We start from the raw sequence: 115,343 nt of genomic DNA on the forward strand, positions 1-115,343 counted from the left end.
GCCATTCTCAAATTTACCGCACTATAACAGCACTGAAAACTCTTTTTTTCAACCTCACTATCTGGATAACTCGCCCATTTTATCTCAAATTTGAAAAGGGCGCCTCAATTATTTTTGAGACACCCTCTTTTTGCTTTGCGTCTTTGCGGGAAAAATTATAGCAGGGTAAAAAGATAACGAGGAGATGTTCTTGTAAAGAGAAGTAACTCGTTCAAACGACACCTGCTAATAAGATAAAGAAAGGGTAAAAAGCGGATGAGTGTTTTCTTAAGGGAAGTAACTCATTCCAACGACACCTTTCTTCAGGGTAACCCGGACAGGATTCGAACCTGCATTTTCATGGCTGAACAGTATGGCTGTAAATACGCTTCCCTACTATGATTTCGGTGCACTGTAAATTCTGATCATTGCAAAGCATGTCTGCAACGATATGTTCCATACACTCCGCGGCGACGTAATTTTTCCGCAGCTTTATCCCTTTAAGCTACCGGGTCGGATAGCATCTTTCCCTTTCAGAAAGATGCCTATGGGGTATTAACTAACTGTACAATGGATATACAGGGCAACGAAACAATGGATGCATGCTACAGTGTGGTACGTTGAATATGTGCCAATGCATCTTCTCCTTTTTCGAGGGCTTCCAGTACTTCAAATACTTTATCACTCCATCCCCCGATCAGGTGAATATCTTTGTCATGGATATTCAGTGGTGCTTTACCGTAGCCGCCAAGGTCGAACAGGTATAGCTTTGCGCGTGGCGCTATTTTTTTATACTCGATCCAGTGCGCTCCAATCTGGTTATCTCCCAGTGCTTCCCGTTGGGAATCCCACAGCTGACAGTCGGTGAAGAACATGATCTTATCTGCCACATATTTCCTTTTGATCAGGTCTTCCAGCACTTTATGGCCGTTGGTGGCATATCCGACTTCACCTTCGCGACGATAGAACTCATCTACGTTGGCCAGGATATTTTTCCTTGACAAAGAGATGGTTTTCCAGGTATCACCAAACATACCACATAGCACATGCTCAGATTTGTATTGCAGCAACATACCCAGTATAAGTCCAATATCGTAGCACAGTATTTTGCTTCGGGCGGATACCGGCTGTTGCATAGACCCGGATACATCGCAGGCTACTACCACTTTGGTGTTGGCGTCGAAACCTTTCAGGTGTTGCACACTGATCTTTAACGCTGTTTCCAGCGCCTCCTGCAACATGCCTGTCATTCCGTGCTGCACGGATTTCAATTCCCGGTAGGCAGCCAGGAAACGGAACGGCAATTGTTTGGAAGATAGTACCGCTGCTTCATCTGATAAGTACGCGCAGACCTGTTTGATATGCGCCTTGCTCACATCATGAGCCAGCATGTTACGCAGGTTACGCAAGGTAGCCATATAGCCCAGGGCGTTGGTACTGATCAGCATTTCCCAGGTACGGCAAAAAGCGTCTTTCTTCGCTCTTTCAGATTTATAAGTCTGCTGTCCCAATGCCGACAAGGTAGTTTCCCAGGTGTAAGGGGTCGCCAGCTCACGCTGTGCTATTTTATTGAACAGCTGTTGCTGGGCCTCGTCTTTTGCTTTCGGATGTACCAGGAAAAGGGCATCTCTCAGGGTAACAGCTCCTTTACGGTCATATTTGGCAAACTGGTATTCATCAAATTTGTTGAATGCCTGCGCCAGCCCTTTCTGGATCTGTTTACTCAGCTGGTGCAGTTTTTTCGTATGCCCGCGGTAGTTAATCTTTGCATAGCAGGCCAGCAATTCTGTGATTTCGTCGGCACGCTGCACCACGCGGCGCACGGTGGTGCTTACCAGTGTATCGCCGGAATGATGGAATCCCAGCAATACGGCCATGGCCAGCGGTACGCTGCGCAGGTACATTTTTTCCCGGGCGTAGATGGCCAGTTTGGCTACAAATACCGGGTCGGTTTGCGTAATCAACTCATACAGGCGGTTCATACGTTCATCACCTGCTTCATAAAACCGGTCGTTGAAGGAAGCAGTTACCACACTGCTATACAGTTCCATTTCAGGGCTCATCGCATAAGCAGCGGCGCCTTCATGATTACGTGGCTGAAAGTATTCCTCTTTCGCCGCATGTAGCCAATGTGTTGTGTTGAATTTCATATACCGTTTGTTATGCTGTGATTGATGATACAAAGATGTCAGTGTATGTGCGCAATGTTTTTGCGCACTTCTGTTTTTTTTATATTTTTAGGAAAATTTTTTTGAGATGCCTGTTAACCGTAATGCATTAATCCGTTATAAAACCATCGACGCCTGCCTCAGAAACCGCCGCCGGCGCTGGACATTGGCTAACCTGATCGACAAAGTATCTGAAGCCCTGTATGATTATGAAGGCATCGACAAAGGCATCAGCCGCAGAACCTTACAGGCAGATATACAAATGATGCGCAGTGATAAGTTGGGATACAATGCCCCCATTATTATCGTAGAAAAGAAATATTATACCTATGAAGATGCGGACTATAGCATTACCAACATTCCCCTGAGCGATAACGACCTGTCGAGGATGACAGAAGCGGTAGAAGTATTAAAACAATTTAAGGGCTTTTCCCATTTCAAACACCTGAATGAAGTCGTGCAAAAGCTGGAAGGACATGTATACGCTTCTGCCCATGATCAGAAAACGGTGATTGATTTTGAGAAAAATGAACATCTCAAGGGATTGGAATACCTGCACCTGGTATATGAGGCCATCATAAAGGAACAGGCGCTGGAGTTGCAGTACCAGTCGTTCAAAGCCCAGGCATCCACTAAAATGCTGTTTCACGCCTGGTGGCTGAAGGAGTTCAAAAACCGCTGGTTTGTAGTGGGCACCCGGGATAATAGTCCTGCTGTTACGACGCTGGCCCTGGACAGGATTGTAGCGGTAAGCATCAATGAAGCAGTATTATATCTCCCTAACAAAAACGGCCATACGCCGGAAACCTACTATGAGCATACCATTGGCCCCAGCGTAATGGAATTACCTCCACAGGAAGTGATTATAGCCGTAACCGCCGAACATGCGCCCTATGTGATTACCAAGCCATTGCACCATAGCCAGCAGGTAATTGCGAAAGATAAGGATAGCATTACCATCTCCATACGGGTGGCGCACAACCTGGAATTGCAAAGGGAGATATTGGGTTTTGGTGATGGGATGCGGGTGCTGGCGCCGGAAAAGCTGCGCCGGGCAATCCGGTATAAGCTGGAAAAAGCAGCGGAGGCATATAAATAGTGGGACAGGCATAAATGCAACTATGCCTTATTCCTTATTTCGTTAAATTTAGATAGCCAAAACATACTACTATGTTGCCCGCCGATTTTGATTTCCAGACCTCGCTGAACCAGGCGCCTGTATTAGCCGATTACAATTCCTTTACCACCCATACCGCCCTGCAACAGGCGGTGAAGGCTTACGGTGGCGGCTGGGCCATGGAGCTGGGGGCTGCTTTCGGCGCAGTCATGGGCAGCCGGCAAATGATACAGGCAGGAGAACTGGCCAATAAATATGGGCCGGTATTAAAAACCCACGACCGTTTCGGTAGTCGTCTCGATGTGGTAGAATACCATCCTGCTTACCACGAAATGATGACCGTAGCCATCCGGTACGGATTTCATTCCATTGCCTGGACCGAACTGCCCGGGGCTTACGTGGCACATAGCCTGCTGGCTTACCTGAAACAGCAAATCGATGAGGGTAGCAGCTGTCCGCTTACGATGACATTTGCCGCAGTACCTTCGCTGAAAATAGCCGGCGACATTGCCAAAGAATGGCTGCCCCTGGTACTATCCAATACGTACGACGAACGCCACCTTCCTTATTTCGAAAAAAAGGGCGTCACCTTCGGCATGGCCATGACCGAACCACAGGGTGGTAGCGATGTGCGGGCTAATATCACCTTCGCCGTGCCGGCAGATGACGGCAGCTATAAAATTACCGGCCGCAAATGGTTTTGCAGTGCGCCTATGAGCGATGCTTTCCTGGTGCTGGCCCAAACAATCAAAGGATTGAGCTGCTTCCTGGTGCCAAGGTTTACGCCAACAGGAGAAAAAAACAAACTTTATTTCCAGCGACTGAAAGACAAACTGGGCAATAAATCCAACGCCTCCGCGGAAGTAGAATTTCATGCCGCCTGGGGAAAGATGATCGGAGAAGAAGGCAGGGGAGTGGCCAGCATCATGGAAATGGTGCGGCATACCCGCCTGGATTGCGCGGTAGGCTCCGCTGCCACCCTGCAGCGCGCCTTAACAGAAGTTATTCATCATTGCCATCACAGGAGCGCTTTCGGGAAAAAGTTGATAGCACAACCACTCATGAAGAACGTGGTGGCCGATCTGTGCCTGGAATCGGAAGCCGCTACCACCCTGGCCATGCGGCTGGCAGCCAGCTTCGACGATGCACTGCAAAATGAAGAAGCTATGTATTTTAACCGCATCGCTACCGCTATCGGGAAATTCTGGAATACCAAAAGAGCCGTGCTGGCGCTGGGAGAAGCCGTGGAATGCCTGGGGGGCAATGGCTATGTGGAAGAATCCATACTGCCGCGTTTATACCGCGATGTGCCGGTAAACGCTATATGGGAAGGTTCGGGCAACATCCAGGCGTTGGATGTACTCAGATCTATGCACAAAGAGCCCCGCAGTATGGAAGCACTCATGAGCTATTTCACTAAAGCTAAAGGGCTGGATCCCCGTTTAGATAAACAACTAATGCAGCTGCAACAACTGCTGAATCAACCTGCCCACCTGGAATACAATGCCCGCGCTATTGTAGAAAAAATGGCCCTGGCCATGCAGGGCATTGAGTTGATCCATATTGCTCCTGCGGCCATAGCGCAGGCGTTTTGCCAGGCCCGGCTGTCGGCCGACAGGAATATTACCTGGGGCGCCCTGGCGCCGGAAACGCCGATGGACGATATTATTCAACGTATTTACCAGGCGCCCGCCTGAGCATGATTTGTCTATTGACCAACAAAAAACGTCCATCCGTCAAATATCTTTTTCCACCGGGCGGCGGGAGGATAGGTTTGTAGAAAATTACCATCATGCAAACCTCTTCCCGACAAACTTACCTCGACTGGCTCCGCATTATCGCTATCATTGGCGTATTGTTTTTCCATTCCGCCATGCCTTATGTGGCTTATTGGGAATGGCATATCAAGAACCCGGAAACCAGCCATGTGCTATTGGAAATGAATGATTTCCTGCACCGTTTCCGCATGCCCCTGCTTTTCTTTATTTCCGGTACGGTCAGCTATTATATGTTACAGCATAGGACCGGTGGGGGCTTCCTGGGACTGCGTTTCCGACGCCTGTTCATCCCGCTGTTACTGGGGATATTGGTCATTGTACCACCACAGGTATACCTGGAAAGGCTTACCCAGGGATATAAAGGCAATTTCTGGCAGTTTTATGGGGAAATGTTTACTACCGGCGTATATCCCAAAGGCAATATGAGCTGGCATCACCTGTGGTTTATAGGCTACCTGCTGGTATATGATATTGTTTGTGCCCCACTTTTTGTATGGCTGGGTAAGCCGGGCGGGCAACGTTTTCTACAACGGTTTGCTCTGCTGGCCAAAGGTGCAAGGGTGTACCTGTTAATGCTGCCCAGTATAGTGCTGTACGCTTCACTGGTGTTTAAATATCGTTTTACGGGTAACCTGGTGCAGGATTACCTGTATGCGCCTTATTACCTGTTATTCCTGCTGGCGGGCTTCCTATGTATTGCCTGCCCGGTGTTAATGGACAGCCTGGAACGCAATCGCCGCTTATCGCTCGCCATTGGCTTTATTAGCCTGGTATTTATCGATTATCTCCGCTGGACGCACCTCGATGCTATCCACTTTCTGCCTGGCTTCCCGATGGGGGTGAGGTACCTGGCAGTAGCCATACATGCGCTGTGTGCCTGGATGTGGGTATTTACCGCCATTGGTTACGGGAAGAAATATCTCAATAAGCCCAGCCGCGTGTTAGGCTATGTGAACGAGGCCGTATACCCGTTTTATATATTACACCAAACGGTGATCGTTATATTAACCTATTACCTGGTACAGGTATCCGATGGTATAGGTATGAAGTACCTGTTTACCGTAGTGGTCACCTTTTTCGTCAGCATGACTATCTTCCATTTGTTTATCCGGCCATACGCTTTTATGCGCCTGTTATTTGGAATGAAGCCGCTGCCACGAAAGAAAACCATCGAAGCAGATGCCGTGGTGGTCAACACCCCACCTGTTTTAACTATGGGCGCATAAATAGTTGTAACTTACTGATAGTATGAAAATATTCTGGAGATATATTTTCCCGGCCATTTACGGCGCACTGGTATATTACACGATCCGGCTACTCACGGATAGTCTTTCGGGGATGCGGTTCTGGCATCGTCCGCTCCGGCTCAACGTCACAGAGGTGGGCATGAGTATACTGGTTGCTTACCTGTTTTTATGGCTGCTGAATGGCTTGTTGCGTTATTTCGACAAGAAGTGGCAATCCAATTTTACCACCGGCAGAATTGCCCGGGAGCTGGGTGCTATCTTTTTACTGAGTATCGTGATACAGAACTTATTCCTGACACCATTTGCCGCGCTCACAGATGATGGTTTGCAATGGTTCGACCTGGCTGATATTAATGTGATCCCGTTACTGTATGCTCTCATCTATTATGGTTTCCGGCGGAGTAACGGCTATTTGCAGGCCTACGTGCAGAACCGGCTGCAGCTGGAAAAAATTACCAACGATAAATTGGCTACGGAGTTGAAGTTCCTGAAAGCGCAGTATCATCCGCATTTTCTCTTCAACGCTTTAAACACCATTTATTTTCAGATGGATGAAGATATAGCCGCTGCAAAGAGAACAGTGGAGCGGTTTGCAGAGTTGTTGCGCTACCAGCTATACGATCAGCAGGAGATGGTGGATATCAGCAGCGAGATACAATACCTCCGTCATTTTATCGACCTGCAGCAGATCCGGTCTTCATCCAAGCTGCAATTGTCCGTACACTTCGATGAACAGTTGGGTAGCCAGCAGGTATATCCTTTGCTTTTTCTCCCTTTGGCGGAAAACGCGTTTAAGTATGCTGGTGGACATTTCAAAGTGAATATTGCTATGCAACAGGCCGATGACGGAATACTTTTTTCCGTTAGCAACGACATTCCAGCGCATATCCCGGGGAGCAAAACCGGTGGTATAGGGTTGGAAAACCTGAAACGGCGGCTGGAGTTGTTGTACCCGGATAAGCATACGCTGACAACACATATACAAGACAATACTTTCGTGGCCGCATTAAAACTTACCCTGCACTGATGAGTAACATAAGCATCCGATGTATCATTACCGACGACGAACCCCTGGCATGGAAAGGGTTACAGGGGTATGCAGAGAAAACCGGTTTCCTGGACGTGGTGGCTATTTGTGAAGATGCCGTACAACTGAATACCGTGTTAAAGCAGCAACCAGTGGATCTGTTGTTTCTCGATATAGAAATGCCTTATATTTCCGGGGTCGAATTTCTTAGAAATTTCCCGAATCCTCCCAGGGTTATTTTTACCACTGCCTATGAAAGGTACGCTATGCAAGGGTTTGAGTTGGATGTGCTGGACTACCTGTTAAAGCCGATTTCGTTTGAACGGTTTTTGAAGGCAGCTAATAAGGCATATGATTATTTTGCCAGCCAGGATACTTCGGAGCAGCCCTATGTTTTTATTAAGACGGACAGCCGCCTGGAAAAAGTGTTATACGACGAGATCCTGCTGGTGGAAGCCCTGGAAAATTATGTGGCCGTATATACCACCGATAAGAAGATGATCACCCATGCCACCCTGAAGTCGGTGGTGGATATGTTGCCTGCCCGGCAGTTTATCCAACCTCATAAATCCTACCTCGTAAATATGAAAGGCATCACCGCTATTGAAGGGAATATACTGCATGTAGGCCTGCACCAGGTGCCGGTGAGCAAGTACCAGAAAGAAGCTGTGATGGAGAAAATCATCAACAATCGCCTGCTGAAAAAATAAAAATGTTATAACAGCTATTTAGCCCGGCTATCAAGGATTCCCTGGTTTTTCTTATTTTTGTCGTTTGCCGTTTTTACCGGCAGAACAGGTGCTTTTACCGATATTGTCCGTATGCTAACCTAAACACGTTTTAATAAAGAAGAATGTACTGCTAATTTTGAGAATGGATTCTTCAGCGGTGAAGGGAAACCATTTATTGTATCGTCATTAGTATTTAAACAGCCAAACCCGTAAATCTCCAAATTATATGCAAACATCGAAGAAAGCCGCCATGAGCTTTATTTTTATCACATTGTTGATAGATATAATGGGATGGGGATTAATTATTCCTGTCATGGCCGACTTGATTGCCCAGCTGAAAGGTATCCCGGTAAATCAGGCCAGTCCGTATGGCGCCATGTTATTATCTGTTTTTGCTATCATGCAATTTTCATTTGCTCCGGTGGTGGGTAACCTGAGCGACAAGTATGGTCGTCGTCCCGTATTGTTATTATCATTATTCGGTTTTGGTATAGACTACGTCATCCTGGCCCTGGCACCTTCCTTTGGCTGGTTGTTTGTAGGCCGTGTGATTGCCGGTATTACCGGTGCCAGCTTTACTACGGCTTCTGCCTACATCGCAGATGTAAGCACCGATGAAACCACTAAGGCGAAGAACTTCGGGTTAATTGGTGCCGCCTTTGGGTTGGGCTTTGTACTGGGTCCTGCCTTGGGCGCGCTGTTAGCGAAATGGGGCATCCGTGCACCGTTTTACGCCGCCGCGGCCCTGTGTTTGCTCAACTGCCTGTACGGTTACTTCCTGTTGCCCGAATCCCTGAGTAAAGAAAACCGCCGTCCATTTGAGTGGAAAAGAGCGAACCCTTTTGGCTCCCTCAAATTTTTAACTTCTCATCCTGAAATCGGTGGACTGGCCCTCAGCTTTTTCCTGATTTACCTGGGAGCACAGTCTGTGCAGGGTAACTGGAACTTCTTTACCATCTATCGCTTTCACTGGAGCGAGCAAATGGTGGGTATTTCCCTGGCAGTAGTAGGGGTCTTGGTAGGTGCTGTACAAGCAGGATTAACCAGGGTCATCAACCCGAAGATCGGGAATGAAAAAAGTATCTACATCGGTTTATGTCTCTATACATTCGGACTAATACTCTTTGCCTTTGCTTCGCAGGGCTGGATGATGTTCGTATTCCTGGTGCCTTATTGCCTGGGTGGTATTTGCGGACCTTCCCTGCAATCCGTGATTTCCAGTCATGCGCCCGCAAACCAGCAGGGCGAACTGCAAGGCGCTTTAACCAGCCTGATGAGCCTTGCTTCTGTGGTCGGTCCATTGATCATGAACAGCACATTCTCGTACTTTACTACAGATAAAGCGCCCTTCTATTTCCCGGGGATACACTTCCTCATCGGGGCTGCCTGTATGCTGATCAGTGTAATTCTCATCAGCCGGGTAATGAACCGCGACCGGCACATGCAGCCGGAGCTGGTGAAAAAATAATTAGGTTGTATTTTCTCGCCAAGGCGCAAAGCAGCTAAGAATTTAGAAAGAAGAAAAGCAAATTTTAAGCCCGCAAAGCGGGGAGATTGTATAGAATGATACAACATAATCTCCCCGCTTTGCGGGCTTAAAATTTGCTTCAATCTCCGCTCCTTAGCTGCTTTGCGCCTTGGCGAGAAAATACAACCTGATTATTCTTCAGGGAGATAAATACTTACTCCGATCTTAACGATTTTACTGGATTCATCAGCGCTGCCTTTATCGATTGATAGCTGACGGTTAGCAGTGCAATAAGCAGTGCACCGCCACAGGTACTGAGGATGAGCCACAACGAAATATCTGTGCGGTACTGGAAATTTTTCAGCCAGTCATTCATGAAGTAATACGCCACCGGTACAGCGATCAACAGTGCAATGAGTACCAGTTGCACAAAGTCTTTCGTCATCAAACGCCATAAGTTAAATACAGTGGCGCCCATTACTTTACGGACACCTACTTCTTTCATCCGTTGTTCTGCCATAAAAGACGCCATACCAAATAAGCCAAGGCAGCTGATGAAGATAGCGAGTACGGCAAAGAAGCTGGACAGTTTACCGATACGGCGCTCCGCATCGAATTTGTCAGCATAAACATTGTCAACAAAGTGGTACAGGAAAGGAACGCCAGGATTATATTTTTTCAATACCTCTTCTACCTGTACCAGCGCGGCACTGGTTTGTTTAGCAGGATTAAGCCGGGCAGTAAGATTTTCCTTGGTATTGTAATCGAGCGTAAATACGGTCCGGAATACCGGGCGATACGGCGATTCCATCACCATATCTTTTATCACGCCAATCACTGTAAATGGTTTACCGTCTACTTTCACAATTTCGCCAACGGGATTTTTAAAGCCCATGAATTTGGCGGCCGATTCATTCAGGATCATGGCAGTAGAATCTGAGGCAAAAGTCCTGGAGAAATCTCGGCCATCGGCGATTTGCCAGTTAATCGTTTTCCCGTAATCATGGGAAACCGTTACGGCGTTAAAGTTTCCTTGCGTGCCTGGCAGCATGCCTTTCCAGGTGTACCCATTATTAACAGCATTGATTTCTGTAGTAGAACCGGAAGAGAAAGTCATATCGGTAATAGCGCCGGATGCGATCAATTCCTGGCGGATAGGCTCATAATTCTTGGCCAGTGCCTCGTTTCTTACGGGGATGGAGATGAGCCCTTCCCGGCTATAGGCAATGGGTCTGCTTTGTGCAAATTTGATTTGTTTGAATACGACTACGGTGCCTATGATCAGGATAACAGATACGGCAAACTGTACCACTACCATCATTTTCCGGGGAATAGCCGCTGAACGGCCCGCCCGGAATGTACCTTTTAACACTTTCACCGGTTCAAAAGACGACAAGTAGAGTGCAGGGTAACTGCCGGCCAGCAAACCGGTAAATAGGGTAATACCCAGTGCTGCCAGCCAGAACAGCGGATTGTTAAATGGAATATTTACTCTTTTATCAGCCATGTCATTAAAGGCTGGTAAACTTACTTGTACCAGTACCAGCGCCAGCATCAATGCGATCAAGGCAATGATCAGCGACTCGCTGAGAAACTGCGTCACCAGCTGACCGCGGATAGAGCCAATCGCCTTCCGGATGCCTACTTCTTTTGCCCGCTTTTCAGAACGGGCTGTGCTGAGGTTCATAAAGTTGATACAGGCCAGCAATAATACAAATGCCCCAATGATACTAAAGAGCCATACAAACTGGATCCTGCCACCTATATTTTTCCCATCTTTCCAGTCGTTATATAAATGCCATTCACTCATCGGCTGCAGGAAGATTTCTGGCTTAAAGGCTGCATCCTGGGCCCGTACTTTACGTAGTTTTACATCTTTTATTTTAGCTGATACCTTTTCCAGGTCGGCATTATCTGCCAGCTGGGCATAGGCTTGTGTGAAGTTGGATCTCCACGGATTTTCCATCTCCCGGATCCAGGTTTCAGTGGTCAGCATCAATTCCCAGGGCGCCATAAAGGCCAGGTCATGAAAGGCAGAATTATAGGGGAGGTCTTCATATACCCCGGTCACTTTTACGTCTGTGCCTCCATCTAATTTAATCAGTTGGTCGAGCGGTTCTATATTGCCAAATAATGCCTTCGCGGCAGAAGCGGACAGCAGGATGGAGTGCGGATCTTTTAACCCTGCCCGGGTACCTTTCAGCATATGGAGACTTAACATCTCCGGGAAATCCGGTTCAAAATAATTACCCGTTTTGAAAATCCCCTGGTTGTTGTATTTCAGGAGATGCTCGTATGGCCAGGAAGCCATGGAGATGTATTTAAAGTCGCTGCCGTATTTATCGCGAATCTCATCGCCGAGCAGGTAAGGAACGGCATTTTGCGTTCCTGTTACACCATTGAAGGTTTGGTTTTGCTTGATGGCAACGATACGATTATAATGTTCGTGGTTTTTGCTGAAAGTAAGTTCATCGTAAAGCCATAACCCAATCAGCATCGTCACCGCCATACCGATAGACAGACCGGCTATATTGATCAGCGAAAAGGTTTTGTTTTTCAGGAGATTTCTCCAGGCAACTTTAGTATGACTTCTTAGCATGTCAGAATAGTTTGCATGGGGGTAGCAAGAAAGTTGCCATTCCCCTAAAGTGTTTTATATCTGTAGGTTACAGATCTTTGGCAACCGCAAAATGTTCGCTTATGAACAGCGTATGTTGAAAAGCGGACGATTGCCGGTGTGCTGAAAATAAGCAATTTTTCTTGTGGTAGCAGCCGGGGAGCTGCATCCCGTAAAACAGGGATTTATGGCGGGAGATGAAAAGTTCTCATTCGGGGTGATTAAATTCGGTGATTGTTAACTTAAAAATTACCACCAATGAAACAGCAACCCTCAAAAAAAATGCAGCTGGGAGTCATTAAAATTGCTAAGCTCAATGCTGCCGCAAATGCTACTCCTGCCCAGCCTAATCATTTATTGAGCAATTCCAGTTGCGGACATATCTGCCCAACTGTTTGCTCTTTAAACTGCACTACGCTGTAGAGCGGAAAGCATAAAGTGGAAAGCAAAAAGCTATTGCTGCGAATGATCTTTGCGGATATTACATCGCATTGTTCATTCGCAGCAATAGCTTTTTGCTTTCCGCTTTTCGCTTTCTGCTTTTCTCCTGGCGCTTTCCGCTCCCCACAATCAAAATAACATGTAAATTAGTCAAGATGCAACTGGTGTGTTGCTATCAAAGCGGGTTACATTTGACTAGCTAGAAAAATTCCACACATGAGCTTTGATCAACTGGTATTGGGAACGGCAGGCATTGGAGGTATCTGGGGAGCGGTAGTACGGGAAGATTCCATACAAACCATTCTCCAGGCACTAGAAGCTGGCGTCACCGCCATCGACACTGCCCCGGCTTACCGGGATGCAGAAGAGATGGTAGGATCCGCTCTGCGGCAGTGGACAGGTCCGCGGCCTTTTATCAGTTCCAAAGTGGGGCGTTTGCCGGGCAAAACTGCCGAAGATGCTCATTATGATTATAGCCGCAGTGCCATGTGGCGCAGCGTGGAAAATACCCTGCACAAACTGCAGGTAGATTCCCTGGACCTGCTTTTCCTGCACGATCCCGAAGGCATGTCGGAGCTTGAGTTTGCGGCAGCCGTTGCCGTGATGCAGGAGCTGCAGCAACAAAAATATACCCATGCGCTGGGCATAGGAGGCAACCCTCCGCCTTTTGCCTGGAAATGGTTGCAGCAGGGCATCTTCAGCACCCTGATGGAATTTAACCGGCTTAATGCTATACAAACGCCGGCGCTTCATACTTCCTTACCCGCCTGTGTGCGCGCGGATATCCACTACTATGCCGCCAGCCCTTTGTATATGGGCCTGCTGGGCAAGTCGCTGGAAAATTTCAGCACCACGCCGCCAGCCTGGTTGCCCGCTGCGGCGATCAGCAAAGCCCGGCAACTGGCGCTGCTGGCGGAGGAGGCAGGAATAACCCTGCCTACGCTGGCACATCGGTTTTTGCAAACCATACCCGTTAAATACAAAGTGGTAATCGGCTCCTCCAACCCGGTGGAGCTGGCAGCCACTCTGCAAAGTTTCGGCGAAGGCCCGTTGCCGCCGCATCTGTATGAAAAAATTTTACAAATCAGTCAGGAATATCAATAATGAACCAATCTATCTCATCCGAAGTATTTAATATCAGGAGCGTCCGCATCCAGGTACTGGAGCCGGTTCCCGCCGTTACCCCATTCCAGGATGCCACCATGGGACCCTTCCTTACATTTGGACTGGCCATGATCATCATCGAAGATGAAAACGGCATCCAGGGTGAAGCCCCGGTTTTTTCCAGCTATACCAATATCCTGGAATCCTGCTTCCTGCCTATCCTGCTGCACAGCAGGAATGTGCCCTACAGCGAATTATATACCCGCCTCTATTGGTCGATACGCAATGAGGGCTTCCGTGGCGCAGCTGCCGCTATGCTCGGACAGGTAGACATTGCCCTGCACGACCTGGCAGCACGCCGGGCAGGCATGCCCTTACACCGGTACCTCGGCGCTACGCGCGATGCCGTGAAAATGTATGGCAGTGGCGGCGGTACCAACTATACATTGCAGCAGCTGGAAACAGAAATGCGCGTGTTCCTGGATGCTGGAGCAGATTGCTATAAAATGAAGATCGGGAAGGATTTCGGATCGAGGTTAGCCGAAGATGTGGAGCGGGTTAAATTTGTCCGCAGTTTCCTCGGGCCAAAGGTAAGGCTGGCCGTAGATGTAAACCAGGTGTGGTCTGCCGAACAGGCGCTCCGCTTCCTGGACGCCACGGCTGACCAGGATCTTGCCTGGCTGGAAGAACCGGTACATTCGGCAGCGGTAGACCAGATACGCGTCTTGTGTTCGCAATCGCCCGTACCTATTGCCTTCGGTGAATCGGAGCGTACTTCCAAAGTATTTCCCACCCTGCTGGAAATGGGTGTCAGGCATTTACAACCAGTGCCCACACAGATTGCCGGTGTTCGGGAATGGATGGAAGCCCGGGACCTGGCCGCATCGGCCGGGGTAGAATTTTCTTCCGGCGGATACTCCCTGCATACAACCGGGCTTATGGCTACTGCAAATCCTGATTGTCGTGTAGAATACCTATATTCCATTATGCATGGGTTGGAGCAGTATTTTTCCGTGAAACCGGAATGGAAGCAGGGAACTTTTGTATTGCCCGATATTCCCGGTATCCCGGTAAGAATAGATTGGGAGTACTGGAACCGTGCCGGTAAGGTGATTCGCAGCGCTCACTGGAATGCCTCGGAAGTAAATGCTTACCGGCCCAATGTTACGTTATGATCCATAAAATCTCGATACCTTGCAATTTACGCTAACCACTCCCGATTACGGGGTATTATGCCTGTATTTCATAGCGTTGTTTATGACAGGGTTTTACCTGAACAGGTATAACCGTGCTGCCGGGCGGGATATATTCCTGGGCGGACGTTCCTTGCGATGGTGGCAGATAGGCTTTTCCATGTTCAGCGCCAATGCAGGTCCGTCTATGCTGGTGGGATTTGCCAGTATAGGATTTACCCAGGGTGTGGTAGGCAGTAATTTTGAATGGCTGGCATGGGCGTTTCTTTTCCTGTTGTCCATGTTTTTCCTGCCGCATTATATTTCCACGAAAGTATCTACCATGCCACAGTTTCTGCTGGTGCGGTTTGGGAAGCCTTCCTATAATTTCCTGGTGATCTATAGCCTGATATCCATCCTCGTGGTTTGGCTGGGAAGCGCCCTGTATGCGGGAGGGCTTATTATTTCACAGGTATTCGGCATCTCCTTATTACATGCAGTGCTTACGATCGCGGTGATTGCCTCGAGTTTTACCGCGGTGGGAGGTTTAAAGGCGGTGGTAAGAACCGGCATTTTTCAATCGCTTATCATCATCCTTTCTTCTATTATTTTAGGTTGGCTGGCACTGAAGAAAATTGGTGGAATATCCGCATTTGCACAGGGTGCACCGGCCGATTACTGGAAGCTTTTTCGCCCGGCTTCAGACCCCCAGTATTCCTGGGTAGCTATCCTGTTGGGATACCCGGTGGTAGGCATTTACTACTGGTGCACCGATCAAACCATTGTACAAAAAGTGCTCGCGGCCAAAGATGTGCGGGAAGGACAATATGGCGCTATTTTTATCTCCTTCCTGAAAATTATCATGCCGTTTATCTTCATATTTCCGGGGATCATGTGTTTTGTGTTGTACCGGGATATTGCCCAGCCAGACAATGCCTATATTACACTGGTCAGCCAGGTAATGCCGCATGGCTTGTTGGGGCTCTGTATCGCAGCATTGATAGCAGCATTGATTGATACCATTTCTTCGGGACTTAACTCTTTCAGTACGGTATTTACACTGGATGTATTATCCCGCTTCCGGGAAATGGACGACCGCGCCAAAAGACGTAGCGGTCAATGGAGTACCTTGCTGGCGGCAATTTTGGCGGTGGGCGTAGCCTGGCTTTTCTCTTTATCCGGGAAAGGTTTTTTTGAACTGAGCCAGGGATTGGTGTCTATCCTGGCGCCGCCCTTGTCGGTGGTATTTGTTGGAGGTATTTCCTGGAAGCGGGTGAATAAAACGGCGGCGGAAGTGGTGCTATATGGAGGAGGAATGGTATGCCTGCTGGTAGGGGCCTGTCATGTATTGAACTTCCCATCGAAAGCTTTCTGGCCTCATTTCCTGTTGTTGTCGTTTTACCTGTTCCTCACTATGTTCATCGTACTGATTGGTGTAACATTATGCACGAAGCCACCCACCGAAAACGTATTGCCGTCTATCGTAGAATCGTGGAAGGAGCGGGCGCCGGGCAGCAGGAGGGTTTGGGTGCTGTGGGCATTACTGGCACTGGTGATGGGAGCTATCTATATTTACTTTAGTTAAAGAAATGCATATGATGAAAATACTTTTGCTGGTAACAGGTATCCTGTTAGGCGTAAGCTGTAGCGTACATAAATCACATTCAGTAGAGAAGGTATTTGTGGTGAATATTAAGCCGGGAGAGGCAAATCTACAGGCTTATCTCAACTATCACCAGCATATATGGCCGGAAGTAGAAGCGGGGTTCAGGAAAGCGGGGTATGAAGATATCCGCCTGTTTCGCAGCGAACATACGGTAGTGATGATCGTAACCGTGCCGGAAGGGGCTGATCTTGATGCTATGGGGAAGAAGGCGGAAGCCTCACATCCCCGCTGTGCGGAGTGGAACCGGCTGATGGCAGGTTACCAGGAAGGTGTAACCGGAACGCAACCGGGACAAACCTGGAGCGCCATGGAGCCGCTCTACCACTTTAGCGGAAGCCGGTAATTTATTCGGCGGTACTGTACTGTTTTACAAAGTCCCTGGGAGATAAACCCTTTACTTCTTTGAAGTGCTTATTGAAATTAGACAGGTTGTTATACCCGCTCTGGTAACAGGCTTCCGTAACATTGTGCTTCTTCTCGAGCAACAACTTGGCGGCATGGCCTATCCGTACTTCTTTTACAAAGTCGATGAGCGTGCGGTTGGTACGCGCTTTAAAGTAGCGGCAGAAAGCTGCCGGTGATAAAGGCAAAATATCTGCCACCGTTTTCAGTGAAATTTCTTCCTGGAAATTTTTGAAGATATAATCAAATACTTTGTTGATCTTTTGTGCTTCCATGGAGGAGTCTACCGCGTTGTAATAAGGCGACGATAACACTTTGCCCTCTTCTGATTGTGCCAGCGTATCCAGTAAATTAAGCATTAATACTACCCGGGTCATGCCGGAAGTAAACAGCATTTGCTGCATAATCATTTTGGCCGTTCTTACCGTGGCGCCGGAAAAAGAAACACCTTTGGCGGCCCGTTCAAACAATTCGTTCAACTGGTGGGCTTCCGGTTTATCCAGCAGCTGCTGGCCCAGGAAGGTAGGGAAGAAGTGGATCACCGTGGCCTGGGGCGGTATCATAGTATCCAGTACGGTATAGTATTGCCAGCAATGCGGCAGGTAGCTACCCAATAATACCAGCTCTGTACCTTCAAAATCTTCGATGTGATCGCCGATGAAACGCTTACCGGCACAATTTTCAATCAAGGCAATTTCGAAGTTGATATGCGACTTCAGCGTGGTATATTTCTTTATCTCCAGTATTTCAGACCGGATGGTAAAGGATTGGTCTGGAGGAAATGTAAAATTTTCATATATGTATTGCATAGCTAACGTGCTTCGTTCACCTGTAGGTCCCGACGAGATAAAAGTACTCATTTTAAACGAAAGCGGGGCAACTGCAAAAAAAGCATAGCTAATAGTCAATTTCCGGGTGGCTGGCGCGTGAATATTATTGGAATTTTAGAGCGTTGAAGCTTAATGTTTTTTGTTGATATAAAATTCCATGATGATCATCTTTCAGAATATTCATAAATACCTGTTCAACTGTTATTCTTTTACAAGAATACTGGTCATAATATCATTGGTTAATTGCACTAACGGGTACAGTCAGGGCAAGAAACTGGAAACCATTTATTCCACCGTTATGGTCAACACGAAAGGATACATTGTATCTATCGTGGATAAAAAGACAGGACGTGAGTACTGTCCCAAAGGCTTATCATCGCCCGTTTTGACGTTGGTAAGCGGTAAAGCATCGATTTTGCCGGTCGCGGCGAAATTTACTCCTGGTAAAATGGAACTGCGATACCCTAATGGGGCTGTTGCCAGTATCCGGGTGCAGTTGCAACCGCAATACCTGCGGCTGCAATTGCTCTCCCTGGAGCATGCGCCCAATGTCGACAATATCGTTTGGGGACCTTATAAAACCACTATTTCACAAACCATTGGTGAAATTATTTCCGTAGTTCGTAACGGTCAATTTGCTATTGGGATGCTGGCGCTGGACGACAATACTACCAGCGGACCGCCCACTGATGGCGACTTTGGGGTTACTTATTACTACATCCATTCTCCTGATCCGGTTAAATATCCGTTGCCTTCCCATCTCAAAGAAGGTCAAAAATTTAAGATCGGGGGAGATGGCCGGAGCGATGTGGCATTTTTCTCCCAGCCGGAAGAATATTTCCGGATGAATTATGGCAACGGGGCTGTACTGGAACCCGATTTCGGCTCGTCTATTTGCCTGCATTCCCGCAACCGGCGCAAAGAACAGATGATCCGCTTCCCGGTGCTACCCGATAACCTGGATGGAGGCTACAACTCCGCCCGCTATCAACTGGTAACACCTGCCAATATAGGATTTGACGGTTCTGCCATTGCGCTCTATGCCTGTCCTGACTCCCTGGGGCTATCCACCATTGAACGGATTGTGTTGAAAGAAGGACTGCCTCACCCGGAAGTGGATGGCAAATGGATTAAAGACCGGGCTGCCCGCCGTCCGGATATTGCCTGGTCGGGCCCGCACGATAGCCTGGCCGTATATGCGTTAAGGTTAGGCGTAAAAGGAATACAGGATGAAGGTTGGGGAGAGTATTACCCGGATTTCGGAGAGAAGAAATGGGGACACAATCGTATCTCATTTACGGGCAACCGCCACATGGACCTGCCTTCATATGCCGCATCCATGAAGGCGCAGGGACTGCGATATGGCTTACATACCCTCTGCGAATTTTTGCAGCCAGGCGTTAGTAATTCCGTAGCGCCGGTACCCAGCGACAGTCTCGCTATCATGCAACGTACCACGCTTGCCCGCAACATTGCCCCGGAAGATACCATCATTACTGTAACAGATACCTGCTACCTCAATGAGTTTGGCGGATGGGAAGGTAATCATACCAACGTATTGAAGATAGGAAAAGAGCTGATCGAATATGAAGGTATCACTACCACTTTGCCGTATACTTTCAAAGGGATTAAACGTGGGTTATATGGAACAAAGAAAGGAAGTTATCGTGCAGGTGATACCATCGTGAAATTACAGCCTAACTGCTACCGTGGTTTCGCCCCGGATCTTAACCTGCAGGATGCTTATGCTGATTTTTATGGACATTGGCTGGTAGACGGAGGCATGGACTATATCGATTTCGATGGATTGGAAAGCTGTATGTACCAGGGGCATGGACAGTATTCTTTCAAGCGCTTCTTCCGGCGCCTGTTTGATACCTATCATCAGGCTGGTGGCAAATACCTGCGGGTAATGGGCTCGTCGGTATATGAAGGTAACTGGCACTATATGAGTGTGTGTAATGTGGGTGGTGACCCCAATATGTTTGACCCGGTAAATAATAAATGGGGCATAGAGGGGAAAGATATACGCTACGTGCATGAAAGTAATTACCTGCCTCCCACCTTCGGAATTATTTCCTACAGAAGCGACTGGAGCCGGTACGACCTGGAAAACCTGCAAGCCAAATCTATTGGCTGGGAAGCCACGTATATGCTGGGCCTCAGCCAGCAGTCGGTGGAGAGCAGCGGGGAGAAAGAAGCTGCTTTCACAGCCTATCGTGCCTGGGAAAATGCGCGGAATGCCGGCGTGTTTAATGCAGGTGTTAAAGCACAGCTGAAAGACATGGACAAGAAATTCCACCTCGAACAAACGGGGGCACATACCTTCTCCCTGTATACCCTGAAGGAAAACCGGCAGGTGAATATCCCTTACCAGCAAGATTTCCAGGAAATACCGCTGTACATTACACCAGGAACATCTTTGAGAGAATGGACTTTACGGGTGCATGCGCCCAAAGCAGCTTATGCCGAAGGGCTGCGTGTACGCCTGCCCAATGGACAGATCATCCCGGTAGACACGCGGATGGCTGACGGCGAATGGATCATTCTCCGGGATGGCCAGTTATCGGTGGCCGATCATAACCGGCGCGTGTTACGCACCATCGCCAAGGTGGATTCCGGTCTTTTAAGTATGGGGAAATCGGCCATAGGCGTGGCAGCAAGGGAAACAGGATCTGATAAAATACAGCTAGAGTCTGTGAGCATCATCACTACACAAGTAGAAAAATTATAAGCATAATATATGAAGAGAGGCGGCATAGCTCTGTGGCTGCTGGCGGCGACAGGTATCGTTCACCAGGTGAAGGGGCAGGCACCGGCAAAGGATTTGCTGCGGGCATTGCAAGGCGGCATCCATGTATCACTGCGGCAATACCAGGGCGACTCCCTGGTGCATCAATGGACATTTAATGGTAACACACTTACCAACGCCCAGGGCCGGTGGCAGCTGCAATGGCAACAATCGGCCATACCTGGTAATCCTGCCGGACAGGAAATTACGCTCACCTGCAAACTATTGGAAGGGGCGGCCCCTTCCACCGCAGTGGCGGTTGACTTTGGCTTTGGGCACTGGCAACCGGAAAATTATGTGATGGTGCCGGCTATCGTGTATAACGGTAACCGTTACCGGGCTATCGGTAATGGCTATAATCCCGATTATCCGAAAGACATGTATTATAACCCGGCAGTGCCAGTCACTATTTCCAACAACCCCCGTTTGTCAGTCAGCGCTACCGGACCGTCCGGCCTGGAATTAAGTACCACCAATACTTCTGTGCCGGCCATGAGTTTCTATGCACCGGCTGCGAAGAAAGGATGGATGGTACTAACGGAGCAGGCTACACGTTACGGCAACAGTGGCCTGAGCATCCGGGAAAATGATGGCCGCGACAGCTGTACTTTTACTATTACAGCGCCGGCCATGCGTAAGATGGCGGCAGGCTTCGGGGATTTTCATCCCAGCGGCGACCAGGCGCCCGATTGGGCTGCTGGCAATGATATCACGATCAGGTTCCGGGTATATACATTTTCTGCCAGCGGCATCCCCGACCTGCTGACACAATTTATGACCTTGCGTAAATCACTGACAGGTCCCAATCATCCGCGTAACCTGGTGCCCATGAGTAAGCTGGCAGCGCTGGGAACGGATATCTGCCGGAATAATTTCGTGGAAACAAAAGCGGGCAGTTACTACCTGCCGGAAAATAGCCGCAATTTCCAGTTGGGATGGGTAAGTGGCATGATCAACACCTATCCTATGCTGGCACTCAACGATGAAGAAGAACGCAGCCGTGTAGTACGCGAACTGGATTTTATTACATCCCGTATGCAAGGAAAGAGTGGCTTCTTTTACGGGTTTATCAGCGAAGAGGGAAAGCTGGGAACAGAGAAAGGCCATCCTGATTTTCCTGCCTTGCAGGCCATGGTTAGGAAGAACGGCGATGTGCTGTTTTGGTTAATGAAACACTTATTGTTGCTGAAAGCGCAGGGGCATGGACAAACGATTCACCCCGAATGGGAAGCGGCTGCGCAAAAACTGGCAGCAGCCTTTGTGCAGAACTGGCAGCGCAACGGTGAATTCGGACAATACATTGTGCCGGAAACGGGAGAAATTTCCGTTTTTAATTCCAGCGCCGGCGCCATTGTACCAGCGGGACTGGCACTGGCAGCAGATTATTTCCACCGGCCGGAGTGGCTGCATACCGCAGAGGCAGCAGCAGCCTTTTATTACCAGCGTGATGTAGTAACGCGGGGTTTTACCAGTGGCGCTTGCGGCGATATTTCGCAGGATGCTGATTCGGAAACTGCCTTTGGATTCCTGGAATCACTCATGGCGCTCTATCAATATACCCAACAGCCGGTTTGGCTGGAACGAGCCAAGGTGCAGGCCGCCCTTTGTGCTACGTGGACAATGGCCTATGATCCTGTTTTCCCGCCAGGCAGCGATATCGGGAAACTGCAATGTCACATGGCTGGAGCGGTATGGGCCAGCAGCCAGAATAAACATGCTGCCCCCGGTGCTTGTACCACGTCGGCCGATCACCTGTTTAAATTGTACCGGGCTACCGGCGATGAACGTTATGCGGCATTGATCCGCGATATCCAACACGCGCATACCGAAGCAGTAAATATGCCCGGGCATATCACCACTAACTACCTGATCGGTTCCAGCATGGAACGTATACAGTTGAGCGATGCAGAAGGCAAGGGAAGTATCGGCAATTTTATCCATACCCGTAATTCGTGGACAGAAACCAACGGCATCCTGATGGCGATGGAATTACCTGGTATTTACGTGCGCCCCGGCGAAGGAAAGTTATTTGTATTTGATCATATCAACGCAACGCGTGTCAGTGAAGATAAAGGCGCCGTTACATTGCGTTTGTCCAATACCACCGCCTATGATGCTGCTGTATCGGTGATGGCAGAATCGGCCGGGGCGGCGAAGAAACCGTTGGGCTACACTGCCTTCCAGCATTGGCCGAAGGTGGCCGTAGCTGCCGGGGCAACGGTGAATATAAAAGTGGCTAAAAATGGTGAAGTAACTGTGTTGTAAGCAGAAAGCAGAAAGCGTAAAGCAAAAAAGCTATTGTGGAGAATGACCAAAGCGAGTGAGATATCCGCTGAGATCATTCTCCACAATAGCTTTTTTGCTTTACGCTTTACGCTTTACGCTTTCTGCTTTCAGCTCCTACTGCACATCTATTTTCGTTTCCAGGCTGTCTTGCAGGGTGGTACGAAGATTAGAGAGGAGGTTATAACCGGTGGCGTTTTCGATATCGCGTACGGTGGTTTTGTATTGGGTCCAGTCAATGTTGATGCTATTGTTGTTAGGCGTGTTTACCGCAATAACCCGGGTAGTACCATTGATGCGGCTCAGGTCATTGTTACCTGCGGGCAGTACTACAATTACTTTCCAGATATTGGCCGGTACGGTTACGTGGCCGTTGTCGACGGTGTTGGTAACGCCGCCCAGGGAGCCGGTACCGCCTTGTCCGTAGGAACCATCGATCACATATACTTCGTTGCCGGCGTTTACGAGGTCGCGGGTATAGTTTTCGAGGTTAGCCCAGGTTTTCTGGTTGTTATTGGGCGCCTGGGGCATCATGTTAGTCATCAGGAACGTGGCGGAATTGGCGTCCGTGGTGGAGGTTCTATCGCCTGATGGGCAGTTGTGTCCGCGGTCGAACCCGGAGCCGCTATAGCTGCTGTTTTGCACCTGGTACCAGCCGGCGGGCAGATCGGTATCGGCCCGGAAGTCGTTGCTCCGGGAAACGCTTCCCAGATCAGATGCCTGTATATGCCAGCTTACCCAGTTGGGGGTACCGCGGCTACGGCTATATGATAAGCTGTAGTAGGTTTTTACCATCAGGTAATTGTTTTCCGACGAAATATCGGCCAGGGCGTTGCTGGGGTTTCCCAGCAGCATATTGTTATCATCACCCGGGGTGGTGCCGCCACCGGTACCGCCACCGGTGCTGCCGGAAATGAGGGTAATGTCGTCGATGTTGATACGGTTGCTGCTACCGGAAGTCTTGCGGATGGAGATGCGCAGGCTGCCGGTCGCGGAAAAGCTAAAGGTGGCTGTTTGCAGGCTGCTGGAAGTCGTCATGGTATTGCCTTGTTGCGTCCAGGTTTGGCCGTTGTCGGCAGATACCCACAATTGCCAGGTACTGTTCGCATCAGCGCCGTAAGTGCCATGCTTTACGGTAACCGTTACCGTACCGGAGGCATTGGTGCTGAAGTTGGTGGTAACGCTACCGGTATTCCGGATGCGGATGGATTTGGAACCATTTTTCAGATCGGCCGCCAAAGTGCCGATAAGGGCGTCGTCGAGCGTCCAGGAGCCGCTGGCGAGCGATACGCTGCCGGCGGCGTAGGCGGTTTTGGAGCCGGATTCAACATCTTCGCTGAAGAGGGTAACGGATTCTGTGGTAACATTGCTGGGTTTTTGGATGTCCTGGGGCCTGATATCTGCCTCTTTTTTACAGGCAGTAAACAGGAAGGCTCCCAGGCAAATGACAAGGCATTGCCTGATAAGTGTTTTCATGATGCGGATTTACGGGTGTACGTGATATGGGTTATGATTCTATCGCTGTGGTTATTAATGCAACGCAGCTGTTGTCTGGCTGATGGCAAACAATGTACACGGGAATGTTGGTATCGCCTTCTACACGGAGTACCTGGATACGACTAAAATGTTCCTGCAGGAATTGATACAGTGCACCGAATTTTTGTGCGTTGGCTACCATCGCTGCGTCGTTTGGATCGGCGATACGGGTTACTGCATTAAAAAAATCTGCCGTATTTACGGGGGTCAATGCCTTGTCTGTCACCTGGTGGATGCCGGCAATTTTTACCCGTACATCGTTGTCGTTCAGCTGACCCCATTGCTCAATGGTAAGCGGGTATTCAGATTCGCTGAAATAAAGTAGGCCCTCGGTTTTGCTGCTTAGGTTTTCCAGTAACATTTGCGCTTGCATAATATGAAGTTAGGAGAATTAACCAAATGTTTTTTATCATGATAATATTGGTAACAATACTTTAATGTAACCCAACCCGAAAGCATAAAGAAAGGATATGTTGTTTTAGGAGATAACTAATCTGCCGGATGGCGTATATTTATAGTACCGTGTACCGCCATTTGTTCATTAAATAAGCTATCACATGCTGCAGCAGAAAGGTTTAATGGAAGTTAGCCTGAAGAAAGATAAGATCCCGTCCAAAGATCAATACCCATTTAATATTCCGGCCCTCCGGAATTTTTCTTCCCTGAAATTTCATCCAAAGGTGACTTACCTGTCGGGCGAAAATGGCATGGGAAAGTCTACCCTGATAGAGGCCATTGCAGTGGCTTGCGGGTTTAATCCTGAAGGCGGTTCCCGGAACTTTACCTTCGCTACCCATAACTCCCATTCGGTGCTGCACCAATACCTGACGGTGGCCAGGGGAGCTGTAAAGCCACAGGACGGTTACTTCCTGAGAAGTGAAAGTTTTTTTAATGTGGCTACCAATATCCAGGAACTGGATAAAGAAGGAGTGGGGGGCAAGATTATTGATTCCTATGGCGGCGTGTCGTTGCATGAGCAATCCCATGGTGAATCCTTCTGGGCACTGTTTACACGTCGTTTCGGTGGCAACGGATTGTATATCCTGGATGAGCCGGAAGCGGCGCTTTCTCCATCCCGGCAAATGGCCATGCTTGCCCGGATACATGATTTGGTGGAACAGCAGTCGCAGTTTATCATTGCCACGCATTCTCCCATTGTAATGGCCTATCCTCATGCCATCATTTACGAATTGACTGGAGACGGTATTAAGAAGACCCGCTATACGGAAACGGAAAATTATAAGGTATCTCACCAGTTTATCAATAATTATGAAAATCTCCTGAAAATCCTGCTGGGGGAGGAATAAGAGGAATACATCTCACCACTATTCCACATCTATTTTTACATTTGTTTTAGCCTTACAATTGGCGCTCATCGTCATACCGGAAACGCCGAATTCAAACTGGAATTGGATATCAGAATTAGATTGTTCCGCTATTTTCTTGTCGATATCAAAGATCATGGCGCCGGTACCGGTACCTATGCCTTTGCCCTTGTTGGTGTCCTGTATACTCATATCCATGGTAATGTTCTGCTTCAGGTCGAATATGGCTTTGTTGCCCCTGATTTCTTTCAGGGTATATTTTGTGAGCAGTGTCATTTTCATATCTGCCTGTGGTATCGGGAGGTTCATAGGCAGCTCCTGGTCGAAGGAATCACCGATTTTTAATTCATTCTCCGGGAATTTGATGCTCGCCTGTATGCCGTTAACCATTTGACGGAGGGCTGCTTTCAGCGCTTCATCAGTTACTCCTTTAATGGTATCAATGGCAATTTTTCCATCTCCCATAGTGGTGCCTTCTATTACGGCGTTGGCAAATGGGTTGGCGTTTTGGGTGTTTTCCTGACCGTTAACAGATTGGGTGATGCTTAACTTATCATAGGTGATCGTCAGCGGAATTTTTTTATCTGCCCGCAATGTGCCGGTCTTGGTGGTAGTAGCTACATCCTGGTGCATTTGCATCATAATGGGGAGCTTCATGCCGCCGGCAGTTATCTGGGCTATCATTGCCGAATCGCCTTTCACCATCATCTCCATGTCTGTCAGGTTAGTCATGGTGGTTTTGTAAGTCTTGTCCGGGGCAAATGCTACTTTAAACAATACCTTTTTCTGGGCATAGGTGAGCTGGGATAAGCCACCCAGGAGCAGCAGCAAAAACAAACGATAGTAATTCATGGCTAATATAGATTTTCTCAAAGATGAAGAATTGTTCGGGATTTTCAGGAAAAACATTTCTACATCTATTTGATCTTAATAAAAATGTTTTTATATTAGATGGCGTTAGTAGTTAACCTAGGACATACTAACCGATGAATAAATCCCAGCGTGCCCCGATCTATGTGCCCTTGAAAACAAAAAAATGGCCTATGATAATAAATATAAAAGTAGAATGATCCCCCTGTTTCTCGTGTTAATAAACGATGAGCACCAGGAATGCAATTAGCCAAAAAAAGAATATTGATTAGATGAAACCCGGTAGTAAAAGCGTCTTCATAAAGGCAGGTTATGTCTTGTTGGCATCTGCTGTTACATTACTCCTGCTCCGGTTTTTTTTCATAGATGTTTACAGGATTCCCAGTGAGTCTATGATGAATAAATTGATGACAGACGATTATATCCTTATTAATAAGACGGCTTATAGCAGTTACTTTTCCAGGTTCATTACTGCATCACCACAGCAGGGAGATATCTTTGTATTTACGGTCAATAAGGATATTCCGGGGTTCTTTGTGAAGCGCTGTATAGGCCTGCCTGGCGCCGTAGTAGCGGTGAAGAACGGCGAAGTAAGTGTTGATGGAAAACTGTTGTCCGAGCCGCTGAGTATTCGTCACTATTATAAGATCTGGTTTAATGATTATCAGCAGGTGAAAGTGGCGATTGAACAAATGGGGATTAATAAATTTCAAAACGGATTCAGGCACTTTCCACGTTATATCCTCCTGGCGCTTGATAATTTCCAGAAAAATAAAATGAATCACGGCGTAGATTCTATAAAAATATGGAACCGTAAAAACGATCCGGATAGTGGGAAAATAAATCTGCCTGAGCTGAGTGAAAATATTCTCGATATGTCATCACTTAAAATACCATTTAAAGGAATGACGATATATTTTAATCAGCCACAGGATACGGTGTACAGTAATACCATCAGGACGTATGAAGACAGCAGCTTTCGCCTGGAAGGTAAATCCGCTTTCATGGCAGGGAGGCAGGTTTCCGCTTATACCTTTAAGAAAGATTATTTCTTTATGATGGGTGATAATCGCGATATCGCCATTGACTCCAGGCATTATGGATTCATACCAAAAGATAACCTGGTAGGGAAGTTTATACAGCAATTTTGACAATTGAGCCGATAACCCTTTAATAATATTGTGATCCATGTTGCCTGTTGAACCAATAAGAAGAACTATAGTGAATGCCCTGTTAGCTTTACTGGCTGGCGTTTTTCTTTTATTGCCTTCGGTTTATAGCGCCGAGTTTATTGAGCCAACACAGGCGACCAAATTTATTTTTTTTAGTGATGGTGTGATTATCGTTTTTTTGTTGCTGGCATGTTATACATTATACGGTAGTAAACAGCTCAGTATTTCTCTGTCGGTCCTGGATATAGGGCTATTGATAATATTATTGTATATCACGGTTAACCGGTATTATTTACATCCGCTGCACGGGTTCTCCCAGCGTTGGCTGGAGCTGATCGGGTTAGCGATATGTTACCTTGTGCTGAGAAGATTACCTGCCACGATGTATACCTGGCTTTTACTGGCAATATCTGCTGGTGGTATGTTGCAGGTACTGGCAGGCGTATTGCAGCTGTTGGGCGTCCTGGATAGCCGCAACACTTATTTTCCGATGACCGGCAATTTTTTCAACCCCGGAGGTTATGCCGGATATCTTGCGCTGGTAGCGGTAGTTTCTTTTGGATTATATCTTCACCGGACTACTTTGCAGGTATCCGAACGGGAAGGCAGCAGTATGAACCGTTTCATGATGTTGCTGATCACCTGGCTGCCTTTGACGGCACTAGTTGGCTGTGCAATAGTGCTACCCTGCCTGCGTTCCCGCGCTGCCTTCCTGGCACTGGCGGCCGGTATTGGAGGCGTGTGGTGGCTGTATCGCAACCGGGATAACCACAAGCCGGCCGGCTTGTCCATTAAGCATTTCGTGATGGCAGTGTTGTTGCTGGTCGGTTTAGGGTATTCATTTTACCTGCTCAAGCGCAATTCTGCTGATGGCCGTATGCTTATTTACCAGGTGTCGGCCACGCTGGTAAAGGAACATCCCGTTATTGGCGTGGGGATAGACCGGTTTAAAGCATATTATATGGATGCACAGGCGCGTTGGTTTGAGCAGCAGGGAGATGCGGCATCTGATGCGGCGCAACTGGCAGATAATACTTTTTATGCCTTTAACGAACCATTACAGTTTGTGGTAGAAAATGGGGGAATAGGCTTGCTGCTGGTGGTGGCTGTCATATTTTTTTTCTGGAGATACCCGTCCGGTCAATCGTATACGCCTATACGAACTGTGGCATACGGCGTCTTGCTGGCCAGCCTGTGCTTTGCCCTGTTTACTTATAGTTCAGATAACCTGGCTATGAAATACATCATCGTATTTGCCCTGGCGATATTGTCCGGAACGGGCAGTAAAGTGCTGCTCCATATCAGGTTCCCGCTTGATAAAGGACGAATGGTGGTGCTCCCCGTTTTATCCTTGCTCACGCTGCTGCTGGTATATGCCTACGGGAATGTGATTAACAGCGCGCGGAAGTCCTTAGCCGGTTGGGGGCAGGCCCAAAAGGCCTATGTAAGAGAGATGTACCGGGAAAGCAATCAGTACTTTGAAGCGGTATATCCCGGCTTATGTACCAACGGTGAATTCCTGATGCAGTATGGCAAATCGCTCGCCATGACGGAGAACTACCAGCAGGCATTGGCGGTTTTAACGCAGGCCAGGCAGTACCAGTGTTCCAGCGTGATTGAAGCAGCGGTAGGCGACTGTGAGAAAAAGGCAGGTAATTACGCCGCAGCAGAGCAATCCTATTTGAAAGCGATGAACATGATCCCCAATCGTTTTTACCCGCTTTACCTGTTAATGACCTTGTACCAGGAAAACGGCGAAACAACAAAGGCGATGATGATGGCGCGTACGATTAAAGCAAAGAAAGTAAAGGTGCCCTCGAAAGCCATATTAGAAATAAAAGGCTTCGCTGATAACATCATAAAAGCACGCGATCAGTAATAGGCTGCCAGGTTACAACAAGGAATTTTTTGTGTAAATGCACGATGCCATGCAACTACGAAGGTGGTTGATGCTGGCGGAGCTTTGCCCGGAATGTTTATAATTTAATATCATTTAATCATCCGCTAAAATCGCTGAACTATGACAGGATAAAAAGCCACTTTAGGGCATTAACCAGGTTAATGTTTGCTGCATAAAAGTTATGTTGCAGAAATGCTTAATGGAAGTAGTATTCCCTGCCCTTACTTTCAGACCCCCTTTTTATTTTATCATCTTTATTTTTTAAAAAAGCTGTTATGAAAAAGAAAATCCTCGCTGCAGCCGGAATCGCTGCTATTGCCACTGTTGCCTTCTTTGCAACTAAAACCCAAGCCAGTAACAATGAAGTAGACCTGACCTCTCTCGTGAAAGTTAATACTGCCAGTGCAGAATGCTCTTCCTCCCGCGGTTTTGGCGGCGGCAAGTGCTTGATGTTGAGCCAGATCTGCGTGGGAGATCCAGGAAATAACGAGTGCGATTTCGGCTGGTAATAGTTACCCACAATTTTTTATCCTGATGGGGAGGTATTCGTGGTAGCACCGCTACACGCGGGTACCTCCATTCTTAAAGCTTATTATCATGAATGTAAAATTGATATTGCCTGCTGTTATTTCCTTGGTCTTGTTCTTTTCCTGCTCATCCAATAACAATATAGTAGCATTGAAGAATGAGAGGAAGGGAACATTGATACCCACAGTGAAATTAGCTGTGTCCGGCGAAAAGAAATTTCCCTTAGACAGCATTAGCGCTCCCAAGACGCCCTATATGCAGGTGTTTGCAGGAGATAGCAATACTACCTGTCTGAGCTTTCTGAATACCTATGCGAGCGCTATCTATATTTATGACTATGCAACGGCAATAGAAAAAAAGATTATTAAATTTAGCAGGAACGATAAAGATGGGGTTGACAATCCCCTGGGCTATTACCTGAAAAGCAAAGACTCTATTTATATCTATAACAAAAAGAATAATCAGCTAGTCTTGTTGAATGATTCCAGCCGGGTATTGTCGAGAATTTCCCTGATCAATGACCAATCCTTCCACGAGCTATCCTGGACTTTCTTTTATCCGCAGTACTATCCATCCACCGTGGCGCCTTTGATGAGCATGAGCAACCAGATCGTTTTCCCAGGTCAGTATATGTTTTCGCTGCCGGATACGATTGCCCGCCGGTTTAAATTTGAGTCGCATATTGATTTCAGCAACAACAAAGTTACTTTCTCCCGGCAATATCCTGACGAATTATATGGACATAACTACTTCTGGGAAAATGAAGGACTTTTTACCAACGTGTATAGTGACATAGCCCCGGATAACAAGATGGTATATAGTTTCCCGGTATCTCACCAGCTATACCTGGCCGATGCAGGTAAAGAAGGTTATACCCCTGTATGTGGCGCTAGCAATGAAGCGGGTACCATTACTTCTTTCAATAAGAAATTATCTGGAGAAGAACTGGTATTGAAAGTATGTCAAACTGATTTGTATGCCGCCATCAAATATGATCCTTACCGGAAAGTATACTACCGTTTTCTCAGGAAAGCCATGCCGGACGCCACCGCTACCAGTACCATTAAGGATAAGCCTTTGTCGGTGATTATACTGGATGAAAATTTTAAGTATATGGGAGAAACCGCTATTGGCACCTGTAATGATTTTAACTGGGAGAATGCTTTTGTTACCACGGAAGGATTGAATATAGAATACCTCGATAAGAATGACCGGTCTGAGTCCTTCCTGTATTTGAAAATATTTAAACCGGTTAACCTGAAGTAAAAAATTGTCAACTACGATAAAAACTACGCTATGAACCGTCTTTATGTTTTGATGACCCTGTCCGTATTGCTGTTTAGCCAATGCAAAACTTTCAAAAAGTCTGATAGCGACCTGGAAATGGAAACCATTTCTGCCGGGCTAAAGAAAGCCAGTTTCCAGGCGCCCAAAAAATGGATGGTCATATTACCCGGCCTGGGGTGTAATGGTTGCATACAAGAGGGAGAGGCTTTTATGAGGGATTTTATTGATTCTACCGGTATATTTTTTATATTGACAAAAGTACAGTCGGTCAAAATTCTGCAACAGAAAATTGGCAAGAATATCAATAACCGGGTGAATGTTTTTATTGACAATGATGGGGCATTCAGCCTGCCTACGAAAAATGTGATTTACCCTTGTATTGTACAACTGGACAATGGAAAAATTGTTAAACATCAGTTTCAGTCGCCCGCCAATGGACAGGCGTTTGAATGGCTTAAAATACAAATGGAACAATAGTAGCCCTATGATAAAATACCTGGTATGCCTGGCCCTTACGTTATTCGTAGTTTCTAACGCTTCCTTTTCCCAGGGGAACAGGGGAGATATAGATAAGCTGGCGAGTCAGCTCGACTCGGTAAGGCAGGTGATGCAGACTTCTCTTTACCTGCGCACCAGCAAAGATATTTATATTAGCGGGGAAGACCTTTGGTTCAATGCGTTTGTATTGAATGCGATCGATTTTACGTTATCGGCACTCGATAATACGCTGTACCTGCAGTTGCAGAAAGCGGGATCCGACAGCGTGTTATGGGAAGAAATGTACCCGGTTCTGAATGGGATATCCTATGGCCACGTGTACCTGCCTGCAACTCTGCCTAACGGTGAATACCTGCTGAAGGGGTATACCGCTCATTCCTATTTTTCCGGCCAGCCTTATTATTATGCTGTTGCCCGGATCCGGGTGTTTAACGAACCACAGGAGATCAGGGCCCGCAAAATCCGACAACTGCAAAACAATGTACTGCCGTCCGAAGCCAATCAGTTCCGGGTATTTCCGGAGGGTGGCTATCTGCTGGCCGGCGTGTTAAACCGTGTGGCGTTCAAGGCGGTTAATAAAAATGGACTGCCAGCCGAAGTGAAAGGAACATTGTTAAAAGGAGAGACGCCGGTGCTGAAAATCAGCAGCGTTCACGCAGGTATGGGCAGCTTCGAGTTTACGCCCGAAAAGGGCGCCACGTATCGCGTGAGGCTCGATAATAGCAAAGATAGTCTGTACCCGGTGCCCGCGGCACTGGAAGGAGGCTTGTGTATGCGTTTACTGAAGAATGAAGGGGATAGCCTGGTGTTTAAAGTCATGGCGCAAAACACGTCGCAGAAACAGAAATTTTACTTGCGGCTGCAGATCAGGGGGGCTGTAGAGTCCATTGCTGCCGGCGAAGTGAGCGACAGTATGGAAGTGAAAATTCCTATTCAAAATGCGCCCCTGGGTATTGGAGAGGTGACGCTTTTTGATGCACAACAGCGGCCCATGGCAGAGCGGTTGGTATACCTGCATCCGGAGCGGCAGTTTCACATTAGCTTTAGCCAGGTGAAGGATGAGTATGTGCCGAAGGAGAAGGTGTCTTTAAAAATTAAGACAACCTATGACAACGGCACGCCGGTACCTGCCGTATTTAGTTTATGTGTATACGATAACCTGTTCCATAGTGCAGAGAATGCTGGTAATATACTCAGCTATTATTATCTCTCTACACAAGTACGGGGAAAAATCTATAATCCTGCTTATTATTTCGATAGTGTTCATGCCGATCGCAAGGCGGCATTAGATTTACTGTTACTGACACAAGGATGGCGCAGCTATACCTGGAGTAAAGAAGCCATGGCTGAGCATAAGTCATTAGCGGAATGTTTGTCGGATACCTTGCAAGCCTGGATAACACCGGATGGAAAAGCCGGAAAGGAAAAAAAGCAGGTATCCCTTATGTTGTATAATTATAACAAAACCACGAGCCAGTTTGCTGCGGTGGATAATGCCGGCAAGTTTTACCTGACACCGGCTAACCTGGCGATTGGCCCACGCTTTTTTATCAAGTATTTCTCAGAGAAAACATATAGTATCCGGGTGGAAGATCCGTTTGAAGCCATCAGGACAGCTAATACTGTTCGCCCTGCCATGTATATGTTGCCGGATACTGTTCCCCTGGCAGGAAAAGCACGGGTTGATACCGCTTATATTCCTTATGGAAGAACATTGAAAGAGATCACGATTTCCGGTAAAAGCCCTGTGTACACAGATAAATACCTCGGCTACCTGGATAGCATCGCCAAATATGAAGGTAATACCGATTATGTGGGAGAATGCGGTTGGTTGAATTGTCCTGATGGCCGCACAAATATAAAGCCGGTGGAAGGAAAAACGTATCATGTTTTCTCTCCGGATGTCAAGGTACATTACCGGGTACTCTTAACCAAAGATAATCACCATGATGTGGTGTATCACTATCCTAAATATACGGAAGCAGAATTGCTGAGGATAACTAAAATGGCTATCGTAAAAGGCTATTACCAGAGCCGTGAATTTTACGAACCGGATTATGATAAAGAAAGTAACCCTGGCATTGATACCAGGAATACCTTGTTGTGGAAACCCGTGGTAGTCACCGATAAAAACGGAGAAGCCACTGTTCAGTTCTTTTGTTCCGACGTAGCCCGCCAGTTTATGGGCATAGCGGAAGGCGTGACTGGTGAAGGGGTGCTGGGCATCGGCCAGTTTAAGTTCCGGATCCGGTAGTAACCCGTTTGGTGGGGAAGTCCGGATGATTACTCGCTGCGGAAATAGCAGTGCTAGGTATCGTCTTTTAAATTCAATCTCATGAAAAAAAGACTTCTTTATATACTGTTACCTATTTTTTTTTACGCTTGCGGTCCACGGGAAGATGCCGGGGCCGTTAAACTGAAACCCGCCCTCGACTATGCCGGCATCAATGCGGCGGAGCTGATGAAGGTGATTACACATTATTCACAATCTCCCGGGGATTCGCTGAAGCTGGCGGCCGCCATATTCCTGGTAGAAAACATGCCGGGTAAAGGTACTATGCGGTATGCCCCCATCACCAACTGCGGACTTTTCAAAGGAGAGCTGTTTACAGGCGACACCATCGGGATCGATAGTGTAAATAAAATCAAGAGAAGAATAGAAGATTCGCTGCAATGTGGCCCCATTAAATTTGTGAACCCTATTTTCCTGGCGGATAGCCGTACTATCAGCGCCAGCCTGCTGATGGAAGATATTGAGTATGCTTTTAAGGCCTGGCAACTGCCCTGGGCCAAATCCCTCACCTTCGATGAGTTCAGGGAATTTATTTTACCCCACCGGGTACAGAATGAACCGTTGCAGCACTGGCGAAAGTGGTGCTGGGAGCACAGCGAATGGATTTTTAAGAAAGCAGGAGGCAGCACCGACCGGGTAAAAATTGCAGGCGTAGTAAACGACAGCCTCGGTAAATTTTATGGGTATATCCATGATGCTATCAACTATTTTCCCGGCACATTTACGATGGACCAGCTGCGTGTAACGCGGGGCGGGCGTTGTGAAGATTTAAATATGATCGTGGGCTACTGGCTCCGGGCTATTGGCATTCCTATGTCGACCGAGTTTACCTTCTACTGGGCTAATGGCAACTTTGGCGGGCATTCCTGGCTGGCTGTACTGGATACCACCGGTAAATTTGTGCCTATGAATGCCATTTATGATAAGCCCGTGAGGGATTCCCTGCTTTTTCAAAATATGCGGCTGGCCAAAGCCTACCGGTACAGCTATCGCATAGATGGCCATATCATCCTGAATGAAGGCCAGAATTTTCAAAGTTATCATGACATTACCCCGGAATATGTGCCGACGATCGACTACGCGATGAAAGTACCAGACGGGCAACATGATAAAATATTCCTCGGGGTGCTCAATGGTAAATACTGGAAGCCATTGCAAATAAAAACAAACAGGAACGGTGATAGCATTATCTTTAAAGACATCGCCAACACTGCGCTGTACGCACCCATTATCGTACTGGATGGAAAGGAGGAAAACACCCGGACTGTTGGTCCGCCTTTTTTAGTGACGGAGGGCGGCTATATTCAGTATTTCCGGGAAAATAAAGACTCATTGATTGACTTCGTATTGGATATTGCCAAATTACCGCCGGCACGGTACAATAAGAAATGCCAGGTAGTTTACTGGGATAATACCCGGAAAGATTGGGTTCCCGCGGGTATCATTCAAACATTGAAAGATGATCCCGATAAACTAAAAAAACAGAAAATTAAAAAAATGATTGTATTTTCCGGAGTACCGGCAAATGGTATTTATCGGGTGCTCAATGCGGAAATAAAGCAGCATGATAAATCATACGGCCGGCCCTATGTATATAATGAAGAAATGAAAGCATTTCATAACTACTAAAAAAACAGGTTGTCAAAAAGACCATTTGTTGCTTAGCCTACATTTAAACTCCATCGTTCAATGACGAAAAATGCCCTGAGCCTGATATTTCTGCTGACTATTTTATTCCATTATAAAGTCGACGCTCAAAACAGTACGATCAAAGGGACCGTGGCAGACAGCAGCCTGAAAGCGCCGCTGCAAAATGCCGTAGTGGTATTGCTGCAAGCCAAAGATTCATTTATCATCGCCAGCACAAGGGCAGGGAAGGAGGGAGCATTCAGCTTTCAACAGCTTGCTGATACCGCCAGCTATGTGTTATATTTTTCTTATCCGAAGTATGCCAGCTATTCTCATCGGGTGAATATGAAAGAAGCCACCGGCAAAACAATAGCGCTGAACAATGTTTATCTTATCCCGAAAAGCAAACTACTTAAGGAAGTCATCGTCAAATCACAGGTGGCCGCGATCAAGATCAATGGTGACACGACTGAGTATAATGCCGGCAGTTTTAAAGTACAGCCCAATGCTTCCGTGGAAGAACTGCTACGACAGCTGCCCGGATTGCAGGTAGATCAATTTGGTAATATTACCGCACAGGGACAAAAGGTAAAGAAAGTGCTGGTAGACGGAGAAGAATTTTTCAGTGATGATCCTACGCTGGTCACACGCAACCTGCGGGCCGACATGATCGACAAGGTGCAGGTATACGATAAGAAGTCGGATGCCGCTGCCTTTACCGGTATAGAAGATGGGGTGAAAGACAAAACCATCAACCTGAAAGTCAAAGAAGATAAAAACCATGGGGTATTTGGAAAAGTGGATGCCGGTGTTGGTACGGATGAACGATACAGCGCCCAGGCGATGATTAACTTCTTCAAGGGGAAAAGACGGATGTCGGCCTATGCTACCACAGGCAACATTGGAAGATCGGGATTGGGATCGGCCGATAGAGGAAAGGTAGGATCTGATGAAGAAGGCGAGGGTAATTATTCTGGTAAAGGATTGCCCACGATCACCTCAGGTGGATTTCACTATGATAAAAAATGGACCGGTGATAAAACATCTTTCAACGGTAATTATAAATTCTACCTGCAGAATGTAGTAGGGGCTGAAACCACTACCTCGCAAAATAACCTTCCTTCCGGTGTTATTTTAAGCAATACCGATAACCACTTTGAAAATAATAGTACCGACCATAAACTGAATGCAAAGTATATTTATAAATATGATTCTACGGCCACCTTTACGGTGTATACAGATGGCACACGCTATCGTAATGAAAGTTCGAATAATGGTACATCTCAAAACAGGCGTGGCGATTCCAGCCTGATTTATGATAACCAGAAGTCCAGTACTAATAAGTATGACTTCAATACCTATAATATCAACTTGTCGTGGGAAAAGCGGCTGAAAAAGAAAGGACGCACCATATCTGTATATTGGAATAACAACTTTTCGAATGATGCCACGAATGGAGAAAGTGTTTCGAACAGCACTTTTTATAACGACAAAGATCATGTGGATAGTACATCATTGCTGCATTTACGTAGAAAGATGAATGACGACTGGCGGCTCCTGCATCTCAATGTTATATATACAGAGCCGCTGTCCAAAAAATGGTCGATGATCGTGAACTATGACCTGGATAACGAGTCATCGCACGATGACAAACGTTCCTATAACCTCCAGGACATCAAAGTAATTGATACCGCCTTCAGTAGTAAAATGAATACGACCTCCTGGGGAAACCAGGGCGGGTTATCACTGAACTATGCCGCAAAAAAGATCATCCTGAAGGTGGGGAACAATGTTAAATTTGTTCAGCTAAATACCGAAAGTGTGTACAGTGCCGTAAAGGTGAACAAACAGTTTGTGAACCTGAACCCCAACCTGAATTTTGACTATAAATTCAGCAATTACCAGTCCTTGAACTTTAGTTACAATGGTAACGGTAACAACCCCGGGCGTTCCCAGATACTTCCGTTTAATTTTGACAATAGTCAGCTTACCACCTTGCTGATGAATACAGCGCTGAAAAATAGTTTTACCAATGATTTCTCCGCCAGGTTCAACGCTGCCAAAATAGCGGCACAAGTATATTACGGTGCAACGGCTGGTTATACGCTGGTAGCCAACCCAATTACACAGGCTATGACCGTAGATCCTGCGGGTGCGTATACTTACCAGTATGTGAATATGAATGGCTATACCAACCGCAATTACAACGTCAGCACATACTACTCGAAGAAGATCAGGCTGATTGACCTGCAGGCAGGGGTGGGATTGGGATTAAATGGAGGAAAATCCTTTAGCCCAATCAATGGCGTGGTTAACCAGCTGAATTATAACACTTATACGCTAACAACGGAATTGTTTAAATCGAAGCCCCGGATATACAGTTTTTACCTGGTAGGTAGCGGAGGATATACCAAAAATACTTCCTCCCTGCAACCAGATTCGAAGAACAGCTATTTCTTTTATACACTGAACCCGTCGCTGGATACTTATTTTTGGAAGAAGTTTCAGTTCCATACTGATGTTAATTACTTCTGGCAACAGAAAACACAAACCTTCAACGATAATTTCAAACGTATCATCTGGAATGCCTGGATAGGGCACGCCTTTTTGAGACAAGACCAGTTAATGGTGAAAATTTCCTGTAATGATATCCTGAACCAGAATAACGGTTATGCCCGTACTGCGACCAACACATTCTTTTCGGAGAATACCTACACCACCATCCGGCGTTATTTTATGATCGGTGCTACCTGGAACTTTACAAAATTTAATAGTATTAAACAGTGAGAAAGAGCATTCACATTTTTGCGATCATCGCGTTGATCAGCTGCTTCCTGCCAGCTACCGCACAGCGGGCGGTGTTTATCAACAGCGGGAAAATAAAGTTTGAGCGGAAAGTCAATACATTCGCAGCCATGCCCATTTTTCTAAAAGAAACCCGGACTATAACGGACGATCAGGTGATCACCTTCATGAAGGACTACCGGAATACTGCGCCCCAGTTTTGGGCCGATAGTTTTGAGCTGTATTTTAACGGAGAACAGAGCCTTTATCAGCCGGCTAATCCCGATATGAACTATTCTGAAACTTTCCAGATACCGGTAGCCTACAAGAATAAGGTGTATAGCAATTTTTCTGACGGTACTGTACTTACGGAAAAGGAAGCTTTTGAACATATCTATTTTGTCAAAGATGGCGCTAAGAAACTTAAATGGAAGTTGACGGAAGAAACCAGGGAAATTGCCGGTTATGAATGCCACCGCGCCAATGCCCTGTTGTTTGATTCTATCTATATCGTTGCTTTTTATACAGATGAAATTCCTACCCGCGGCGGCCCGGAGTCATTCAACGGCTTACCCGGGATGATTTTGGGAGTGGCGATACCGCATCAGCACATTACCATTTTTGCTCAAAGCGTTACCGGTATGGAGACTGGGACTGCGAGCTGGAAGATGCCCGCGCCCGGAAAAAATGCCCTGATCAATAACAAAGATTTCAATAAGAAAACAGCCGACATGCTGAAACAATTTGGATTGACGTCGGCATGGGTCCAGTTTTTTATGGATTTGTAGCAAAAAATAAAGGCGGGAAATTACTCCCGCCCTTCCACGCAGCCTCAACTCAGTGTAACTAGTATACGATTTGCCCTTTATTGATCAGCGATCTTACAGGAGATATTCTTGCTACAGCCTCTGCAGAACAGCTGGCATCTACCAGTACCAGGTCAGCAGCATCGCCGGTTTTAGGCCATTGCTGCACGCCTTTATCATCCAGGGGGAGTACATTTCCCGTAGCCAGTTTAAGACTCCTCGACAGCAGGAACTCGCTGGAGTAGCCGTATAGTTGGGCCATGGTATGGGCTTTTTCCAATACGCTGCCAGACCCAAAGCTGCTCCAATGGTCAATGATGCTGTCGTTTCCGGTCATCACATTTACATTGTGCTTGTAGAGTGCAGGTATAGGCATTATAAGCCCGCCGAACGGAATAGTAGAAACAATCCCTATGCCTGCGGCGCCCAATTGTTCCGCTATTTCTTCCTGCTTCACTTTGTCGATCTTAGCCAGCACAAAGCAGTGGCTTAAGAATGTTTTGTGCTGAAGGGCAGGATTTTCGTTAACCTTTTTAATCAGGTATTCTACGGTTTTTAACCCGGACTCTCCTGATTCATGCAGGTGGATATCGATCCCTTTTTTGTTGTCCAGTGCCAGTTGTACCGTGAAATCTATTGTTTTTTCAATAGCGCCATCAATGGTATAAGGGTCCAGGCCGCCGATGAAATCGATGTTCATCTTTGCTGCTTCCTGGAGATAGGGAACGGAGTCGGTATAGAACACGCCATGCTGGGGAAACGCTACCAGTTCGGCGCCAAAGGAATTCTTTTTGTTTTCCAGCGCCTTCAGCAGGTTATTGAGCGATTGCAGCCTGGAAGTAGGTTCAATATTGACATGGCTCCTGGCGAAGTTGGTGCCTTTAGACTGCAGTAGCTCCACCAGCTTTTCTGCCCGGTAAGTGGAAGTTTTCAGCATTTCCGGGAGAATTTTCTGTTCCAGGGCTATCATGCCCTTCACACCGCCAGGACCTCGCCTGGTGGCCTGCCAGGGACCACCGTAGAAGGTTTTGTCGAGATGGATGTGCATATCCCTGAAGGCAGGGAGCATCAGCCAGCCTTTTGCGTCAACGGCATTGGTGGCACTGGGTTTATTGGCAGAAATGCTTTTGATCTTTCCGTCTTTGATTTCAACGCAGAACAATTCGGTCGTCGTGTGGACTACTTCTCCTTCTTCATAAACAAATCCTGTTTCCAGTCGCACGTTCTTTAACAGGTAGCTTTTCCCGCCTGTCACATCACCGGCAAAAGCATCGGCAGCACCCAGTAAGCCGGAGGCAAAAGCTACGCCTGCCAGTCCGAACCCGGACATTCTGATAAATTCCTTGCGGGATATTTCGGTTTTCTTCATAGTCCCAGTCATTTTTCTACAAAATTAATCTTCGTGGTTGTTTAAGCTGTGAAGGATTCATGACATCTCTTGAAAGATTTATCAATCATTCGCGGGTAATTATAAATCTTTCAAGTATCCGGATAGATAATACAAAGTTCCGGAGATATTTACCACTTACTTTGCTTCAATAATCCGGGAATAAAAAATTGAATCAAATGTATAAAATAGCAAACGACGGTCGGTATACATTTAAGAATGTATTGCTGGAAACGGGCTTTGAATATGATGGCGATGAGGTGGTAAAAACAAAGACGGCACTTTTCTGTGTTGAAATAGCCGAGGGTAAGATTGTAGCGATTACCCCTAACGATCCTGGAAAGACCACCATAGATGCAAAAGGTTGGCTGATGCTGCCCGCATTTAAGGATATGCACGCCCATTTGGATAAGATGCTATATGGACTGCCATGGCAGGCGGTATCGGCCAAAAGAAGAACCGTGAAAGATCAGATTGCCTATGAGCAGAAAATGATCCCCGAATGGCTGAAAACTTCCATCGGGCGAACAGAAAAGTTGATTGAGTTCCTTCAATCAAACGGTACACACTTTATCCGTTCTCATTTCAATATCGATCCCACTTCCGGCTTTGATTCCTTAAAGCACCTGGAAATAGCGCTGAAGAACAAGGAAAAAACGGTGGGTGCGGAACTGGTGGCCTTTCCGCAGCATGGGCTGTTTTATACTAACACGGCTCCGCTGCTGAAAGAAGTCGTAAAAATGAACATTGATTTTATTGGTGGGGTTGATCCTTATTCCATTGATGGAAGCATAGAAAAGCCGATGGAGCTGATTACGCAATTGGCTATCGATCATAATAAAGGTATTGATATTCATTTGCATGAAGCAGGGGAGACTGGTGTGAAAACCATTGAATACCTGATTAACAAAGCCAATGAAAACCCGGTGCTTCGTGGCAAAAGCTTTGTAAGCCATGCTTTTGCACTGGGGCATCTTTCGGCTTTGGAAACGGAGCGCATGGCTGCCCGCCTGGCGGAAGCCGGCGTAGGCATTGTTTCTTCTGTTCCTTTCGGCAACACCATTATGCCCATTCCACTGCTCAGGAAACATGGTGTGGAAGTGCTGGTGGGGAACGATAATATCCAGGATCACTGGAACACTTTCGGACCGGGCCACATGCTCCAAAAAGCGAAACTTATTGCGGGCCTCTATGGTTATAGCTCTGAATGGGCGCTCTCCAGGACGCTGGGCTTTGCCACCAGGTATGTACTTCCGTTAGATGATAAAGGGAATCAGCAATGGCCCAAGGCTGGTAATGACGCCAACCTGGTATTCATGGAAGCCTCCTGCTCTGCTGAAGCAGTGGCAAGGGTTTCACCCGTTAAATCGCTCGTGCATAAAGGAAATATTGTATTCTGATAAATACGCGTTTATCTGTCCCGTTATAAATCTTGCAAGATTTGGGATGAAAAACGCAAAGGTAACTGGTAAGGGGCAGGTACCTTTGTAGAGCTTAAAAAATTCATTGATATGAAGAATCTGAAAAAAGTAACCGCTGCTCTTTTATTGGCGGTATGTAGCACCTTTTTCTTTAGCTGCAGCAAAGACAAAGATCCGGAACCAAAACAGCTTACACCAGGCGAAACGCTTGCCAGCACTCCCTGGGAGACTACCAACGCAAAGAATAACAAAGGTGAAAATGTTGCATTGAACGATGCTAATGTATCCAATTTTGTAGGCTTTGCTTATTTCAAAACAGGTGGCACCTTCACGATGTACAACCTGGACAATTCACCTAAAATGCATGGCGACTGGAGCGTTTCTGCTGATGGAAAAACCCGTACGATTGTTGCAAAAAATGATGTAGGCGCCGTGTTGTTCACCCGCGTAGTTGACATTACCGTGCTGACCAGGCAGGAGTTTACCTACCGTATTTACCCTAACAGTAACGACAAAACGGTATACTTCGATATTATCCATACACCAACTACTCATACGGAGCCTAAATAGCAGGACAGACTTATTATTCGGATGGATTGGCCTTGGGTATTTTCAAGGCCAATCCATTTTTTTTGCCATAAATTTCCATATTTTAGAAGTTGAACTCCCAACTTAATCTGCGGATATGAAGATTTATGACAATACAGGCTACATCCCTGTCTTAGGGATCCATGAATTCAGGAAAGGCCAGCTGGCTGGCAGGGAGGAATTCCTCTTCAACGAATTGCATGGTGAACGTCATATCGACAGGCCGCATAAGCATGATTTTTTTATCATCAATTTGTTTGAATCAGCCAAAGGAGTGCATACTATCGACTTCCACGACTATCCAATCGGGAATAAGCAAATTCATGTACTGTTTCCGGGCCAGGTACATACCTGGAGTATAAAGCCTGGCACAACAGGCTACCAGCTGATGATACAGCAAAATTTTTTCGAGCGTTTCGCCTCTTTCTTCCGTTTTTCGTTTTCAAATTATATGAATCACCCGGTGATTCCGTTGACCAGTGACAGTTTCAAATTACTGAAGTATGAGTTTGATGCCATCCGGGATGAACTGAATTCGCCCAACTCGGTGCAGGAGGTGATCAGCGCCCGCGCAGCGGTAATTGCTGCCATTGTGAGTAAGGAAGCGGAGCACGTTTTTACTGATTTGAAAGTGTTCCAGTCTAATCCCAGGCTGGCGCAGTTCAATATGCTGATAGATAAATTTTACAAGCAGGAAAAGCTGGTGGGTTTCTATGCTGCCAGGCTGCATATCTCCGCCAATTATTTAAATATCCTTTGTAAAACCCATCTCGACGTATCAGCTACCAAATTGATACAACAACGGGTGCTGCTGGAAGCAAAGCGACTGCTACAAACAACTGATCTCTCTATAAAAGAAATTGCGTTTGAGCTTGGCTTTGTGGATCATGCCTATTTTTCCAATTTCTTTAAGGCCCAGGCAGGCCTTACACCTACACAATTCAGAGAAGGATAACAGCGGAAGTATACCCGGTATGCCCTGATCTGAAAAATAAATTTGTGCAGTCAAATAGTTGCACTTATATTTGCAGTCAAATAGCTGCATAAAATGAAAATTCGCAGAGACGTATTTCATGCCCTGGCCGACCCCACCCGAAGGTTAATATTGGGGCTGGTAGCAATTCAGGCGATGACGCCAGGAGACATTGCTGATAACTTTGATTCAACGAGGCAGACCATTTCAAAACATATTCAAATTTTGACAGAGTGTGAGTTGTTAAATCAAACGCAAGCTGGCAGAGAAATTTATTATCATCTCAATGTAAAGAAATTAAAAGAAGTAGGAGATTGGCTGGAACCCTACCGGAGAATGTGGGAGGGTAGATTGGATGCTATGGAGGATTTACTGGATGAAATGCAAACGAAAAAAAACAAACGAAAAAGGTAATTCATTGTTAACGTAAACAACCATAAAATGAAAAAACAAATGTATCCTTGCCTCTGGTTTGACGGTCAAGCCAGGGCAGCAGCAGAATTTTACTGCACGGTTTTCCCTGATTCAAAAATCATTAATGATTCAGGAATAGTGGTAAATTTTGAACTCAACGGACAACCCTTTATGGGATTAAATGGTGGTGACCAATTTCATTTTAATGAAGCCGTTTCTTTCGTGATTACCTGTAAAGACCAGGAAGAAATTGACCACTACTGGTACAAGCTCATTGCTGATGGAGGTGCTGAAGGCCGCTGCGGATGGTGTAAAGATAAGTTTGGATTCTCCTGGCAGGTGGTGCCCACCGTATTAAGTGAGTTGATGTCAAATCCGGAGAAAGGACCGCGCGTGGCAAAGGCTTTCATGCAAATGCAAAAATTTGATATCGAAGCGCTGGTGAATGCCTGATTGATGTAACCCTGTCATAAAAAAAAACATGGCAAAACAAGTAGCAGTTAGCAGGATATTTAATGCACCCGTTGAGATGGTTTGGGAACTCTGGACGGAACCTGAGCTGGTTAAGCGTTGGTGGGGGCCTAAACATTTTACATCGCCTGTGGCCAAACTGGATTTCCGGGAAGGTGGTAGGTCTATCGTAAGTATGAAAGCGCCGAAAGAAATGGGGGGCCAGGAATTTTACTCCGTGTGGGAGTATAAAAGAATTATTCCCCTGGAGATAATTGAGTTTATCCAGAGTTTATCTGATAGTGAAGGCAATAAAACAGATCCTGTGAAACTGGGCATGCCACCTGACTTTCCAATAGATATCAAAACGGTGGTAACTTTCCGAGAAGTGGCGGATGATAAAACGGAAATGACGGTTACGGAATATGCCGAATTTGGCACCATCAGTAACTTTGCGCAAATTGGTTTAGAACAGAGTGTAGAAAAAATGGCGGCTATTTTTGCCAGCTGATGTTACAGCACAACAGAGAAAGCCTTCCTGCTATTGCCGGAAGGCTTCTTGTGTGGGAGTGAATGCTTCAATTCAATTTATTGCCGTCCTCCAGGTATAAATTCGTTTTATCCCGGTATTTTTTTTCAGGTTGTCCACTGTCAGCGCTGTTATTTTAGTTTCGTTTAAATTTACGGCTTCCAGGTGCTGGAGAGATACAAGATCATCGTACACATCGTCTGTAATCGGGTTTTTTTCTATCCGTAATTTTTCAAGATTAACAAATGATCTTATAATATGCAGATCACTATCTGTAAAATTATTACCGGATAGGTTCAGCCAAACAATATTTTTAGCCAAGGGTATCAGGTCGTCTTTGATCTCTGACATTTTCACACCTGAATTGGCGGGGAGTGTAATATCCAGCATCACGGGCTTTTTCAGCATCAGCCTCACCATTAATCCCTTTGCCCGCAGGTGCGCCATCGGCAAAGTGTCGGCCTGCATGGGAATGTCGGGATTAATAGCCTGGGTCCCACCATCTCCATCAGCGTTTCCGGTCGTAGTTTTATTAAAGCCCAGATAGGTGCTTACCTGCATTTGTATTGAGTCCACGTCCTTTAATTGTGCTAATGTTTTGCCTTCCACCGCACCGGCCTTCGTTATCCACCATTTAATTATCTGTATCTCATTTTTTGAAAGCGGTGGTTTACCATCTGCAGGCATATAATCGCTATGGCCGGGATCGAGCGTAACACGCTTATATAATTCGCTTTCAGCTAATTTTCCCGGAACGATTGCCGGACCACTCTTGCCTCCCTTTAGCAGTGTTTGCAGGTTTTCGACGGAAAAGTTTCCTTTTAGTTTACTGCCCTGGTGGCACTGGGCACACTTATTCTGTAAAATAGGTGCAACAACATCTTCGAATATCATTGCGGTCTGGACACTTGCCGGTTTGTTACGTACCTGCTGCATCAGCGTATGCACACTCAGGTAATCGTTGCCATGAGTAAGGCTGGCTCCCTCATGCCCACTATAGCTCATGAGTGCTATAACGCCGAGGAGTAGGACGGAGAACAGTTTTTTCGGGATGCGCACCTCGCGCATCACTTTTTCTGTAGAGATATAGCATAAGATACCGGAGATAATTGCAAGGGTAATACCGGATAATTTATGACGGAGCAGTATGTCCTTTTCATAATCGCCGGATAAGGACAATATATAGCCGAATAAGCAAGCCAGGATTGCCGATATAAACCCAATGAATAATGTTACTGATACAGCTGGTTTTAAACTCTCGTACTTTTTTTTGTATGATAAAATGTTAAAAATTGCCGCCAGTAAAATAAAGCCAATTGGAAGATGTACAATAAGCGGATGCAAATGACCAGAAAATGTACTGATGTTACCTAATGTCATACACGCGTTAATTTCACAGGTGCAGTGTGATAGGCATTCCACTGACACACATAGATATTTTTATCCTCATCAACACAAACATCATGGCCATGCTGGAAAACAGGGCTTGTTGCCTGCAATGTTGGTTGTAAAACCCCGTTTTTATATACAGGTGCAGCTCCTCCCGGGTTTGATACTACTTTGTCATTTGCATCCAGCACGGTTACAAAGCCAGAATAGTCAAAACGTTTACCATTGGCATCTTTTGACCAGCATACACCGGCATAAATATGCTGTTCATTGATCACTGCCCTGCATACGTACATACCGGGCATGTCTATACGCTTGATGAATTTGCCGTCGAGTGTAAATATTTTAAAACAGTTCTCTTCCCTCGAGGTACAAATCAAGGTAGGATTATTTTTGTCGCGGGTATCTACTGTTACGCCATGAGCATTGATCAGATTATGGTCTTTGTTGGTATTATGGCGTCCACCGAAGTGACGTATATATTGCCCTTTACTATTGTATTGTATAATATAATCGGAGCCATAACCATCGGCAACATAAATATCGCCATTAGGAGCAACGGCAGTTTCTGTTGGTTTAAAGGGCTCATCGTCCTTGTAAATACCAATAGTTCGCGGGTGACCTATTGCAAATATCAGTTTGCCGTCGAGCGTAGTTTTCAGGACCTGGCCCGATTGGCCGTAGCCGTTTCCTGTTCTGTCCAAAGCCCAGCCGCAATCAGTAAGTAATAAAAAATCTTCGTCACCTTCTTTGCTGATGCTTAAACCATGCCCTCCAGGCAGAGCAGTGCCCCAGTAGTCCAGCAACTTCCCCGATTTGTCGAATATTAGAATATTGTTATGGGTATGGTCGCCCAACATAATGAGACGGCCTTTACTATCCTGCACCATTTCATGACAGTTGGCGAGCGGGTTTGAATTTACACTGATTTTTGCCCAATTCTTATCTACCTTATAGGTAAATCCACCCTGACCAATAATATGATCATCGGGCTGTGAATCCTTGTGCAGGATGGCAAAACTTTTTACAGGAGTTGCCGCAATCAAGGCAGATGCAGCAGCTGTATTTTTGATGAAATTTCTTCTCGTATTTTTCATGAATCTATGTTATAGTATCAAGTTAATATATCTTTTACAACTTTTCCTTCCACGTCAGTAAGTCTGAAGCGTCTGCCCTGAAATTTATAGGTAAGCCGTTCATGATCTATGCCCATAAGATGTAGCAGCGTTGCCTGAAAATCATGTACGTGTACGGGATCTTTTACAATATTGTAGCTAAAGTCATCTGTTTCTCCATAAGTTATACCGGGTTTAACTCCCGCACCTGCCATCCACATGGTAAAGCAACGTGGATGGTGGTCACGGCCATAGTCATTTGCGGTAAGCTTGCCTTGAGAATACACGGTACGGCCAAATTCGCCGCCCCAAATTACTAATGTATCTTCCAATAAGCCCCGTTGTTTTAAATCTTTAATTAGTGCGGCAGTAGCCTGGTCTGTTGCCTTACATTGTGTAGCTATGCCCGAAGGCAGATTACTATGCTGATCCCAGCCCTGGTGGTATAACTGTATAAATTTTACATCTTTTTCCAGCAGCTTACGCGCAAGTAAGCAGTTGGCGGCATAGGTACCAGCATCCCTGCTATCAGGCCCATACATTTCAAATATCTCGTTTGGTTCGTCTGCAGTGCTCATTACCTCCGGTACGGAGGTTTGCATGCGATAAGCCATTTCATACTGCGCTATGCGGGCATCTACTTCAGGGTCGCCGTAGGCAGCATTTTGCAGCTGATTTAATTTTGACAGATACTCCAGCATTTCTTTCCGGTCTTTACCATCGTACCCATCCGGATTGTTCAGAAATAACACCGGATCTTTCCCCGCCCTAAACTGCACTCCCTGGTGCTTAGAGGGCAGAAAACCGTTACCCCATAACCGGGCATATAGCGGTTGATCTTTTTGTCCGTTTTTGGAAACCAACACAATAAAAGTTGGCAGATTATTATTGTCTGATCCCAGGCCATAACTTACCCACGACCCAATGGAAGGTCTGCCGGGTAACTGATTACCGGTTTGAAAAAAAGTAATAGCGGGGTCATGATTTATTGCCTCTGAATACATTGATTTTACTATACAAAGCTCGTCAACCACAGCTGCGGTAAAAGGCATCAATTCACTCATCCAGGTTCCGTTTTGGCCATGCTGGTTAAATTTGTAATACGATGGCACCATGGGCAACGCGCTTTGGTTGGCGCTCATCCCCGTAAGCCGTTGTCCTTTGCGTACTGAATCGGGTAGGTTTTGGCCCATCAATTTGGCCAGCACAGGTTTGTAGTCAAATGTTTCGAATTGAGATGGGCCCCCGCTTTGAAACAAGTATACTACCCTTTTTGCCTTCGGTGCAAAGTGGGGTAAGGCCCTTAAAATATCTGCCTCCAGATCGCCAGTCGATACAGGCGCAGACACTGCTTTAGGCGAACTGCTAAACAGCCTGTTACCGAATAATGAACCCAGGGCCAATGCCCCGATCCCCAAAGATGTTTTGGTTAGAAAATTCCGACGGTCAAGCTTTTTATTAAGCTCATTAAATTCCGGTGTATGGAGCCTGAACTCCGCATCATGATGAAAATCAGACATACAAATTTATCTTTTGGTTAACGATGCATCAGCGTTAATGATGGCGCTGGCAACTACTGAATTGGCAGCAACCATTGAGCTGTCCAGCGTTTTATCGATTTTATACTGTCCTGTATTAAGCCAGCCTGTTTGCTTTTCGGGATGCTCCCGGAATTTTTTTAACTCGGCCTGTTGTAGTGTGAGCAACAGGCTAACCTCATCAGCCTTGGGCCTGTGCCCGGTGAGCTTACGGTAAGTTGTAATGATGGCTTCACGGCTATCAGGCATCCGGGTCATTTGTTCACCCATTACTTTGGCAGCTTCTACAAAGGTTGGATCATTAAGGGTCACCAGCGCTTGTAGTGGCGTATTGGTTTTTTGCCTGCGCATTATGCAGTAACTACGTGCAGTGGCATCAAAAGTTGCCAATGTAGGGTTGGGTACTGAACGCTTGATGATCACGTACAAGCTGCGCCTGTAAACGGATTGACCAGTATCTGGTTTATAAGTGGTGTTGTTAATCTCCCAAAGACCTTCGGGTTGGTAGGGCTTCACGCTTTTACCGCCTATTTGCATATCAAGCAGTCCACTTGCTAAAAGCGCGTTATCGCGGATCATTTCGGCCTGCATACGATAAGCGGGGCCATGTGAAAGGAAACGGTTCTCAACATCTTTTTCTACCGCCTCTTTGCTTGCATGGGAATCCTGTCTGTAGGTGGCCGACATGACAATCATTTTATTGAGCTGCTTTACATCCCAGCCGGATTCAATAAAAGTGGTGGCGAGCCAGTCCAATAATTCAGGGTGACTTGGCATTTCGCCCTGGTTACCAAAATCCTCCGAAGTTTTTACGATTCCCGTCCCAAAAAAATTCTGCCAGAAACGGTTTACGGCAACCCTTGCTGCCAGCGGATTATCAGGGTTGGTTACCCATTGTGCCAGGCCATACCTGTTCTTGGGCAAACGCTTATCAAAGGGCAAGATCGCCTCTGGCGTATTGGGATAAACCTGCTCGCCCGGCATATCATAATTGCCCCGCTTTAACAGGAACGTTTTCTTGGGTTTGGCCATTTCCTTCATCACCATTATTTCCTCAATATTCTCTGTAGAATCTGATAATTCAGTTCGCAATGCCATTAATTTCTGCTGCTCGGATTGTACATCCGGATCAATTGCTGAAAGATAATATGCCCTTAAATCATTTAACTCATCCGGCGTTAAACCGGCTTTAGTCTTAGCTGTAATTTGCAACCAGCTTGCTTTCTGCGCTAATATTTTAACTTCAAACGGAGTTAATGTACGGTTATAAACGGTAATATCATCCACCTTACCATCCTTAAAACCCCGGCCGCGCCACCAGGCGCCTATTTGCAGGCCAGGGCCGCCGCCATTAAAAAGGATATCTTTGGTAAGGTCATCCATCGTAGTTTCCATGGGAAGTTCCAGGCCATCCATATATAATTTAAACCCGGCAGCCTTCGACGAACCATCGTAAGTGGCTGTAAGTTGTATCCATTTATCACGCGGTACATCAGGAATACTCACTTTTGTAATAGCATTCGACGGACCTGTGTGGGTCATATTCAGCTCCAGCTTGTTGTTCTTCAAATAGAGATGATATCCTTTGAAATTATACAAACGCTCAGCATTGCTTTTGTGAAAGATAACGCCCTCGGTTAGCTGCTTCGGGATGTTAACCCACATGCCTATGGTAAACGGCTGTGATTTCCTGAAAATACCGGTTTTATTAAGATCAAGCCAGGTGTCGCCATTGAGTACAATGGCTTTACCGTTACCGTTATTCTCAAACACTGCCTTCTCACCTGCCTGTCCCGTTTCTCGTTTCATGGTGGCAATATCTTCAGGATGCTTGCTATTGACCAGGGTCCCTTTGTCAAAAGTGTAGTAAGCCTGCATGCCGTTACCTGGAATTTTGTCTGCAGATAGTTTTTTGTAACCACCGTCATTGATCCATTTATCAAAGCCGGCAGCAGCCTTGCCTTCTGTTTGAGCAAGGGTTTCCTGTTCTTTTTTTATGTTGTTATTGATAAACTGGAGTATTTTTTCTTTTTGTTCGGTAGGCAATAGCAACGTTGGTGTTGGCAGTGCATCATCATAGGATATCTGGCCGGCTTCTTTTACATTGTTAAAGAAACTGAACAGCTCATAATAGTTTTTTTGAGATATTGGGTCGAATTTATGATCGTGGCATTTGGCGCAACCTACAGACATGGCTAGCATCGCGCTGCCAAAAGTATTTGTTCTATCAATAACATATTCTGTTTGAAATTCTTCCTCGATAATCCCACCCTCCATATTTTGCTGATGATTGCGGTTAAAAGCCGTGGCCACTATCATATCGCGGGTGGGGTGTGGCATCAAATCACCAGCCAGCTGCCATTGTATAAATTTATCATATGCGAAATTGGTATTGAAGGCTTTTATCACCCAATCGCGATATGGCGACATATCCCTGATCCTGTCAACCGTATATCCATGTGAATCAGCATAACGGGCAACATCCAGCCAGTCAACAGCCATTTTTTCTCCATAATGTGGGGACGCCAGCAGCCGGTCAACCTGTTTTTCATACGCATTAGGACTAACATCCTTTAAAAATCCATCTATTTCTGCTATAGTAGGCGGAAGTCCTGTAAGGTCAAGCGTAACGCGGCGTAACAGTAATTCTTTATCTGCTTCCTTCGAGGGTTGCAGCTTCTGCTGCTTTAGCTTAGCCAGTACAAAGTTATCGATAGGGTTGTTTATAGTACCTGTTGCTGACGGTATATGAGGTTTTACTGGTTTAACAAAAGCCCAATGAGGTTTGTATACCGCACCATTATCAATCCATTTGATCAGGATGGCTTTTTCCTGTGCGGTAAGGGTATGGTGCGATTCGGGTGAGGGCATCATGTACTTTGGATCATCTGACATGATTCGGTGAAATAATTCACTTCCGGCTATATTTCCGGGAGCTATAGCTACTTTTCCTTTGTTGTCGGGTAGACTGGCATAGGCCGCTTCGGCGATATCCAGTCGTAAACCCGCCTTTTGCTTGGCTTTGTCGGGGCCGTGGCAGGCAAAGCATTTGTCAGACAGGATTGGTTTTACATCTGCATTATAGTCCGGCGGACCAGGTAATGCATTGTAAGCCTCCTTTACATCAGGTGGCAAGTCAACAGTTGTTGAATAGTGGAAAATGACAGCAAGTAAAACTATAGCACTAAACAGTATTAATATGAGCCTTCTCATAACATGAATATTCCGCATTTATAATCAATATATTATCTATCGCACAAATCCCTTTTTAGTGAATACCGCTCTGGGCATAATCCATCGCCAGGGAAATTGAAGATTTTGGTAATGGCTCTAAAGATATATTGATTGAAATCAGCGTTATTGCACTATTTTAAGCGAAGTTTAAAGTATTTTATTGAAATGCCTTAAGTACTTGCTTAGGAGAATATCGGGAATAAAATTGGTTTAATGTATTCTCCATATTTACGAGTGCCAACAATCTTATCTTGTGCTTAATGAATGGCAGCTATGAAATGTAGAACGTCCTTCCAAAATGAAATGGACAAACCAGTTGAAATTTAAAAAGAGTTGGATAGGAAAAGAGGTGCCTTATAAAATATTCATTGATTTGTACAACAGCCGTATGACGAAGGAAATTGGGACTTCTGAGTTTGCGGATATTTTTAAAAAACTTTTGACACCCGCGAGAAATAAGAAAGGGTTGCAAATCTTTGATTTGCAACCCTTTCTTAGTGCCCAGAACTGGATTCGAACCAGCACACCCTTGCAGGCGCTGCGACCTGAACACAGTGCGTCTACCAATTTCGCCATCTGGGCAACTGATATCGTGTCAGGGGTTGCAAAGATAAGCAGACAAAGCATTTCGCCAAATTTTTTTTCAGATTTCCGATATTTCATCGGCATTGCTGCTGAAAAATGTGGCGGAACCCCTTGCTGATAGCACATTTAAGCCTCCATAGCTTTGCTTACCCTGCGATACACAAACTCATGGTAAATGTGCCGGCGGCAAAATCTGCCGGGTGTATCGGAGTTGATCAGCTTCACATATAGTGTTTTGGGTACTTCGAGGTACTCGTAACTGCTGCCATCCTGGAAGTTCAATTGCAGGGTTTGTTTCTCGTAACTGAAATCCACGATAGTAGAGGCAGAGATAGTTTCGGTATACTGTGGTAACGCAGCGGCAATGGTTTCAGGAGCGATACTTACCAGGAAATGGTAGGCTTCTATCACTGCCTTGCTCTTGGCTTCTGCTTCCAGCTTTTGGTCCTCTTCAAAGTCTACTAATTTATCAGGATGCAGTTCCTTCATCAGGTTCCTATAAATGCTTTTTAATTCTTTTAACTCGGTTGTTTTGGTCACGCCCAGCAACTTCCGGTAATCAACTATTTTACTCATCACATATGGGTTCAAAAATAAACAGGCTGATCACCAGGAACCGGCTACCATCTATTTTGCGGTAAAAAAGCGCAAAGATACCCCGTTTTAAGCTCCCGGCAAGGAATTATTTCCCCTTATCCAGCGCCATTTTCAGGGCAAGACTTCCGAAAACCCCCGCCATAAACCACTTTTGCATTTTCACCCACCGGGGATTGGCCGCAAACCAGCCCGTCACCCTGGCGGCAAATAATATGATGATAAAATTGACAGAGATGCTTACACAGATCTGGGTGATGCCCAGCATAAAACTTTGGGCAAGCACCGACCCATAAGCTGGCTTTATAAACTGGGGGAAAAACGACAGGTAAAATACCGCCACTTTGGGATTGAGCATATTCGTAAATAATCCCATGCTGAACAATTTCATAGGGGAATCGGTCGCTAAGGTCCGGGTATTGTCGAATAATCCCTTCCCTCCCGGTTTTACCGCCTGCCAGGCCAGGTAAAGGAGGTAAAGACTGCCCGCCATTTTCAACCCGGTATAGGCGAAGGGAACCGCCAACAGTACGGCCGTAAGCCCAAACGATACCAGCGTAATGTGGAACAGGAACCCGCAGGCCACCCCTGCTAAGGAAATCAACCCTGCTTTCTTTCCCTGTGTTACGGAACGGGAAATCAAATAAATCATATTAGGCCCGGGTACTAATACCATGAGCAACGCGGCAAACGCAAATAATAAGAGTTGACTGATCGGTAGCATGATGCGCAGATAACAGGTAAGAGGCCGCAAGATACAAATAAAAAAGCCACCCCGGAGCTTACTTCCAGGATGGCTATGGTAGGGCTTTCTGTTGTATTACTGTTTCTTTGGATATAACTTGTAGAAAGTTACTCCCTTCGTATAATCATTAAATCCTTTGCAATAATATACTGCTCCGTTTTTATCCTGGCCTATCAGCGAAGCGCCGGTGAAATTCACCCATTTGGCCAGCCCCGTTTCTTTATTTTGAGCTTCAGGCGCACTGCCATAGGCGGAGCCTATCTCTGTGCCGGCGTATACGTACATGCGCTTGGTTTGCAGGTTGTAGCTCGACAACGAATAATTAACTACCGCCAGGGTGGCCCCGTCATATAGTTGCATGGTCTGATTAAACTCCACGTTAGTAGGATCCACGAGAAAACCGCCACCATCTACTCTTTTATATTTCGGGTCGGTTTCGTACGACTGGTAGGCATACTTTGTCTGGTAGGTATCGATATAACTGCCCTTGGTATCTTCTGTTACATTATAGGGGAGCATTTGGTATTGTACAAAATTGCTGGTGTAGAAGCCGTAAAGGTAATCGCCGGAAGGATCACACCAATAATAATTGGCAGACACAGGATAGCCAATGCTGGGATAGAAAACTTCAAAATTCATCAATCCATGCACCCTGCCATCGGTGTCCAGGCGCGAAATCAGTATGAGGCCATCATATGGATCGGCGCCCGCCATGCCGCCGCTGATACCAGAAGGACCATACCACGATGAATGGTCATTGGTGGTACTGCCAGGCGCATAGATGTTGGTATAGTAAAGATTGTTGTTAAGATCGGTATTCAGGTAGGAAGCCACTATTTTCAGCTGGGAAACATTACCCTGGAAAGGACTGCCGTTTTCATCGGGCGCATACGTGTTGGCTACTAAGGTACGATTCAGTGTTCGCGCGACTTTCGTTTGTAAACTCATCTTACATAAACGGAAGATATAGTGCGATGACTCATCAGTTTTGTTATCCTGTACTTCTGCAGAAAAGTACAGGCTGTCTCCTTCAAAGGTCACCGCGCTGCTCAACACCTGCTTAATGGTAAAGCTACCCTGGTCATCATGCAATACATCGCCGGCCTTGAATACCGTGCTTACCTGCCCGGCGGTTACCTGTTGTACCGATAATTGATTGTTGAAATAGATGTTGCCCGATTTATCCACGTGGATACACCGTACCAGGTCGTATTGATGGCGGCTGTATACATCCATGTCAGCAGGCATCCAGTGCGCCAGCTGATCTACCCATAAAGTGGTGTCGGTACGGGCAGCGCTGTTGCCAAGCAACTGTATCGTTACCGGGGGACCGGTAACAATGTTGCCGTTGGCGGTAATGCTCACCTGGCGGCCCTTGCCGATACCCATCTCTTTGGTGACAATGAAACGCACGGCGTCTATTTTTCCCTGTGCATTATAGGTGGTATAATTGGGAGAAAATTGCGCAGTATCGATAATTTTTATAGGAACGCCGCCCACGGTAATGACCGTGCCAGGTTGAGATGGGAACAGTTTTCCCAGCAGCATAGCGGTATCGCCTACTATCAGGGTAGCAGGGTAATTCCAGTTGACAGGCGCCAGCCACGAGCCCGCCTGTTGGGTATAATGATCCGCAAACCAGGGCTGGGATAATACCATGGTCGCATGATCATCTACCTTTTTACAACCGGTAAATGCCAGCATGCCACAAATGGCGTATATACTTAGCCGTAAGAACAGGGAGATTATTTTTTTCATCTGTAAATATTTTTACCTAGAAGTTTTTTAATGCGGAAATGCTGAAATCGGTAGTGATGTTAACAGTTTTGCCGGTACGTGGATCTGTATAGCTCCGGTCATCGCTGTCGGTATACCCGTTCAATACCAAGGTGTAGGCGTGGCCAGGAACCACATCCAGGGAAGTATGCGCCAGGAATTGCACACTATCAGCCGGCTGGTATACTTTAATACTCAGCGTTTGCGGCCCGGTACAATCTATCGGAATAAAGCCGGTATGATCCAGGTACGTGGTATTTACCGGCAGAGCGGCCGGAATCACTTTATTCATCGCCAGGTATACGGACCCGTTAAACGGGCTGAGATTTACAATGCGTATACCGATTTTTCCATCGGCAGGTGTGAAGGCATCGTTCGCAATAATATGCTGGTATATGCCATGCCTTTCTCCGAAAAACACCATGGTAGGCGCCGCGGGCGCCAGTTCCAGTTGCGCGCTGTCCAGGATGGTGCGGGACGTATCCAGCAGGTAGATGGCGTGTTTCCCGGTACTTATTTCCATGTATTTAATCCAGGTACTGTTACCCGCAGGATAAGCCGGGGGCGTAAGATCTACCCGGTGAAGAAAGGGATAAATAGAATGGAAGATATCCGATTCGGGCTTATAAGTAGTATCCCGGCTGTCTATCAAAACAAGGTAGCCATCATTTCCTCCCGCTTTGATACCACCCAGGAAAGCGGTGGCGGCAAAGTAAAAGTTCACCTGGCCCTTTGGCGTAATATCCGGCAGGGTCACCGGTTTATTGCAGGCAGCAAAGCTGCCGGCGGCCATAATGATAAGAAAGAACCGTACAACGGCATTCCGGTAATGGTGAATATTGATCATCTTAATTTCGTTTAGTCTTTACCGTATTTTTAAAAGGCATAAGTAAATTGAAGTAAAATATACCTGCCGGGTTTGTAGGAAGAATAGATGTTATCTCCCTTATAAAAAGTTTTGCCATCGGGCCGGGTAACAGGATACTCTTTCTTGTAGCGCTGATTGAAATCCTGGTCTTCTATGATCCGGTAGCTTTGATCCAGCAGATTTTGTACGCTCAGCTTCAGCTGCAACGATTTTATCAACCGCTGGGTGATCGATAAATCCAGCAGATGGGTGGGAAGTTGCACCAGGTCGGGCCGATAGTAGGTATCGGCTGTCAGGGTATCTGCTGCGGTACGTATACTCTTGGCATAAATATTAGGCCCGCTCACATTATACACCAGGCTGATTTTGGTACCGGCAGCTACATTCTCGTAAAATATCCCTGCGTTTATGATATAAGGGGCCTGCCCCTGCAAAGGACCTCCTTTTTTGTGCAGGCTGTCGGTAGAATAGTCGTTGTGCGAACGCCTCCGCTCTGTATTACTCTTGATAATACTGCCATTCAGCACCACGGATAAACGCCTGAAAATTTGACCAGGGATAAAAGAAAGGCTTTTTTTGATCTCCGCTTCGGCGCCATAGAGATTAGCGCTGACAGCGTTGTCGTAAGTAATGTTGGTGTAAGACCAGTCATCCATGTATTCCTTGCTGGTAGCTTCTTCCCGCATTCTCTCAATAGGATGTTGCAGGTGTTTGTAAAAGGCGCCGAGACTGAAGAATTCATTGTTGCGCCGCGGATACAACTCTGCCCGCAGGTCATAGTTATCTATCACCGCAGTCACTACCCGTGGGTTACCCTGCATTCTTTCGTTACGCTGATAGTCGAAATCTGCATAGGGTGTTAACTCCCGGAAGTCGGGCCTGTTTACGGTACGGCCATATCCGGTACGTACTACCAGCTGCCCGGTAGGGCGATAGCTGAAGTTAACAGAAGGAAGTAATACTGTTTTCTTATGATCTACATTTATAAACTCTATGGTTTGCTTGCCCAGCGCACCTTCCTTAGCGCCGGAAAGCCGTTGGCGGTCATACTCTCCACGCAATCCCGCATTTAATGTCAATTTATCACCAGCCGTTTTCCAGTCGCCCATCGCGTAAAATGCATTGTATTGCTCGCTGGCGGTATAGGCATCCACCGGGGAGGTAACATCATATACCTGCAAACCGGTAGAGTCGTTGGGGAAATATTTGCTGCTCCATACGGAACGCAGGGCCTCGGGGCGGAAGTACAGCGTATTAATGTTGTTATAATTGTACCCGGTGGTCCATTGCTGGTTGTCGTTGGAGTTTTGTACTGCCTCCAGCTCCGACTCCGTTAACCCCGCCCTGTTGACGCGGAACGTACGGCGCCCTACCTGCCTCACTTTGAACAGCTGGTATCCCCCGGCTTTTACATAAAAATCAGGAGTAACGTGAAAGGTATAGTCGGCAGAAATATTAAATACCTGTTCCAGGTTTTTGATGTACAAACGGTTGATCATCCCGGCAGTAGTGCCATTCCGCTCTCCTGCGTTGGAGCCCACCGGTACCCAGGCCGTACTGTCGATCGTAACCGGCCACTCCCGGTTGAAATGCAGGAGGCGTTGATCGGGTACATTTTGCACATCATGTACATATCCCAGGTTCCAGGCCAGCTCATGTTGTTTACGGACGCCCAGCAGGTGGGTACCACTCAGGTTACCGGAATAGAGCATACGCTGTTGAAAGGAAAGTACATAGTCGCGCTTAAATCCGCCCACGTCATTCAGATAGTAGACAGGTAGCTTATTGGGAATAATGTTACTGGTACTGGTAAAGCGTTTGCCGTCATTTACAAAGAAGTTTTGTAGCGACAACTGGTGCCGGTCATTGAGTTTTAGCGTAAGATTCTCCAGTACATTTATTTTCCCTGTTTCTGTGGTCTGATCACTGTTGGTGATCCTGTTGTTGCCTCCCTGCGACTGTCCCATCACATCGCTGATCATATAGGCATCCTTATTCCCCATTTGCCGGTATACCTGGCTGGCCACCGTTTCCTTGGTATACGTGATGGAGGTAAGATCGTACAGGCGGGCTTTTCCCATTTTCCAGCTGTTATAGTAGTTGGCAAACAGTTGCAGGTCGGGACTGCTGTAGCGCTTACCGGTAGCCAGGGTAGGAGAGAAGCCCTTCAGCCATTGTTCCTGCGTGAGGTTACGCGCCCTGGCGCTTGCGTTAAACACGCCCGGTGAAAAGCCTGGCAGGCGGCGGGTGCCGTCATCTACCCCCAGAAAATCCAGTTTACCTCCGTTATAACTGTTTACATTTTTCATACTGGAACCATCACGGTAAGCTACTTGTAACCCTACATCAAAGTGTTTTACCGGCATGGCATTTTTGGTAGATACTTTTACGGCAGCGCCGGCATATTCACCTACGAGATCCGCCACGGGCGATTTATACACCAGTATTTTATCGATTACACTGCTGGGGAGCAGGTCGTAGGCAAAGGCTTTGTTATACAACTCCGTAGAGGGGGCCACGTTACCATTCAGGAAGGTGAGGTTATATCTTTCATTCATGCCGCGAACCACGATAAAACGGTCATCTACCACCGTGATACCGGAAATGCGTTTTACAATTTCCGCCGCATTACGATCCGCTGTTTTGCTGATCAGCTCACTGGAAATACCGGATACTACCCCGGTTGCATTTTTTATTTCTGTGAGCAGTTGTTGTTCTGTGCTATGGGTTACCGCTCTCACTTTGCGGGGGCCGCTGTTCACCACTACTTCTTTCAGGGCATCGCCGGTTTGCATTTTAATATCATAGTCGGCTGTTTTGTTGACGCCAACGGATATTCCACGCAAGGTACTCCGCTGGTAGCCGACAAAGCTCACCTGTAATGTATAGGTATTGGCGGGTACATTGTCGATGCGGTAATAGCCTTTGTTGTCGGTGATAGTTCCCAGCGTAGTGCCCTCCAGTTTTACCGTAGCGCCGGGGAGTGGGGTGGCGGTTTCAAAATCTACGATGCGACCCCGGATACTGCCGTTGCCACTTTCTTTAGGAGTATGTGTGCCGGTTTTTATCGCAATGGTGCGGGCGTTGGCCTGGTATAAAATGCCATAGGTCCGGTTTAATTCTTCCAGCACATTTTTCAGTGGTACGGCTTTCCAGTTGACCGCCGCAATCTTCACCGCACCCAGGGAGCTGCGGTCATACGAAAAGCTGAAATCGCTCTGCCGGTCTATTTCGGCGATCACCATCGCCAGGTTGGTATTGCTGAGTTGCAAGGTCACTGGCTGGTTCATGGTGGGCGATTGTGCCCTGGCCTGCCCCGCCAGTAGTCCCCACAATAAAAACAATGCCTGCCACCATTTTCTTTTGAGCAGGATTGAACTGGTTTGTCTAAATTTGTTCATACGTAAACTTTAAAAACAATTGTTTTTGATGTCCCGCTGCCAGGCGGGACATTTTTTTATTGATTAATGAATAAATACCGTATCGCCGGTCTCCTGGTAGTGGAACCCGTAAATGAAGGCCATGTTGCCGAGTATGTTGTGAAGTGATTCCTGCGTATAAGTGGCCGTAAACCGCGCGTTTTTAAAAGATGCAGTCGCGATTATCTTTTTATGATAACGCGCTTCCAGGCGCTTAAAAACAGCCTCCAGTGGTATATCTTCCAACACCAGCGCTCCCCGTTTCCAATCTGTTTCTCTTTCAGGACTAAAGCGATGGGTACTGAAGCGTTGTAATGCCTTTTTATAGGAAAGCCTGGTACCGGAAGATAACAGCAGGGTGCTGTCGCTGTGATGTGCCAGGGATAAGGCAATAGCTACTTTACCGGCCGACAGGCAAACATTGGTAACGTCTTCGCCGGGATATGCTTCTATATTGAAATGGGTACCCAATACGGTTGTTTGTATACCGCCGGCATTTACACGAAAGGGCGTAGTACCCGGTGCTACCTCGAAATAGGCTTCCCCGCGGAGGCTGAGGGTGCGGGCTGTATGAGGATAATTATCCGGAACGCTCAGTTCCGAGCCGGGCGTGAGCCATACCTGGCTGCCATCCGGAAGGGTAAGCTTACGCACATGAAAAGACGTATTGGCAATCTGCCTGGAAGCAAGCTGCACGGGCACCTGGGGCAAAGGGCGATGCAGCCACCATAGAGCGCCCAGGAGCATCGCTACGCTGGCGGCTACCAGCCAGCGGGTATGTAATACCCGCCATGTACGGCGTGCCGGCAACAAGTGTGGCAACTGCCGGTCGAGCGCTGCCGCCATCGCTGAGGGCATAGGCGCCGGATCGTGCTGCCATTCCTGGTCAAGCATAGCTTCCAGCGCCGCATCGTCCTGCGTTTGCAACCATTCCAATATAGCCTGGCGCTCTGCGGCCGGACTGCTTTTGTCGATATATCTTTGCCAGGTTTGTGGATCTTTCATGAGCCTTCATTTAGCATGCTACTATCTACACGTAGCATCCTTCATTTGCCTCAATACCACCTCACCGGAAAAACAGGCAATTAACAATTTGGTAACAGGGCATTATCAGGAGGGGCATCCTATATTTGTATACTTATGTCGGATACAGCTTTGTATGATAAGGAACTCGTATTTACCCGCTTATATCATGCCTCCCGCGACAGGCTGTATAACTATCTGCGCAATTATACCCACGACGATCACCTGCTGAAAGACCTGATGCAACAATGCTACCTGAAAATATGGGAACGTATAGACCATATTTACGATGTGGAAAATGCATTACCCCTGCTTAAAATTATTGCCCGCCGCCAGCTGATTGATGTGATCCGTAAACGCATGAAAGAAGATACTGCCTGGCTGGAAACGGTGAAGGAGGAAGCCGAACAGCTGTTGACCATTCCCCCGGAAAGTACGCTGCATCCCCTGGTGGCACTCGATACGGCTATTTCTCAGCTGCCGGATAATTGCCGTGAAGTGTACCTGCTACACCGGGAAAAAGGATTGTCTTACCGGGAAATATCTTTTCGTATGTCCATCTCTGTTAGTATGGTGGAAAAACATATGAGTAAAGCGATCCGTTTACTGAAACGTGACCTGCTCACCAATCCCGAATTACTCCTGGTACTGGTGGCCGTAAATAAATTGTTGTAACTGCATGCCGGGTCAGGAAATTGCTGTATTTTAATAGCCGGTTTATTGTTTCAACCTGATCTATATGAAAATACCTGTGTTGTTAACCATGCTGCTGGCCTTTATTGTAACAGGCCATGCACAGCAACTGGACTCTCTCAAATACCCGAATGGTTATCTTTACTTTCATACTTATGGCGCCGGATCGCCGGTAATTGTTTTATCTGGCGGCCCCGGCAACTCCTGCCTGCAGCAGGAAGAAGTAGCTATAGAACTCGGCAGGAAATACCGCGCCATTTTGCCGGAACAACGTGGCACCGGTTTATCGATTCCCGTACCATTTGATAGTACCACCATTACCCTGCAATCGGCGGTGGAAGATCTCTACCGGTTGTTACAACATCTTCATCTTAAACAGGCTATTTTTTACGGTCATTCCTGGGGTGCTATGCTGGCCATGAGCTTTGCCGCACGGTACCCCGATGAGGTACGGGCACTGGTACTGGTAGATCCCGGCTATTACAAATTTTCGGCCGACCTGCTCACCACGCATGTCAATAACCTGCGTTCCCATTTAGGCGTAGCGGATGTGGCATTATGGGATTCACTGGGCAAAAAGATAGCAGCTGGCAAGGGAACAGCCGAAGATTCTGCCCGGTATAACCGGACCATCCGGCTTGGTTATATTTATAACAAATCGCTGATCGACAGCTTGATGGTGAAGATCTATGCGGCAAAGCCCAACGGGACGATGCAACAACTTATGGTCAGCGATCTGAACCGCGTACATTACGATCTCAGTAAAAATTTATTTCATTACAAAGGCCCGGTGAGTATTATTGCCGGCGCCCAGGATGCACTGGCGTTTTATACGTATGAACTGAAAGTGATCCGCCCTGCCATACAACTATACTGGATCCAGCAATCCGGCCATTTTCCGATGTTTGAGCAACCCACTGCGTTTAATAAGCAACTGTGGGCCGTAATGGCTGCCTGGCCATAAATGGAAAATTATCAGCGCTAAATTCGTATCTTCTGGCTCTATATCATCCTGATATTAGCACAGTAGACCGGCATTGCTCAAAATACCCCGTATTAACACCAACATATATTGTAAAAAACGTTTCAAAACAATGCAACTATGAAAGTAGGTATTATCGGATCCGGCGACGTGGGACAAACGCTGGCCACCGCATTTTTAGCTGAAGGACATGAGGTAATGCTGGGTACCCGTAACCCGGATAAAGAAGAAGTGAAGAGCTGGAAAAATAAAAATCCGGAAGGCCAAACCGGTACCTTCGAGGCTACTGCCCAATTCGGAGAAGTGCTGGTACTCAGCGTTGCCGGCAGCGCGGCGGAATCGGCCGTGCAACAGGCCGGCCTGTCCAACTTCGCCGGCAAAGTGGTGATCGACACTACCAATCCCATTGCAGCCGCACCACCTGAAAACGGGGTGCTGAAATTTTTCACAGAGCAGAACAGTTCCCTGATGGAAAAAATTCAGGGTCTTATCCCCGAAGCCAGCGTGGTAAAGGCTTTTAATAGCGTAGGGAATGCGCTGATGTACAAACCGCAATTGCCGGGAGGAACGCCTACCATGTTTATTTGTGGCAATAATGCCGCTGCCAGGATAACGGTAACGGATATACTGACGGCCTTTGGCTGGGAAACGGAAGATATGGGCACTGCGGTGGCCGCCCGCGCCATAGAACCGTTATGTATCCTGTGGTGTATACCGGGCTTTTTGCAGAATAGATGGAACCACGCCTTTAAACTGCTGAAGCCGTAGCAACCACCAGGCTAGATATCCATAAACTCCCAGGCACTCTGGTAAGCGTTTTTACTTTCTGCATAGCTGATAAAGCTGGCATAAAATCCAAACCCCGACAGGGTGCCGCTATCACCTATTACCACCAGCTTCTTACGGGCACGCGTCATAGCGACGTTCATGCGGCGGGTATCCGACAAAAAGCCGATGTTGTTTTCCGTATTGCTCCTGGTCATACTGATATATACAATATCCCGCTCCTGTCCCTGGAAGCTATCGATGGTATTCACGGATATTTTATCAGCATAAGGTTGCAGCCCCGGTGAGTGCTGCAGCTGTTCTTTTAGTAACTGTATTTGTTGTTTATAGGGAGAAATAACTGCCACCGTAGGAAAATCTTTCGGCTGGTAATACACGCCCAATGAGGCTACCAGCTGGGTGAGATGTTTAAACAGGAACACAGCTTCTTCCGGGTTGGTAGTACTGGTGCCTTCCAGCTTTTCATCAAAGCCGCAACCGGCGGTATCTACAAACGACAGCGGACTGTCTTCCGAAAACAGGAGATGACCGGCCACGGAAGCATGTGCTTTCAGTTTGTCTCCGTAGAAAATACGGGAAGAATATCCCATAATGGTTTCGTGCATGCGATACTGCTCCTCCAGCAGGGTAACGCTTTCGGGGTATAACGCCGTACACTTTTCCAGCAGGGTGGTACTTAGCCCTTTCCGCGCAGCTTCGTCCGACTTAACCGTGGGTGACAGCTGGCAATGGTCGCCTGCCAGCACTACTTTCTGTGCTTTCAGGATGGGGATCCAGCAGGCTGGTTCCAGCGCTTGTCCCGCTTCGTCGATTACAACGGTATGATAGCGCTGATGCTTTACAGTATAGTGGTTGGCTCCCACCAGGGTAGCGGTGATGACCTGCGCTTTGGCAATGAGGTCGTCGATGATATATTGTTCGGTATTACCGACTTCCTTCATAATTTTGCGGGCTTCGTCGAACAGGGCTTTGCGTTGTTCCCTTTCCGCCTTTCCGAAGTTGCGCTTGTATTTGTGGGCCATGTCCCTGAATTCGTTGGCCTGTTTTTTCAAACGCTTAATTTCCTTCACACTGGGGTGCTCCGATACTTTGCTGTCGAGCGTGAGCGACATGAGTCGCTCGGATACCCGGGCAGGGTTGCCTACCCGTAATACATGGAGTCCTTCATCCGACAGCTTTTCGCTGAGCAGGTCTACGGCCGTGTTGCTGGGGGCTACCACCAGTATCTGCTGGCCATCCTGGCGGATAAGCGCCTTAATGGCCTGTACCAGCGTAGTAGTTTTACCGGTGCCGGGAGGGCCATGTACGATCGCCAGGTCATTGGCAGTCAATATTTTTTGAACGGCTGCCTGTTGGGAGGCATTCAATGCAGGATGGGTATAGGTTGGCAGGTCGGTATGAAAAGCGGGCGACATTTCCCCTGTGAGGATTTTTACCAGGTGTGCGCTGGGGTCCTTGTCCGGCAGGGCATCCGCCTGTTTAAGGGCCGCCTGCATTTCGTCGTAACTGTTATCATCAAACAGCAGGTCTATGCCCAGTTTCCCGTCGTTGGCCCAATCGGGCAGCTCATCGGTGCGTAGGGTGATTTTCAGGCGGTTGCCGCTCTGGTAAGAGATGGTACCGTCTAAATGGTCGTCCTTGCGGTTATGATTGGAAAACAGCACGGCAGATGCGCCAAAACGGAGCTGATGCGGAATGTCCTGGTGGGTGGTACGCTCTATTTCAACGGTAAGATAGTCTCCCCGGCTCATTTCAGACCCCCTGATGGCAATAGGATACCAGCTTAGCCCATTTGCCCTGCGTTCGGCTACAGACGTGCTTTCGGTCATTTGCTGATAAGATTTCCGGTCTTCTTCCCGCTCTGTTTTGAGCAAATCAAGCTGCTTTTTGAAATAATCCATGGCGCAAAGGTAAGATGTTCTGGTTTGTCGCAATAGACCATCAAGAATGTCGGATTCCCCCAGCAGGAATCCTGTGGAATCGATCTAAGTTTGTATCGTCAATCACACACAAGAAAACAAACAAAAATTTAAATGTATGGAAACTCAAACATTGTATATGAACACCAAGAACCCTTCTAAAAGCGCCAATATTACCGGCTGGGTCATCACCATCCTTTGCGTATTGTTTCTACTGGTAGATGCAGTGATGAAAGTAGTTAAAGCCGCAGCTTCTGTACAAGGCAGCGCACAGCTGGGCTGGCCGGAAACCCAGGTACAGGGTATTGGCATCGTACTGCTGCTGGCTACTATCCTCTACGCCATTCCCCGTACAGCCGTATTGGGAGCTGTTTTTGTAAGCTGTTACCTCGGTGGGGCCGTGGCCGTTATGAGCCGGTTAAACGCACCTTATTATTTCCCTATTGTTTTCGGTATACTGATCTGGGTGAGCCTGTTCCTGCGTATTCCTGCCCTGCGTACGCTTTTTCCAGTGCAGAAAGCATAAAGCAGAAAGCAAAAAGCTATTGAGGCGAATGACCAGAGCGAGTAAATATTCGCTTAAATCATTCGCCTCAATAGCTTTTTGCTTTCCGCTTTTTCCATTATTTTTGCAATAATCCTATGAGTCGAAATACGTAACGCATTACGAACAATACGCCTTTGCCAGTCTTTCGACACGCATAAACCATGTTCATTCAAAAATTGTCAACCCTATGAATCACTACACAGCCGGAAACGGCGCTCAACAAATCAAGTTAGCTGTTGATATCTCTACCAATGGATTTGCCTGGACACGATGTTTTACCATTGCGCCAGACAATATCAAATTGCCCATACCGGATGCGGTATCGGATGCCTCCGGCGATATCAATACCATGGCGGTCGGCAGCGCCAAAAACCTGCAGGGTAGCTTCGTGCATATCGTTACCAAGGTTGAGTTGTTTTGGGATGATATCGATACCCGGAAAATTGAATTCGGGAAGATAGGCACCCACTATACACTCGATGGCGGTACAGACGGGCGCAAAGAATTTACCACGCCGGATCAGACCCTCAACGCCAACGGCGATTTTACGACGATCTATATTTTGATGACTGTTAAACTGGACTAATCATGCCGCTATATAAATACCTACTGACAGGCCTGTTGATGATGGGGGCCAGTCAGCAGCTTTTTGCACAGGAAACCACCGCAGATAAACTCAGCATACCCCAAACCAGCGCTTTTAAGCTGGTAGATGTATCGCCTACCCTGATTGAATCTCCTGCTACGCCTAAGGCTTTCGGGATATCAGTATTACAGAGTTTTGCGGGGGATGGATGGCCGCAGAATTACACAGCCCAATTTACACCGTACTGGTGGGCACTCCCCAAAAAGCGGGATGTCTTCCGGTTTATAGGCGTAAAGAGAGATACCAGTCGCCCTGCCGCCGCCTGGAAAATGCAACCTTTTTCTGCCCTGCAATTCACCAATATTTCGGTAGCCTTTATCAGGAAAGATATGATCCCGGATACTTCCGGGCTGTCACAGAAAGTGTTTTCTATTGGCTTTCATTCTACCCTGGTACGGGCTTACCGCAGCAGTTACGCTACCCGCCTGCATGCCCTGGTAGATACGCTTACACAAAAGCAGCAAGCCGACATACTGGATGCCGTGAGCTCCGATCCGGCCTATGATGCCGCGGTTACCAGCGGCGATACAGCTACGATTGCCCGCATTCTCCGCCAGTATACCACCCGCAAAAATGAAGCGCTGACCGCCCTGATGACCCGGGTGAAAAACCAGCTGACAGAAAAACCGCTTTTTCAATGGGATATTGCCGGCGCCTATGCTACCTACGGCATCGCAGATACTACCTGGAAAACAGGAAGGGTAGGGGTTTGGACTACTTTGTCGCTCAATACCCCGCTCAATTTTGATGCAGCGGTACCTAATACCAATTACCTCAGCATAGCCGCCTATGGCCGGTATATGTATGATGCTTATGCGCTGGAGAAAGGTATGGTGACGGGCTCCAACAGCTTCGACCTGGGCGGACGCCTGTCGTTTGAATTTGATCCCGTAAGTTTCGGCGTGGAAGCCGTTTACCGCAGGTACGCAGTGGATGAACACCTGAAATCGCAGCGGGTGGTGGGTTACGCCAACTACCGGATCGCAAAGAATATCTATATCAATGGCGCCTTTGGCAATGACTTCGGATTGGATAAATCCCGCATTCTCGCCATCTTCGGTATCACCCTGGGGTTTGGTAACGAAAAGCTGGACCTGGGCCAGCTGCCACCATTACCCTGAGTATGACCAACATACACTACCTGCTGTGGCGGGTGTTCACAGCAGGTAGTGTACACTGCTTAGGCCAGCGCCGCATAGCGCCTGCCCTCCGGCCGTAATGCCCAGGATATTACGGCAAATGCCAGGAATAACAACGGGCCTATCAGCTTTACAGCACTATCGCCTACCGCCAGGTGGGAAAATGCCGCCCCGCTCAAATCAAATACTGCCCCTGCATAGGCCCATTCCTTTAATCGTGGCTGCCCCGGTACCGCAATGGCAATTGCCCCCAATATTTTCCATATACCCAGGATTACAGAGAAATAAACGGGATATCCCAGGTGCGTCATTCCCGCTATGACCGCCGGTAGCCGGAGTACATCGCCTACCCCGCCGGACCCCAGCTGGAAAATAACAAGTGCAGTAGCTATCCAATAAATAATGATACGGGTCTGGTGTTTTTTTTGTTCTTTCATAACAGTTGTTTCTTGAATAAGAACTGACACCACCGGAATTGGACAGGTTAAACAACATTTTTTTATGTGAGCTGATTTATTTTCTCCCGGATACCTTGTTTTTCTACATCCGTTTTAGCCAAGTCGTACGCCTTTTGCAGGTGTGATAAGGCTTTGGCATTATCCACTTCTTTATACAGTTCGCCCAGCAACAAGAAATAAAAATGATTATCTGTTAGCTGTAATTTCTCTGCTTCAATTAAAGCCGCTTCCCGGCCATTGGCTTTATACAGGGCAAAGGTCCTGTTGAGCGCTACGCTGGGGGAATAGTTGATGAGTAATAACTGGTTATAGAGTTGAAGGATTTCTTCCCATTTTTCGTGGCTGTCTTCTTTGATACAATGCCAGTAGGCAATGCGCGCTTCCAGGTGATAAGAGCTGATTTCCTGGCCCTGGGCAGACAAGCCCAGGAAATGTTCTCCCTGGTGAATGAGTGCCTGGTCCCACAAGGCTTCGTCTTGCGCTTCATATAATACCATGGTATCATCGGGCGCCTGCCGGGCGCCGAACCGGGAGGCATGAAAACACATGAGGGCAATCAACGCATTGGTGGCAGGAAGATTGGTCGCCTCATATTCGGTGAGCATGAGTCCCAGCCGTAATGCTTCCACACACAGGTCTTTCCGCAAGATCTGGTTCTGCGTCTGGGAGTAATACCCTTCGCTGAAAAGGAGGTAAATGATGTGTAATACGTTATCCAGCCGCTTCACAATTTCATGTTCAGGGGGCAGCTCCATCTTTATTTGTTCGGTGCGCAGTTTTTCCTTGGCCCGGAACAACCGCTTATTGATGGTTTCCTTATTGGAAAGAAATGCTTCGGCAATTTCTTCTATACCAAAACCGCAAAGGATGCGCAACGCTAACCCAATCTGCGCTTCGCTGGCAATGGCGGGGTTGCACACGGCAAACAACATTTGCAGCTGGCTGTCTTTAATCTGCTGAGGCGAAAATTCCAGCGCATCGCCTTCGGTACTTTTTTCGTTCCTGTAAGTAATTTCCGGTAACACCTTCTGCTCGTAGATTTTATTTCTCCGGAAGTGGTACAGCGTTTTTTGTTTAGCCACCATATACAACCAGGCAGTGGGATTGGCAGGCATCCCCTTTACCCCCCAGGTTTCTGTGGCCTGTAAAAAAGTTTCGCTAACAATATCCTCTGCCAGTTCTATATGTTGTAATCCATACAGGTGGCTGATAACAGCTACCATCTTGGCAAATTCCTGTTGAAATAAATATTTGAGTGAAGCGGTTTCCTTTTCCATATGATATGGCAAAAACCACTCTCTGTGGGAGTGGTTTTTTGTGAACAGATAGGTTGATTTATTGCATGATAGCCCTGATTTCTACACTACCGTTGGCATCCAGTGCGGGACAGCCATGCGCCAGCGTGGTAGCTTCTTCCAGGGTGTCGGCTTTTACAATCATAAAGCTACCCAGGCGTTCCCTGATTTCTACAAAGGGCCCATCGGTGATCACGCCACCGGCCTTCAATACCTTACCATCGGTTTCCAGCCGGCGTCCGGTGGCGCCCAGTTTGCCCTGGGCGGCAATACCGCCTACCCAGTCGGCCCATTTTTTTCCAATAGCTTGCATCTCTTCTGGAGTAGCCTGACTGTAATCATAACTGGGCTGGCGGAATATTAACATGAACTCTTTCATGACGTATTATTAGTTTAAATAGTGAATGAATGTACGATTAAATTATTAGTTGGCTTTTGCGTTAAACATGCCTGGCTGATAATTGCCGGCTACCGGGCGGAAAGCGATATTGATGCGGTTATAGCCACTGATGGTGATCGCCGCGATGGTTAAGTCGATCAGCTCTTCTTCAGAAAATTCCCGGCGGGCGGTTTCATATATGTCATCCGGCGCCTCGTTGGCATTGATGGCTTCTACCCAGGCAAAAGCGGCGCGTTCGCGGGTGGTGTACACAGGTGATTCTTTCCATGCCGGCAACATATACAGGCGTTGCTCTGTTTCGCCCATCGCGCGCAAATCTTTGGAGTGCATGTCTAAGCAATAGGCGCAGCCATTGATCTGTGATATGCGGAAATAAATCAGGTGAAGCAGCGGTTGTTCAATGCTGGATTTACCCAGGTACATGCCTAAGCCAAATAATGCTTTTAGTGCAGATTGTCCTTTTTGCAGATAATTAATTCTAGGTTCCATGATGTCGTTATTTAATTATTGAATGTTTGTGTTTATACTTCAATAATGCTCGGGTAAATCCGAATTGGACATCTAGCTGGAAAAATTTTCAAAAAAGTTTTAATTTCCTTGTAAATCCGCTACAGTACAGCACTTTAATTTTCCAATAAAGCTACTTTTGCCGCCATGCCATCCACTTTTTGGTTAGCTTCATCAGCAATAATGGCATTTCTACCGGCCCATTGCATTAGCTCCGTATTGTGCTGGTCAGCGGCAATCTGGGCTATGCGGAAGTAAGTATATGCCAGCAGCTCCGGCACCCGCGATACACATTGCAGGGCGCGTTGATAATAGCCCAGAGCTTCTGTAGGTTTATTTTGTGTGCTCCTGATCCGCCCCAGCTGATACAACAGCGAAAATTCCACCCCGGCGGTGTCATGGGTAATACCCTCCTTTAAATAGGAATGTGCCAGGCCAGCCGCTTCATCGTCCTTACCATCCATCCGCAGGCGGAGCACCCGCCCTGGTTTCGCCTGGGCATAAGCTATCCGGGCCAGCGAATCCTCCCAGTGCAATACCTTAAAATAAGGATCTACCTGCACTGATGCTACAGCGCTGTTTACCGGCAGCTGAAATGTTTCACTGCGGGCGGCGATGCTAATGTTTTCCGTAGACTGATGCCCATCTTTATAAGTAACCAGTACTTCCAGCGGTAACTCGTAAAGGCTGTCTTTTTGGGTAATGGTTAGCTGGAGATGATTACCTTGTTGTTGCCACTGTTGCTCCCAGGCCGGTGCCCCGGTACGTTCGAACCACTGCTGGTAAAACCATTGTAAACTGCGGCCATGGGCGGCAGCTATTTCCTGGAGGAACTGGTCCCAGCTTACGCCTTCATGACTGTACTTTTCGCCGATGGTTTGCATGGCTTTGTGGAAAACAGGTTTCCCTACCACATTGGATAATAATTCCAGCGCCAGGAATCCCTTACTATCTCCCAGTGTATGACCATTGCCGCCGGTGAGCGCCGGCAAAGGTTCATCATTACCCGCTGCCACATTTTTAAGATAGCCCAGCCCACTCTGATCCCGGAGGTAGCCGGCATACCCGGTTTTCCGATAATAAATGGCATGCGCACTATCAAAATGGCTCACCACCTGCAGGGAGCCATACTGCGCCATGCCTTCCGACAGCATGTCGGCGCCTCTGAGGCCCTTCGACAGGATCTTGTTGCCCCACCACTGATGCCCTATTTCATGGCCAAAAAGGGCGTAGTTAAATTCATGCAGTGCGCCGGTGGGCATCACTACGCCGCCTAATACACTGGCGCCACCAATACCCGTGCGCTCGGATACCGCATCCGGAAATTCGATGATGGAAAAATTGGGGATGGTTAAAGGACCGAATAGGGTGGTGAGATATTCCAGTACCATAGCGGCCTGCCGGGATAATTGGCTGCCATTCACACTTTTACTGAGACTATAAGTATAAAAAGGATACTTACCCTGGTAGTCTTGCCGGGTATAATGGCCAATATAAAGAGAGAAGATATCGGGCTGGTCGTACCGGAATTCGGTCGTTTGTCCCGCGCCTGCCGGAGTGGCGGAGCTCATCCTGCTGGCTGCCATTACGGGCATAAAGCCGGTAGGAGCGGTTACCCGGATAGTGCCGTTGCCCCGTATGGCGTTGTCGGTACCATCGGCAGCGCGCGCCATCACCTGTGGGTACCATGCAGAGCCGTATCCACCGGCCATACAGAAGCTGCTGTCGATATAAAACTGGAAAGCCGGTGCAGCGCCCCGGTCCAGGGTATAGCTAAAGCGTAAGACCGTGCCTTCTGGCAGCGGGTGGTTAAAACGCCAATGATAAACAACATCGCCGGATTCGTTGGTGCTGGTGTCCATGGCGGCACTCCTGCCTTCCAGCTGCAACCGGGAATGGCCCTGGCCCCGGCTCATCACGATGGTCACGGTATCAGTAGCGGGTGTACTGGTAGCAAACCGGAGGTTGCCCGTTACCAGGAAAGCTCTCTTTTCAGGATCAGCCTGCACCTGCAACTGGTAACTAAGCTGGCGCTGGGCACATAACCACAGGGGACATAACAGGAGCAGCAAAAGGATAAGTCGGCGCATCTTTTTTTAAATACAAAGAAAAAGATCGATGACCAATAAAAATGGAACCAGATTAACTATTCAGGAGCTTCCTGAATTGATACGGCGTACTGCGATAGTGCCGGCGGAATATTCTCACCAGGTGGGAGGCATCCGAAAAGCCGGTGGCGAAGGCAATGTCGGCAATGGGGAGAGCAGTGGTAAACAACAGGAACAGGGCTTTTTTTACCCGCATTTCCAATTGGTATTCGCCAGGCGTCCTGCCTTCTTTTTCCCTGAATGCACGGGCCAGGTAAATAGGATGTACATATACCCGGGAGGCGAGTGATTGGATAGTATGATGGGTATCAAATTCGTTTTCCAGGATGGCCTTTGCTTTCGACAGCCAGGGCAGGCGGGAAGGAATTTTAACGGCACTTACATCCGACAGCCAGTCCAGGATATATTCTTCAGACATACTATCCGAAGGGTCCTGCAGGAAAGAGTATAACAGCTGGTATAAATACTGGAAGGCGCCGGTTTTGTACACGGTTAGCCTGGTGGGTAATTGTTGTAGTGGCGCCAGCTCCTTTAACCCGGGATATTTAAATTCAATATTCAGGCATCTGCCGGGAATGGCATGGAACCGGTTGGCATGTGTATAGCCAGCAGGCCGGAACAATACTTCTCCGGGACGAATGGCTTGCTGCTGGCGACCCGCTACCTCCTCATATCCACCGCTGATCAGCAGGCTGAGGTACGCATTTTCATGATAGTGATCATGCAAATGCGTATTGGGCTGATATGCGGTGATATTCAGCTTGAAAAGCGCTGTTTCGTTAAACTGCTGCTCTTTACCAAAATAATGTCCGGCAGAGAGAAGGATACTCATAAGGCTGGCCGGTGAAAGAATAGCGTTACCGGCAAAACAAATATACAGGAAAATCACCCGGTTTCGTCACAGCATTTACCGCTTTCACCACATGTGCATGCCGGTTTAATGAAAGCATTATAATATTGATGGCCTTATAAAACTATATTTATGCGCTTGCTCATTATTGGAATAATATGCCTGGCGGCAGCGGCTGCCTTCGCTCAGGGCCGCGATACAACCCTGAAAGCCTATTTCGATAGTATTTCCGCTCATCATCTATACGACGGAAATATAGCTCTGACTGAAAATGGGCATAAAGTATACGCCTTCTCCGGTGGATACGCCGACTATGCAACAGGACAACGCAATACCATGCAGTCTCGCTTTAACCTGGCCTCCATTTCAAAAATATTCACGGCTACGGCTATCCTCCAGTTAAGAGATAAAAAGCAACTAAGGTTGGAAGACCCGGTTACCCGCTATCTGCCCGCGTTTCCGTTCCCCGGTATTACCATCCGCCACTTGCTTACGCATACCTCCGGATTGCCTGATCTGGAATTGTATGAGGAGGTGGTTAAACAATATCCCGACTCGGTGATAACCAACGCCGTTGTGCTACCCCTGCTCCGGCAATGGAACAAAAGGCCCTATTTTACGCCGGGCGATCAATTCCGGTATTGTAACACCAATTACACGTTGCTGGCCCTAATTGTGGAGACGATAACCGGCAGCTCGTTCCCTACCTACCTCGAAAAACATATTTTCAAGCCTGCCGGCATGAAAGATACCTATGTAGCAGTATATGGCAGCAGCCATTTCGAGGATAGCCTTCGTGTAAAACAACAGGTAAAACCTACATTCTATGACTCGGTCTACACAGATGCAACCCTCGTAAAGCGTTACCGGTACAGTGAGTACAATAACCAGGCAAGCATAGGGCCATCCAATGTAATTACCACGGTAGACGATATGATAAAATTCGACAACGCCTATTTTAGCGGGAAACTGTTGAAGTTATCTACGGTAGAAGAGGCGATTACCCCACTAAAGCTTAATAACGGAAAGGAATATACGGAGCACATGGATACTATGTTGGGAGAAGGAACGGGGCAGTATGGTTTGGGCTGGGATATATTTACACAGCCAGGTTATGGAAAAGGAGTGGGGCATGGTGGGTTTAAATTTGGATTAGCCACCTTTTACTATCATCACCTGGCAAGTAAACAGGTGGTGATTGCCTATACTAATGGCAACAGCAGGTTTGGAGAAAATGTAACGTCCTGTTTTTATATGTTAAATCATCAGCGGCCTATGCCATTGGATTTTAAAAGGTCTGCCGTGCGGGCCTATGCCAATGCGCTGATAACGGTGGGTGCTAACCACGCTGCCTGTATGCTGCATCTTTATAGAACAGATACTTCTCATTATTATTTTAATACGCGGGAGATGAACTTCCTGGGATACGACTTCTTATACCAATGCAGCACCAAAGGACATCAACAATGGTCGCTGGAAACATTTAAACTGAACACTTTCCTCGACCCTGGCAACTTCAATGTATACGACAGCTACGGAGAAGCATTGCTGGAAGCCGGTTACCGCGAAGATGCTATCAGGATGTACAGGAAATCTCTGGAGCTGAATCCTGTCAGTACGGATGGGATAAAGGCGATGAAGAAATTAGGATTAATGTAGCCATCGTAAAAAAAAGGCAGCTGGAAAATAGCCAGCTGCCCATTGAGTATATATTAAAAATAGTTAGTAACTCACGGAAATGCCTATATTAAATGCTGCCCCTTTACCTTTGGCATAAAACCCCGGAATCATGAACCACTGCGATCTTGCAGGGAAATAATCGGTATTAAAGAGGTTTTCAACACCCAGTGTCAGCAAGGTGCTGCGTGTTACCCTGTAACTGGCATTCAGGTTAAAGAGGTGATAGGGTTTTACGATACCCTCATTGCCCTTATATAACCCGCTGGGCAATTTTTCAAAACGATCCCGTTTCATAATGCCAGTGTAATGTAACTGTACTTCCAGTGTGTTCAGCGGACGATAGCTGATGCTGCCGCCTATTTTCGGCGCAGCAATGCGGCGGTTGTTGAGGTATACATCATAATGGTTAGCACGCCCGGTATCGGCTTTGCCCTCTGCATAGCTGAAGGAGGCATTCAGGTCCAGGTTGCTGAGCGGGCGGTATTGTACCGCTGCTTCAAAACCGTATATGCGTTCCGGTGTCCTGTTTACATTGAATAGATCAGTTTGGGCGTCGTATATCATTTCAGCACCCAGCCTGGAGGTGCTGATAAAGCCGGTGAGTTCAAAGCGGAATTGCTGCATTTTACTCACGAATCCCAGTTCATAGTTATTGACCTGTACAGCCTCGGTATTGATTTTCTTTAAGTCATTCACTTTGGCATCACGGAGCGCCAGGCCTACATCAGATACAGAAAAGCCCTGGGAGAAGCTGGCATAGGGAGAGAAGAGAGGAAGGCGGTTATAACGAAGGCCTACGTTGAACAGGGTAGCGGTATAGTTAAGATCCCCGCCTTTTACGGCAAAGCTGGGTGTTATCGTAGCACCGCTGGCGTTAGTAATCCGCAGGGTCGTATAATCGTTCACACCTATTTTCACGTTCTCTACCCGGATACCGCCTTTTACGATAAGGTCGTCCATCAAAGTCCATTGCGTTTCTGCGAAAGGAGCCATGTTGAACATATTCATCTCTGGTACCCATACCCGCCCATCTACCAGTGGCTGGGAAGTAATATCGTTTACCAGGTCGGTGCCATAAGACAAGCTGCCTTTGTTACCTATAGGTGAATTGAACAGGACGCGAAATCCCTTTTTCTTTGATAAAGTATGCGATTGTCCATCGCCGCCTTCAAAGCGCCCCAGGGATACGTAGAAAATATCATCGCGCGATTCGTAGTAGGCATCGGTTTGTAGGCTGGTACCGCCAATGAGGCTGTCGGCATGCCAGGAAAGCTGGAGATTATGGTTGCCGTTGATACCAGTAGGACTACCGGCCTGTTTACCCAATACGCCGGTAGCCGGTTTGCCAGTGAGATAATCACCATTTACCAGGGTGTAGTTGGAATTTTGCAGGCTGCTGTACAGGTTGTACATGAGCTGAATACGGTGGCGGCGATTGGGCGTATAACCCAGTTTCACAAAAGCATTGTAGCTATCGGTTTCTCCCAGGCTGTAGTTTGGGCCTACCAATTGTCCTTTGGCATCTTTCCATTCGCCGGTACGTTCATACACACCGTTTACCACGTAATCAAATTTGCCGGACTTTCCGTGCAGCAACTGCCCGATACGGCCGCCCACACTGTTTTTGAGGCCAGCGAGCGATCCGGTGAGGTTTACACTCGTTTTGCCCCCGATGGCTTTATCTTCTTTGGGAGTCAGGGTAATATAGTTGATCAAACCGCCGGCAGCGCCATTGCCATAGATGGCAGTAGCGCCTTTGATCACATCGATGCGCTCCAGCACGGCCGGGTCAATAGAACGCAGATCTACTTCTCCATTGCGCAGGGGAGTGGATTGGGGGATACCATCAATCATAATGAGTACGGATCTTCCGCGCAGCGACTGTCCTACATTACTATTGGTTTGGGCAGATGGCGCCAGCCCGGGGACTTCATTGGCCAGTATCTGGGTAATGTCGGTAGTAACAGCCATGTTGTACTCCAGTGTTTTACGGGACAGCACTGTTACAGACGATGGGATATTATCAAGCATTTCAGGTTTACGGCTGGCAGATACTACTACTTCTCCCAGTTCCCGGGAAGAAGGCGTCAGCAGCCAGTCGACCGTTTGCTCACCTCCGGCCTGCAGCGTTTTGGATTGGGTATCATATCCCATTAAGGAAGCCGTTAACACTACCGCGCCGGATTGACTGGTTTCGATATTATATTTTCCATCCTTGTCCGTATAAACCGCGGTAGCGCTACCCTTCATCTGCACTGTGGCATACCGGAGGGGTTCGCGCCCTGAACGCACTACGCCTTTAATAACGGTTTGCTGGGCGGAGGCTACTAAAGGAAAAAGACAGGAAAATAAAATAGCTACGAATAGGTTAGTTGAAGTTGACATGTGTTCCGCTGAAATTTTTTGCAAAGTTAAAAGAGGGAAAACACGGCAGCGATCGTATCGGGAATTTGATTTATAGAAATGGGAAAATTTGTTTAATTTATGAGGTTACTTCTCCTCCTGACATAAGGTTGTCGCTACGCCAGTTTACATTTGTATCATCAAATTAAAAAACATGGAGGCAGATATTCAAACACTTTACCAGTCAGCTATCGGCACGGTGCACAATTTCCTGTGCCAGTGCCGGCAGTGCAAGGTATCTGGTAAAGAATACCAGGAAACATTTTCTATCGCTTATATCCGCAAAGGCAATTTCCGGTTTAAAGTGTTTAGGAACGACCTGGATGCCTATAGCGGTTTATTTCTCCTGTGTAAACCTGGTTATGAGCACCAGGTGGCGCATATACATGATATTCCGGACGAATGCACTATTTTTTCTTTTCCGGTAGAAAGCGCGGCACTGTTACAGGAACAGGCTTCCGGGTTTGACTGGTTTTTTCAAAATCCGGATATACAGTCGGTGCTGGTAAAAGCTACGCCTGAAATGGAACTGCTGCATCAGCATATTTTCCACCTGCTTGGAAAACCCCATTATCCGCAACTATGGGTAGAACAGCTGATGACAACACTTTTTTTACGGGTATTATCGGCAGATAATGATTTGAAATCGCCGGTATTGAGTGATAAACAAAAAAGAAATTATTTGCCGGTGATAGAAACCGTGAAGGCGTTTATCCACGAAAACCACACCGACGTCATTACCTTGCCGCAACTAGCGGCACTGGGGCATATGAGCCCTTTCCATTTTAACCGGTTATTCAGACAGGTTACCGCTACTACACCTTATCATTATTTATTGCAGGTGCGGTTGCAACAGGCACACCTGCAATTGCGCCATACCAACCTGCCAGTCACAGATATCGCTTTCTCCTCCGGCTTCAACAGCCTCGAACATTTTTCAGCGGCCTATAAAAAGCAATTTGGAAAATCACCATTAGCCACCCGCTATTAAAAAGCGCAATTTTCCTTAAATAGATGGGAGAGCCGCCGGTTAATTTTGTGGTATCAAATCATTAATTATGAAAACGCAATTATTAACCACCCTGGAAAATGCCAGGAATTATACCCTGGGGGTGGCAGCAGCGATGCCGGCAAAAAACTATGATTTCAGACCGGCATCAGACGTATGGACTTTCGGAGAATTGTTACATCATATCGGTTATGGCATCGGTTGGTGGGAAGAGAATTTTATCAGGCAACAATCGTCCGACTGGAACCCGCCGGCCCCTGCTTCTGGTAAGGAGGCAACGATGAGTTATTTAGATGGCGCTTTTGCTGCATTGAAAGAAAGCGTGGAAAAGAACGCCACCACGGATAAAGCGATAGCAGGATTTTATGCTACTATCGACCATATTACACATCATCGCGGACAAGCTACTACCTACCTGCGTTGCAGAGGTATTGTGCCTCCGGAATATATTTATTAACCTATAATAGCTGTTTTATGCCAGTGTACTATGTAAATAGTTATGATATCACCAACATGGAGGAATATGCCCGGTATGGCCCGCCGGTAGCGGTATTGTTGGAGAAATATGGCGCTGAGATATTGGCGGCCGATCTGCAGGCTATTGGGGTAGAAGGTAGCCCCAGAACGATGAATGCCATTATCAGGTTCCCTTCAGAAGCAGCTGCGCTGCAATGCTATAACGATCCGGAATACCAGCCCCTGAAAGCTATCAGGTGGAATTCCTGTAGTAGTGGAAGCATGATCCTGGTACATGGACTATAAAGTAAGAGCAATGGACCTTCCATTGCTCTTACTATTTTAAATAAAGTTGTTTATATATATTAAAATTGTATCTATTTGCGCGAAAATAAATAGTCTTTTTTGCATAAATGTAGCCCCATGGCGAAAATAGCCTATGTCTGCTGGTCGTAAATAATGGAAACCAGGTTTTCGGGAAGTATATTTTCTGTATTTTACATTTTGTATCCAATGGTATTGACTGGTTTTTACCTTTATACCTGGTAATTCAACTTGTTATTTCTAAAATTTCCCGGCATCAAAAATGAATGTGAGTGCCGTTGAACAGGGGTTTTAAAAGAGGATGGATAATAATTCAGGACATGAACTTGCACTTTTCCGCCAGATCGCAATAGGCGATGAAGCTGCGTTTGCGTCGCTGTTTCATTTGTATGTTCCAAAAATAAAGCCTGTAATCACCCAGATTATCCGGGTAGAAGGACCAGAGAAGGATATTATCCAGGAGATATTCCTGGGCATCTGGTTAGGCCGGGAAAAATTGAATGAGGTAACCGTGCCCCACAACTGGATCTTTAAGATGGTTTATTTTCGTTGTTATACCTGGCTGCAACGGCAAGGGACTAGAAATAAGGCCGCACGTATTCTTGGTCTTGAAAACCCGCTTGTTTCCAATTTTACGGAAGAAAATCTCTCTTTTACAGAAACTGCCATGCTGGTAAAGCAGGCCATTCAACAACTCCCACCCCAGGCGAAGAAAATATATACGCTAAGCAGGGAAGGCGGGTTGAAGATTGCCGAAATAGCGTATCAATTAGACTTATCTCCCCAAACTATTAAAAATTCCCTGGTCCGCTCCCTGAAATCCATCCGAGAATTCCTTATCGAACATGGGGTTATCCTCCCGCTCCTCCTCCTGGAAATGGGAATTTTATTTTTTTGTTAAAATTTTTTTATCCCGATAGGTACTATCGGTTATTTGGCGGTACGTATAGGTACAGTGAGCTGTTTTCCATGTTTCCTGTGCTGCGTTATCAACTGAGTATTACATTTAAAAACCACGGTATTGCCTGATATAGAAAGACTTACATACCTGCTGACGCGTATCCGTTCGCAGCAGGCCAGCAAAGAAGAGTACCAGGAGCTGCTTTCCCTGATCCAGGCAGATGAATCGGGCGAAGTAGTAGCGTTGATGGATGCTTTCCATGCACCGGAAACGCCGGCAGCAGATGCCGGAGGGTACGATCATGCCTATTGGCAAACCGTATTAACAGAAATACTCGACACCGATAAAGTAATAGAAAAGCAGCCAGTGCGGTTCCTGTCCTGGAAAAAGTGGTGGGCGGCCGCTGCAGTCGTTGCAATCGCCGCTGCCGGGGTTTATTTTCTACGGCCGCATAAAGTGCAGCCACCTGTTGTGGCCACTAAAGCCCCTGTGCGTGATGTAGCCCCCGGTGGAAATAAAGCCATGTTAACCCTGGCCGACGGTTCACAGATAACGCTGGATAGTGCCAGCAACGGCTTATTGGCTACCCAGGGTCAAACAAAAGTGACCAAATTGTCCAACGGGCAACTGGTGTATGATGAATCGGCCAACCCGGAAGGACAGGTATTATATAATACCATGAGCACCCCTTTGGGCGGCCAGTATAAACTGGTGTTGCCCGATGGTTCCACGGTATGGCTCAATGCAGGATCCTCTATTACCTATCCTACCGCATTTACCGGTAAAGAAAGAAGCGTATCTATTACCGGGGAGGCCTTCTTTGATGTAGCGAAAAATGAAAAAATGCCCTTCCTGGTAAAAACAAGGGGCACCGTGGTGGAGGTACTGGGTACACAATTCAATGTCAACGCTTATACAGACGAAGCGGCCATTGCCACCACCTTATTGGAAGGCGCGGTACGCGTTAATCTGCGCCAGCAGCAACTGCAGCTCCGGCCCGGGCAACAGGCCAGGATAGCGCCGCAGGCTGATAAAATAGCCGTGGTAGACCACGTAAACCTACAGGAATGCATTTCCTGGAAAGACGGGTTCTTTTCATTCGATAATGCTGATCTCCCCACCGTTATGCGGCAACTGGCCCGGTGGTATAATATAGAAGTAAAATATGAAGGAGCTATTCCTCAACGCTCATTTACCGGGGAAATCGGCAGAAGCCTCTCCCTGTCACAGGTGTTAAAGGGTTTAACTAAAACAAGAATCAAATATAGAATCGAAAATGGTAACAGGATCGTTATCCAGCCGTGATTATTGAACAATTAAATAACTAAACAACTAAATAATTGAACAATGAATAAAACAAAGTCCTGACAGCAACCCTGCAGGCTTTTCCACGCATTTTTAAAATGAAAAAAACCGGGGATAAAGATTGGCGTCCTACCCCGGCTTTGGCTCAGTTTAATCAACAAACAAGTCGGTAAACATTATTTATTAATTCAACCAAACATTGCAAAAGTATGCAAGTAAATGCTATTTGTAATTCCGGTACCCGCAAATATTGGAAATATGCGGACGTATCCACCAAAATTCTGTTAGTTATGAAGCTAACTTCGTTCATGCTGCTGCTTGCCGCATTGGAGGTCAGTGCCAAAGGCAATGCCCAGACAGTGACCTACTCGGCTAAGGAGGTGAGTTTAAGGAAAGTGCTAAACATTATTAAAGATCAAACCGGTTATGTTTTCTTCTACGATAAAGAAGATATAAAAGACAGCCACCCTGTATCCCTGAACCTGAAAAATGCTTCTCCGCAGGCAGCCATGGAAGTGGTGCTGCGGGATCAGAAACTGAGCTTCGACATCCAGGGGAATACTATTTTTATTACTAAAACTGAAACGCCGGTAGTTGCCGCCACCGTGGCTAATACACCGCCGCCGGTAACCCTTACCGGTAAAGTGACCGATGAAAACGGTGCACCTGTTCCTGGCGTATCTATCGTGATTAAGGGCACCCAGAAAGGGGCTATCACCGACCCCGGTGGCACATTCCATATTGCCAGCACCGGCGAAAATGTGACGCTCCTGGTAACCAGCATTGGTTACGAAAGCCAGGAAGTGAAAGTGACCGCCGGCCAAACACAAGTGAATATCAGGCTGAAACCAGATGTTAGTTCCCTGAAACAATTGGTGGTAGTAGGTTATGGCGTTCAGAAGAAAGCCAATCTGACCGGCGCGGTTGCCAGCATCGGTACCAAGGAACTGGCCAACCGGCCTGTTACCAGCTTAGGTAATGCCCTCCAGGGAACTATGCCCGGTGTAACTGTTACCGCTGCCGCCAGCGGCCAGCCAGGCTCCGATGCAGGAACCATCCGCATCCGGGGTATCGGTACACTGAATAATGCTGACCCTATTGTGGTAGTGGACGGGGTGATTACTACCCTCGCCAACCTGAACAATATCAACCCGGACGATATCGCCTCGATGTCAGTGCTGAAAGATGCTGCTTCTGCCGCTATCTACGGTTCCCGTGCAGCCAACGGCGTTATCCTCGTAACTACCAAGCAGGGTAAAAAAGGCGTTACACAGGTAACTTACAATGCTTATGTAGGAAAACAAAATGCTACCGGCCTCCCTGATTTCCTGCCCTCCTGGCAAGCAGCTACCCTGTTTAACCAGGCCAGAATAAACGAAGGAAAACCTGCCCGTTATACACCGGCGGAAATTCAGAAGTTTAAAGATGGTTCCGATCCGTTTAATTATCCTAACACAGATTGGCTCGGCTTATTCTATAAAGGCAGCGGTATTCAGCAAAACCATTACCTGGGCTTATCAGGTGGTTCAGAAAAAACACAGTACAATTTGTCGCTGGGTTTATTCGATGAAAACGGCCTGGTAAAGAAAACAAATGCCACCCGCTATACTGCCCGCCTGAACCTAAATTCAGAAGTAAGGAGCAATATACACGTAAATGCTAATGTGGGCTTTACCTCTACGGGTAAAAAAGAGCCTAGCAATCCATATACCGGCGATTTTACGCAGCTGGTACGCCAGATCAATCGTATTTCTTCTACCGTGCCTTATAAGTATAAAAATGGTTACTACGGTGCTATCGGCGATGGTAACCCTATGGCATGGCTCGAAGGCGCCAGCCTGAACCAATATGCGTACTACGATTTGATAGGCAATGTTGGCGCCGACTGGGAAATTATAAAGGGCCTGCATTTCAAGCCATCCATTGCTTACATCATGAAGATGAACCGTAACAAGAAGTTCGCCGCTGATCAACAGTACTATACTGCTAATGGCGACAGCTCCTTCTATCAGGGACCTTCTAATGTAAGAGATGAAAATTATCTGACCAACACCTTAACTCAACAGGCTTTATTAGAGTATAGCAGGTCTTTTGCTAAACATAATTTCAAAATCCTGGGTGGTTACTCACAGGAACATACAAAAGGTACGTTTGATGATGGTTACCGCAAGGGATTCCTGATTAATGCGCTGAATGATGTTAACCTCGGTTATACAGATGGCCAAACTACCAGCGGGTACACTTACGAGTTAGGCTTACAATCTTACTTCGGCAGATTGAACTATGACTATGATGGTAAATACCTGTTTGAAGCTAACCTCCGCTATGACGGCGCCAGCCGCTTTGGTCCTGACTACAGATGGGGCTTATTCCCTTCCTTCTCTGCCGGTTGGAATATTGACCGGGAAAATTTTTTCGCCAGTGCAAAAGAATATGTTTCCAATCTTAAATTAAGGGCTTCCTGGGGACAACTGGGTAATCAGTATGTGAAAACATACGATGCTGTCGGTAATCCTACATTCCCTTACTATCCATACATTACCACCATTAGTTCTGGTCAGGGCTATACCTTTGGAGGGACTAACGCTACCATTGCCAGCGGCTTTGCGCCAGTAAATGGTGCAAATGCGCTTTTACAATGGGAAAGGACCACTGAAAGTGGCGTGGGGCTTGATGCAACGTTCCTGGATAACAAGATCAATTTCACCGCCGACTATTTCAATAAAAAAACGACAGGTATCCTCATGACATTGCCTGTTGCTGCCACCTATGGCTTAAATGCACCTGTGCAGAATGCAGGCGCTGTATTGAACAAAGGATGGGAATTTGTCCTCGGGTATAGCGATAGAAAAGGTGAATTTTCCTATAGCGCCAATTTCAATACTGCCATCATTAATACTAAAATAACAGACCTTCGGGGAACTGGCCCTGTTATTACGGGATATACCGCTCTGCAGGAAGGCCTTCCCATTAATGCCTTGTATGGTTATATTGCAGAAGGTATCTTCCAGTCGGCAGATGAAATCGCCAAAGCTCCTAAGCAATCTTCTACCACCGCTCCTGGCGATATTAGGTATAAAGACATAGATGGCGACGGTAAAATCACTAGTGCCGATCGGCAATACCTGGGCAACTATTTCCCTAAAGTCACTTTTGGTCTTAACTTGAGCGGTTCCTGGAAAAACTTTGATGCCAGCATCTTTGTGCAGGGTGCTGCCGGTGTGAAAACATATATCGATGGTGGTAAACTTGGTGCAGTAGGTAGCACGGTTGGAAGACCAACCACCGCATTGTTGGATACCTGGACGCCTGAAAATACTGGTGCAGCCTTACCGCGCATCTGGAGCACCTATACACAGAATGATCCTACCGGTACGCCTTCTTCCTTTTGGGTGAAAGACGGATCTTACCTGCGTCTGAAAAATCTGCAGATAGGATATACGCTTCCTGAAAATCTACTGAAAAGAATTGGCCTCACTAAAGTGCGTTTTTATTACAGCGGCCAGAACATTCTCACGTTTGATCACCTCTATAAATGGATAGATCCGGAAGCGCCCAACTCCAGCAGTATTTACTACTACCCACAGGTAAAAGTGAATACACTTGGCGTAAATGTTAGTTTTTAACCGATAAGCATAACGATTATGAAAAGGAACATACTATATATATTTCTCTTTGCAGCTTTATTTGAAACGGCTTGTCAGAAAGATTATCTCGATAAACAACCTACCGATGCCTATAGCAACGACAATCTCTGGTCATCTCCTGTAGGTGCTGCTGTAGCCTTGAATGGCTGCTACAATGGTTGGGAAGGCGACTACAATCTCCTCTATATGGATGCTGTGAGCGATAATAGCTACAGCCAGTGGTATTGGGATAAATATCAACATCTGGGTAATGGCACAGCTTCCGCAGCAGATCCTGATGTACAGATCAGGTGGGATTACAAGACTGTCCAGAAATGCAACTGGTTTATGGAAAACATCGACCGTGTACCCATGGATGACAAACTGAAAGCACGATACAAAGGAGAAGTACGCTTCTTAAGGGCCTACCAGTACTTTACGATGTCGCAGCTCTACGGTGATGTGCCACTGGTAGTTAAAACCCTGACTACACAGGAAGCGGCAGCCGTAACCAGGACGCCCCGTGCAGATGTACGTAAATATATCCTCGATGAACTGGCCGCTATTGCACCCGATCTCCCCGCTAGCTATAGTGGCACCGATGTAGGACGCATTACACAAGGCGCCGCCCTTTCCCTGAAAGCCAGGGTGGAACTGTATGATAAGAAATATGCAGATTGTATCGCCGATTGTAAAAAGGTAATGGGATTAGGTTATACCCTGTATCCGAACTACCAGGACCTGTTCCGCATTGCAAACGAAAACAATAGCGAAGTAATCCTCGATGTACAATATAAGGCCAATGATGTACCTAATGGTGATATCGGTATCATGCCTTCCTCTGGGCTTGGTGGCTGGGCTTCCCTGAGTCCTACACAATCACTGGTGGATGCCTATGAAATGAAGAACGGTAAAACCATTGATGATCCGGCTTCTGGTTATAACGAGAACGATCCCTATAATAACAGGGATCCCCGCTTATCAGCCACCGTGGTATATCCAGGCCAGATGTATGAAGGCAAATACTATAACTCTATTGAGGCCGGCAAGGATGATTATTACAACGGTAATAACAATTCTCCCACTGCCTATATAGAGAAGAAATTCACATCTAACCTGTCCGATTTCCCGGATATGTGGAACACCGGTTTGAATATGATCGTGATCCGCTATGCGGAAGTATTGCTGACCTATGCAGAAGCACAGATCGAATCAGGTGTAATCGACAACACAGTATACGATGCATTGGACGCTATCCGGAAACGTGCTGGTATGCCCGTGGTAGACAGGACCGTGTATAATTCACAGGATAAACTCCGCACCCTCGTAAGACGCGAGCGCAGAGTGGAACTGGCCCTGGAAGGTCTCCGCTGGTATGATGTACAACGCTGGGAAATTGGTCCTACTGTTAGAGCAGGCGTAGTATATGGTTCCAGGTTAGGAACGGTGGATGCTGCCACTGGTAAGCTTACCCTTACAGGCGATCATGTAAAAGTGGAAACAAGAACCTTTAACGCAGGTAGAGACTATCTCTGGCCGGTGCCACAGAAAGAGAGAGACCTGAACAAGGCGCTGTCTCAAAACGCAGGTTATTAAGTTAGCTGAGTTTTATATATTTTCAAATCCCGCGAATTGCAAAATACGCGGGATTTTTTTTCATAAAAGATAACATATGCATCGCTTGAAAATTATATCATTATTCACTGTTATCTGCCTGTTTGCCCTTTTACCTGCTACTGCACAAAACAGGACTGTACTTAATTTCAATACCAACTGGGCTTTTCATCGCGGCGATACTACCGGCGCAGAAAGTATTTCGTTTAAGGATAACAATTGGGCTGCCGTTAGCATACCCCATGTGATGCGCATTGAAAAGAAGCACAATGGCGGCAACCAGGTATACCAGGGCGTCGGCTGGTACCGTAAGTACTTCCGGGTATCGGCTGCTTACCGCCATCAACGGATAAGCCTGTGTTTCGATGGTGTACAAATGAACTGCGATATTTATCTCAACGGGAAAAAAATTAAATCCCATACCGGCGGATATATAGGTTTTGTGGCTGATCTTTCTGATCATATTTTTTTCGATAAAGACAATGTACTGGCTGTAAGGGTAACAAATACAGATGACCCCCACACCACACCGGGCAAACCGCAGCAGCACCTCGATTTTAATTATTTTGGCGGCATTTACCGGAATGTATCCTTGCTGGTAACAGCCCCCTTATTTATTTCCCATCCGCTGGAAGCCAACCAGGTGGCCGGTGGAGGCGTGTTTATCAAGTATCCGGCCGTTAGCGAAACAGCTGCAATGGTTGATATTAATACGCATGTGGTAAACAATCATTCTGCATATGCCAATACCACCCTGGTTTCCAAACTCATAGATAAGAATGGAGAGACAGTCGCTACAGCTACCAGTCGCGCGAAAGTGGAACCGCAACACGATAAAAATTTTCAACAGCAACTGACAGTGGTACATCCACAGTTGTGGCATCCCGACCATCCTTATCTTTACCGGCTGGTATCACTGGTATACAGAGATGGTAAAGTAGTTGACAGCATACTTACTTATACGGGTATACGAAAATTATCTTTCCAGGCAGACGGATTCTATCTGAACGGGACAAAGCTATTCCTGCGGGGCGCTAACAGGCACCAGGCTTACCAGTATGTAGGCGATGCCGCCTCCAACCGTATGCAATACCTGGATGCGTTACAATTAAAGAAAGGTGGTTTTAATGCCGTGCGGGCTGCCCATTATCCGCAGTCGCCCGCCTTCCTGGATGCATGTGATTCACTGGGACTACTGGTGATTGAATGCGAACCAGGCTGGCAATTCTTCAGCAAGGATACCACTTTTATCAATCATACATTGACGGATATACGCGAAATGATCCGCCGCGACCGTAACCACCCGGCAGTTTTCTTATGGGAAACATCTTTAAATGAGTCGCCCACCCCGGCTTCCTGGATGGAAAAGGCAGTAGCCACGGCTCGCGTTGAAATGCCGGGAGATCAGCTATTCCTGGCCGACGACTACAACAGCCGGAGTAAAAATTACTACAACGTTTCCTATAAAGTAGTCAACGAAGACGGCACCGATCCTATGCCTTCGCAACCCTTCCTGACCCGTGAATGGGGCGACTCCTGGATGGCGGATGCCGCCGGTGAAAACAGCCTGCGCGCCTCCCGGATCTATACAGAAAAAGGAATGATCAACCAATGTATCCTTCGTCAAAATGCACTCAATGGCGAAACATCCGAAGCAGCCGGCGGTTACTGGGATCATGGAAAACTGGATGCCAACCCCAGGATAGGAGGGTATTTCGTGTGGAGTTATAATGACTATACCAGGGGCTCAGATGCTGTTACTGCCTTCAGTGGGGTAGTAGACCTGGATCGTTATGAGAAATTTGGTTACTACCAGCTGAAGGCCATGCAAGACGCACATAACCCTGCTTATGGCCCTATGGTGTATATTGCCAGTTATAACAACCTACCTTCGGAAGACAGCACTATCATGATCTTCTCCAATTGCGATGCTGTAAAGCTATACCGGAATAATATTTTTCTCGGCGAAATGACCCGCCGCGAAAACGCTGCTACGGCTCCTTTTGTAGCGGCTAAAGGTGGTAGCCCTTATTTCCTGTTTCATACAGGTAAATATGAAGCCGGTACCCTGAAAGCAGTAGGCATGATGAAAGACGTGCCTGTTTGCACGTACACGGTGCAAACGCCATTAGTTCCCCATCACCTGGAAATAACAATTCCCGAAGGGCTGACGACATTCCCTGCAAACGGGTGGGAAATGACCCCGTTTTATGTAAAGGTGTGCGATAAGAATGGCACCGTGGTAGCAAATCAAACAGCCGGGCAATCCTACCAGGTGCATATCAGTGTAAGCGGGGCCGGGAGCCTCATTGGCGGAAATATCCCTGCCACAGGCATCTCTCCACAACAAACGGAAGGTGGGATTGCTTATGGCATTATTCGCCATAGCAGCAAACCTGGTAAGATAGTGATACGTGCGGAAACAAAAGAGGGCTTGTCTGTAGAGAAGGTAATTAATACGGTTGCTGCCAGCTCCGCTTTGGTAACAGATGGTGTACATCCCCGCTGGACGGACGAAAACAAGATAGTAGTAGCAGCGACTAAAGAAACCGCTGCTGCCAGCGAAGTGCTTCATCCCATTACGCTTACTGGTAAGCCGCTTAGCGTAATGCCTGTCACAAATCAGGAGAGAATACCGCTTATTACCGATGGTAATACCGCTACTGGCTGGGCTGCAGGAACTACGGAGTTTCCTTTAAATATAACTATCGACCTGCAAGAAAATTATCAGCTCACTGGTAGCCGGATAGTATGGGGAAAAGACAGCGACTGGTACATCTATAGTATTACAGTTTCAACAGATGGTGAGCATTGGACTACAGTAAAAAATGCCATACGTGCGTCAGGACAGGATTACAAGCCGGTAGCATTTGATCAGGCGGGCGCCCGGTATGTACGTTTCCTGGTGACAGGTATTCAACCGGAGAGCAGCAAAGTAGCGATCCGGGAGATAGAATTATATGGAGAGAAGAAATAGTATGCCGGTGATATAATTAAAATAAAATGGTTGACCGGCTGGTCGGCTTTGAGGCTGGTCTTTTTTAGACCGGCCTTTATTTTTCCTATAAAAGCAATTCATACCATTTGATACTGTCAGGTAGCCGGAATAATAGCGGTGCAATATTGACCATTATCGCTGTTATTTTTGCAGCGGAGTAACAAGCCTCCTGCTAAATGATACATTTGGAAGATGATGACTAAGCTGATTCCCTTCCTGTTATTATTTGCCGCACCGGCAGTTGCACAAACGAAACATATACCCGGAAATGAGCGCTGGACGGCCTGGTCGGTGCAACCAGCCGCAAAATGGGAAGATGCCTTTGTTACCGGTAATGGCCTTCATGGTATGATGATGATGGATACGCCTGGTAAAGAGCGCATTATTTGTGTGCACGAGGACTTGTTACTCCGTGCATGGGACCGCAATAAGATAGCAGTAGCCAACATTGCAGGTTTACTGCCTGCCGTACGGCAATTGGTAGATGCCGGTAAATTGGATGCTGCGGCAGCCCTGGCAACTGATGAGGCCCGCAAACAGCTGAGTAATATGGGGGCGCCACAGGCCTGGCCGGTATCACCACATCCGGCATTTGATATCGATATACATACCGACAATAAGGGCAGTATCAGTCACTACAAACGTTCGCTGAACATGGAAACCGGCGAAGTGCGTAGTACCTGGCAGGATAACAGTGGAGGAGTGGAGTATAAGATATTTTCTTCCCGTACCGCTAATGTAAATGTGGTGCGCATCCGCGGTATCAACGGCAGGAGGTTGTCTACCACACTTGCCCTGCAGGAAACGCCTGGTCGCCATGGCGAGGTAGATGGCGTGGATGTAAGCAAGGCATTCCGCGATATCAGCACCCATGCCGATCCCGGTGGATGGCTGGCTTACCATGCCCAATACGCCCGCGATTCCGGTGGCTATGAAGGACTGGCACGTGTTACCATCAAGGGCGGCGAGATGCAGGCCGACAGCAACAGTATACATGTCAGCAATGCCAAAGAAATACTGGTAGTGCTGCGGATCACTCCTTTGCAATATGGTGCTACCACACAACGCGTAGTGGTGCAAAATGAGCTGACCGCATTGCCCCTTAATTATGAAGATCTTTTCAATCCACATGCGGCACTGCATGCAGCGATGTTCCGGAGAGTACAGCTCAACCTGGGCTGCGCCACACAATGGGCTAGCACGCCTATTGAAAAAATGCTGGCGGAGGCACATCAACAAGGTCCTACACCGCTATTCCTGGAGCAAATGCATGCTATGGGGCGCTACCTGCTGATCTCCTCTTCGGGAAAGTATCCGCCACCACTGCAAGGCATCTGGGGTGGCGGCTGGACACCCGCCTGGAATGGAGGGTTTGTCTTTGACTCCAACGTCAACCTGGCCATATCGGCTATCTCCACCGGCGACTTGTCCGAATGCGCCGAATCGTACTTTGGTTACGTAGAACGGCTGCTGCCGGCCTGGCGACTGAATGCCCGGAGTTACCTGGGTTGCAGAGGTTTCCTCGTTCCGCATTACAGTGATCCGGAAAAAGGCTACCTCAATCATTTTGGCGCCGGTTATCCCTGGATGTACTGGCCCTCTGGCGCCGGCTGGAACCTTATGCCATTCTATGAACATGGTATGCTCACCGGTGATACCACCTTCCTCCGCCAGCGGGTATTGCCGTTATATGAGGAAATGGCGCAGTTCTACGAGGATTATCTCACGAAAGGGAATGATGGCTACTATCACATCTCTCCCGGTATCTCCCCGGAGAATAATGTGGGCAGTAATGAAACTACCCTGGCGAAAGACGCCACTATAGATATTGCCGTAGCACGTGAAGTATTCGATCACCTGCTGAAACTAGGCACGTTATTCAAGTTGGACAAAGCCCAAACGGACAAATGGCAGTATTACTATGATCATATAGTGCCTTACCGCATCAATGCAGATGGCGCGCTGGCAGAATGGGCGCCGCCGGATTACCCGGATAACTATGCCCACCGGCATAACTCCCACTTATACCCGGTATTCCCGGGAACGGAGTTCCTGCAAAGTAGCAGCGATCCCCGGTTGCTGCAAGCTGCCAGGGTAGCATTGGTGAAGCGGTTTAAAAATGATACAGAATCTGCGCATGGATTAATACATCTTGCGCTAATGGCGGCACGCCTGCACGATACAGCAAAAGTGGCTACCAACCTGCAACGATTTGCACAAAGACATTATGTATACAATGGATTGGTTACCTCGCATAACCCGGAGCATTCCATTTATAACCTCGATGCAGCGCTGAGCTTACAACGTCTCCTGTCGGATATGCTCGTGTTTTCGCAACCTGGAAAAGTGGAGTTGCTGCCGGCCTGTGCCAATAGCTTCCCCGGTGGAACATTATCCGGATTACGGATACATGGTGGACATAAACTCGATATCACCTGGGCCCATGGTACATTGGTCAGCGCGGTGGTACATGCTGGCCGTAACGACAGCTGTGAATTTGTTTATGGTAATAAGTCGGTTACCATCAAAATGTTGGCAGGAAAGCAATACCATTTTAATCATCAACTACAATGGAGATAATCTTTTTTTATAACTCGTGAAGCAGATGTAACAGGCCGTTCTTTCCAGGACGGCCTTTTTTTTTAACAGCCATTGTTGGTAAACGGGATAACTACAATCGATGTAAATAATTGCCGCTAAAAAACTATAAAGAAGTGACAATATTATATTAGGAAGATAACGGAATTAATTGGAGTTTTAACAAAGCGTCATAGATAGATCACTGCGATAAAACAGTGTTACACCACATTATTTTAATCTCTTTACCAGATATCCTTTTGATAAATGTATTCCGGCCATACAGATGAACAGTTGGTAGCGTTGCTGGCCAACGGTGATGAGAGTGCATTTAATGAGATCTACAACCGGTATTGGAAATGGTTGCTTTTTATTGCGCACAAACGCCTGCGTGATACAGAGGCTGCCCGCGAAGTTATTCAACAGGTGTTTCTAAACCTTTGGAATAAGCGTAACCGTATTATGATCACTTCATTGCCGCAATACCTGGCGGCCATGGCGAGGTACGCAGTATATCGTCACCTGGCCAACGAGGGCCGGAGACAAGAAGCGCAAACCAGTGCTATGATGCAGGAAGAAAGTTCACAGGCTTTTGATTTAGACAATAAACAACTGCTGGAAATACTCGTCAAATACGCCCATGAGCTTCCCGAAAAATTCAGTATCATATTTATCCACCATAAATTGATGGACAAGCCCCTCGAAGAAGTAGCACAGGAACTAGGTGTATCGCCCCGTACCGCCGAACGCTATATCGGTGAGGTAATGAAGATAATGCGCAATAAACTACGTGCCTTACGTACCGCTATATTCACCACTTTCCCCCTGTGGTGAAACTTTTTTTAAAAAAGTTGTGATTTCCTGCGTACAACTTTCCGTTTCATGTATCTATTATAGTAAATCCCGGATCTATGCACCCTGACAAGGACGCAATTCAACAGCTTGCCCGGAAATATATGGACGGTGTTGCCAGCGATGAAGAGATAAAACTCCTCCACGACTGGTACGACCACGTAAATCCCGGAGAGATGGAAGCGATATTCACTGACAGCAGTGAAACGCAGTTTGGCGCCGATACCTGGCAACGCTTACAGCAACAGATCAGTGCTGAAAAACCACTCCGGGTGAAGATGCTGCTGTTGCGCCGGTGGTGGGCGGCCGCTGTGGTATTGTTACTGGCGGGTGGACTCTGGGCTGTTCGCATACATAATAACCGTCGTGAAAGCCCAATGGTAGCGGCCAATAAGCCGTTGCATGATGTTAAGGCGCCTTCCGTTAACCACGCCGTACTAACATTGGCCGGTGGCAGGCAAATATTACTCGATAGCGCCGGCAATGGCCTGGTAGCCAGCCAAACAGGAATGAATATCATGAAGAATGATAGTGGCAGCATCGTATATGTGGCCGATGGAAGTCAACACGATATACAATATAATACGCTGACAATCCCCGCTGGGAGTAAACCTTTATCGGTCGCATTATCCGATGGGAGCAGGGTATGGCTGAATGCGGCATCTTCCCTGACCTTTCCGACCACGTTTTCCGGTAAGGAAAGAAAAGTGCTGATCAATGGAGAAGGTTACTTTGAAGTAGCTACTAATCCACAGGCCCCTTTCGTGGTAGCACGTCCTGATAAAGGCCTGCAGGTGCAGGTATTGGGAACAGCGTTCAATGTGAACGCCTATGATGGTGAGCCCGACATCCGCGTTACCCTGATCTCAGGCGCGGTGAAAGTTTCCAGGGGCCCGTCGCAGTCGGCCGTTACAGTTACAATGGCTCCGGGCCAGCAGGTACGTTTCTCCCCAACAAATATGGAAGTGTTGAAAGAAGTAGACATGGACGTGGTCATGGCGTGGAAAGATGGATTATTTGTGTTTGAGGGGACGGATATCCAGGTCATGATGCGGCAGGCTGAACGTTGGTATAACATTACGGTGAAATACCCCCATGGCGCGCCAGCAGAACATTTCACCGGATCCCTCTCCAGGGAGGCCAGCTTATCGCAATTCCTGAAAATACTTGACTACAGCGGCGTAACAGCCAATATTGATGGTAAAACCGTATTTATTAATCCTTAAAAATAAGTCTATATAAAACAAGAAACCGGCAGTGTAGCAGCACCGCCGGCGGAATGTTCAGGCGAATATAGTCCAATTAACCAATTGCTTTTATCAACCTAAACAACATGAAATTATGAAATTAAGATTTCATAAGCAATTCCTCGTTAGCCGATGGAAGGCGAATTGCTTCCGACAATCAACCAAAATCCTGTTAGTTATGAAAGTGACGTGCTTCCTTGTATTATCGGCCTGTTTGCAGGTATCGGCCGAAGGATTTGGTCAAAACATCACCCTACATGTCAAAAATGCGCCACTGGCAAAGGTATTCCGGGAAATAAGCCGACAAAGCGGTTACCAGGTTTTTGCCAACGACCGCCTGCTGAAAGGCATTGGCAGGGTAAGCGCCGACTTGCAGGACGTTTCTCTGAAAGCCGCCCTGGATGCCTGTTTTAAAGATCAGCCGCTTAGCTATGTTTTCGTAGGTAAAACAGTAGTGATCAAACAAGAGGAAAATACAGCACCGGCAGCGCCACCTGTGGAGGTGAAAGGAGTGATCCGTGATGATAAAGGAAACCCCCTTCCCGGCGCTACTATTCGTGTGAAAGGGAAGGAGAAGGCAGTGGTGTCCGATGGCCAGGGTGCCTTTACCCTGGCGGCGAACCCGGGCGATCAGCTGGTGATCTCTTTTATAGGATATGAAGACCAGGTGGTGACGGTAACCGCGCAGACAGACATCCGGGTTGCCATGAAATTAGCTTCCAGTAAGATGAATGAGCTGATAGTAGTGGGATATGGTACCCAAAAGAAGGCAAGTTTGACAGGCGCTGTTTCTGTTGCATCCGCAAAAGATTTTGTTGATCGCCCTGTTACAAACGTCAGCAATGCGCTGCAGGGTAAATTATCCGGAGTTACTGTTACTACCGATAATGGTCAGCCAGGAAGAGATGGTGGCACCATTAACGTTAGGGGGATTGGAACGGGGCTGGGAGGTTCTCCCGCCGTTTCTGGTCCAATGGTAGTGGTAGATGGTATCGTAGCATCTTTGGGTGAGGTGAACCCCAATGATATTGAAAGTATTACTGTTTTAAAAGACGCTTCTTCAGCAGCTATATATGGGGCAAGGGCCTCGAACGGTGTTATACTTGTTACCACCAAAAAGGGAAAGAAAGGTAGTTTGAGTGTTGCTTATGATGGATATGTTGGCCTGCAGTCTATTACCAGGAAACCAGATTTCCTTCCTTCATGGCAACAGGCATCATTATACAATGAAGCATTGGTAAATGAAGGTGGCAGCCCCAAATGGACAGACCAGGATATTCAACTATTTAAAGATGGAAGTGATCGCTCCGGCGCTCACCCCAACACAGATTGGTTAGGTTTATTTTATTCCCAGCCAGGTTATCAATCAAGCAATAATGTTAGCATTAATGGCGGGGATGAAAAAACGAGATATATGTTCTCTGTGGGGTACTTTAACCAACAGGGCAATGTACCTGAAACGAAATATGAAAAGTACAACATGCGTTTCAATTTAAATTCGCAGGTTTCTAAGAAGTTTGGCTTTAATGCCAATGTGTCCTATTTGTATGCTCCATTCAATGAACCAGTTAGTTCTTATTACCCCAGCTTTGCCCAAATTATTGGCCTGGTTAATGGAATTGCCAGCACTGTGCCATATAAATGGCAGAATGGGGCTTACGGCTATGTATCTAACGGTTCACCAATGGCGTGGCTGGAATCTGGGTCATTCAATAAATGGCAGAATTACACTTTCACCGGAAACATTGGCTTAGACTATGCTCCTGTAACAGGGCTTCATTTACGGCCGTCATTTGGGTACAGGTTGGCAATGGGACAGCAACAGCAATTTGTGAGTGATATTCAATATTACAAAGGAGGCCCTGAAGGTACCCCATTAACACCTACAAAATACCAGGGGCCTAATAACCTCACCAATACATCAGACAGAACCACTTATACATTGTTGCAAATGCTGGCTGAATACGAGAAAGCATTGGGTCAGCATCACTTCAAGTTGTTGGGAGGTGCATCAAAGGAGTATTCTATCTATAACAACGCTTCAGCATACCGCCAGGGCTTCCTGAACAATGCGATCACTCAATTGAATGCCGCACCGGCAGATGGACAGACCGCAAAAGGGTATGCCAATGATTGGGCTTTGCAGTCAGTATTTGGCAGGTTTAATTACGATTGGGCAGACAAATATTTGTTTGAGGCAAATATCCGTTACGACGGGTCTTCTCGTTTTGCGCCCGGCAAACAATGGGGGGCTTTCCCTTCATTCTCTGCCGGTTGGGTGATTTCTGAAGAATCATTTTTCGGTAACCTGAAAAATTCAGTCAACCTGTTAAAGCTGAGAGGATCATGGGGCAGGTTAGGTAACCAGCAGATTTCCAACTACCCGGCAATAGCAACTGTTTCACCTGGCCAGGTATATTCTTTCAACCAAAGCCTGGTATCGGGTATTGCGCCTACTGCTGGTGCAAATACAGATATTCAATGGGAGAAAACAGAAACCTACGGGGTGGGCATTGACGCTGCATTACTGCAGAACAGATTGAATTTTTCGTTTGATCTCTTCAATAAAAATACCAGCAATATCCTGATGGTATTACCTATAGGTGCTCCTTATGCACTCAGCGCGCCATTCCAGAATGCCGGTGCTATGACGAATAAGGGCTTTGAGTTGAATATTGGCTATAGCGATAATGTTGGTAAAGTAAAATACACCCTCAATGGTAATGTAACTTATACCAAGAACAGCGTTACAGATCTGAAAGGCGCTGGCCCATTCATCGGTTTCGGTACATTTTACGATGTTAACTATCCATTCTATTCATTGTATGGTTTACAGGCGACAGGTATTTACCGGACTAAAGAGGAGGTTACAGGAACCGCAGTAATTAACCCGGTAGTTTCTGCCGGCGACATAAAATATAAAGACCAGAATAATGATGGCAAAATCGATGCGAAAGATAGAGTGTACCTGGGTTCTTATTTCCCTAAATATACTTTTGGATTAACTGCCACAGCAGCATATAAAAACTTTCAGCTTAGTTTGTTCTTCCAGGGTGCAGCCGGTGTAAAATCTAATGCCAGTAACCTGATCGGATCGATTGGAGGTGATTCAAGGAAGCCTACCAGCTTGTTTCTTGACAGATGGACACCTCAAAATCCATCCGCGCCCCTTCCAAGAGCCTGGTATAGATATACACAAAATGACCCTTTTATCAACCCGTCTTCGTTTTGGATAAAAGATGCGTCTTATGTACGCCTGAAAAATATAGCGCTGAGCTACAGTATCCCTAAAAGCTGGATAGCAAAAGTGCATTTAACCAACATGAGAATTTTTTACAGTGGCCAAAATGTTTTAACGCTCACCAAATTCTATAAAGGAATAGATCCTGAAATAGGTTCCAGAGCAAACCCTAGCAGCTATCCGCAGGTAATGGTCAATACAATTGGTTTAAATGTTACATTCTAAATTTTAGATCGATGAAAAAAACAATAATATTTCTTTTCGCTGCTGCCGTTTTTTCAGGTTGTAAAAAAGACTTTTTAAATACTACCCCCTTAGATGCTTACAGTAATGCTACTTTATGGAAGTCGCAAACTGATGCACTTGCCGCATTGAACGGTTGTTATAGCGGCTGGGAATACGGCGATAACGTGATATACGATGATTGTCTTACTGACAATGCTTATGACCAGTTCCCATGGGAAGGATATGAAACATTCGCCTCAGGATTGGCCACAGCCAGCAATCCCGGGATCAATAAGTATGATTATGCTACCATTCAGAAATGTAACTGGTTCCTGGATAACATAGGTAACGTGCCTGCTGAGAAAATTGATGCCGCTATTAAAGAAAGAATGAAAGCGGAAGCAAGGTTTTTAAGAGCATACCGTTATTTTATACTCAGCCAGGATTATGGGGATGTCCCTTTTGTTGAACACAGCATAACACCTACTGAGGCAAATAGCATTAAACAAACGTCCAAGGCAACCATTACCGGTTATGTGCTTTCGGAATTGGCCGCCATTGCCCCATCACTGCCTGTAAGCTACAGCGGAAGCGATATCGGCAGGATTACCCGCGGTGCAGCCCTGGCACTGAAAGCAAGGATTGAACTGTTTAATGGAAAATATACTGACTGTATAGCCACAACGCGGCAGTTGATGCAGGCGCCTTTCTCTTATAGTTTATATCCCAATTATGCTGAGATGTTCCGCCCGCAAAATGCAGGCAACCAGGAAGTAATCCTGGATGTGCAATACCTCTTAAATACCAACAGCGCATGGGTGCTGATTGCACTGGCGCCAAATTCATTCGGCGGTTGGAGTTCTGTTGCACCAGCGCAGTCATTGGTAGATGCCTATGAAACGATTAATGGTAAAACAATTCAGAATGATCCAACTTATGATCCCACACAACCATACAAGAACAGGGATCCGCGGCTTGATGCAAGTATCATCAGGCCGGGTAGTTTGTATATGAATGCCTATTTTGATCCATTGAGTCAAAGTTCGTCGGATGCCCGTGGCGGTAACAATGCTTCCCCTACAGGGTATAATTTCAAAAAGTACATTCAGAACCTGGATGATTTTAAAGGAACAAGTTATGGTGCGGGTGATATCAGCAATACCGGGCAAACTTTTATTGCCATTCGTTATGCCGAAATATTGTTAACATATGCAGAAGCTAAAATTGAAGCAAATGAAATTGACCAGTCGGTGTACAATGCCATCAATGCCGTAAGAAGCAGGGTGGGAATGCCACCTGCAACTGTGGCTGTGTATCCTGATCAAGTTTCGTTACGCGCACTGGTACGCCGTGAAAGAAGGGTAGAACTGGCAGGCGAAGGGTTGCGCTGGTACGACATACAGCGTTGGAAGATTGCTACAACTGTCATACCTGGTAATGTGTATGGCTGCCCCGATGGCACTGTGAATACTTCTAACGGGATACTCAGCTTAAAGCCAAATACAAACGTCAATATAGGAAGCAGAACATTTACAGGTAAGAATTACCTATTCCCTATTCCGCAGAAGGAGATGGATGTTAATAAGAATTTAAAACAGAACGAAGGGTATTAATTATCAAAAAGGGCTGAAGATATTTTGCTTCAGCCCTCTTTTACTCAAGGCGCTAAAATATATTGGATTGAAACCCGCAACTTTTTGGCCGGGTTAATATTGTGGAGCTTGCATGTTCCCAGGAGTCTATATAGCATAGCGGATCGTCTGGCAGCTTCATGAGATCCTGCAAAGAAGTAATTTTTTATTAAAGGAGGTGGCAAAACTGCTTTTGCCACCTCCTTCATGTTAAGATTTAGGCAACTGAATGTACCCGGTGTTATTTTTTTTTATAGTTTGCAGTATCAAACACCAACCAACGACACCTTGTTTTTCCATCAACCAGACAATGAGAGAGCGCTATTGAATGATATTGCCAACGGTGATGAACGGGCATTCAGCGTTCTTTTTGCTCATTATTACCCGCTATTGTTTTCCCTGGTACAGCGTTTTTCATTGGAAGACAGCGACGTGCAGGAAGCGTTGCAGGAAACTTTTATACAGGTTTGGTTGAACAGGGACCGGCTGACAGATGTCAGAAACGTACAGGGATGGCTATTACGGATCGCTACCCGCCGGTGCCGTGAAGTGCTGCGGAAAATGCTGTTGCAGGAACGTACGGCCCTGCAAGCCGATTTAAGCAATGAAAAACAAGTGAAGGTGACCCCTGAGCATCAAATGCAGGGGGGCGAACTAAAACGATTATTGGCGGAGGCGTTGGACCGGATGCCGGAACAGCGCCGGAGAATTTACCTGATGAGCCGGGAAATGGGGCTTAAACCCGCTGAAATTGCCGAACAACTCTCCCTTTCTGTAAGTACAGTTAAAAATACGCTCGTTATAGCCCTTAAACAAATACGGGAACACCTCGAGGAAGCAGGGTATGCATTACTGTACATTTATATTTTTTACAACATTTTATAAAAAATTGACGTTGGAATAGTACGTTTTACCGCGGCGTTGCACTTCATATAGCTAACAGGCAGAAAAGACAGCAGCGCTATGGATTTTGAACGGTTTCAATATTTATTGGGGCAGTATAAAAAGCGGCAGCTCTCTGGAGCTGAGCGGGAAGAATTACTGGCGCTAACAGATAATGCCAGTGAAGAACAATGGAAAGTACTTGTAACCCGGTTGTTACAGACAACTCAGTGGCAACCAGCCTCTTTGGATAAGGAGTTCCTGGATAAAGAATTATTGTCGGTATTATCTGCCGATAAAATACAGGTGGGTGAAAAGCCGGATCGTATACCCCTTGGCGCCAGCCCATCCCTTTCTATTGGATGGCGATGGATAGCTGCGGCCAGTATATTCCTTTTATTTACCGTCAGCGCCTTCTTTTGGCTGCAGCAACGCAGACAGGCTATGTTGGCTGTTTCCCCGACATTGTCCGCAAATATGCCTCCCGGACATAAGGGGGCTATCCTCACATTGGCAGATGGCAGCCAACTGGTATTGGACAGCCTGAATAATGGTATGATAGCCACTCAGAAAGGGACGCACGTAATATTAAATAATGGTCAGCTTTTATATAAGACGCAGCAAACCAGCGAAGTAAGCTATAATACTGTAACTACCCCTAACGGACGCCAATACACGGTAATACTATCAGATGGATCAAGGGTATGGCTAAATGCTGGTAGCTCATTAAAATATCCCACCACTTTCAGTGACAATGAAAGAATAGTAGAACTATCAGGGGAAGCCTACTTTGAGGTAACAAAGGTAATGAGCAAACACACCGCCGGAAAAATTCCTTTTATCGTAAAAACGGCCTCCCAGCAGGTGCTGGTTCTTGGTACAAGCTTCAATATCAATGCTTACAGCAACGAAGCTGTAGTTAAAACCACGTTGCTGGAAGGAATGGTACGCGTGGCAGCAGCGGGATCTTCACCGGCAGCCGTTACCCTGAAACCCGGTCAGCAGGCTGTGGTCATAGCCCCCGCGATGAAAATTGACCCGGCAGTAATAAAGGTAATCGACCATCCTGATATTGATCAGGTAATAGCCTGGAAGAATGGCGCTTTCAATTTTGAAGACCTGCCCCTGCCAGAAGCTATGCGTCAGCTGGAACGCTGGTACGATATCAGGGTCATCTACGAGAACGGTGTTCCGGATATCCGGTTTTTCGGAGGAGTGGATCGCAATATGAATTTAGGAGACCTGCTGGAAATGCTGGCCAAAGCAGGTCTTAAATATAGAATGGAAGGAGGCAGAAAACTGGTGGTCATCAATAATACAAAGAATTAATACAGATTAAGAAACCGCCACGGTTAGGGCCCGTGACGGTTAAACGACTTTAGTTAATATTAAACGATTTGAGTAACCACATTTACTAAAAACCAAAATCAATTGCAAAGTATGCAAAAAACTGCGAAATGGAGCAGGTGGACTTCTATTGCCTTATATGACAGGCTATACTGCTGCTGCACTCTCCTGAAAACTATGCTCACGATGACACGAAGTCGAAAGACGGGACTACATCGTTTCACCGGGAAAACACTTTGGATGGCGATGAAATTAACTGTTTTTTTATTGACTGCAGCTTTTCTCAGCGTGCAGGCTGTGGGCAGCCGGGCTCAGACTATTACGCTTTCCGGGAAGGATATCTCTTTAAAACATGTCTTTGCCACTATCAAAAAGCAAACCGGGTACCTTGTTTTTGGTAATACCGATCTTTTAAAATCCGGCAAGGCGGTCTCCCTTTCGGCACAGGATGTTCCGCTGCAGGAGTTTTTAGGCATGATATCCAAAGATCAGCCATTTTCCTGTGAGATAAAGAGTAAAACGATCATGCTGATTCAAAACTCCTCGCCCCATCCTTCCGGAAATGTAATGGCAGACAACAGAACAGATACTGGCACTATTTCCGGTTTTGTCAGGAATGACAAGGGGGAACCGTTGATAGGTACTACTATCGCGATAAAAAATTCTAAGCAGGCAGCGGTGACTAATGAAAGAGGAGCGTTTAGACTCGGTGGTGTGAGAGAAGGATCTGTGCTGATCATCACTAATATTGGGTTTAAATCACAATCGGTTACCGTACAGGATATCAGGAAAATAATGGAAATAGTCCTGGAAAAAAATATCTCCAGCCTGTCGGAAGTCGTAGTGAATACAGGTATCGTCAACAGGAATGCCAATAGTTTTACCGGTGCCGCCACTACAATTACCAGGGAAGATCTTGCCAGGGTAAGTAACAAGAATGTTATTCAAAGCCTTAAAGTACTGGAACCTTCCTTAATGATATTTAGTAATCTTACTGCTGGTTCCGACCCCAATAAGCTACCCGATATGATGCTCAGGGGAAATTCTTCCTTTCCCCAGGGAGCTGCCACCACGAATTTAAAAGGAGACTACGGTAACAACCCCAATCAGCCACTGTTTATCCTGGATGGTTTTGAGGTCAGTTTAACTAAGGTCGTGGACCTGGATATGAACAGGATAGAGACGATCACTATTTTAAAAGATGCCTCCGCAAAAGCTATTTATGGCGCAAAGGCGGCCAATGGCGTAGTGGTAATTGAAACGAAGAAAAATACGGGCAATAAGGCGATCATCACCTATAATGGAAGCGTGGACATCGAAACGCCTGATTTATCGAGCTATAATCTGGCTAATTCGGCTGAAAAACTGGAAGCAGAAAGAATATACGGCATGTATTCCCAGATTTCAGATTATCCGCCTAACTATCAAACTCAGCTACAGCTCGATCAGCAGTACAACCAACGCCTGCAGGCAGTGCTTTCCGGCGTTAATACCGACTGGATGTCCAAACCACTCCGCAATGGACTGGGACAAAAACATGGAATCTCTGTTGAATTGGGTGAGCGGGATCTGAAACTGTTTGCCGATTTTTCTTACAACAATATTGCCGGCGTCATGAAGGGATCCGCCAGGAATGTGTTTGCAACTTCTGCTACGTTATCGTACCGGTATAAAAATTTCCTGTTCAGGAACATCCTCAGCTTTACGGATGGTAAAAGTAATGATTCTCCCTATGGCACATTTGGTGAGTACGCTAAAATGAATCCTTACTGGACGCCCTATGATGAATTTGGTAACCTGAAACAAAATGCTGAAACCGGGATTGTTCCTTACGTGGGCAGCACTTCTATTTCAAATTTTTATGCGCCGAATCCGCTATATAATTCTACACTCAATACCAAACTGACAAATAACTATACAGAGTTTATCGATAATTTTTATACAGAAGTGAACCTGATGACTGGCCTGAAAATGCTATTGAGAGGAAGTTTTACCAGCACAAAAAACCAGGCGGATCAGTTTTATCCCGCCAACCATTTAAAATTCCAGAATTATACCGGAGATGATTTTTTCAGAAAAGGTTCCTACCAGAGAAATGAAGGCGCGCAGGTGAGATACACCGGGGATTTCAACGTGAACTATAACAAGCCACTGGGTGATAAACATTTGTTATTTCTGAACGTTGGTGCTAATGTAAGCGAACGTAGCTTTGAGGAAGTGGCTTACAGTGCCGAGGGCTTTCCAAACGACCGGATGAACGATATTTTGTTTGCCAAACAATATAGCAAATATGCGAACCGGCCCACCGGAAGTGAAGGTACTACAAGAGACCTCGGATTTTTGTCCATAGCCAGCTACTCGTTCGATAATCGTTTCTTTGCTGATGCTTCTTTCAGAACCAGCGCTTCGTCTCAGTTTGGTGAAAACCACCGCTGGGGATCATTCTGGAGTACTGGGCTGGGGTGGAATATCCAGAATGAAAAATGGATAGAGAACCTGAATATATTTGACCGGTTGAAACTCCGTGCATCCGTTGGTTCAACAGGGTCGCAGAATTTTAGTTCCTATCAATCGCTCGCCACCTATACCTACTTCCAGGATAAGATATACCAGGGCTACCTGGGGGCATATTTAAAAGGATTGGCCAATCCGGACCTCAGATGGCAACAGAAAATGGATTACAACGTGGGTATTGATTTCAACATCCGGAAGAGATTCACCGGACGGTTGGACTATTACCAGAGCATTACGCAAAACACCCTGGTAGATTTTACACTGCCGCCATCCACCGGGTTTTTCAGTGTAAAGGAGAACCTCGGAAAGATCCGGAATATTGGACTGGAAGCGATGCTGTCATACACTATTTATTCAGATACCAGAAACAGGTCCTATTTTTCCGTAACTGCATCGGCCATACATAACAAAAATACCATCGTATCTATTTCCAACGCGCTGGATGCCTACAACCAGCAGCAGAATAAGATGGCGGAAGACCGTTTTAATAACACGCCTGTTGTCAAATACTATAATGGCGTGTCCATGGATGCCATTTGGGCCGTGAGGTCACTCGGTATTGATCCTGCTAATGGTCAGGAAATATATCTGACAAAGAATGGTGTCAAAACCTATACCTATTCAGGGACGGATCAGGTAGTGGTGGGAGATAAAATGCCGAAAGTGTCCGGAACATTCGGGTTGAACGGTGAATATCGCGGATTTGGCATGAATGCCTATTTCACATTTTTATGCGGAGGTCAGCTATACAACCAGACTTTGGTAGATCGTGTAGAAAATGTGGACATGAGCTATAACGTCGATAAACGGGTGTTAAACAGTACCTGGCACCAACCCGGCGATGTAAAGCCGTTTAAAGCGCTGGGCTCTGTGGAAATTCAAAACCCTGATGGCTCCTGGACAAGAAAGTTTATCCGCACCCAACCTAGCGACCGCTTTGTAATGGACAGGAATGAACTGTCGCTGGCATCGCTGAGCTTTACCTACGACTTCTACAGATGGGCCTTTGTGAAGCAAATGGGTTTACAGCGGTTGCGTTGTGCATTTTATACCAACGATCTGTTTACCCTCTCGTCTATACCTGTTGAACGTGGAACAGATTATCCATTTTCCAGGAAGTTTTCTTTTTCACTATCGGCCACTTTTTAGTGTCTCGGATCCTGTTGTTTAAGATGCTTTTATTGTATGAAGTTTAAACCAACTGTTATGAAACGAATTTTAGCTTTAGCTATAGCTATTTGCAGCCTTTGTTCGTGCAAAAAATGGCTGTCAGTAACACCGAAGTCCGAAATATCTTCTACTGAGCTATTTAAATCGGAGCAGGGGTATAAGGATGCCTTGATGGGCGCTTATCTGCTAATGACGTCCACCAACGCCTACGGCTTTGAAAGCACTGTCGGATTGGTGGATGCACTGGCTCAGCAATACGCAATACCCGGATCGACTCACCCTTATTATTATGCTGCTTTGTATCAGTATGATCATGCGTCTGTAGTCCCCAAAAAAGATAATATATGGAGCACTAATTATAATGCGATTGCCAATCTGAACAATATCATCAACACCATCGATGATAAGAAAAGCATGATGAACCCTGCCAACTATGCTTTGATAAAAGGAGAAGCATTGGGGCTGAGGGCTTTCCTGCATTTCGATCTATACCGGCTTTTTGGCTATGGCAACCTGGTAAGTGATCCGGCTGGCCTGGATAATAAGATACTTCCCTATGCGAACAGCTATTCCAAGAAAATCACACCTCCGGTTACCGGGAGGGCATTTCTGGATTCCGTTAAATATGATCTTTCCCGTGCAGCAGATTTGATGGCGAAATATGATTCTGTAAGTATTACGCAGGGCACAAAAAATGGTATAGACATTCCAAATGCAGATCATTTCTATGATAACAGGAAAATGAGGTTCAACTATTTCGCTGTCAGAGCAACCCAGGCCAGGGTGTACCTGTGGCTGGGCGAGTATGACAATGCTATGGCGGCTGCCCAGGAGGTGATTACCAAAGGGCAGGGTTACCTCGTTACATTTAATGGAGGTACTATCAATGACCCTAACCCGGTAAATAAAGATTACGCCTTCAGTACAGAGCATATCTTTTCATTGAACGTACAAAATATGTACGATTTCATAAAGCCCTATATCGATCAGTTTGCGGCGGATGGCTTGAATACAAACTACAGTCAACTGGCGCATAGCGGAACAGTGGCTAATGACCTTTATGAGATAAATACCAAGCCGGGTATGTCGTTATCCGATTATCGTTATAAAGAATTGTATAAAAAAATATCATCCACCAATTATCTCCTTCTGAAGTTTACCTACGTGCCCAATTCATCATTTAAGGACAGGATGCCCGTTATCACCCTGCCCGAGATGTATTATATCATGGCGGAGTGTTATAATGAAAAAAATGATCCGGTAACGGCGGTTAGCTATCTAAATACGGTAAGAACCAACAGGGGAATTTCCATCTTTTATAAGCTGACGGATACACTTACAAAACCAGATGTAGCGGCTGAAATTCAAAGAGAGTATAGAAAAGAGTTTGTAAGTGAAGGACAGTTATTTTATTTCTATAAAAGGAGGGGAAATATCAGTATCCCGGGAACAGCCAAAGTGATGGATAAATCTATCTATGTTTTACCCATACCTCAGCTCGAACGCGATATGAGCAGTGGACAATAGTTGATTGATACTTGTTTTACAATGATTAAAAAGATCATAATGAAAAGATTATTAATTGCGCTGGCAGGTATTATACTGATAGCTGCCTGCAAGAAAGAGCAAATAAAATTATACCAGGATACGGATCCTTCACTATATTTCACACTTACCACGTATTCCTATTCCTTTATGACAGACCTGGATTCTACATCCAGGGTTATCTATCTACCGGTTAAACTTTCCGGCGCGTTGAAGGATTACGACAGGTCATTTACCATGCAGGTGATAAATGATACAAATACTACAGCTAATAAGGACTGGTATGAACTAAAACAGGGGACGCTACCTAAGAATAGCGTTAACGGTACGATTCCCATCGTATTGAAGCGGAATGTAACTATCGATACATCCATTATAAAATTGAAACTTGTCCTGACGCCATCTTCAACGCTGGATACCATGCCCAATGCTACTATCCAGCTTAGCTGGACAGGCAAGATCATTCAACCCATTAACTGGAACTGGTTGCGCTACTATTTTGGAACGCCTTTCTCCACGGCATGGTATAAATTTATTATCAAGACAACCGGAAGATCTTCTTTCCCTTATTCACCCACATTAGCCAGAACAGATCCCGCAACGTGGAACATGACTCAACCTCAGATACAGGCCTATACCTTACAGGTAAAAGAAGCGCTCCAGTCATATAATGCGGCAAACCCAGATAATCCGCTCACGCATGATGATGGCATTTATAAAGGACAGCTGGTATCGATGCCCTGATTTTTAACTTCAAAATTACTACAGTGAAGAAACTATCTTACTATATGCTCATATCTGTCGCACTACTCGGGGTATCCTGTGTAAAGGATAGATCTACTTTTAATACCCGCAAGATCACCCCGATTGTGATAGATACCACCGGCCTGAAAGCACAATTGATACAATATCAGTTTGACACGCTGCAGCTTATGCCTAAGGTTACCCAGGAAGGAATGGATTCCGGCCGTTTGAAGTACCAATGGACGATTGATGCCTACGGCGGATACGAAAGGGTAGTGGGAACAACCAGGCGGCTGAGTACTGCGATTATAGAAAACCCTGATCCCACCCCCTATACGTTAATTTTAAGGGTAACAGACACCACAACAAATCTGAAATCAGTTTTAACCTGGTCTTTACAGGTTATTTCTCCTTTCGGGCAGGGCCTGATAGTAGCGGATACCAAAGATGGTACTACCTCAGATGCGAATCTTATTATGGCATTCAATTTTACGTCAGGCCTGCCAACGGATAGCGCTACAACCAGGATCTTTCAGAACGCTTATAGCCGCGCCAATGGTAATCAGAAACTGGATGGCCTGGTGAAACAAGTCAACTACATGCGTTATAACAGTACCAAGGATATTACTTTTCTAACCGATCATTCATTTGTTAGAATTAATCCTAACTCATACCAATTGACCGGTAAGGATAATGACTTGTTCGTACTGGCTCCCGGGGTGATTCAACCAAATGAAATTCAAACGGCCATAAAAACCAATCAACACCAGTATATTATCAATAACGGAAAAGCATATGGTCGTTATGGAGAAACCAGGCAATTTGGATATTCTTTCCTGGCGCCGGATGCGTTGGGATATAGTTGCCAGAAAATCTGTGGGCTCCAGGATCCTGTATATTACCTGAAAACGGCGGGCGCATTATATGATGAAAAGAATAACCGGTTTTTATTGTTGCCACGCATGGTATTAATGAGTAACCCGTTGATGAGCTTTTCTCCAACAGACTTTTCAGATCCTGCACCGGCTTTCGATCCCAATAATATGGGGAATAAAACCTGTTTGCAAATGATAGAAGGATATGATCAAAGAATCATTGCCATTATGAAAACAAGGGATCAGGATCAATTTTTTGTCTATCAGATAAAGTTGACAGATCCCCTTAATGGAAAAATGGGGATCATGGCAAATGATCTGAGTAATAGCCCTGAAATAGCACAGGCTAAATTTTATACCTGCTCCAATGCAGAACAGGTGCTATTTTATGCAACAGAGAATCACGTTTACGCTACCACCTTGGAGCTGGGCAGTCCCAGTACTACCATGTTAAGATATACTACTGGCAATGGTGAAAAAATAACAGGGATGAAAATGTATACAGGAGGTGGCAGCATGTACCTCCCTAATCCCAATGCACCGAGCGACTGGAGCCAGCGAATGGTATTTTCATCGGCTAACCGGTTATTGCTGCTAAGTACTTACAACGACGCTACAAAAGAGGGTAAAATTATCGCCATACCGCTTGAAATATTAGGTATAGGTGGCCTGGTAACTAACCCAGATTACATTAGAACTTATAGTGGATTTGGAAAAATAACAGCATTCAGCTTACAGTCTTTATAAATTTAAAAATGAAAGAAAAATGAGAGTAAATTTTTTTCTATTAGGAATGATGGTGCCATGTGCGGTATTTGCTCAGCAAGGGAAGTTCACCGTGAAGGGAAGCCTTAAAAAAGAAATAACAAAGCCAGCTATGGCGTATCTGAATTATCGCGCAGCGGATCATGCCGTTACAGATTCCTGCATGATAGAACAGGGTAAATTCGTATTCAATGGAAGCATCGATGAAGCCAGGCAGGCACTCCTTACTGTCAATTATTTAGGATCAGGTATGAGAGGCAAGGGAATAGATCAGAGAACAATTTACCTGGAACCAGGTAGCGTAAAAATCAGCAGCAAAGATTCATTACCCGGCGCCACAACAGCGGGATCAGCAATCAATAAGGAGCAAGATGAGCTATTGGCGGCATTAAAGCCTTCAGCCCAAAAAATGGAGACTTTCATGGCAGCGTATTATGCGTTACCTAAAGATAAGCAAGGTGATTCTGCAGTACGCGCGGTGCTGGATAAGAGATACGCTGCCATTATAGACGAGGAAAAAGAGGCTTATTTAAGTTTTATTAAGATGCATACCCAATCTATAGTCGGGCTTGATGCGTTGAAGAAATTTGGTGGCTCAGCCGGTGATTACAGTGTTTTAATGCCTTTATATGAATCTTTTTCCGATAAGGTAAAGCAGTGCAATGCAGGAAAGAACTATGCGCAAACCCTGGCTATTATGAAGGCAACATCGGTTGGAGCTTCTGCACCTGAATTTGCGCAAAATGACACCACGGGAAAGCCTATAGCACTGACCAGTTTCAGAGGCAAATATGTATTGATTGATTTTTGGGCTTCCTGGTGTGGTCCTTGCCGCGCGGAAAATCCCAACGTGGTAGCGGCTTATTCCACGTATCATAGTAAAGGTTTCGAGATTCTGGGCGTTTCACTGGATGATGAAAAATCCCGGAATAATTGGCTAAATGCTATCAAACACGACGGCCTGACGTGGCAGCAGGTGTCTGATCTGAAAGGTTGGGAGAATGAAGTTGGTAGAATGTATGGCATCAGGTCAATACCTCAGAATTTCCTGATAGACCCCAGCGGTAAAATAATTGCAAAAAATTTGAGAGGTAAAGAGTTGGAGAAAAAACTGGCTGAGTTGTTTAAGTCGTAAAAGCAATGCGTAGCCTCTAAGTCAACAGCCGGTCAAAGAGGTATTTTTTGCTAAGAACCAAATGGGAGGCGCCTCAAAGATATCTTGAAGCGCCTCCTATACATTATCCAGGTCCATTTACCACCAAAATGGTGCTAAAATATACTGGATTAGAGCTCAATAATCTTTGGTGGATGGTCCGCGTGCTCCAGGAAGTGATGCATTACCCAATCCATGGGTACCTTCATATAACCCGTGGTGGTACCGTCGCTGCAGCCATACCATTCTTCCAACAAAATATCTTTGTCAATAATCACTTGTATCTGACGCGCTTTATCCAGCATAATCCCGAAGATAGTAGTCGCTCCAACCGAGGTGCCCAACATGCTATCCAGCAACTCCACCGGCGCAAACGACAGCCGTGAGATGCCCAATGCGGCGCTGAGGTCTTTCGTTTTAAATGGCTTATCAGCAGTGGTAACAAACAGATAGAAACTGGTTTGCTGCCGGTTACAGAGAAATAACGTTTTGACTGTTTTCATATCCAGCCGCTCATTAATCCGGATACAGTCCTCCATCGTGATCGCTTCGTCGTTATCTACCCGTTCAAATGGCACGGCTAATTTTTCTAATGTATCATAAACCATTTCCTGTAAAGGTGTTTTGAAGGTAACAGGAGCGGTGGTTTTAGGTTCGCTTACGTAAATCATTTATGAAACGGGTTTAGGTATAATTTGTTATTAATGTACGAATTTAAAAGAGAGAACGAATAAGCGGTGGTTACAACTACCAATATTTTTAGCTAACTTCCACATTTGTGTGGATCTTATTTAATTCTTTCTATGGAATCTAAGGCTGCTAAACAGATTGGAGGAAAATCTGCCTTTGTTGCGGTATTATTTGCCGTCATTGTTTTAGAAATTTTCTGGCTGATGATGGGTACTGGGGGAGACTTGGCCAATGACCTGATTTTCTTTATAGCAGCCCAGGCAAATATATTTGTTGTTACTTTTTTTATACTTCTGTTTAGCACTACTTATTTTTTAGGCAGATACGCGGGAAGGGATATCTTAATCCGTAACAAAAATCATATTTGGATAGGAATTAAATACGCTTTATTGACAAGTGTGATCAATTGGATCTATCTACTCATTATTTATCAGGTAAATCACATCCTGGAACATGCCTGGAATGCCGTCATCGAAGCCCTGCTGACTTTGACTATTGCAATATTCATGGCGTGGATGTTTGCGATGAAGAGAATTCGGTTGAAAGCAGGAAGGGGATAGCTGCAGAAAATACTGTAAACAAAAAAACCGCTCCAAGAGCGGTTTTTTTGTTTTTGTGCCCAGAACTTGCTTAGTTTCCGACCGTCTTTTATTGGCATCCCAAAGAAATACGGAATATTTTTAATATGTTGTACTATTTATTGCACTTATTAATAAGTAAGCCAACACTGTAACTGCCCTCTACAAACTTATCAGACGAAAATGTCGCAAAACACCCTATGTATGGCGTGTTTGCACAGCCTTCGATTTATCATACTTGTGCATCTTTACATCCTAAATTTCAAGAAAATGATAAATAAAGAAACCGCTATTGTTTTGGCAAAACTTTCCATAGCAGCAGCAATGACTTATCATCTTTTAATAAGTGTATTAATTTTCATTAGACCGGACTTAGACCCATATTGGCATCCATTAAGTGAATACGCCATTGGTTCTTATGGATGGATGATGTCTTTAGCATTTATTATTTCATCATTCAGTTATGGAATATTGCTATTTAACATTAAATCGCATGTAAAAGGATTTTTTGGAAAACTTGGATTGGTCATTTTATTTATCTGCTGTGCAGGAACTTTTTGTGTTGGAGTGTTTACCACCGACCCTTTAACGACTGCACCTGATAAAATATCAACAACAGGTTTAATTCACATGTTTTCAGGTATGGCAGGTTTGTTTCTTTTTCCAATTGCTGCGTTATTGATTAACATAAGCATTGCTTTAAAAAATAAATCATGGGCTGCGGCAAAGAAAGTTTTGATATGGACTTCAGTTATACCATTACTTGGCTTAGTCGGTTTTATTATTCATCTCTCTATTTATGTAATACCAAAAGGCGACTACGCATATGGACCCGATGTCCCATTAGGCTATCCACCTCGTTTACTTTTTTTAACTTATTTGGTATGGCTAATAATCTTAAACATACAACTTATTAGAATTCAAAAATCAAATCACAATTAAAGTTAGCAATCATGGCAACATCAAAATTTAAAACAGTTGCAGAGTATTTTGCAAAGCAACCTGAAGATACCCAAAAAACATTACTTGCTTTAAAGAAAATAATTTTAAAAACTGCTCCCAATGCGGAAGAGTTAATTAATTATGATATTCCAGCCTACGCTTTAGTAAAAGGCGGCAAACGAGACAAGCAAATTATGATTGCTGGGTATAAAAAGTTTGCAGGATTTTATGTAGGAACAGGGATTTTGCAAAACTTTGCAAAAGAGTTATCGGAATATGTCGTAGGCAAAGCATCCGTACAGTTTCCCAACAATCAACCATTGCCAGAAAAATTAATCATTGAAATTATTCAATTTAAGAAAAAGCAAATTTCATAACCAGTAATAACATCAACCATTAACATCAATATGGTTTCGGTTTCGGCTTCGAATGACATAGCATAACGGTTATCATAAAAAACTCAAATCATGTAAACCTGTTATGTTTTAGATTACTCTGCGCTGGTACTTCTTCTGTGGGATTGGTGATAAAATATTTGTCCGTTGTAGCTGCCTTTATTACCCACTTAAACCGGGAATAGTAATTGGATGGCGTGTCACCATTGAATTTATCTAAAAGATAACGCCTAAAACGCTTACATATATTTTCGGTAATCTCAACTGGTGAAATGAAGTCCTTTCCAAGGAAAGCCTTAAAATGTGCAAAAGAATTAATGCTTCCCTATTGAAATTCTTCTGTTCGGGATTCTTTGGGTTGACATAAGTGAATACTCCGGTGGAGGGGCGTTGTCCAGGCTTCCTTCCATAGCCATAAAAGTAAAAGACTTTATCCCGTTTTCTATTCAGCTTTTCTCCGATGTTCATAGGTTAACTGTTTTAAGGTTAGAAAAGGAGAGGCTCAATAGATGTGCCGTGCCAGATAAAAAGAACCAGCCTACCGGCAACACCATTAGCAACCGGTAAAAGCTGTGAAAATGTGAACAAAAGAATTTTTTAAAAATATTCTTTTGAAACTTTGTCAGATACGACATTTCGGTGTTTGCGTAACTGACATAAGTAATTAAAGAGATAAAGGCAGTAAATAGATGTTCGGGAATAATGTTACTTCCAATGCAGTAAGGAAGCACAAACAAAGTGAGTGTCATTGTGAGTGTCAATTGAGTGTCGTAAATAGTGGGAGAAAGCACTAAAAAGCGTGGATTTTTGACACTCGTGGAAATAAAAAAGGTCGTAGATCAATCGTCTACAACCTTTTATCGTGCCCAGAACTGGATTCGAACCAGCACACCCTTGCGAGCGCTGCGACCTGAACACAGTGCGTCTACCAATTTCGCCATCTGGGCATCGCAGTGTCCCCGTTAAGGGATTGCAAAAGTACACGTTTTTCTAAAATTGCCAAATTTTTTTTCAAGCCGCCAAAAAAAATCGCGCAGTAGGCATGACCCCTGCGCGATTAAGTATATGAAAAATGATTTATACTGCTACGTTGAACTCACGTAAAGTGTCATTCAGACTGGTTTTTAGATCAGTGGAAGCTTTACGCTGACCAATAATCAGTGCACAGGATACCTGGTATTCGCCCGCAGGGAACTTCTTGGTATAGGTACCCGGAATCACTACGCTGCGTGCTGGTACCCGGCCCTTGTATTCAATTGGCTCGCTGCCGCTTACGTCAATGATTTTGGTAGACTGCGTCAGTACTACGTTAGCGCCCAATACAGCTTCTTTTTCTACCACTACGCCTTCTACTACGATGCAACGGGAACCTACGAAGCAGCCGTCTTCAATGATTACCGGGCTGGCTTGCAGGGGTTCCAATACGCCGCCGATACCCACACCACCACTCAAATGCACGTGTTTTCCGATCTGTGCGCAAGAGCCTACGGTAGCCCAGGTATCTACCATGGTACCCTCGTCTACGAAGGCGCCGATGTTTACATAAGAAGGCATCAGGATACAACCTTTGGCGATATAAGCGCCATAGCGGGCAATCGCGTGAGGCACTACTCTTACACCCAGGTCTTTATAATTAGATTTCAATCTCATTTTATCATAGAACTCAAATGGAGGTAATTCCATTGTTTCCATAGGTTGTATAGAAAAATACAGTAAAATGGCCTGTTTCACCCACTCGTTTACCTGCCAGCCATTAGCCGTAGGCTCAGCTACTCTCAGATGTCCCTTGTCTACTGCTTCTATTACTGCTTTCACCGCATCTGTATA

Annotated in this window: 86 protein-coding genes, 2 tRNA genes and 1 pseudogene (1 of these 89 running past the window's edge); 58 read left to right on the forward strand and 31 right to left on the reverse strand. The window is 46.3% G+C overall.

Features of this window, described 5'->3' with window-relative positions:
- Positions 1 to 308 precede the first annotated feature (308 nt).
- Together HGH91_RS17115 and HGH91_RS17120 are read right to left on the reverse strand one after the other, a co-directional pair.
- A pseudogene (locus HGH91_RS17115) lies at positions 309 to 494 on the reverse strand.
- A gap of 90 nt (positions 495 to 584) precedes the next feature.
- Positions 585 to 2,129 carry a TROVE domain-containing protein gene (locus tag HGH91_RS17120; RefSeq protein WP_168740035.1) on the reverse strand — a complete coding sequence of 515 codons (1,545 nt, stop codon included), beginning with the start codon at positions 2,127 to 2,129 and terminating at the stop codon, positions 585 to 587.
- 106 nt (positions 2,130 to 2,235) lie between these two features.
- Between HGH91_RS17120 and HGH91_RS17125 the strand changes: the two genes are divergently transcribed.
- From HGH91_RS17125 to HGH91_RS17150, 6 genes are all read left to right on the forward strand, one after another.
- A complete protein-coding gene (locus HGH91_RS17125) occupies positions 2,236 to 3,246 on the forward strand; it encodes a helix-turn-helix transcriptional regulator (RefSeq protein WP_168740036.1) in 1,011 nt (336 codons plus the stop codon).
- Between the two features lie 71 nt (positions 3,247 to 3,317).
- A complete protein-coding gene (locus HGH91_RS17130; RefSeq protein ID WP_168740037.1) occupies positions 3,318 to 4,961 on the forward strand; it encodes an acyl-CoA dehydrogenase family protein in 1,644 nt (547 codons plus the stop codon).
- 95 nt (positions 4,962 to 5,056) lie between these two features.
- On the forward strand, positions 5,057 to 6,268 hold the full coding sequence (locus tag HGH91_RS17135) for an acyltransferase family protein (RefSeq protein WP_168740038.1): 1,212 nt from the start codon (positions 5,057 to 5,059) through the stop codon (positions 6,266 to 6,268).
- Positions 6,269 to 6,290: 22 nt separating this feature from the next.
- A complete protein-coding gene (locus tag HGH91_RS17140) occupies positions 6,291 to 7,316 on the forward strand; it encodes a sensor histidine kinase (RefSeq protein ID WP_168740039.1) in 1,026 nt (341 codons plus the stop codon).
- Complete coding sequence (locus HGH91_RS17145) at positions 7,316 to 8,026, forward strand: LytR/AlgR family response regulator transcription factor (protein ID WP_211092341.1); 711 nt, start codon at positions 7,316 to 7,318, stop codon at positions 8,024 to 8,026. The genes HGH91_RS17140 and HGH91_RS17145 overlap by 1 nt, the downstream gene beginning before the upstream one ends.
- Before the next feature lie 247 nt (positions 8,027 to 8,273).
- The gene (locus tag HGH91_RS17150) at positions 8,274 to 9,515 is read left to right on the forward strand and encodes a TCR/Tet family MFS transporter (RefSeq protein WP_168740040.1); all 1,242 of its coding nucleotides are present in this window, start codon (positions 8,274 to 8,276) and stop codon (positions 9,513 to 9,515) included.
- Between the two features lie 214 nt (positions 9,516 to 9,729).
- Here HGH91_RS17150 and HGH91_RS17155 read toward each other — a convergent pair whose 3' ends face one another.
- Positions 9,730 to 12,114 (reverse strand): ABC transporter permease, encoded by a 2,385-nt coding sequence (locus HGH91_RS17155; RefSeq protein ID WP_168740041.1) that lies wholly within the window; start codon positions 12,112 to 12,114, stop codon positions 9,730 to 9,732.
- A 675-nt stretch (positions 12,115 to 12,789) separates the two neighbouring features.
- On the opposite strand from HGH91_RS17155, the gene HGH91_RS17160 reads away from it, so the two are divergent.
- From HGH91_RS17160 to HGH91_RS17175, 4 genes are read left to right on the forward strand one after another with little or no spacing between them, the layout of a single operon-like run.
- Positions 12,790 to 13,677: an aldo/keto reductase gene (locus HGH91_RS17160; RefSeq protein WP_168740042.1), complete on the forward strand. Its 888-nt coding sequence runs from the start codon at positions 12,790 to 12,792 to the stop codon at positions 13,675 to 13,677.
- The gene (locus HGH91_RS17165; RefSeq protein ID WP_168740043.1) at positions 13,677 to 14,852 is read left to right on the forward strand and encodes a mandelate racemase/muconate lactonizing enzyme family protein; all 1,176 of its coding nucleotides are present in this window, start codon (positions 13,677 to 13,679) and stop codon (positions 14,850 to 14,852) included. Before HGH91_RS17160 ends, HGH91_RS17165 begins: the two co-directional genes overlap by 1 nt.
- A 19-nt stretch (positions 14,853 to 14,871) precedes the next feature.
- The gene (locus HGH91_RS17170; protein WP_168740044.1) at positions 14,872 to 16,434 is read left to right on the forward strand and encodes a sodium:solute symporter family transporter; all 1,563 of its coding nucleotides are present in this window, start codon (positions 14,872 to 14,874) and stop codon (positions 16,432 to 16,434) included.
- A gap of 10 nt (positions 16,435 to 16,444) precedes the next feature.
- Complete coding sequence (locus HGH91_RS17175) at positions 16,445 to 16,858, forward strand: L-rhamnose mutarotase (RefSeq protein WP_168740045.1); 414 nt, start codon at positions 16,445 to 16,447, stop codon at positions 16,856 to 16,858.
- A gap of 1 nt (position 16,859) precedes the next feature.
- Here HGH91_RS17175 and HGH91_RS17180 read toward each other — a convergent pair whose 3' ends face one another.
- A complete protein-coding gene (locus HGH91_RS17180) occupies positions 16,860 to 17,726 on the reverse strand; it encodes an AraC family transcriptional regulator (RefSeq protein WP_168740046.1) in 867 nt (288 codons plus the stop codon).
- Positions 17,727 to 17,904: 178 nt separating this feature from the next.
- Between HGH91_RS17180 and HGH91_RS17185 the strand changes: the two genes are divergently transcribed.
- Both HGH91_RS17185 and HGH91_RS17190 read left to right on the forward strand, forming a co-directional pair.
- The gene (locus HGH91_RS17185; RefSeq protein WP_168740047.1) at positions 17,905 to 20,481 is read left to right on the forward strand and encodes a hypothetical protein; all 2,577 of its coding nucleotides are present in this window, start codon (positions 17,905 to 17,907) and stop codon (positions 20,479 to 20,481) included.
- A 9-nt stretch (positions 20,482 to 20,490) separates the two neighbouring features.
- Positions 20,491 to 22,803, forward strand: coding sequence for a hypothetical protein (locus HGH91_RS17190; RefSeq protein WP_168740048.1), 2,313 nt, complete (start codon positions 20,491 to 20,493; stop codon positions 22,801 to 22,803).
- 135 nt (positions 22,804 to 22,938) lie between these two features.
- Here the strand turns inward: HGH91_RS17190 and HGH91_RS17195 are convergent, their stop codons facing one another.
- A complete protein-coding gene (locus HGH91_RS17195) occupies positions 22,939 to 24,297 on the reverse strand; it encodes a DNA/RNA non-specific endonuclease (RefSeq protein ID WP_168740049.1) in 1,359 nt (452 codons plus the stop codon).
- A 31-nt stretch (positions 24,298 to 24,328) separates the two neighbouring features.
- Complete coding sequence (locus HGH91_RS17200) at positions 24,329 to 24,730, reverse strand: nuclease A inhibitor family protein (protein WP_168740050.1); 402 nt, start codon at positions 24,728 to 24,730, stop codon at positions 24,329 to 24,331.
- A 184-nt stretch (positions 24,731 to 24,914) separates the two neighbouring features.
- Here HGH91_RS17200 and HGH91_RS17205 point away from each other — a divergent pair, with 184 nt between their 5' ends.
- Positions 24,915 to 25,664: an AAA family ATPase gene (locus tag HGH91_RS17205; protein ID WP_168740051.1), complete on the forward strand. Its 750-nt coding sequence runs from the start codon at positions 24,915 to 24,917 to the stop codon at positions 25,662 to 25,664.
- Positions 25,665 to 25,682: 18 nt separating this feature from the next.
- Here the strand turns inward: HGH91_RS17205 and HGH91_RS17210 are convergent, their stop codons facing one another.
- Complete coding sequence (locus HGH91_RS17210; protein ID WP_168740052.1) at positions 25,683 to 26,534, reverse strand: hypothetical protein; 852 nt, start codon at positions 26,532 to 26,534, stop codon at positions 25,683 to 25,685.
- Positions 26,535 to 26,824: 290 nt separating this feature from the next.
- Between HGH91_RS17210 and lepB the strand changes: the two genes are divergently transcribed.
- The 9 genes from lepB (at position 26,825) to HGH91_RS17255 (ending at position 39,431) form a co-directional block, all read left to right on the forward strand.
- The gene (gene lepB, locus HGH91_RS17215) at positions 26,825 to 27,703 is read left to right on the forward strand and encodes a signal peptidase I (RefSeq protein ID WP_168740053.1); all 879 of its coding nucleotides are present in this window, start codon (positions 26,825 to 26,827) and stop codon (positions 27,701 to 27,703) included.
- A gap of 37 nt (positions 27,704 to 27,740) precedes the next feature.
- Complete coding sequence (locus HGH91_RS17220) at positions 27,741 to 29,603, forward strand: O-antigen ligase family protein (RefSeq protein WP_168740054.1); 1,863 nt, start codon at positions 27,741 to 27,743, stop codon at positions 29,601 to 29,603.
- Positions 29,604 to 29,899: 296 nt separating this feature from the next.
- Positions 29,900 to 30,133: a hypothetical protein gene (locus tag HGH91_RS17225; protein WP_168740055.1), complete on the forward strand. Its 234-nt coding sequence runs from the start codon at positions 29,900 to 29,902 to the stop codon at positions 30,131 to 30,133.
- 88 nt (positions 30,134 to 30,221) lie between these two features.
- On the forward strand, positions 30,222 to 31,418 hold the full coding sequence (locus HGH91_RS17230; RefSeq protein WP_168740056.1) for a DUF4221 family protein: 1,197 nt from the start codon (positions 30,222 to 30,224) through the stop codon (positions 31,416 to 31,418).
- A 30-nt stretch (positions 31,419 to 31,448) separates the two neighbouring features.
- The gene (locus HGH91_RS17235; protein ID WP_168740057.1) at positions 31,449 to 31,916 is read left to right on the forward strand and encodes a hypothetical protein; all 468 of its coding nucleotides are present in this window, start codon (positions 31,449 to 31,451) and stop codon (positions 31,914 to 31,916) included.
- Positions 31,834 to 34,191: a hypothetical protein gene (locus tag HGH91_RS17240; RefSeq protein ID WP_211092342.1), complete on the forward strand. Its 2,358-nt coding sequence runs from the start codon at positions 31,834 to 31,836 to the stop codon at positions 34,189 to 34,191. The genes HGH91_RS17235 and HGH91_RS17240 overlap by 83 nt, the downstream gene beginning before the upstream one ends.
- 81 nt (positions 34,192 to 34,272) lie before the next feature.
- Complete coding sequence (locus HGH91_RS17245; RefSeq protein ID WP_168740059.1) at positions 34,273 to 35,859, forward strand: transglutaminase domain-containing protein; 1,587 nt, start codon at positions 34,273 to 34,275, stop codon at positions 35,857 to 35,859.
- A gap of 60 nt (positions 35,860 to 35,919) precedes the next feature.
- The gene (locus HGH91_RS17250) at positions 35,920 to 38,646 is read left to right on the forward strand and encodes a TonB-dependent receptor (RefSeq protein WP_168740060.1); all 2,727 of its coding nucleotides are present in this window, start codon (positions 35,920 to 35,922) and stop codon (positions 38,644 to 38,646) included.
- A complete protein-coding gene (locus tag HGH91_RS17255) occupies positions 38,643 to 39,431 on the forward strand; it encodes a GLPGLI family protein (protein WP_317166839.1) in 789 nt (262 codons plus the stop codon). Before HGH91_RS17250 ends, HGH91_RS17255 begins: the two co-directional genes overlap by 4 nt.
- 58 nt (positions 39,432 to 39,489) lie before the next feature.
- Here HGH91_RS17255 and HGH91_RS17260 read toward each other — a convergent pair whose 3' ends face one another.
- Positions 39,490 to 40,818 carry an amidohydrolase gene (locus HGH91_RS17260; protein ID WP_168740061.1) on the reverse strand — a complete coding sequence of 443 codons (1,329 nt, stop codon included), beginning with the start codon at positions 40,816 to 40,818 and terminating at the stop codon, positions 39,490 to 39,492.
- Between the two features lie 197 nt (positions 40,819 to 41,015).
- Between HGH91_RS17260 and HGH91_RS17265 the strand changes: the two genes are divergently transcribed.
- The 6 genes from HGH91_RS17265 to HGH91_RS17290 all read left to right on the forward strand — a co-directional run bounded on the left by HGH91_RS17265 (position 41,016) and on the right by HGH91_RS17290 (position 45,193).
- Positions 41,016 to 42,236, forward strand: a complete 1,221-nt coding sequence (locus HGH91_RS17265) for an amidohydrolase (protein WP_168740062.1) — start codon at positions 41,016 to 41,018, stop codon at positions 42,234 to 42,236.
- A 111-nt stretch (positions 42,237 to 42,347) separates the two neighbouring features.
- Entirely contained in the window at positions 42,348 to 42,827 is a 480-nt protein-coding gene (locus HGH91_RS17270; protein ID WP_168740063.1) for a DUF4822 domain-containing protein, read from the forward strand.
- A 115-nt stretch (positions 42,828 to 42,942) separates the two neighbouring features.
- Positions 42,943 to 43,800, forward strand: coding sequence for an AraC family transcriptional regulator (locus HGH91_RS17275; RefSeq protein ID WP_168740064.1), 858 nt, complete (start codon positions 42,943 to 42,945; stop codon positions 43,798 to 43,800).
- 93 nt (positions 43,801 to 43,893) lie between these two features.
- Complete coding sequence (locus HGH91_RS17280; RefSeq protein WP_168740065.1) at positions 43,894 to 44,232, forward strand: ArsR/SmtB family transcription factor; 339 nt, start codon at positions 43,894 to 43,896, stop codon at positions 44,230 to 44,232.
- Positions 44,233 to 44,259: 27 nt separating this feature from the next.
- Positions 44,260 to 44,685, forward strand: a complete 426-nt coding sequence (locus HGH91_RS17285) for a VOC family protein (RefSeq protein ID WP_168740066.1) — start codon at positions 44,260 to 44,262, stop codon at positions 44,683 to 44,685.
- A 28-nt stretch (positions 44,686 to 44,713) separates the two neighbouring features.
- Positions 44,714 to 45,193, forward strand: coding sequence for an SRPBCC domain-containing protein (locus tag HGH91_RS17290; RefSeq protein ID WP_168740067.1), 480 nt, complete (start codon positions 44,714 to 44,716; stop codon positions 45,191 to 45,193).
- A gap of 72 nt (positions 45,194 to 45,265) precedes the next feature.
- Here the strand turns inward: HGH91_RS17290 and HGH91_RS17295 are convergent, their stop codons facing one another.
- From HGH91_RS17295 to HGH91_RS17345, 11 genes are all read right to left on the reverse strand, one after another.
- Complete coding sequence (locus tag HGH91_RS17295) at positions 45,266 to 46,591, reverse strand: c-type cytochrome domain-containing protein (protein WP_317166840.1); 1,326 nt, start codon at positions 46,589 to 46,591, stop codon at positions 45,266 to 45,268.
- Positions 46,588 to 47,697 carry a twin-arginine translocation signal domain-containing protein gene (locus HGH91_RS17300; protein WP_168740069.1) on the reverse strand — a complete coding sequence of 370 codons (1,110 nt, stop codon included), beginning with the start codon at positions 47,695 to 47,697 and terminating at the stop codon, positions 46,588 to 46,590. The genes HGH91_RS17295 and HGH91_RS17300 overlap by 4 nt, the downstream gene beginning before the upstream one ends.
- Before the next feature lie 17 nt (positions 47,698 to 47,714).
- On the reverse strand, positions 47,715 to 49,235 hold the full coding sequence (locus HGH91_RS17305; protein WP_168740070.1) for a DUF1501 domain-containing protein: 1,521 nt from the start codon (positions 49,233 to 49,235) through the stop codon (positions 47,715 to 47,717).
- 6 nt (positions 49,236 to 49,241) lie between these two features.
- Positions 49,242 to 52,388 (reverse strand): DUF1553 domain-containing protein, encoded by a 3,147-nt coding sequence (locus HGH91_RS17310; protein WP_211092343.1) that lies wholly within the window; start codon positions 52,386 to 52,388, stop codon positions 49,242 to 49,244.
- A gap of 597 nt (positions 52,389 to 52,985) precedes the next feature.
- Positions 52,986 to 53,069, reverse strand: a tRNA-Leu gene (locus HGH91_RS17315).
- Between the two features lie 129 nt (positions 53,070 to 53,198).
- On the reverse strand, positions 53,199 to 53,648 hold the full coding sequence (locus tag HGH91_RS17320) for a KTSC domain-containing protein (RefSeq protein ID WP_168740072.1): 450 nt from the start codon (positions 53,646 to 53,648) through the stop codon (positions 53,199 to 53,201).
- A gap of 106 nt (positions 53,649 to 53,754) precedes the next feature.
- Complete coding sequence (locus HGH91_RS17325) at positions 53,755 to 54,390, reverse strand: LysE family translocator (protein ID WP_168740073.1); 636 nt, start codon at positions 54,388 to 54,390, stop codon at positions 53,755 to 53,757.
- A 96-nt stretch (positions 54,391 to 54,486) separates the two neighbouring features.
- Positions 54,487 to 56,169, reverse strand: coding sequence for a hypothetical protein (locus HGH91_RS17330; RefSeq protein WP_168740074.1), 1,683 nt, complete (start codon positions 56,167 to 56,169; stop codon positions 54,487 to 54,489).
- A 16-nt stretch (positions 56,170 to 56,185) separates the two neighbouring features.
- A complete protein-coding gene (locus tag HGH91_RS17335) occupies positions 56,186 to 57,034 on the reverse strand; it encodes a DUF4397 domain-containing protein (RefSeq protein WP_168740075.1) in 849 nt (282 codons plus the stop codon).
- A 29-nt stretch (positions 57,035 to 57,063) separates the two neighbouring features.
- Positions 57,064 to 60,456: a TonB-dependent receptor gene (locus HGH91_RS17340; RefSeq protein WP_168740076.1), complete on the reverse strand. Its 3,393-nt coding sequence runs from the start codon at positions 60,454 to 60,456 to the stop codon at positions 57,064 to 57,066.
- Positions 60,457 to 60,519: 63 nt separating this feature from the next.
- The gene (locus HGH91_RS17345; protein ID WP_168740077.1) at positions 60,520 to 61,479 is read right to left on the reverse strand and encodes a FecR family protein; all 960 of its coding nucleotides are present in this window, start codon (positions 61,477 to 61,479) and stop codon (positions 60,520 to 60,522) included.
- Between the two features lie 135 nt (positions 61,480 to 61,614).
- Here HGH91_RS17345 and HGH91_RS17350 point away from each other — a divergent pair, with 135 nt between their 5' ends.
- The 3 genes from HGH91_RS17350 to HGH91_RS17360 all read left to right on the forward strand — a co-directional run bounded on the left by HGH91_RS17350 (position 61,615) and on the right by HGH91_RS17360 (position 63,940).
- Entirely contained in the window at positions 61,615 to 62,172 is a 558-nt protein-coding gene (locus HGH91_RS17350; protein WP_168740078.1) for an RNA polymerase sigma factor, read from the forward strand.
- Between the two features lie 64 nt (positions 62,173 to 62,236).
- On the forward strand, positions 62,237 to 63,154 hold the full coding sequence (locus HGH91_RS17355; RefSeq protein WP_168740079.1) for an alpha/beta fold hydrolase: 918 nt from the start codon (positions 62,237 to 62,239) through the stop codon (positions 63,152 to 63,154).
- A 138-nt stretch (positions 63,155 to 63,292) separates the two neighbouring features.
- Positions 63,293 to 63,940, forward strand: coding sequence for an NADPH-dependent F420 reductase (locus HGH91_RS17360; RefSeq protein WP_168740080.1), 648 nt, complete (start codon positions 63,293 to 63,295; stop codon positions 63,938 to 63,940).
- Between the two features lie 11 nt (positions 63,941 to 63,951).
- Here HGH91_RS17360 and HGH91_RS17365 read toward each other — a convergent pair whose 3' ends face one another.
- Positions 63,952 to 65,859 (reverse strand): AAA domain-containing protein, encoded by a 1,908-nt coding sequence (locus HGH91_RS17365; RefSeq protein WP_168740081.1) that lies wholly within the window; start codon positions 65,857 to 65,859, stop codon positions 63,952 to 63,954.
- A 136-nt stretch (positions 65,860 to 65,995) separates the two neighbouring features.
- Here HGH91_RS17365 and HGH91_RS17370 point away from each other — a divergent pair, with 136 nt between their 5' ends.
- From HGH91_RS17370 to HGH91_RS17380, 3 genes are all read left to right on the forward strand, one after another.
- Entirely contained in the window at positions 65,996 to 66,403 is a 408-nt protein-coding gene (locus tag HGH91_RS17370) for a DoxX family protein (protein ID WP_211092344.1), read from the forward strand.
- 208 nt (positions 66,404 to 66,611) lie between these two features.
- Positions 66,612 to 67,010: a hypothetical protein gene (locus tag HGH91_RS17375; RefSeq protein WP_168740082.1), complete on the forward strand. Its 399-nt coding sequence runs from the start codon at positions 66,612 to 66,614 to the stop codon at positions 67,008 to 67,010.
- Positions 67,011 to 67,012: 2 nt separating this feature from the next.
- A complete protein-coding gene (locus tag HGH91_RS17380; protein WP_168740083.1) occupies positions 67,013 to 68,191 on the forward strand; it encodes a hypothetical protein in 1,179 nt (392 codons plus the stop codon).
- Positions 68,192 to 68,250: 59 nt separating this feature from the next.
- Here the strand turns inward: HGH91_RS17380 and HGH91_RS17385 are convergent, their stop codons facing one another.
- The 6 genes from HGH91_RS17385 to HGH91_RS17410 all read right to left on the reverse strand — a co-directional run bounded on the left by HGH91_RS17385 (position 68,251) and on the right by HGH91_RS17410 (position 73,809).
- Entirely contained in the window at positions 68,251 to 68,646 is a 396-nt protein-coding gene (locus HGH91_RS17385; protein ID WP_168740084.1) for a DoxX family protein, read from the reverse strand.
- A 62-nt stretch (positions 68,647 to 68,708) separates the two neighbouring features.
- Positions 68,709 to 69,944: an RNA polymerase sigma factor gene (locus HGH91_RS17390; RefSeq protein WP_168740085.1), complete on the reverse strand. Its 1,236-nt coding sequence runs from the start codon at positions 69,942 to 69,944 to the stop codon at positions 68,709 to 68,711.
- A 58-nt stretch (positions 69,945 to 70,002) separates the two neighbouring features.
- Positions 70,003 to 70,341, reverse strand: a complete 339-nt coding sequence (locus HGH91_RS17395) for a YciI family protein (protein WP_168740086.1) — start codon at positions 70,339 to 70,341, stop codon at positions 70,003 to 70,005.
- A gap of 45 nt (positions 70,342 to 70,386) precedes the next feature.
- The gene (locus tag HGH91_RS17400; protein WP_168740087.1) at positions 70,387 to 70,851 is read right to left on the reverse strand and encodes a carboxymuconolactone decarboxylase family protein; all 465 of its coding nucleotides are present in this window, start codon (positions 70,849 to 70,851) and stop codon (positions 70,387 to 70,389) included.
- A 134-nt stretch (positions 70,852 to 70,985) separates the two neighbouring features.
- Positions 70,986 to 72,959, reverse strand: a complete 1,974-nt coding sequence (locus tag HGH91_RS17405) for a M1 family metallopeptidase (RefSeq protein WP_168740088.1) — start codon at positions 72,957 to 72,959, stop codon at positions 70,986 to 70,988.
- A gap of 52 nt (positions 72,960 to 73,011) precedes the next feature.
- Positions 73,012 to 73,809 (reverse strand): helix-turn-helix domain-containing protein, encoded by a 798-nt coding sequence (locus HGH91_RS17410; protein WP_168740089.1) that lies wholly within the window; start codon positions 73,807 to 73,809, stop codon positions 73,012 to 73,014.
- Positions 73,810 to 73,959: 150 nt separating this feature from the next.
- Here HGH91_RS17410 and HGH91_RS17415 point away from each other — a divergent pair, with 150 nt between their 5' ends.
- The gene (locus HGH91_RS17415; protein ID WP_168740090.1) at positions 73,960 to 75,486 is read left to right on the forward strand and encodes a serine hydrolase domain-containing protein; all 1,527 of its coding nucleotides are present in this window, start codon (positions 73,960 to 73,962) and stop codon (positions 75,484 to 75,486) included.
- Positions 75,487 to 75,549: 63 nt separating this feature from the next.
- On the opposite strand, the gene HGH91_RS17420 is transcribed toward HGH91_RS17415, so the two are convergent.
- A complete protein-coding gene (locus HGH91_RS17420; RefSeq protein WP_168740091.1) occupies positions 75,550 to 77,892 on the reverse strand; it encodes a TonB-dependent receptor in 2,343 nt (780 codons plus the stop codon).
- Positions 77,893 to 78,064: 172 nt separating this feature from the next.
- On the opposite strand from HGH91_RS17420, the gene HGH91_RS17425 reads away from it, so the two are divergent.
- From HGH91_RS17425 to HGH91_RS17520, 20 genes are all read left to right on the forward strand, one after another.
- Positions 78,065 to 78,901, forward strand: a complete 837-nt coding sequence (locus HGH91_RS17425; RefSeq protein WP_168740092.1) for a helix-turn-helix domain-containing protein — start codon at positions 78,065 to 78,067, stop codon at positions 78,899 to 78,901.
- Positions 78,902 to 78,968: 67 nt separating this feature from the next.
- The gene (locus tag HGH91_RS17430) at positions 78,969 to 79,376 is read left to right on the forward strand and encodes a DinB family protein (protein ID WP_168740583.1); all 408 of its coding nucleotides are present in this window, start codon (positions 78,969 to 78,971) and stop codon (positions 79,374 to 79,376) included.
- A 17-nt stretch (positions 79,377 to 79,393) separates the two neighbouring features.
- Positions 79,394 to 79,681, forward strand: a complete 288-nt coding sequence (locus HGH91_RS17435; protein WP_168740093.1) for a DUF1330 domain-containing protein — start codon at positions 79,394 to 79,396, stop codon at positions 79,679 to 79,681.
- Between the two features lie 319 nt (positions 79,682 to 80,000).
- Positions 80,001 to 80,600: an RNA polymerase sigma factor gene (locus HGH91_RS17440; protein WP_168740094.1), complete on the forward strand. Its 600-nt coding sequence runs from the start codon at positions 80,001 to 80,003 to the stop codon at positions 80,598 to 80,600.
- 120 nt (positions 80,601 to 80,720) lie between these two features.
- On the forward strand, positions 80,721 to 81,905 hold the full coding sequence (locus HGH91_RS17445) for a FecR family protein (protein ID WP_168740095.1): 1,185 nt from the start codon (positions 80,721 to 80,723) through the stop codon (positions 81,903 to 81,905).
- Positions 81,906 to 82,195: 290 nt separating this feature from the next.
- Positions 82,196 to 85,531, forward strand: coding sequence for a TonB-dependent receptor (locus tag HGH91_RS17450; RefSeq protein ID WP_168740096.1), 3,336 nt, complete (start codon positions 82,196 to 82,198; stop codon positions 85,529 to 85,531).
- An 18-nt stretch (positions 85,532 to 85,549) separates the two neighbouring features.
- Positions 85,550 to 87,127 (forward strand): RagB/SusD family nutrient uptake outer membrane protein, encoded by a 1,578-nt coding sequence (locus HGH91_RS17455; protein WP_168740097.1) that lies wholly within the window; start codon positions 85,550 to 85,552, stop codon positions 87,125 to 87,127.
- Positions 87,128 to 87,203: 76 nt separating this feature from the next.
- Positions 87,204 to 90,122: a glycoside hydrolase family 2 TIM barrel-domain containing protein gene (locus tag HGH91_RS17460; protein WP_168740098.1), complete on the forward strand. Its 2,919-nt coding sequence runs from the start codon at positions 87,204 to 87,206 to the stop codon at positions 90,120 to 90,122.
- Positions 90,123 to 90,335: 213 nt separating this feature from the next.
- On the forward strand, positions 90,336 to 92,723 hold the full coding sequence (locus tag HGH91_RS17465; protein ID WP_211092345.1) for a glycosyl hydrolase family 95 catalytic domain-containing protein: 2,388 nt from the start codon (positions 90,336 to 90,338) through the stop codon (positions 92,721 to 92,723).
- 264 nt (positions 92,724 to 92,987) lie between these two features.
- Positions 92,988 to 93,554 (forward strand): RNA polymerase sigma factor, encoded by a 567-nt coding sequence (locus HGH91_RS17470; protein WP_168740099.1) that lies wholly within the window; start codon positions 92,988 to 92,990, stop codon positions 93,552 to 93,554.
- A gap of 77 nt (positions 93,555 to 93,631) precedes the next feature.
- On the forward strand, positions 93,632 to 94,798 hold the full coding sequence (locus HGH91_RS17475) for a FecR family protein (protein ID WP_168740100.1): 1,167 nt from the start codon (positions 93,632 to 93,634) through the stop codon (positions 94,796 to 94,798).
- A gap of 199 nt (positions 94,799 to 94,997) precedes the next feature.
- A complete protein-coding gene (locus HGH91_RS17480; RefSeq protein WP_168740101.1) occupies positions 94,998 to 98,285 on the forward strand; it encodes a TonB-dependent receptor in 3,288 nt (1,095 codons plus the stop codon).
- 11 nt (positions 98,286 to 98,296) lie between these two features.
- Positions 98,297 to 99,898, forward strand: coding sequence for a RagB/SusD family nutrient uptake outer membrane protein (locus tag HGH91_RS17485; protein ID WP_168740102.1), 1,602 nt, complete (start codon positions 98,297 to 98,299; stop codon positions 99,896 to 99,898).
- Positions 99,899 to 100,123: 225 nt separating this feature from the next.
- Complete coding sequence (locus HGH91_RS17490) at positions 100,124 to 100,801, forward strand: RNA polymerase sigma factor (protein ID WP_168740103.1); 678 nt, start codon at positions 100,124 to 100,126, stop codon at positions 100,799 to 100,801.
- Between the two features lie 78 nt (positions 100,802 to 100,879).
- Positions 100,880 to 102,127, forward strand: coding sequence for a FecR family protein (locus tag HGH91_RS17495; protein ID WP_168740104.1), 1,248 nt, complete (start codon positions 100,880 to 100,882; stop codon positions 102,125 to 102,127).
- 204 nt (positions 102,128 to 102,331) lie between these two features.
- On the forward strand, positions 102,332 to 105,808 hold the full coding sequence (locus HGH91_RS17500; protein ID WP_168740105.1) for a SusC/RagA family TonB-linked outer membrane protein: 3,477 nt from the start codon (positions 102,332 to 102,334) through the stop codon (positions 105,806 to 105,808).
- A 57-nt stretch (positions 105,809 to 105,865) separates the two neighbouring features.
- On the forward strand, positions 105,866 to 107,356 hold the full coding sequence (locus tag HGH91_RS17505; protein WP_168740106.1) for a RagB/SusD family nutrient uptake outer membrane protein: 1,491 nt from the start codon (positions 105,866 to 105,868) through the stop codon (positions 107,354 to 107,356).
- A gap of 39 nt (positions 107,357 to 107,395) precedes the next feature.
- Positions 107,396 to 108,118 carry a DUF4843 domain-containing protein gene (locus HGH91_RS17510; RefSeq protein WP_168740107.1) on the forward strand — a complete coding sequence of 241 codons (723 nt, stop codon included), beginning with the start codon at positions 107,396 to 107,398 and terminating at the stop codon, positions 108,116 to 108,118.
- Positions 108,119 to 108,141: 23 nt separating this feature from the next.
- Positions 108,142 to 109,740: a PKD-like family lipoprotein gene (locus tag HGH91_RS17515; RefSeq protein ID WP_168740108.1), complete on the forward strand. Its 1,599-nt coding sequence runs from the start codon at positions 108,142 to 108,144 to the stop codon at positions 109,738 to 109,740.
- A gap of 19 nt (positions 109,741 to 109,759) precedes the next feature.
- Positions 109,760 to 110,893, forward strand: a complete 1,134-nt coding sequence (locus HGH91_RS17520; protein ID WP_168740109.1) for a redoxin domain-containing protein — start codon at positions 109,760 to 109,762, stop codon at positions 110,891 to 110,893.
- A gap of 149 nt (positions 110,894 to 111,042) precedes the next feature.
- On the opposite strand, the gene HGH91_RS17525 is transcribed toward HGH91_RS17520, so the two are convergent.
- Positions 111,043 to 111,582, reverse strand: coding sequence for a prolyl-tRNA synthetase associated domain-containing protein (locus tag HGH91_RS17525; RefSeq protein ID WP_168740110.1), 540 nt, complete (start codon positions 111,580 to 111,582; stop codon positions 111,043 to 111,045).
- A 132-nt stretch (positions 111,583 to 111,714) separates the two neighbouring features.
- Between HGH91_RS17525 and HGH91_RS17530 the strand changes: the two genes are divergently transcribed.
- From HGH91_RS17530 to HGH91_RS17540, 3 genes are all read left to right on the forward strand, one after another.
- Positions 111,715 to 112,161, forward strand: coding sequence for a hypothetical protein (locus tag HGH91_RS17530; RefSeq protein WP_168740111.1), 447 nt, complete (start codon positions 111,715 to 111,717; stop codon positions 112,159 to 112,161).
- A gap of 288 nt (positions 112,162 to 112,449) precedes the next feature.
- Positions 112,450 to 113,121, forward strand: coding sequence for a DUF998 domain-containing protein (locus HGH91_RS17535; protein WP_168740112.1), 672 nt, complete (start codon positions 112,450 to 112,452; stop codon positions 113,119 to 113,121).
- Between the two features lie 11 nt (positions 113,122 to 113,132).
- Positions 113,133 to 113,498 carry an iron chaperone gene (locus tag HGH91_RS17540; RefSeq protein ID WP_168740113.1) on the forward strand — a complete coding sequence of 122 codons (366 nt, stop codon included), beginning with the start codon at positions 113,133 to 113,135 and terminating at the stop codon, positions 113,496 to 113,498.
- 88 nt (positions 113,499 to 113,586) lie between these two features.
- On the opposite strand, the gene HGH91_RS31645 is transcribed toward HGH91_RS17540, so the two are convergent.
- The 3 genes from HGH91_RS31645 to HGH91_RS17555 form a co-directional block, all read right to left on the reverse strand.
- Complete coding sequence (locus HGH91_RS31645; protein WP_168740585.1) at positions 113,587 to 113,835, reverse strand: phage integrase SAM-like domain-containing protein; 249 nt, start codon at positions 113,833 to 113,835, stop codon at positions 113,587 to 113,589.
- Between the two features lie 544 nt (positions 113,836 to 114,379).
- A tRNA-Leu gene (locus HGH91_RS17550) sits at positions 114,380 to 114,463 on the reverse strand.
- A gap of 130 nt (positions 114,464 to 114,593) precedes the next feature.
- Positions 114,594 to 115,343, reverse strand: partial view of a 2,3,4,5-tetrahydropyridine-2,6-dicarboxylate N-succinyltransferase gene (locus tag HGH91_RS17555; RefSeq protein WP_145667933.1) — the 3' portion only. 63 nt of this gene lie beyond the right edge of the window; 750 of the gene's 813 nt are visible here — the last part of the coding sequence; its start codon lies off the right edge, out of view; it ends in the stop codon at positions 114,594 to 114,596.

It is taken from the genome of Chitinophaga eiseniae, from assembly GCF_012641265.1.
Classification (GTDB): domain Bacteria; phylum Bacteroidota; class Bacteroidia; order Chitinophagales; family Chitinophagaceae; genus Chitinophaga; species Chitinophaga eiseniae_A.

Excerpts from the sequence above, each read along its gene's own strand:
- HGH91_RS17120 (WP_168740035.1), bottom strand. The coding sequence starts at position 2,129 with ATGAAATTCAACACAACACATTGGCTACATGCGGCGAAAGAGGAATAC.
- HGH91_RS17125 (WP_168740036.1), top strand. The coding sequence starts at position 2,236 with ATGCCTGTTAACCGTAATGCATTAATCCGTTATAAAACCATCGACGCC.
- HGH91_RS17130 (WP_168740037.1), top strand. The coding sequence starts at position 3,318 with ATGTTGCCCGCCGATTTTGATTTCCAGACCTCGCTGAACCAGGCGCCT.
- HGH91_RS17135 (WP_168740038.1), top strand. The coding sequence starts at position 5,057 with ATGCAAACCTCTTCCCGACAAACTTACCTCGACTGGCTCCGCATTATC.
- HGH91_RS17140 (WP_168740039.1), top strand. The coding sequence starts at position 6,291 with ATGAAAATATTCTGGAGATATATTTTCCCGGCCATTTACGGCGCACTG.
- HGH91_RS17145 (WP_211092341.1), top strand. The coding sequence starts at position 7,316 with ATGAGTAACATAAGCATCCGATGTATCATTACCGACGACGAACCCCTG.
- HGH91_RS17150 (WP_168740040.1), top strand. The coding sequence starts at position 8,274 with ATGCAAACATCGAAGAAAGCCGCCATGAGCTTTATTTTTATCACATTG.
- HGH91_RS17155 (WP_168740041.1), bottom strand. The coding sequence starts at position 12,114 with ATGCTAAGAAGTCATACTAAAGTTGCCTGGAGAAATCTCCTGAAAAAC.
- HGH91_RS17160 (WP_168740042.1), top strand. The coding sequence starts at position 12,790 with ATGAGCTTTGATCAACTGGTATTGGGAACGGCAGGCATTGGAGGTATC.
- HGH91_RS17165 (WP_168740043.1), top strand. The coding sequence starts at position 13,677 with ATGAACCAATCTATCTCATCCGAAGTATTTAATATCAGGAGCGTCCGC.
- HGH91_RS17175 (WP_168740045.1), top strand. The coding sequence starts at position 16,445 with ATGATGAAAATACTTTTGCTGGTAACAGGTATCCTGTTAGGCGTAAGC.
- HGH91_RS17180 (WP_168740046.1), bottom strand. The coding sequence starts at position 17,726 with ATGCAATACATATATGAAAATTTTACATTTCCTCCAGACCAATCCTTT.
- HGH91_RS17185 (WP_168740047.1), top strand. The coding sequence starts at position 17,905 with ATGATGATCATCTTTCAGAATATTCATAAATACCTGTTCAACTGTTAT.
- HGH91_RS17190 (WP_168740048.1), top strand. The coding sequence starts at position 20,491 with ATGAAGAGAGGCGGCATAGCTCTGTGGCTGCTGGCGGCGACAGGTATC.
- HGH91_RS17195 (WP_168740049.1), bottom strand. The coding sequence starts at position 24,297 with ATGAAAACACTTATCAGGCAATGCCTTGTCATTTGCCTGGGAGCCTTC.
- HGH91_RS17200 (WP_168740050.1), bottom strand. The coding sequence starts at position 24,730 with ATGCAAGCGCAAATGTTACTGGAAAACCTAAGCAGCAAAACCGAGGGC.
- HGH91_RS17205 (WP_168740051.1), top strand. The coding sequence starts at position 24,915 with ATGCTGCAGCAGAAAGGTTTAATGGAAGTTAGCCTGAAGAAAGATAAG.
- HGH91_RS17210 (WP_168740052.1), bottom strand. The coding sequence starts at position 26,534 with ATGAATTACTATCGTTTGTTTTTGCTGCTGCTCCTGGGTGGCTTATCC.
- lepB (WP_168740053.1), top strand. The coding sequence starts at position 26,825 with ATGAAACCCGGTAGTAAAAGCGTCTTCATAAAGGCAGGTTATGTCTTG.
- HGH91_RS17220 (WP_168740054.1), top strand. The coding sequence starts at position 27,741 with ATGTTGCCTGTTGAACCAATAAGAAGAACTATAGTGAATGCCCTGTTA.
- HGH91_RS17225 (WP_168740055.1), top strand. The coding sequence starts at position 29,900 with ATGAAAAAGAAAATCCTCGCTGCAGCCGGAATCGCTGCTATTGCCACT.
- HGH91_RS17230 (WP_168740056.1), top strand. The coding sequence starts at position 30,222 with ATGAATGTAAAATTGATATTGCCTGCTGTTATTTCCTTGGTCTTGTTC.
- HGH91_RS17235 (WP_168740057.1), top strand. The coding sequence starts at position 31,449 with ATGAACCGTCTTTATGTTTTGATGACCCTGTCCGTATTGCTGTTTAGC.
- HGH91_RS17240 (WP_211092342.1), top strand. The coding sequence starts at position 31,834 with ATGGAAAAATTGTTAAACATCAGTTTCAGTCGCCCGCCAATGGACAGG.
- HGH91_RS17245 (WP_168740059.1), top strand. The coding sequence starts at position 34,273 with ATGAAAAAAAGACTTCTTTATATACTGTTACCTATTTTTTTTTACGCT.
- HGH91_RS17250 (WP_168740060.1), top strand. The coding sequence starts at position 35,920 with ATGACGAAAAATGCCCTGAGCCTGATATTTCTGCTGACTATTTTATTC.
- HGH91_RS17260 (WP_168740061.1), bottom strand. The coding sequence starts at position 40,818 with ATGAAGAAAACCGAAATATCCCGCAAGGAATTTATCAGAATGTCCGGG.
- HGH91_RS17265 (WP_168740062.1), top strand. The coding sequence starts at position 41,016 with ATGTATAAAATAGCAAACGACGGTCGGTATACATTTAAGAATGTATTG.
- HGH91_RS17270 (WP_168740063.1), top strand. The coding sequence starts at position 42,348 with ATGAAGAATCTGAAAAAAGTAACCGCTGCTCTTTTATTGGCGGTATGT.
- HGH91_RS17275 (WP_168740064.1), top strand. The coding sequence starts at position 42,943 with ATGAAGATTTATGACAATACAGGCTACATCCCTGTCTTAGGGATCCAT.
- HGH91_RS17280 (WP_168740065.1), top strand. The coding sequence starts at position 43,894 with ATGAAAATTCGCAGAGACGTATTTCATGCCCTGGCCGACCCCACCCGA.
- HGH91_RS17285 (WP_168740066.1), top strand. The coding sequence starts at position 44,260 with ATGAAAAAACAAATGTATCCTTGCCTCTGGTTTGACGGTCAAGCCAGG.
- HGH91_RS17290 (WP_168740067.1), top strand. The coding sequence starts at position 44,714 with ATGGCAAAACAAGTAGCAGTTAGCAGGATATTTAATGCACCCGTTGAG.
- HGH91_RS17295 (WP_317166840.1), bottom strand. The coding sequence starts at position 46,591 with ATGACATTAGGTAACATCAGTACATTTTCTGGTCATTTGCATCCGCTT.
- HGH91_RS17300 (WP_168740069.1), bottom strand. The coding sequence starts at position 47,697 with ATGAAAAATACGAGAAGAAATTTCATCAAAAATACAGCTGCTGCATCT.
- HGH91_RS17305 (WP_168740070.1), bottom strand. The coding sequence starts at position 49,235 with ATGTCTGATTTTCATCATGATGCGGAGTTCAGGCTCCATACACCGGAA.
- HGH91_RS17320 (WP_168740072.1), bottom strand. The coding sequence starts at position 53,648 with ATGAGTAAAATAGTTGATTACCGGAAGTTGCTGGGCGTGACCAAAACA.
- HGH91_RS17325 (WP_168740073.1), bottom strand. The coding sequence starts at position 54,390 with ATGCTACCGATCAGTCAACTCTTATTATTTGCGTTTGCCGCGTTGCTC.
- HGH91_RS17330 (WP_168740074.1), bottom strand. The coding sequence starts at position 56,169 with ATGAAAAAAATAATCTCCCTGTTCTTACGGCTAAGTATATACGCCATT.
- HGH91_RS17335 (WP_168740075.1), bottom strand. The coding sequence starts at position 57,034 with ATGATCAATATTCACCATTACCGGAATGCCGTTGTACGGTTCTTTCTT.
- HGH91_RS17340 (WP_168740076.1), bottom strand. The coding sequence starts at position 60,456 with ATGAACAAATTTAGACAAACCAGTTCAATCCTGCTCAAAAGAAAATGG.
- HGH91_RS17345 (WP_168740077.1), bottom strand. The coding sequence starts at position 61,479 with ATGAAAGATCCACAAACCTGGCAAAGATATATCGACAAAAGCAGTCCG.
- HGH91_RS17350 (WP_168740078.1), top strand. The coding sequence starts at position 61,615 with ATGTCGGATACAGCTTTGTATGATAAGGAACTCGTATTTACCCGCTTA.
- HGH91_RS17355 (WP_168740079.1), top strand. The coding sequence starts at position 62,237 with ATGAAAATACCTGTGTTGTTAACCATGCTGCTGGCCTTTATTGTAACA.
- HGH91_RS17360 (WP_168740080.1), top strand. The coding sequence starts at position 63,293 with ATGAAAGTAGGTATTATCGGATCCGGCGACGTGGGACAAACGCTGGCC.
- HGH91_RS17365 (WP_168740081.1), bottom strand. The coding sequence starts at position 65,859 with ATGGATTATTTCAAAAAGCAGCTTGATTTGCTCAAAACAGAGCGGGAA.
- HGH91_RS17370 (WP_211092344.1), top strand. The coding sequence starts at position 65,996 with ATGGAAACTCAAACATTGTATATGAACACCAAGAACCCTTCTAAAAGC.
- HGH91_RS17375 (WP_168740082.1), top strand. The coding sequence starts at position 66,612 with ATGAATCACTACACAGCCGGAAACGGCGCTCAACAAATCAAGTTAGCT.
- HGH91_RS17380 (WP_168740083.1), top strand. The coding sequence starts at position 67,013 with ATGCCGCTATATAAATACCTACTGACAGGCCTGTTGATGATGGGGGCC.
- HGH91_RS17385 (WP_168740084.1), bottom strand. The coding sequence starts at position 68,646 with ATGAAAGAACAAAAAAAACACCAGACCCGTATCATTATTTATTGGATA.
- HGH91_RS17390 (WP_168740085.1), bottom strand. The coding sequence starts at position 69,944 with ATGGAAAAGGAAACCGCTTCACTCAAATATTTATTTCAACAGGAATTT.
- HGH91_RS17395 (WP_168740086.1), bottom strand. The coding sequence starts at position 70,341 with ATGAAAGAGTTCATGTTAATATTCCGCCAGCCCAGTTATGATTACAGT.
- HGH91_RS17400 (WP_168740087.1), bottom strand. The coding sequence starts at position 70,851 with ATGGAACCTAGAATTAATTATCTGCAAAAAGGACAATCTGCACTAAAA.
- HGH91_RS17405 (WP_168740088.1), bottom strand. The coding sequence starts at position 72,959 with ATGCGCCGACTTATCCTTTTGCTGCTCCTGTTATGTCCCCTGTGGTTA.
- HGH91_RS17410 (WP_168740089.1), bottom strand. The coding sequence starts at position 73,809 with ATGAGTATCCTTCTCTCTGCCGGACATTATTTTGGTAAAGAGCAGCAG.
- HGH91_RS17415 (WP_168740090.1), top strand. The coding sequence starts at position 73,960 with ATGCGCTTGCTCATTATTGGAATAATATGCCTGGCGGCAGCGGCTGCC.
- HGH91_RS17420 (WP_168740091.1), bottom strand. The coding sequence starts at position 77,892 with ATGTCAACTTCAACTAACCTATTCGTAGCTATTTTATTTTCCTGTCTT.
- HGH91_RS17425 (WP_168740092.1), top strand. The coding sequence starts at position 78,065 with ATGGAGGCAGATATTCAAACACTTTACCAGTCAGCTATCGGCACGGTG.
- HGH91_RS17430 (WP_168740583.1), top strand. The coding sequence starts at position 78,969 with ATGAAAACGCAATTATTAACCACCCTGGAAAATGCCAGGAATTATACC.
- HGH91_RS17435 (WP_168740093.1), top strand. The coding sequence starts at position 79,394 with ATGCCAGTGTACTATGTAAATAGTTATGATATCACCAACATGGAGGAA.
- HGH91_RS17440 (WP_168740094.1), top strand. The coding sequence starts at position 80,001 with ATGGATAATAATTCAGGACATGAACTTGCACTTTTCCGCCAGATCGCA.
- HGH91_RS17450 (WP_168740096.1), top strand. The coding sequence starts at position 82,196 with ATGAAGCTAACTTCGTTCATGCTGCTGCTTGCCGCATTGGAGGTCAGT.
- HGH91_RS17455 (WP_168740097.1), top strand. The coding sequence starts at position 85,550 with ATGAAAAGGAACATACTATATATATTTCTCTTTGCAGCTTTATTTGAA.
- HGH91_RS17460 (WP_168740098.1), top strand. The coding sequence starts at position 87,204 with ATGCATCGCTTGAAAATTATATCATTATTCACTGTTATCTGCCTGTTT.
- HGH91_RS17465 (WP_211092345.1), top strand. The coding sequence starts at position 90,336 with ATGATGACTAAGCTGATTCCCTTCCTGTTATTATTTGCCGCACCGGCA.
- HGH91_RS17470 (WP_168740099.1), top strand. The coding sequence starts at position 92,988 with ATGTATTCCGGCCATACAGATGAACAGTTGGTAGCGTTGCTGGCCAAC.
- HGH91_RS17475 (WP_168740100.1), top strand. The coding sequence starts at position 93,632 with ATGCACCCTGACAAGGACGCAATTCAACAGCTTGCCCGGAAATATATG.
- HGH91_RS17480 (WP_168740101.1), top strand. The coding sequence starts at position 94,998 with ATGAAAGTGACGTGCTTCCTTGTATTATCGGCCTGTTTGCAGGTATCG.
- HGH91_RS17485 (WP_168740102.1), top strand. The coding sequence starts at position 98,297 with ATGAAAAAAACAATAATATTTCTTTTCGCTGCTGCCGTTTTTTCAGGT.
- HGH91_RS17490 (WP_168740103.1), top strand. The coding sequence starts at position 100,124 with ATGTTAAGATTTAGGCAACTGAATGTACCCGGTGTTATTTTTTTTTAT.
- HGH91_RS17495 (WP_168740104.1), top strand. The coding sequence starts at position 100,880 with ATGGATTTTGAACGGTTTCAATATTTATTGGGGCAGTATAAAAAGCGG.
- HGH91_RS17500 (WP_168740105.1), top strand. The coding sequence starts at position 102,332 with ATGACACGAAGTCGAAAGACGGGACTACATCGTTTCACCGGGAAAACA.
- HGH91_RS17505 (WP_168740106.1), top strand. The coding sequence starts at position 105,866 with ATGAAACGAATTTTAGCTTTAGCTATAGCTATTTGCAGCCTTTGTTCG.
- HGH91_RS17510 (WP_168740107.1), top strand. The coding sequence starts at position 107,396 with ATGAAAAGATTATTAATTGCGCTGGCAGGTATTATACTGATAGCTGCC.
- HGH91_RS17520 (WP_168740109.1), top strand. The coding sequence starts at position 109,760 with ATGAGAGTAAATTTTTTTCTATTAGGAATGATGGTGCCATGTGCGGTA.
- HGH91_RS17525 (WP_168740110.1), bottom strand. The coding sequence starts at position 111,582 with ATGATTTACGTAAGCGAACCTAAAACCACCGCTCCTGTTACCTTCAAA.
- HGH91_RS17530 (WP_168740111.1), top strand. The coding sequence starts at position 111,715 with ATGGAATCTAAGGCTGCTAAACAGATTGGAGGAAAATCTGCCTTTGTT.
- HGH91_RS17535 (WP_168740112.1), top strand. The coding sequence starts at position 112,450 with ATGATAAATAAAGAAACCGCTATTGTTTTGGCAAAACTTTCCATAGCA.
- HGH91_RS17540 (WP_168740113.1), top strand. The coding sequence starts at position 113,133 with ATGGCAACATCAAAATTTAAAACAGTTGCAGAGTATTTTGCAAAGCAA.